Below are 113,661 nucleotides of genomic sequence, written 5' to 3'. Positions count from 1 at the left end.
GGGCGCTTACGGGCACTCATACTTGCGCGAGTCGATTTTTGGTGGAACTACAAGGGCCATGCTGGAACAAACCGGTCTTCCGGTTCTATTTGCGCACTGACTGACGCAAGTGGACGTCCAGTGTTTGTCTGGGTTCGACGGTCAGGTCCTAACATTATGAAATAATGGGTTCAGTGTATTGAGTTAGGAATTGTCTGATATTGTCCGGTAGTTCCCATCCAGAAACCCCTTCACAATCGACGTGAGTTCGTCCCAGTCTGTGAATTCCCGCGCGCCATCTCTCGGATCGATTTTCCGGCCCAACAAGACGACGTGTTTAACGATCTCTTTCTCAAAATATCCGTAGCTGTCGGGTCTCACCGCGCCTGCGACCAATGCTGACGCATCTGGTTCGAAACTCGTTCGCAACAACATCTCGGTGAGATAATCGCGGGCTTCCTCGCGCCCCGATGCAAAGGCCGCCTTTAGTCCCACAGAAAGCACGAGCGATTTTCGTTTCGCCAACTCGTCTTTGAACGACGCGATAAATGCTTCGAATGAGGCAGGGTGTCGACGTTCGTGAACAGGAGCCAACAGAACAACCCGATCCACATCGTCCAGTTTTACCTGACCGGGAAGTCGATCGGTATTGATCAATCTTGTGTCAAAGCCGGATTTCTTCGCGACATTGCTGATAAAATGCGCAATTTTGGCCGTCTGGCCCTCAACAGTGGCAAAGACGATAAGTACTGTCATTCCGATCCTCCCACAAATCGGTCTGAGAAGCGTTTCAAGTATTATGAATTGGCGTGAGTTCGCCTTTGATCTTAATCAAAGGCGCAAGTTGAGGCTGGCGATTCCAATACATTGAACGTGTTTCTGAAATTTGCATGACGACGCCTTACGCGGGGAAGAATTTCTGCTGTGATGGCTGGTCTTCTCTGCACTACCCAGTGGACGTCCGCGCTATCTCAGGGCAAATAAAAAGATTGCGACGCAAACAGTAACATTGATGGACCACACTGCCAGTTTGACCCGTCGGCGCGCGGACAGGTTTCTAAACGGATCAATCATAGTCAAACCTTTCAGACAGAACCCGATGCGAAGGTGTTCCCCGGGCAACAAGGTGATCTTCGACAGTGTCCATCATGGCAGTGGGGCCGCAGAGTACGAAAAGCCAGTTGTCATAATGTTCTGAAGAAAGCGTTCGGTCCAAGAGGGCGCCGTCGATCCAACCTGTTTCACCGCTCCAGTTCTTCGGGGGCTCGGATAGAACAAATACAGTATCTTCCCTGGTCAGTTCTTCCCGATAAACAATCTGCTCCTCGATCCGGTTTCCATAGATGAGCTTGATATCGCGTTGCTCTGCGCTCAGACGAACTTGGCGCAGTATGCTGAGCAATGGGGCGATGCCGACACCACCTGCGATCAGAACAATGCCTTGTTCAGCGCGTTTGCCGACCGAAAGGTTCCCGTGGGGGCCATCGAGATAGGCCAGCGTATCCGGCGCGATTTGCCCGAGACTGCCTGTGAAATCCCCAAGCTCTTTTATCACGAATGAAACTTCAGGACCTTCACCCGGTGCCGAGCTAATCGAAAACGGGTTCTCGCGCTGTGAAAAGACGTTGTGCCCCACATTGAGCCAGGCAAACTGGCCCGCTTCAAAGCTGAGGCCCGGGTGACCGTCCGGTTTGAGGCGCAATTCCCATTGCTTCGGTGTCAGCCGAGTGACCGAGGAAACACGCCACGGTTTTCGCATCTTAAACAAGGGGCGGACGAGATAGACATAAAGCAGAGTACCAACAGCAATGCCGGTCATTGCGAGCCACAGAAATGTGAGTGACGGATGCCCACCGTAGCGTCCTGCATAGATTGTGTGATGAAGTAGCAAACCGGCCAATGCCAGAGCACCGAGACCGTGCAAAAGACGCCATGTTTCGTATTTGTATTCAAGGCTTTTTCGGGCGACCGCCGAGGCGACCAGAACGACGATCAGGAAAAAGGCCCCAATCCCCGAGGACAGCACTGGAAAGTCTGTCGTAGTCGTCAGTTGGCGCGATACGTCCCACGGGCGGTGTCCGCCAGAAGGTGTGCCCTGGTAAAGTAGCGGGTGTATCAACGCAAAAACGAGTGCCGCGCGCGCCATCAGCTGATGCATGCGCATGGTCACATCCATGCCCACACCGGACGAAATGAACCTGAAGCGTCCGGAGAGCAGGAACTCTACCAGAATGATCGAAAATCCAATCATCCCCAGCCCGGATGCGAGTTCTTGGTGAAAAGATCGCGGTGGCCAGCCAAGTGACCAGGAAAAGCCCAACGGCGCCAAGATCAGCAGAACATAGATCAGCGCCAGATAGGGCCATTTCATATGGTTTTGCTCCACTGCGCCAGAGTTAGGCCATTCCCGCTGTCTCAAGGGGCTAGGCTAGGCGAGCCCCGGTTGGCGATCAAGCTTCCTGTGATCGGGTGTTTTCCCGTCCGGAACGCTATGCCCGTTGGAGTGCTGTCATGTTCCGAAATGGTGGCAGAAGACTGGCCGGTCCGAACGGCCAGGCGGGAAAAAGATGCGAGCATTCTCTTGCGCAAGATCAAGGTTCTTGACCGGGGTTTCTGCGATAATACGGCGTCCGTATAGCCGGACAAAAGGAGGAGGTTCAGAAATGCTTGAAGACAAAAAGTCCCCGCAACTTTTCACCGGAACGCATCCGCTCTCCGACAACTTTCGACGTGAAATGGAAACCCTGATGTCGCGGTTCTTAGGAGGCGGATCTCCGTTCTTACCGCTGGAAACGGCTGCGCAGCGCACGGGTCTGCCATCTCTTGATATGTCCGGCGCAATTTCCCCGGCCATTGATGTTCAGGAGACGGATACGGCAATCGTTCTGACGGCGGAATTGCCCGGTCTGGAAGAGGACGATGTTGAAATCGAAATCAAGGATCGCCGCCTCACCCTGCGAGGCCAGAAGAAGATCACACATGATGAGACGGGCGACCTGCGTGTCAGCGAAAGAAGCTATGGCAGCTTTTCACGGGCAATGACGCTGCCGGACACTGTTGATGTCGAGAATATCTCGGCCACCTTCGACAAGGGTGTTCTGAGCATCAACATGCCGAAAACCGAACCTCGGGATCCCAGCCGCAAGATCAAGGTTTCATCCAAGTAGGTGGCGTTTCGGCTGGTGCTTGAAACTGAAGGCCGATCATCGGTCGGCCTTCTGTGATTTGCAATCCAAGGAGTGTGCGGTTTGGTGAACCTGCTGGCACGGATTTGATGCTAAACTGACAGAGAAATCCAATCCTTCCTAGCACCCAAAACGAAGCAATAGGTTTTGTACAGCCGTGTGCTAAAGTACCTCTGCGTGGCCTTTGAAAAGGGGGCTAAAATGCGGAACTCAGACGCGGCTGACACAAGCTTATCGCCGTGCCCCGACGAGGGGGGCGTGCGTGCCCTCCTTGAAAATTTGACCGGACCGTCGCGCGGGAACGTGAGCTGGCTGGCCGACAATGCCCTTACTGTTTCGGTTGGTGAAAGCCGGGCGTTGAGTCTTCGCCCCAAAGACGACATGCCTCCGCACGACAACGATATCGCTGCTCTTCAGTGGGCGGACGGTGTCTATTCAATAACTGCGTCGTCTGGGCGTAATGTCTGGGTGAATGGGCGCAAAATATCGTCCGCGAGTCTCGGGCACGGCGATATGATCGAGTTCGGCGAGAAAGGCCCAATGTCTCGGTACAGGTTATGTAGCAAAACCTACCCGGCGCGTCATACGGTCGAAGAAATCCTAAGTGACGCCTACGCTTACGCCCGAACCAGCCGGCGGCCGTTTGCCAAAAGGATGTCCGGCGCGCTGCGCGACAGCGGTCGTCGGCTTGCGTCTCAGACGACAGTTCTGTTCAGGATCACGGTCGTCGCCGCACTTCTGCTGATCGCGGGCCTTGTGTTTCTGCTTTATCAAAACGATCAAAGGCTGGCGGACAGTATCCAACAGGAATCCCGCAAGATCGAAGCGGTTGCGGTGATGCTTGCACAGACACGTGAAGATGCGCTGACCCCGGATGATCTGGCCTCGCTGCGGGATGCCTTTGAAAACCAAGTCACGTCAACCGAGCAGCGTCTCGGAACCCTTGAACAGCGAGCAGGCGCGTCGACACGGGTAATTACCGCCTCATCTAAGTCTGTCGCATTCATTCAGGGTGCCTACGGGTTGCGTCATCTGGAAAGCGGGAAGCTCTTGCGGCACATGTTGGGGCCGGACGGAGAAAACCTGAAAACCCCGTTTGGGCAGCCCTGGATCGAACCGGACGGCACGGGCGAACCAGCTGAATTCCAGTTCACGGGAACCGGTTTTCTGCTGGAAGGTGTTCCGCTTATGGCCACCAATCGCCATGTTGCCTTGCCGTGGACGTCCCGCGACCGGGTGGACGCTTTGAAAAGTGCGGGGTTGGAAGCGGAAATGCTGAGGCTGCTGGCCTATTTGCCAGGTCAACCGGATCCGATTGAGGCCAAGTTGGAGAAGTTCAGCGAATCGGCCGATGTCGCTCTTTTGTCAGTAGCTCCTGATCGGGTTCAGGGGCTGGGCGTGCCGTTGGCGGATGAACCGCCAAACGCAGGGGAAGAAGTCTACCTGTTGGGATACCCGACAGGCCTGAAGGCGCTGATTGCGCAGGCGGGGCCGGGCTTTCTTCAAACGCTGGAGAAGGAAGGTTCGGTCAATTTCTGGTCCGTAGCGTCCCGATTGTCCGAGCAAAGCAAGATTCATCCGCTGGCCAGCCGGGGGATCGTTGCCAGAGCAAGCCCGGGTTCCATCGTTTACGACGCCGAAACCACAACCGGCGGAAGCGGAGGACCCGCCTTGAACCGGCGAGGCGAGGTAGTCGCCATCAACGCCGCGATCCTGCCTGAGTTTGGCGGCTCCAACATTGGCGTTCCGGTTGCGCACCTCAAAGAACTGTTGAGCGAGGCAGAAGGCCTGTAGTCAGTCGCTTGTTCGGAAGCGGGACTTCTGTACAAGGAAAACCGCCGCCAGCGGGACCGTGACAGTGATCAGGGCGGCTGCAATCAGCAGATACCCGAGTTGGCTGTAGTCGGCAGTCGAGGTAACGACACCCGTTTCCGGATTGGTCACCGCGCGTGTAACGACGAATGTTTGGTTCAGGTATTTTGTTCCGAGACTGGCCGCCGACAACGCCATGTTGGTGAACGATGCCATCACCGCAAAAAAGGTCGCTTTCAGTTGGACCGGGGCGTTGCGCGCGATCCAGGCCAGCAACGGGACCATGGCAATTTGCCCAAGAGGCGATTCAACAGCCGTGTCGAGAATGGCAATGAACCTGGCGTCGACAACTCCGCCTGTATGCGCTGCCGTCCATTCATGAACGCCGTAGTAAAGGGCAAGGTTTGGAAGAGAGAGCAGACCAGCCGCGATCGTAAGCACCACCACCACGTGAGCGATTGAGCGTTTGGCCATGAATGGCCGCAGGACGATCAATCCAAGCAATGCCAGCAAGGACGTCAGCAGAGCCAGGATTGCCAAAAACTGCTCGTCGAACCCCAATTCGTCAATTTCAAACCACGTCAGTCCCGGCCCCGGCAGCGGAACTGCACGGAACACGAAAATGATTATTGCCGTACCGACCAGGGCTTTCGCCTGGGCGGGTTCCAGTTCTTTCAGAAGACGGGACATGAGGTACAGGATCACCGTGAGAGAAACGGCAAAGACTACCTCTTGCGCAAACTCGAATTCCGCGGTTCCCAACACAATGCTGAACACAACAAACGCGAAGCCACCCAGCAATATTGACCATTTGACCTCGGTCACCTCATCCGGGGTATGCAGTGGGTGACCCTGACGAAGCCGCTGACGTTGTATCAGTGAGTGCAGCACCACACCGCTGACGGACAGCACAGGGATGATCAACGCAATCAGGTAAACCTGGCCGTAGAGAGCAAGCCGGTCAGACTTTTGCAGATCTTCCGTTCCTGAGAATATCCAGATGTTGACGGCCGCAACCGCTGCAAACCCTGAGATGATCGAAACTCTGCCCAAGGTCTGCATTGTCGTGTGCTGGGCGCGGGTTTCTTCAGGCGTAAACGCAAGGCCGTCCTGATCGACCTTGGGAACGGCCTCGACCGTCATGGCGTCGGCGACGACATCCTGAATGGCATAGCCGGAAGGCGCCAGAAGCAGGGCGACAACATACCAGTCTTCCAGCGGCATGACGCCGGCCATCCGAACGGGCGCGGTCACAAGCCCGTACATTGTGAGCAGGGACAGGGTAATCAGGGACGCGCCAAACAGGATCAACAGGGATTTCCAGCGCCAGAACAGATCCACGATGTGGCCCAGCGGCATTTTGAGAATCCAGGGAAGACCGGCCCAAAATGCCAGACCTGCGACAAAAGACGCTGATAAATCGAGGTAATCCTTCAGAAAAAAAGCACCGACAACCGAGGTCAAACCGGAGACGCCAGCCGCGAAGTAGACCATCAAAGGCGGCAGATAGGACCATTGCAATTGCTGAGCCAGATCCACAAAGGTTCTGTGCCACCAATCTGAGAGCTGCGTTCCTGTCGAAGATCGGTCAGTGGTCATATGCCAACCTGGAATTGCTGATGGCCCGTTTGCCTTTGCATTTAGTTAGAGAAATCCAGCTCCGAAAAGCAATGCACTGGTGATCACGCCAAGGATCGGAACGAAAAGAGGCACCCGGAAGTGTTCTTCAGACCCGTTCGGTTTCACCTTCAGAAGGATCAGCGAGATATTGACGAGGACAAAGACCCCTAGAACAATCTGTGATGTGCGCTCCGCCAAGATCCCAATCGGTACGGTTTGGGTCAGAAGAAGGATTGTTGCGACAACGAGCAGTGTGGCAACCACAGGCGTCTGGGTTGCTTTAGGCACAATGGCCAGGGCTTTTGGCAGGTGGTCCCTGTCAGCCAGCCCATAGATCACCCGCGATGCCATGATCATCTGGATCAGGACGCCATTGACCGTCGCCACGATCGCAACTGCGGAAAAACCCTGTTTGATCACCTCGGGGGCATTTGCAAAAACAAGTGCAAGCGGCGCAGCAGACGCTGATAGAACATCAATCGGGACAACCAGCAGCACCGTCAGCGATGTTCCAAGATACAGTATCGTCGCCAGTATGAGCGTCAGCAAAATTGCTTTCGGGATGGTACGAACAGGGTCAATCACTTCTTCGGCGACATTTGCCATGTCCTCAAAACCGACAAATGCAAAAAAAGCGAGAAGAGATGCAGCGAAGATGCCTCGCCACGCTTCAAGCTCAAGTGGAGGGAGCATGGAGCTGACATTATATCCCTGCGGGTCCTGAACCGACATGCCCCAGCCGATCACAAATAGAAGCCCTGCAATCTCGATGATCGTGATGGCCGCAGCAACCAGTACCGATTCCGTGATCCCCCACAGGGCAATAAGCCCCATAATCAACACAACGCTGACAGTCAGAAATGGTATTGCCAGACCCGTTAATGCGTGAAGATAGGAGGCTGCGCCTATCGCGACGGCAGAGGCCGAGATAACGCCCGAGGCCGCAACCGCCAGACCGACCAGCATTGCCATCCAGTTTTTCTGAAATCCCGCTTCGACATAGGCTGCCTCTCCTGCGCTGACCGGAAATCGCGTTGCGAGTTCCGCATATGAAAGTGCGGTCAGTGAGACGACGAGTGCAGCCACGACAAACGAAAACGCGGCATACGGGCCGGCTATGTCCGCCGTCGCGCCGACGAGCACATAAATTCCTGCTCCGACCGTTACGCCCAGGCCATAAAGCGTCAGCAACGGTGCTGTAAGGGCCCGCTTGAGTTTCTGTTCTGGCGGTTCAAAGGTGCTCATCAGGGTTTATACCGAATGTCTTGCTGGCACGTCGCCAGCGGTGTCGTTGTTGTCACCGTCCGCATTTGGCGGTGCGGCCAGGTCTTGCGATCCAATTCGCGCCGTATTCCTTGCGTCTCAACGTTCAGGCTCTTTGGCGGCTTGTGAACAAAGAGGGGGCTCGCCACCACTCCTGCCGAGCCCCCGTGTGGAACGTCCACGCTATTCAAATTCCGCTCACTGTCATGTTTGCTTGGGGACAGGTCAGTGAACGTAGATCATGATTAATATTCGTATTTCACTATATGAAGGTTGCAAGTGCATTGATCTGTGTCAATCGGTACGTTCTGCGGGCCTCGTTTGGTTGCTTTGGAAAAGACAGTGATCTCCAGTGACTTTAGAGTTGATATGGTGCTTTGGTTGTGAAGTTCTGGAAATGTGAGGTGCCATTGGTGGCGGTCGCCAAACGTCGAAATAACCGGCCAGCACGAAACAGAACGTTTTCGTTGAATTCCGTCTTAGTCACAGGGTCCAAAAAGATTTAACTGATGGATCATACGAGCCGATTGTGCCAATAAAACAGGTTTGTTAACGTCGTCCCCGCGCCAGGGAGGGCGCATGTACCTACATGTTGGACTATTCGCATAACGGCTGGCTTGTGGCGGCATCGCTTGCCGTGGCATTGATGGCCGGTTTTACCGGGCTCTATCTGACGCATGGAGCCTCAAAGCTGAACGACCAAAGACGCAAGTTCATCGTCGCTCTGGCTGCGATCATTCTGGGTGGCGGCATCTGGTCCATGCACTTTGTGGCAATGCTGGGTTTGCAACTGCCAATTCTGTTTTATTACGACGCGCTGATCACATTGATTTCAGCTTTGGTGGCAATTCTGATGGTCGGTCTGGCCCTGCTGCTTTTGCATTTCCGTCCCCGGACGGTGCAAACAATGATCGGCGCCGGTGTCATCGTCGGCCTAGGAATTGTGGTGATGCATTACGTGGGTATGTCAGGGATGCAGCTTTGCCGCCCGGTCTACAATGCCTGGGATGTGGCAATTGCAACGCTAGCGTCGGTTATGCTCTCCGTTGCCGCCATTTGGGTTGCGTACGACAATCGAACCCAGCGCAATATCCTGCTGGGCACGGCCTGTTTTGGCCTGGCTGTATTCACGATGCACTTCGTGGCAACCGGCCTGACCGACTTTGTCGCGACGGACAACGCAGGCGGAGCCGGACCGGCCTTGAACAATCAGGTCCTGGCGATGGGTGTGACTGTTTCGGTGTTTCTGATTTGTGGTGCCTTTCTGCTGACCGGCATTTCGTTTGTCGGCCCCGAGACGGCCACCGGCGCTGCTCCTTCTGTGGAACCCGAACCCGAACCCGAACCGGCGCCGGTCGTACCGCGTGCAGGTGTTCCGTACGAGCGTGACGGCCAAACCTTCTTTGCCCAGCCCGGAAAAATAGCCGCAATCCGGGCCGAGGGGCATTACACCGTGCTGTATATGGATGCCGATAAGCTTTTCTGCCCCTGGTCGATTACCGAGGCCGAAAGCCGGCTAAAACCAGATGGTTTCCTGCGGGCGCATCGCAGCTATCTGGTCAATCCCGAACATGTCTCAAGCTTTGAGAGGCACAAGGACAACGGCACCTGCTACTTCGACGGGGTTGCGGCGTTGACCAAGGTTCCGGTCAGCCGATCCCGGCTGACGGACATTCGCGAGGCGCTGGGCCTTTAGTCGCAACTCGTGCAGCTCATTCGCGTTTCGTGAAACAAGCTGCGCGCCCCGTTTCCACCCGCTGGAATGGCTGAACACAGTGTTCTTTCCTTACCTCAGGTCCCCCAAGGCATACCGCTCGGACCCAGGGAGGAAAAACATGATACCAGCCGGTTTTGAGTATCACCGGCCAGGCGACATCGCCTCGGCCATTGGAATTCTGCAGGAACACGGAGATGAGGCGCGCGTGATCGCAGGCGGCCACAGCCTGATCCCGATGATGAAGCTTCGCATGGCCGAGATGGGCCATCTGGTTGATCTGCAGGCCATTGATGAACTGAAAGGCATCGAGATCGGGGCTGAAACCGTCTCGCTGGGCGCGATGGTCACTCAGCATGAGTTGATCACGCATGACGGTCTGGCATCGGCCGTTCCGTTGATCCGCGAGGCCGCGTTGCAGATCGCTGATCCTCAGGTGCGTTATATGGGTACCGTTGGCGGCAACGTCGCCAACGGTGATCCGGGCAACGACATGCCTGGCCTGATGCAGTGTCTGAACGCGACGTTCGAACTGTCTGGTCCTGATGGCAACCGCAGCGTGGCAGCCCGCGATTTCTATGAGGCTGCCTATTTCACCGCGCGCGAGGATGAGGAAATCCTGACCCGGATTTCGATCCCGGTACCGGGGGTGGGCGTCGGACAGGCGTATGAAAAGCAGAAGCGCAAGATCGGCGACTACGCGACCGCTGCGGCCGCGGTGATGGTTGGCAACGGTCAGGCATCGGTCGCTATGACCAATCTGGCGGATACGCCCATCTGGTCTGAGGCGGCCAGTAGAGCGTTGGCCGGCGGCGACGTCGACGGCTGCGTCGCAGCAATGCTCGAAGCGATTGATCCAGTGGCTGACAATCGCGGCCCCGTCGAATTCAAAAAACACGTGGCGGCCGTGATGCTGCGCCGCGCCATAGACCGTGCGCAAAGCCGCGCGGTCTGAGGGAGGAACACTTATGTCGAAAATGCACGTCAAACTCACCGTGAACGGCAAGCAGGTCGAAGGTCTGGCCGAGCCGCGCACGCTGCTGATCCACTTCCTGCGGGAAGATCTGAAAATCACCGGCCCTCATATCGGTTGCGAGACCAGCCATTGCGGGGCCTGCACCGTGGATATCGATGGCAAGTCCGTCAAATCCTGCACGACATTCGTGGCGCAGGTGAACGGTGCCGATATCACCACTGTCGAAGGCCTGACCAATGACGATGGCAGCCTTGGTGTCCTGCAAGAGATGTTCCGGGAACATCACGGGCTGCAATGTGGATTCTGCACGCCGGGGATGATCACCCGGGCGCATCGCTTGCTGCAGGAAAACCCGAACCCGACTGAGGAAGAAATTCGTTTTGGTATGGCTGGGAACCTCTGCCGTTGCACCGGTTATCAGAACATCGTCAAGGCGATCTCGGCCTCGGCTGACATGCTGAACGCTCAGAAGGAGGCCGCGGAATGAACGATCAAACCATGACCCCCGAAGAACGCGCCGCCAATCTCAAAGGGATGGGCAGCTCGCGCAAACGCGTCGAGGATGTGCGCTTTACCCAAGGCAAGGGCAACTATGTTGATGACATCAAACTGGATGGGATGCTGTTCGGTGCCTTTGTTCGCTCGCCTTATGCCCATGCCCGCGTTGTCAGTGTAAACAAAGACGCCGCGATGGCCGTGCCCGGTGTTGTTGCTGTATTGACAGCCGAGGATCTAGCTCCGCTAGGCTTGCATTGGATGCCGACGCTGGCTGGTGACAAGCAGATGGTGTTGGCCGATGGCAAGGTTCTGTTCCAGGGCCAGGAAGTCGCTTATGTAGTCGCCGAAAACCGCTATATCGCGGCGGATGCGGCTGAGCTGGTCGAGGTTGACTACGAAGAACTGCCCGTCCTGACCGACCCGTTCGAGGCACTGAAATCGGACGTTGTCCTGCGTGAAGACCTTGCGGGTCAGACCGAAGGCGCACACGGGCCGCGCAAGCATCACAACCACATCTTCACTTGGGAACAGGGCGACAAGGACGCCACCGAGGCCGTTCTGGGCGAGGCTGATGTCGTAGCTGAAGAGATGGTCTATTACCACAGGACCCACCCATGTCCGCTTGAGACCTGTGGCTGTGTGGCTTCGATGGATAAGGTGACCGGCAAGCTGACGCTTTATGGTACTTTCCAGGCCCCGCACGCGATCCGAACCGTTGTGTCGCTGATCTCGGGTCTCGCCGAGCACAATATCCGGGTAATCAGCCCTGATATCGGTGGTGGTTTCGGTAACAAGGTGGGCGCTTATGCGGGCTATGTCTGCTCGGTCGTCGCCTCGATTGTCACCGGCCAGCCGGTGAAATGGGTCGAGAACCGGATGGAAAATCTGATGTCCACCGCCTTTGCCCGCGATTATTGGATGCAGGGCAAGATCGCTGCGACCAAGGATGGCAAGATCACTGGCCTGTGGTGTCACACCACGGCGGATCATGGCGGGTTCGACGCATGCGCCGACCCGACCAAATTCCCGGCCGGTTTCATGAACATCTGCACCGGGTCGTATGACATCCCCACCGCTTATCTGGCTGTGGACGGGGTCTACACCAACAAGGCACCTGGCGGCGTCGCCTATCGATGCTCGTTCCGGGTGACCGAGGCCGCCTATTTCATCGAACGGATGATAGAGGTTCTGGCCATCAAGCTGAACATGGACGCGGCTGAACTGCGCCGGATCAACTTTATCCGCAAAGATCAGTTCCCATATCAATCGGCGCTGGGCTGGGAGTATGACTCGGGCGATTACCACACCGCTTGGGATAAGGCATTGAAGGCCGTGGGCTACGAAGACTTGCGCGCCGAACAGGCGCAGCGGATTGAGGACTTCAAATCGGGCAAGACCCGCAAGTTGTTGGGTATTGGGCTGACGCACTTCACTGAAATCGTAGGCGCGGGACCGGTGAAGAACTGCGATATTCTCGGGCTCGGCATGTTCGATTCCTGCGAAATTCGAATCCACCCGACTGGGTCGGCCATCGCGCGGTTGGGGACGATCAGTCAGGGTCAGGGCCATGCCACGACCTTTGCCCAGATCATCGCCAGTGAGATCGGCTTGCCTGCCGACGATATCACGCTGGAGGAAGGTGACACGGACACCGCGCCTTATGGTCTTGGGACCTATGGGTCTCGGTCGACACCTGTGGCCGGTGCGGCAACGGCGATGGCCGCCCGCAAAATCCGCGCCAAGGCGCAGATGATCGCGGCCTACCTGCTGGAAGTCCATGACAACGACGTCGAATGGGATGTGGATCGCTTTGCCGTCAAAGGCGCGCCCGAGCGGTTCAAGACGATGAAGGAAATCGCCTTTGCCGCCTACAATCAGGCGATCCCGGGGCTGGAACCCGGTCTGGAGGCGGTCAGCTACTATGACCCGCCGAACATGACCTATCCGTTCGGAGCTTATATCTGCGTCATGGAGATCGACGTGGATACAGGCGAATGGGACGTTCGGCAATTCTATGCGCTGGACGATTGCGGCACCCGGATCAACCCGATGATCATAGAAGGTCAGGTCCACGGTGGCGTGACCGAGGCGCTGGCCATCGCGATGGGTCAGGAAATCGCCTATGATGAGATGGGCAATGTGAAGACCGGTACTTTGATGGACTTCTTCCTGCCCACGGCATGGGAGACACCCAATTACACCACTGATCACACGGTGACGCCATCTCCGCATCACCCGATTGGTGCCAAGGGCGTGGGCGAGAGCCCCAATGTCGGCGGCGTGCCTGCGTTTTCGAATGCGGTGCATGATGCATTCCGTCCATTTGGCCTTGTTCAGAGCCACATGCCGCACGACCACTGGCGCATCTGGAAGATAGCCAACGGTCTGGGCATGCACAGCTAACAGGAAAAGCCGCCGCGCTGCATCTCAGTGCGGCGGCAATCCGGGAGAATGGCATGAGCTTGCAGGAGATACAGCAAGGCCTCGCCGAAGTGGGTTATGTTGCCGACGACCGATTGGCTATGGCGTTGCATCTGGCGCAGACCCTTGGGCGTCCGCTGTTGTTGGAAGGGCCCGCAGGGGTTGGCAAAACCGAGGTCGCAAAGGCGTTGGCAGCACAGCGCGTAGCGCGATTGATCCGGTTGCAGTGCTATGAAGGGCTGGATGCCAGCCACGCGATTTATGAGTGGAATTACCAGCGCCAGTTGCTGGCCATTCGTGCAAGCGAGGCACAGGGCGGAACCAGCGAGGCCCAGCTATTTACTGATGACTATCTGCTGAAGCGACCATTGCTGGAAGCAATCAGCGAAGAAAAGCCACCTGTTCTGCTGATCGATGAAATCGACCGCGCGGATGAGGAGTTTGAGGCCTATCTGCTCGAGATTTTGTCGGACTTTCAGATCACCATCCCCGAGCTTGGCACCATCAAGGCGCGTTCGCGGCCCATCGTGATCCTGACGGCAAACGGGACGCGGGACCTTTCAGACGCGCTGCGGCGGCGTTGCCTTTATAGTTTCCTCGACTACCCATCGCGTGAAACGGAAATGGCAATCCTGAAATCTCGCATGCCCAAAGTCGAAGGGCTGTTGGCGCACCAGATCATTGGCGTTGTGCAGGCATTGCGCAAAGAAGATTTGGAAAAGACCCCTGGCATCGCCGAGATGCTGGACTGGGCGGCCGCCCTTTCAGGGCTGGGTGTAAACGACATGGCGCAATCCCGCGAAGAGGTTCAGGCGACGCTTGTCTGCCTTCTAAAAACTGCCGCCGACTATGACGCTGCCCCGCCCGAAGTGATGGATCGCCTGATAGGAAAGGTGGCGTGATGCAAGTCACCCGGTTCCCCACTCGCGCATCTGGTTTGGCGGATCGCATGTCCGGCTTCATCGCACATCTGCGTATGAACGGAATGCGTGTTGGACCGGCTGAAACGGGGGACGCATTGGCCGCGCTGGCGGCGGTTGAGGCAACGGATATCAGACAGGCTCAGCGGGCGCTTTGCGTGTTACTGGCCGGCGACGCCGACGATTGGCGGCGCTTCGATGACCTGTTCGAGGCCTATTGGTTCAATACCGGAAAGCAGCGCACGGGAACTGCCCAAACGGCGCATGTGCGGGTTCAATCCGCCAAGCCGATGATCTGGCAGCAGGAAAGCCAGGCTGCTCAGGAAACGGAAACCGGCACGGATCAGGCCACTGCGCCTGATCCCGGCGACGGGGAGGCCGTGGGGAGGAACGGGAAGCTGATTGCAACCCGTACGGCCAACCTGTCGCGTCAGGATTTGCGCGAGCTGATGGACGAAGACGCGCTGCGGCAGGCGGAACAAGCCGCGACTGCTATCGCGCGCGCAATCCGCGACCGCCGCTCGCGCCGGCGGAAACAAGCGCTGCGTGGCCCCTCGCTTGATATGCGCCGGATCCAACGCGCCAGCCTTGCAAGGGGCGGAGAACCGATGGACCTGTATCGCCGCGCTCGTCCACCACGCCCGATGCGGATTGTGGCCTTGTGTGACGTAAGCGGTTCGATGACGGTTTATTCGCGGGTTTTTCTGGCCTTCCTCAAAGGTCTGATCGGCAGTGGCACAGAGGCGGACGCCTATCTCTTCCATACCCGTCTGATGCGCGTCACGGATGCGCTGCGCGACCACGACTCCTTGCGCGCGGCCGGGCGGCTGTCGTTGATGGCCGAAGGGTTTGGCGGCGGCACGGATATCTCGGGCAGTCTTGAGCATTTTCTGAATGGATACGGCGCGCGGTCTTTGAACGGGCGGACCATCGTGCTGATCTTGTCCGATGGGTATTGCAGTTCCGACCCGCAGGCGCTGGGCGATGCGCTGGCGCGCATCCGACGTAAAGCGCGGCGGATCGTATGGCTGAACCCCCTGAAAGGCTGGCGGGACTACCAGCCGATTGCTGCCGCGATGCAGGCGGCGGAACCCTATCTGGATGCACATTTGCCAGCCAACACGCTGGAAGCGCTGGCGGCGTTGGAACCGCAGTTTCGTAAGCTGTGAAAGGAATCTGAAATGGCTAACTTCGACATATTCGACACGATTGAACAGCTGCGCCAAACCGGTGAGGCCTTTTGTGTGGCTACGGTCCTGCGTACGGCGGATGCAACGTCCGCAAAGGCCGGAGGAAAAGCTGCGATCACCAAAGACGGGCGCCTTCTTGGACATCTCGGAGGGGCTTGCGTGCAGCGCGCCGTCCGAACCTCGGCCCGGACGGCGCTGATCACCGGTGAGCCGCAGATGATCCGTGTCAAACCTTCGAATAAGGTGGTGAGCATGACAGACCCCGACGGAGTGCAGACCTTCAAAAGCGGCTGCCCCTCGGGCGGCACTGTCGATCTGTTGGTCGAACCGTATCAACACACCCCGCGTCTGGTGATCTTTGGGACGTCTCCGATTGCCACAGCGCTGGCAGCGCATGGGGCGCTGGCCGGCTTTCGCATCTGCCTTGGTGACGAGGCAGAAACAGACGGCGACTACGATAGGTTTACGCTGGAAACCATCGACCATTTGGACATCGAATCGCAGGATTTCGTTGTTGTTGCCTCGCAGGGTCGCGGAGACGCTGACGCCCTGAAAGCGGCGCTGCAAACCGAGGCGGCCCATGTCTCCATGGTGGCCAGCCGCCGAAAGGCTGATGCGCTTACGGCAAAACTCATCGCTCAAGGTTTGGCGCCGGAGCGCGCGGCGCAGCTCAAATCCCCGGCCGGGCTGGATATCCATGCGATCGATCCGCATGAAATCGCCCTGTCGATCCTGGCCGAGATCGTGCTGTGGCGAAACACGAACAAATCCAGAGAGGCATCTGATGATGAAAAACGTGCTTAATCGCCTGCGGCGTTTGTGGCTGGTGCGCCCGGACGTAACGCCGGAAGAGGCTACCGAGACCGCACTTCTGGTCTATCCAAGATGTTGTTGAACAAAGGAAACATGAATGGAACTCAGTGACGAAATCCACATTGCCACCCCGCGCGACGTCGTTTACCGCGCTTTGAACGATCCGGATGTCCTGCGCGAGTGCATTCCCGGCTGCGAGGAACTGATCCAGCACTCGCCCGAGCACCTTGAGGCCAAGGTTGTCCTCAAGATCGGCCCAGTCAAGGCGCGGTTCTCTGGCGAGGTGACGCTGGATACTTCAAATGCACCTGAAGGTTTTTCCCTGACCGGGGAAGGCAAAGGCGGCGCGGCCGGGTTTGCCAAAGGTGGTGCCGACGTAACGCTTACCTCAAATGGGGATGAGACCATTCTTGCATACACCGCTAAAGTTGAAGTCGGCGGAAAGATTGCGCAATTGGGTAGTCGATTGATTGCTGGCACCGCGAAAAAGCTCTCGGGCAAGTTCTTTACTCGTTTTGGCGAGATCGTCTCGGAGCAATCGGTTTCTTAGAACCAGTATCAGTAGAACTTGGGATTGAGTGGCTGGGAATTGATCATCGTTCAGAGGTGACAAAACCCAGCTCATTTGCGTGCCCATCTGGACGTAACCAAACTTGATGCGGCCAAATCCAGTTGTTCTGCGGTGCCATTCAAACTTCAAAGATGCCCGTGAACGACGGAAAGGGCGTGGGTTAACGCCCTCTCGGCGAAATCTATATCGCCTGTGAAGTCGCTGCCCTTTCGGCTTGCGTCTTCCTGCAAGTTTTCTTCGCCTTTCTGAATGCGTCCCTCCGCAATCGTGCCCCAAACCGCGATATCCTTGATCTTCATCGGGTCGACGGTCACGGGGTTCTCTGCCAAAATCGTGAAGTTGGCGAGCTTGCCCGGTTCGATGCTGCCCCGTTCTTCTTCAAGGCGGTGAGAATACGCCGCATTGATCGTGACCCCACGCAGGGCCTGTTCGGCAGAGATCTTTTGGTCGCTGCCGGCAACGCGACCGGAACTCGTGATCCGGTTTACCGCACACCACATCAGGAACAGTGGGTCGCCCGGTGCCATGGGCATGTCAGAGTGCAGCGACCACGAGATAGCTGATTTCTCCAGATCGCCCAGCCGCACCATCTGGTCCGCGCGCTCGGGTCCCAGGCCGGTTTCGCTGTAGCGATCTGATAGCGCGGTGACGTAGTAAGGATTGGCGCTGACGATCGCGCCGAGGCGTTTGATACGCTCGACCTGGTCGGGCGCGCTGACGGCGAAGTGGACAATCACCGTACGATGATCAAAACGCGGGTTGCGTAATAGATTATCTTCCAGCGTGTTCAGAACACGGTCGAGACCGGCATCGCCGTTGACATGCACATGCACCTGATAACCGGCGTCCCAATAGATCCGGAAAGCACGTTCGAAAGCATCCTGATCCATCATCCATTCACCGTGATAGTCACCGATGGCGGGGTCGCGAAGTTGGATTGCGAGGGAATATATGGCGCCGTCAGAGAACAGTTTTACGCTGCCAGTTGCCATGCTGGTCATGCCGCCGTACCAGTCGACCAAAGCCTCGGTTTTGCGGATCACGTCGGTATCCTGATCGTAAGTAGCAACCAGGCTTTTGCCATCGGGAATGAACGTCCATCGGAAGGGCATCGATGGCGCCGACATCACCGCATTGACAGCATCCTGAATGGGCTTTGCAAGAATACCGCCCGGTTCGTTTCCGAAGGTCACACCCTTGGCGTGCATGTAGTCGCGCATGGTCAGCAGGCCGGAACGGAACTTGTCAGGGTTTGCGACCATCGGTGCGATATTCGGCAAAACGGCAAACAAACCCTGTTCCCAGAAGTGACCATCTTCGAAACTGGATTGTGATTTTTCTGTCTCTGACCAGCTGGCGATCAGGTCTTCGGTGACGCCCGCGGCGTTCATCGCGGCTGTATTCAGGATGAACTCATGACAGGATCTGGCCCACGCGAATACCGGCCGCTCGGCGCTGATCGCGTCGAGGTCGGCACGGGTCAGAGGGCCATAGAACGCGGCATGATACCCCCAAGTGAGCAGCGGTTCAGCCGGATCATCCAGCTCGGCCTCGGCTGCCGCAAGGCGCGTCATGAAGTCATCCTTGTCCTTGAGGGCAATCGCGGTGCCGTCGGGCAGTTCCCAATCCTCGATGGACAGGATCAGGGATGACATTGTCAATCCTGCCAGGATCGGATGGTCGTGCTGCGCAATGAAACCGGGAACGATAACGTGGTCGTCGAATGTTGTGTCCAGATCGTACGGTTTATCTCCAAGGATGCCCTTGACATCGTCCAGCGTTCCGGTTGCAAGGATCCGATCTTTTATCACCGCAACGGCCTGAGCTGACGGTTGATCCGGGTCGAGCGTCACGATCTCGCGCGCAGTGAAAATCGTGGCGGTCTCCAAACCCAACATCGCAGCGCCAACGTCCGAAAGAGAGGTCGCTTGAGCCATTGCCTGTCCGGCCAAAGCCAGGGCAGTTGAGTTGATCAGGGCGAATTTTAGGAAACGCCTTCTGGAAATATCAGTCATTACGTTCTCCGGAAATCACGTTGTTGAGGAAACAGCGGGTACAAATAACGTCAGCACCCATTTAAGCGTAAGGTACTCAAAAATCACCATGTTCTTTCAGATACGGTCCGATTTCCTGAAAGAACTCATCGAACCCCGGATGGCCGCGTATCATGCAATGATTGGCCCCGGGCAGTTCAACGAACTCTGCCGTCGGGATTTCCCGGGCTGTCTCACGGCCTTCATTGATGGGTGCCGCCATGTCGCCTTGGGCATGCAACACCAAAGTCGGAACATTCACGCGCTGCGCATCCGCGCGTACGTCCATGTAGCTGTTCATTTCCATGATCCGCAAGGCCGTTTCCGGGCTGGCGGAGATGCGTTGCATTTCGTCGAAACTTGCCCCTTCTTCCGGCGTGGCATCCGGCATGTAACAAGACGTGAAGAAATGGCGGTACACCGGGTTGGGGGAGCCCCAGCCGGCCGATACCATGGCGCGAGATGCCTGATAAAACTGTTCGGCTTCGGCGTCCCCGCGCTTCATGCGCCCGCGCAAATAGCCCCCCAGCAGGATAAGAAATTTCACGCGCTTGGGGTGTCTTGCCGCAAATCGAATTGAAAATGCAGACCCCTGACTGATGCCGAACAGGCCAAAACGATCCAGCCCGGCCGCATCGGCCACGGCAATCATGTCGTCGATCATACGATCTTCTGAAATGTCCTCAACTTCCCAGTCTGAAAGCCCGTTTCCCCGTTGGTCGAACCGGACCAATCGACAGAGTTTGGACATCTCGGACAGGAAATCCCCCCAGACCGGGCTGGTCCACTCATACTCGATGTGATTAAGCCAATTCGGGGCTTTCAGCACAGGTATACCTTCTCCGGTCGAGGCCCAGGCAAGATTTACGCCATCTGCCGATTTGCAGAACTTCACGCGCTGTTGCAGTGAAATCTCAGGAGCCGCACGCACGGGCGCCGCCTGAGGGGACCATTGCCAGACACGAATGGGTCGAGTGATGTTCTTGACGCGTTGGCCGCCCATGTCGCGAAATGGAGCGTCGACCCGGTCCTGAATTGCCTGATGCACGATATCCGAAACGCACACGCCGCCGGGTTCTGCCAATCCTTCAAGCCGCGCGGCGACGTTCACCCCATCTCCGAAGATGTCACCGTCGTCGAAAATGACATCGCCCAGATTGATGCCGACGCGAAATCGGATTCTCTTGTCGTCCTCCAGTTCGGTTTCCCGAAGGCTCATCGCTTGCTGAATGCTGACGGCGCATTGAACCGCGTCCTGAACGGATTCAAATGAGGCCAGCATGCCGTCTCCGGTCGTTTTGATGATGCTTCCTCCGCGCCGGGTTATTTCCGGATCGATCAATTCGCGCCGATGTTTCTTTTGACGTGACAGAACACCCAACTCGTCCACTTCCATCAAGCGCGAGTACCCGACCATATCGGCCGCCATAATGGCTGAGAGGCGTTGTTCCATGGCAATCCCCCCTCTGCGCCAGCGGTGGTTTGATCGCTGTCAATCAGGTGCCGGCGCGAAACAATGACCCCAGTATAGCCGGAAATCTTCAGACCGTAACGGCGCTGGTGAAGGTTTGAAGAGATCGTGGAATTTTCCGACTTCACTCGAACTGAATAATGACCGCCTCAAAATCCTCGAAGCTTGTGACCTTGGTGTGATGACCGCGTCCGAACTTGTCTGCCATGTGCCAAACGTCCCCCGGTCCTATATCCCGAAATTTGCCATCGCTTGCGGTAACGCGGATCGTTCCGGCAAGGCACACCAGCCTTTGCGTCACTGGCGTCGGGTGGATCGGTTCGTTCCAACCTGATCGAAGCCTCAGGAACATGGTCTGTTTAACATGCTCCGGCTCGGAGAACTCAATTGCCTTTGCTGGTGGCGCAAAGCTTCGCTCTGCCAGCGGAACTTCGATCTCGGACCAACGGCTTTCGCCTGCGGCGTCGGCATACAGGTTGTAGTACTTCACGATCAAAACCCTTCCGGAGATTTGACAAAGCCAGGCTGATGGTCAAAATCATCAACCCTAAAGCTGTGAACCAATTGGTAAGATGCTCAAAAAGCCGGCGACGATGTGATCCCATGCCGTACCTGTCGGCTCGGAGTCATATTCCAGGATCGTGCCATCCTCGTTCCGGGTCCGCCACTTAAGTTGGCCTGCACGCTCCAATGTCACGTGATAGGTGTAGGCTGGCAGCGCTTGGTCCAGGGCAGCCATGGTTTGACTGGCCAAAGCGGGCGAATCCATCAGAATCCCCATTTCGGTATTGATGTGGACCGAACGCGGGTCCCAGTTGAACGACCCGACGAACAGATATCGGTCATCCACCGCGAAAGCCTTGGAATGGAGGCCGGATCGGGATTGCGCCCAATTGATGCCGCGACGTTGGACTTGGTAGGCATCGGGCCTCAGTTCATACAGGTCGACCCCGCCGCGCAGCATTGCCCGACGTTTCTTGGCATAGTGGGCGTAGACCGGTGCGACGTCGTTCGAGGCCAATGAGTTGGTGACAACTTTGACCTCGACTCCGCGGTTTTCCAGTTCGGTCATCCACCTCACGCCATTGTTGCGGGGTACAAAATAGGCCGAGATGATGTTTACTTCGCTTTTGGCATTTTCGAAGTAGGGCAGAAGTTGGGATGCGAGAATTGGATCCGAGTTTTCCAGGCCCGCGGCCTTGGACGGCGGGTCCGCATACAATCGGGCAGGAAGCCAATCCAGTGACAGCGCGCCGTCTGCAAAATTCTCTTCGGCGGATCGTCGTAGGGCGGCACCGTATTGCGTTTGCTTCGCCTCTTCCACCAGCGCGTTGAGCCTGCCTCGCGCATCGCTCAGGCTGAAGGCCTCCGGTTCACCGACAACCACGCGGGCAGGGACGGCAAATTCGCTGTTCCAGTATGCGTCAAAGCTTTTGGAGACCTCTTTTACAACAGGACCTGCGGCCAGAACGTCCAGATCGGCATAGTTCATTTCTTTACGGGCCAGAAAGTACTCGGCACCGATGTTTCGCCCACCGACAATCGTGAACACGTTGTCCGCCGTCATGGACTTGTTGTGCATTCGTCGATTGATGCGTTTGAAATCAGTCAGCCCCGCAACCAGCAGGCTTTGATCGCGCCAAAAGGGGTTAAACAGCCGGATTTCGATGTTTTCGTGGTAATCAAGCGCAGCGGTCATCGCGTCGTAGCCGGATGTATCCATGTCATCCAACAGCAACCGGACACGCACCCCCCGATCTGCCGCTTGTAAAAGACTGGCCGCAAAGAGATGCCCGGTCGGATCGTTGTGCAAAAGATAGTATTGGGCGTCGATCGTTCTCTCAGCCGCTGCGGCCATCAATAGCCTTGAGACCAGAGCTTCTTCGCCGTCGCTGATCAGCTTTACACCAGAACGACCGTCTTTTGGGTCTCCGAGACGGGTGACGGTTTGCGCAAGATTGCTGCCCGAGCTGGCAGGAACAGCGCTTGATACCGTCTTTTCATATGTACGAACCCGGGGAGAGCAAGCAACAAGGCCCAACGTGCAAACGACACAAACCACGATAGCCCATGGTTTCATAGTCTTCCTCCAACCATCCGTTCCCAAGTGACTACGCATCAGGGCGCGAATGCAAGTTTCTTCTTTGCAGCGTCTGGTTGTTTCGCATCTGTCCCCGGGCGGTGTGTGGTAGGGATCGCAGTATGGCGACCATTCAAAGCCACCTATTTGCGGGCTGGACTAGGAGGCGAGACTGGTCGAAGTATGGTGGCAAAAGCCTGAATTCGTACCCGTTTTGCCTGAAAAAACCCGACTAGGCGTCGACTGTTCTGATGCTTCCGATCTCGATTTCTCGATTTTGTTTGGACGAGGCAATTGCCGCAAAAACGATGGCCAATGACTTTAGGTTGTTCTTTGCGGATACCGAGGGCTCTCGGTCCTCTTCTATCGCACAAAGAAGCTCTCCCATGGTTCCGCGAAACCCGTCGTTGAACCATTGTCCTTCTAGCGCTGGGCGTGCGATTCCTTGTGCTGTCTCAAGCGTCACAGATTGCGACGAAAGATCCGGTCCCCTTGATGTAAGGCTTCCGGTTGTGCCAGCCACATATGTTGTGTCACGCGGGCCAAAATGAACGCCCCCGTCAAAAATCAGGCTTGCCTGGCCTTGGTCCAAACGCACCAGCGCCTGTGACATCAAAGGGACCTTGTTGGCCTGGCCACATGCCGGTGTCGCGGTTGCAAAGACGCTTTCTGCCCTGTCGCCAACAAGAGACGCAAGAAAGTCGAACCAATGCACACCAAAATCATAAAGGATCAGGTGCTCCATTTCGTCGAACGGCGTACCTGAGGTCCAGCCGTGATCCCAGTGAATTGAAACATGTGCAGACAGAACGTCGCCGATCAATCCAACTGAAACCGCCTCGCGCATCCAGGACAGGTGTGGAGCCCAGCGACCATTTTGGTTTACCGCGAGTTTCACACCCTGATCATCTGCCAGCTTCACAAGGTCATTGCCCAGATCAAGGTCGGTAACAAACGGCTTCTGGCTGAGCACGTGTTTGCCCGCCTTCAAAGCAGCCTTGAGGATTGGCACGCGGTGTTCCGGATGAAGTGTGACGTCGACAACGTCGATTTCATTGTCGGAAAGAAGCGCCTGCCAATCATCTTCGATGCGCGCCGACGGGCAGTATTCGGCAGCCTTTTCCTCGGCTTTCGCGTGCGTCCGGTTCCAGATTGCGGCAATGTCCCAGCCGGCCGTTCGGTAGGCATCCAGATGGCTTACGGAAATTCCGCCCGTACCAATTATTCCGATCCTGGGCCTGTAGTTTTGAGGCACCGGTGGAGAATACGGCAAGTCCGGGGCAGGGACTTCGGGCAACTGGGCTGACTTTAAGGCATACTGGTCGGTTTTGGCACTGTCCTCGCTCATGACAGCAACCTGAGAGTTTGTTTTTCGCGCGCTGAACGGAGCGCGGTATCGACGATCCGCTGTGCTGTCAGACACAGGGCCGGATCAAGCGGCCCTTCGACCCGGGTTCCATTGGACAAGCAGCCAAGGACGTATTCGATGGCATTTCCTTCGCCAGCAGCCAACGGGGTCACCGGTATCTCGTGCCGTTCGGGTTTTGCGCGGGTCTGAACCGTTATGTGGCTGGCATAGTCGGGCGACGAAATGGTGCCGTCGGTGCCGACAAAAACAAACCCGCAAGTGGGTTGCGGCTGCGTTGTCCAAGGATCGGTGAACGTACCCCAGCGCGTTTCCATCTTTGACAGCCCGGATTCATAACGGCACACGGCAATTGCATGCTGATCGACCTCGATACCTGGTGTTTCGTCAACCGTGCATGTGACCTCGATCGGTGCACGGCCGCCCATGAACCAGGTTCCAAGCGTCGCGCCGTATCCTAGGTAATCAAGCAGCGAACCGCCACCGGATGACCGTTTGTACCACCAGGAGTCCGGCTTTTGACGCTCGACTTCTTCGGGGGTTACCTCGACCTTATCGGCCAAATGGTACAACGGTCCGCGATTTCCGTCATAGAAATGAACCTCACACAAATCGCCGATCATGCCTTCGTCGATCAACCGCTTGGCCGTCACGTGGCTTTCGACCCATCGCAAGGGCCAGTTGATGACCAGCTGATTTCCGGTTTCGTTCATTGCCGTCATCATCCGGCGGGCATCGTCAACAGATGCGGCAAAGGGTTTTTCGACAAAAACATGCATGTCATGAGGAGCCAGCCGTTCCGTGTAGTCCGCATGTTGCGCTGTCGCCGCGCAAAGAATGGCCATATCGTAAGGACCAGCCGTCATACATGCGTCGAAATCCGTAAATACCCGATCTTCCGGAATATCGAATGCCTTCACTGCCGCCTGCATTTTGTCCCGATCCGGATCGAAGATCGCGGCGATTTCGGCGTCAGGATGCTCGTGCACCATCCGAAGCAAATCACCCATATGCATGTGATCGAAACTGACGCCGACGATCCGGAATTTTGCCATTGGGAACCTCCTTTAGCGTGTGCCGGTGATCCTGACGTAGAGCGCAGTAACCGCGAGGATGATCAGCCCAAACAGGGCCGTGCGTGCGCCTTCCGGCATCTGCATCAATGTTAGCATGGTATCCAGCACACGCAGAATAAGTGCGCCCACAATTGCACCCGCGAAGCTGCCACGCCCCCCAAAGATTGATGTGCCGCCGATCACCGCCGCGGCGACCGATGGCAACAACAACGGATTTGCAAGGCTCAGTGAGGTTTGACGGATCATGCCGAGATAGAGCAAACCAGCCAGTGCGGCGATAAAGCTGGATAGCACGTAGAGCGCCAGATAGACCTGCCAGGCCCGTACACCGGATAATTTGGCGGCCTGTTCGTTGGAGCCAAGTGCAAACAGCAACCGGCCAAACCCGGTATAGCGCATCAGCCACAGGATAAAGAGCGCGAACGGAACGAATACAAAAAGTCCGTTCGGCATTCCTGCGGTTCGACCGGTCCCGAGCCATGAAAGGAAAGCGGGAATCTCGGTGCCCGCATTGATGACGAGGCGTTGGTAGACCTGCAGGCATCCGGTGGCGATCAATCCCGTTCCAAGCGTCATGATCAAAGGATGGACACGCACCAGTCCAACCCCGATGCCATTTACAACGCCAACAATAAGGCCTGCGGACAAAGCAATCAGGACTGCAGGCGTTACGCCCCATATTGCGCTGAGTGTCGCGCAGACGAAGGCTGACACAGTAGCGACCACTCCGACCGACAGGTCAATTCCTGCCGTCAGCATCGTCAGTACCTGACAAGCGGCAAGCATCGCCAGCGGAATTGCGAACTTGATCAGGTTGCCGACCCAAAAGGTCGAAATCAGCCCGTCCCGACCGGCCCGAAACGGGGTGACGATACCCGGCCGCAAGACCTCGAGCACAGCGATCATCAGGAACAGGAAAACCAACAGCGGTATGATCGGGTTGTCACGAAGATACCGCCCAAAGCGGACCATTGGCAGGTCAGTGGTGTCCATGCTCATCGGCGGGCCCCCCTTAGTGACGCCGCAGTGCCCAGCATGACAACAAGGACCATGATTGTTCCTTCGATAATTGTTGTCACGTTTGGATCGACGGCCAGCAAAGTCAGGATCGTTCGGATGATCCGCAGAATGAAAACGGCGATGATCGGGCCAAGAAGGCCGCCTTTGCCACCACCCAGAACGACACCGCCAAGAACCACCGCCGCGACAGAGGCCATAAGATACGGACCTGGCACCGGCTCTCCTATTCCGGTCAGGGCGGCCAGGCTTAATCCGCCCATGGCGCAAAACAGACCGCATAGGGCGTAGGCGATAACTTTCGTTCTTCCGACCGCAACGCCTGAACGGAAGGCAGCCAGTTCGTCCGACCCAGTTGCATAGATCGACAGCCCAAGTTTAGAGCGCCGGATCGGCAGCCAGACCACCGCGATGCCGACAGCGATGACGACAAGCGCCTTTGGCAGCCCGTCGAACAGAAAATGCCCTCGGATCGCTTGTTCCAGCCAGTCCGCCGTCGCGCCACCGGGTGTTTCAAGGATCAGCAACGCAACGCCTTCCCAAACAAAAAGCATTGCGAGTGTAACGACGATGTCGGGTACGCGCGTCACAACAATCAGTAGCCCGTTGATCAGCCCCATCAAAAGCCCGACACCCAGAACTATTAGCAGGGCGGGCACACCGGCCATGCGTTCCATCAAAACGGCAGCCGTCACGGCGCATACCGCCATCATCGATGCGACGGACAAATCGATGCCGCCGACGATCACGACGATGGCCATACCGGCGGTTGCAAAAGCAAAGGGCAGGGCGGCACGGGCGATACTCTCAAGCCCGGACGCGCCGAAAGTGGGTTGTATCACCTTTGTGATGGTCAGAAGAACCACAAGAAGTAAAACGAGCCCCATGACCCAGGAGTGTTTTCGGATGGTCCCGCTCACGCTGCGCCCTCCGCTTCGGTCAGGCCATAAGCCGCGCGCATCAGTGTTTGTTCATCGGCGTTGGCAGCGTCAATCACGTCAACCACCCGCCCGTTGAAGATTACGACCGCACGATCGCAGGCAAGCGGGATTTCTTCCAACTCGGATGTGTAGAACAAAACCGCCGCGCCCTGATCGGCCAACTCGCGAACCAGTGGATAAATCTGGCGTTTCGTGCGGACATCAATGCCACGGGTCGGGTCGAACAAAAGCAAGGTTTCGACACCGGTCGCCAGCCAGCGACCAATGGTGACTTTCTGCTGGTTGCCACCTGAAAGTCGTTGCACTTCGCCCTGCGCGCGTGTGTCGATCTGCAGCTTTTCGACCGCATAAGCGACCCGGTCCCGCTCGTGACGGAGTTTTATCGGCCCCCAGTTTCTAAGACGTGCCGAGAATGGTAGCGCAATGTTTTCCCTGACGGACCTTTGCGCCATCAAAGCATCAGAACGGTCGCCCGGCACGAAGGTCAGCCCGGCCGCAATGGCGTCGGCGGGGTGGGCGAAATGAACAGGCTTTCCGTCCACTTCCATTGACCCTGACGTTGGTCGGTCAAAACCCGCGAGCACCTCGAAAAGCTCATCCTGTCCCTGACCTTCAAGCGCGACTACCCCCAGTACTTCGCCGGGGTACAAGTCGAACGAGACGTCCGAGAAACTGGGCTCGAACGCAAGCGACTGAACGTGCAATCGGGGTGTCTGTGTTTGTGGTCCGTTTGCTTTAAGTATCTGGCGCTGTCCGATGTCTATCTTTTGACCCAGCATCAACTCGACAACGCGTTCTTCGACGCCGGGTTCAATGTCCAGATCCCCGACAGACATGCCATCCCGCAACACCGTCGCCCGATCGCATAGTTCAGAAATCTCGGTGAAGCGGTGGGAAACATAGATCACCCCCATCCCGTCATTTGCCTTGCGTCGAACGGTTTTCAGAACACGTTCAACCAAATCTGTGGGCAGCGCAGCGGTCATTTCGTCCAGCAGGAGAACGTCAGGTTCAACTGCCAATGCGCGGGCCAGATCGAGAATGCGAAGCGTGGCGAGCGGCAGGTCGCCGATCATCGCTGACAACTTCAGGTCATTGATCCCAAGTTCCGAAACCCAGTCACGGAACTGATCGACCGGTGTGTCGGTCAGCCTGAGATTGTCGGACACGTCGAGATCAGGAATAAGTGACGGTTCCTGGTAAACAGGCACCAGACCGGAACGGCGCGCCTCGGCCGGGTTTCCGACATGCGCCGGTTTCCCCCGGATCAGCACCTGGCCAGCATCAGGTTTCAGGGCACCCGTTATGATTTTGACAAAAGTCGACTTCCCGGCACCATTTGCCCCCATCAAGGCAACAATCTCGCCTTCGGCGACCGTAAGCTGGGCTTTGGTCAGGGCATGTACGGCGCCAAAACTTTTGGCCACGTCAGACGCGTCGAGTAGTGCTGTGCGGCTCATGGAGTTCCTTGAATGCTGGAGATGCTCTGTGTGTGCCCTCCGCCCCGCCGGGGGCGGAAGGCCAGTCAATTGGGATCAGCCTTCGCCGGGTCCCTTGCAGTCGATGATCTGTTCCATCGTGTAGTCAGTCCATCCGGGAACCGTCACGGAAACGGGCCATTCAGGATCCAGATTAGGATTCTGAGCGGCCTTGATCGTTTCGCGGCCAGCATCTGTTGCGTTTTCCCAAAGCACGGGGTCGACAAGGACAGTGTTACTGTCAGGGGCCTCACCGTTCAGGATGTCGACGGCCAAAGCGATGCCCGCGCCGCCAACCGAGCCGGGGTTTGTCACCGCTGCGCCATTCAATCCCTCAACCTCGGTCAGGTATTGAACAAAGCCCGCATTGTCCGCTCCAACGATGGGTACCAAAGGCGCACCGGATTCCGTGAACGCGTCGACGATTACATTGTCGATGCCGCTGGTCCAGACACCGTCAAACGGGATGCCTGTGGCAAGGAAATCAAAGATCTGTTGCTTGCCCTGGTCCTGCTGCCATCCGGTGAAAACCTCGTGCACCACGTTGATCTCGGGATGTTCAGCCAGTGCGCGCTTAAAGCCGTTGTCGCGGTCCGTATCCGCCGAAACCCCGGCGATACCGCGCATGTAAACGACGTCACCTTTCCCGCCGAGCTGCTCGAACAGCCACTTGGCACCAAGGTAGGCGTATTCTTCCTGATTGTTCGACAGAATGTACGCGCCTTCGGCCGAAACGCCTGCATCCACGGCCACAACGACGATGTCTTGCGCCATCGCCTTTTCTAGCGCCGAGTTCAAGGCGTCGGGATTGGATGGGTTCAGAACAATCGCGTCGACACCTGCTTCGATCAGGTTGTTGATGTCTTCCAGTTGCCCGGCAGAATCCGTGTTGCGATGCGCAACGATCAGGTTTGTGACATCGGCTTCAACCAAAGCCTGCGCGCGCATGGCGCAGATCATCTGTTCGCGCCAACCGTTACCTTGAACGGTGTTGGACACGCCGATTGTGTATTGCTTGTGCCCGTCCGCTATCGCCACAGTTGCAAGAGAAGCAGATACTGCTATCGCAGCAACTCCGTATAGTAGGTTTTTCATTTCGTTTTCCTCCCAGTTTTCAATCGGTTCACGTTTGATGTTGTTTCATTTGATGAATGGCGACAGGACATCCCGGGCCAGCAGGAACCCCCGCTTGACCTTTTCGTCCGTGCCTTCGAACAGCCTGTCTTCATGCTCGATGATGATGGGACCGTCGTATCCGACGCGGTAAAGTCCGGAAAAGAAGCCAGACCAGTCCACGTCACCCAGCCCGCAAAGCCGGGGGACTTGCCACCCCATGCCGGTTGACATCACCCCGTTCTCATACAGCCCGTCCTGATCAACCATCACATCCTTGGCGTGGACATGGGCCATGTGAGGGCCGAACTCCTTGATAAAGCGCGTCTGATCGATGAATTGCCAAATTAGATGCGAAGGGTCGAAATTCATGCCAACCGCATCGCCCCACTGCTCGAATATCCGTCGCCAAATCTTGGGCGAATAGGCGATGTTGTGACCCCCGGGCCATTCGTCATAGCTGAAGATCATCGGGCAGTTCTCAAAACACAGGCGCACGCCAGAGTTTTGTGCGTGCTTTACGATCGGATCGAAAATTTCCGTCGCGCGTTCCCAGTTCGCGTCGAGGTTCAGCGTTCGGACACCGCCCACGAATGTGTTGACGACGTTGATGCCCATCACCCCAGCAGCGGTGATGACCTTCATGAGGTGCCCGATAACTTCTGCCCGATGATCCGCATCGGCATGGAGTGGGTTGGGGTAGTATCCCAGACCGGAAATCTCGACCCCATGACCGCCAAGTTCCGCGATAATCTCATTTCCCTGATCTGCAGAAAGGCCGTCCACGTTGATGTGGCTGGTTCCCGCATAGCGCCGTTGCTCGCCGCCTGATGCAGGCCAGCAGGCGACCTCCATCGCTGAAAACCCATTGGCACCGGCCCAGGCCGCCACATCGGCCAGTTGAGAGTCTTCGAATGGTGCAGTCAGTAAGCCCAGTTTCATGTCATCGCCCTCAAATCTCGCTCAAATCCACCCAGCGGCTTTCTTTCGCCGATTTCACGACAGCATCGCAGAACCGCATCTCGTAATGGCCGTCCTCGAATGTGGCCCATGTGCTGCCTTTCTGACGCCCGCCTGCGATGACATCGGCATAGACGGCCCGAAAAAAGTTGAAGAAGGAATCCGCGAAGCCCTCGACATGTCCGGGTGGCAATGTGGCGGCGGCAACCCCGGGGCCGTTCATCAATGTAAAGTCGCGCATCAGGGTCTGGTTCGGCGCGTCGCGGTGCCCAATGAACAGATGGTCAGGGGTTTCACTGTCCCAGGCGGCACTGGCCTTCGCCCCGGCGATATCCCATTGCAATGAGTTCTTTCGACCCATGTTCACCTGAGATGTGCTCATCAAGCCCCGTGCTCCGTTTTCATAACGGATTAGGATCATCGCCGCGTCGTCGGTATCGATAGGCACAGTTTCGGTTTCACCGGTTCCGCTGGAAAACGTCTCGACCGAGCCGAGAGGTTTCTGGCGTTCCGGAATGAAGGTTGTCAGCTCTGCAAAGACAGAAGCAGCTGTCAACCCGGTGACGAAACTAGTCAGATCAACCCAGTGCGTTCCAATGTCACCGACTGAACGCAGCGCTCCGCCCATTTCGCTTTCCAGCCGCCAGTTCCAGTCATCTGATTTTGCCAGCCAGTCCTGGTGGTAATGCCCTGTTATGAAACGAATATCACCAAGATCGCCTGTTTGAACCATGCCATGAGCCTGCTGGTTCAGCGGGTAAAACCGGATGTTGTAACAAACCGCCGCTACCTTTCCTGACGCATCGGCCAGGTCCACCATTTCAGCGCTTTCGGCGGACGTCATGGCAAGGGGCTTTTCACAGATGACGTGTTTGCCTGCCGCCAGAATCGACTTCACCTGCGGATAATGTGCGTGGTTCGGGGTCGTTACGTGCACCACATCGACGCTTTCATCCGCCAGCAGGTCGTCCAGAGATGTGTAGGCGTGCGTCACGCTCATCGCTTGGGCCCGATCCCGGCCGCGCTCTGGCGATGATCCAAGAACGCCTCTTACGTCCACGCCCAGACGCCGAAGGGCCTGAACGTGCACCGTTCCAATGAATCCGGTCCCGATCACTGCCGCGCCAATTTTTGCGAAGTCACTCATCGTGTGCTCCTGTCAAACAACCGAATACCCTCCGTCCACGGTCAGGCATGTACCCGTCACAAAAGCCGAGGCATCTGATGCAAGAAACATGGCTGATCCTGCGATATCTTCCGGTTGACCCCAGCGCGCCAACGGTGTGCGGGCTTCGACCGCTTTTGTGAAATTTGCATCTTCCCTCGCCCGGGCCGATTGTTCGGTCACGATGAACCCGGGTGCGATTGCATTCACCCGAATACCGTCCTTGGCCCAGGCGATTGCCAGCGATTTTGTCAGTTGTTCCACACCGGCTTTCGAGGCGCCGTAGGCCGGGTTTTGCGGTGAACCAAATCGCGCATACATCGAGGCCACATTGATGACGCGTCCTTTTGCGGCCGAAAGGGCAGGGTGCAACGCCTCGGCGCAACGAAACGACCCGGTCAGATTGACGTCCAGCACGTGTGAGAAGAAGTCGGGCTCCATCTCCTCGCCGCGTCGTGTGATCGCGGCACAATTGATCAGCACATCAATATGGTTCCGTGCTCCAGCGAATTTGTAGACTTCGACCGTGTTGGTTACATCCAGTTGACTGTAGCCAAACCGGGTTGCGTCCTCTTCGATGCAATCCGGTTCCACGCCGGTAATTTCCACTTCGGCGCCCGCGTCCTGAAATGCTCTGGCAACAGCTGCGCCAATACCGCCCCGGCTGGCGCCAATCACCAGGACCTTTGCCCCAGTAAAGTCGAAGGAGGTCTTCGAAGTCATCAAAGAGCCCGGATTCCGCTGCTTTTGAATTCGGATGTCATCACTTCCCTCAATCCGCGAGTTTCCTCTGCAATCGATTACATTTTCGAAAAAACCTGCTTTTCAAAAACTGTAATCGATTACATAATCGGCATCACAATAGATTCGAGTCAAGCTGGAAATTTTCTGACTGGTCATGAACAAGAAGCCCAAACCCGCCACGATACAGGATGTTGCCCGTTCCGCGATGGTGTCTACGGCCACGGTCAGTCGTGTTTTGTCCAATCCTGGTCTGGTGTCGGAAGCAACGCGTTTGGCAGTACAGGAAGCCATTCATGAGACAGGCTACCGGGTCAACCAGGCCGCCAGAAACCTGCGCATGCAAAGGGCCGGTGCTGTACTGATCCTGGTCCCCAATCTAGGCAAGCCTTTCTACTCGGGCATCTTGGCTGGTATCAGCGAGGGGTTTGCCGGATCGGACTATGCAGTTCTGATTGCAGATACAGAAAGCAACCCATTGAAGGATGAAACTCTTGCCGGGTACTTTCGGGACGGCCGGATCGACGGTGCAATTTCGTTGGACGGCGGGATATCGTCGGCCGCGTTGCAGCAATGCGTCAGGTACGGGGCGGGTGACCGCATTGTCTTTTTGTGTGAATGGGTCGAGGGCGCGTCCTTTCCGGTGATTTCCAGTGATAACGCCGAAGGTGCGCGATTGGCGATCAGGCATCTGCATGATTTGGGCCACAAGAAAATCGCGCATGTGACCGGCCCCGACGGGAATGTTCTGACAACGGCCCGGCGTGAGGGCATGGTCGAAGAACGGACGCGGCTGGGGCTTCCAGCGCAGCCGGAGTGGATCATCAGGGGCGATTTCTCGCTGGAATCCGGACATGAGGCCGCCAGAAGAATACTCGCGATGGATGACCGCCCAACGGCTGTATTCTGCGCGGCGGACATGGTTGCCTTTGGGTTGATCTCTGGGCTGGTCGCAGGCGGGCTGAAGGTGCCCGAAGACATTTCGGTTGTCGGTTTTGACGATATCGAAATGTCAGGTTCTTACGTTCCCGCGCTGACAACAATCCGACAAGACCGGCATCAACTGGGACGCCGTGCAGCCGAGGTGTTGCTGGGCCAGTTGGCGAATACAAGCCGGAACCCTCCGACAAAAACGGCAGTTTCCGTGGAACTTGTCACGCGGGCGAGCACTGCGCCGCCCAGTTGACAGGCCAAAATTCGAGGCGACTTTGCTATGGTCAAGGAAGCTGCGTAAGAACTGCCATGAGCGATGAAGAGAGGGGATATGAGTAAGTCGACCGCATCCACTGGCTCGGATTTCGCTGTTCGGGACTATTCCCTGACCGGTACGAGTACGCGCCAGGCGATAGAGGCCGGTCTGTCGGCCGCCGAGTGGTATCATAGCGAGGTTCCCCGAAAGAAGCTGAAGTCTCTAATGAAGCGTCGGGATGCGCCTGCCATTCGTGACACAGTGATCTGGATCGCCTTGCATTTTGTGTTTGCGGCTGGCGGGCTTTACTTTTGGGGCAGTTGGCTTTGCGTGCCTTTCTGGTTTGCTTACGGGGTTGTGTACGGTTCTGCTTGCGACAGTCGTTGGCACGAATGTGGTCACGGAACAGCGTTTCGAACCCGCTGGATGAACGATGTCGTGTACCACATCGCGTCCTTCCAGATCATGCGAAACCCGGTCAATTGGCGCTGGAGCCACGCGCGGCATCACACCGATACACTTATTGTTGGCCGCGATCCGGAAATTGCGTGGATGCATCCGATCAACCTGATCCTTAAGACGCTTGCATTTGTAGGGATTGTTGAGACCTGGACTTCGCTCGAAGTTCTGATGCGAAATGCCATGGGGAACCTGTCGCAGGAAGAGCGGGACTACATTCCGGAAAGCCAGTGGTCGAAAGCAGTATTCTGGGCACGGGTTCACGTCGCAATCTACGCCGCTGTTTTATTGGTTTCATTGGTATTGTTTGTCTCTGGGGCAGCTTGGAAGTCCCTGATCCCGATACTCCTGATCGGCGGCCCCCGGGTCTATGGATGCTGGCATTTTGTAATGACGGGGCTGCTTCAGCATGGAGGATTGGCCGAGAACGTTCTTGATCACAGGTTGAATTCCCGAACGCTCTACATGAACCCGATCAGCCGTTGGGTTTACTGGAACATGAATTACCACATCGAGCATCATATGTTCCCGATGGTGCCATATTACTCACTTCCAGCGCTTCATGAGTTGATCAAGGATGACCTGCCGCCGCCGAACACTTCAATTTGGGATGGCTACAAAGAAATGATGGGTTCCGTCATGAAGCAACGCATTGATCCGAACTATGCAATTCGAAAAACACTTCCAACGACGGCGCGACCTTATCGAGAGCATTTGCACATGGCTGTTCCCGAGCGAAAAACGGAAACTGTAAGCGGCGACCGGGAGGGAGTGTAATGCCTTGGTTCGACGCTTGCGCCGTAGACGATGTTGACGAAGAGGACGTCATTCGTTGGGATCACGAGGGCCGTACATACGCAATTTTCCGTAGTCAGGATAATGAGTTCTACTGCACTGATGGTCTCTGTACACACGAACATGTGCACTTATCGGACGGCCTGGTGATGGATTATGAGATCGAGTGCCCCAAGCACAACGGGCTATTCGACTACCGCTCGGGCAAAGCTCTACGAGCGCCTGCATGTGAAGACCTTCGCACCCACGAAACCAAAGTGGAACATGGTCGTGTGATGGTTCTGGTGGAATGATGGTTTGGGTGAGGTATCAATTGTGATCAACCTGTCCGCTACTGGTATCCGGCTTTCCTTCGATTTGCAGTTGGGGTTGATCGAGAGCTTTTGCGTAAATGACGGCGGTACCGAGATCTCGCCGCTGCATCGCGCACCTTGGGTCGGAACGGGCGAAGCCATGCCCGAGGGTATTGCGTCTCATCTGGAAAAGCTCGGTGGTGATTTTTTCTGCGCGCCTTTCGGGGCAACCGAGGGCGCGTCGCCGCTGCATGGATGGCCGCCCAATTCACGCTGGGTATTGAAGGAAAAGACCGAAAACTACTTACGAGCCGAGCTCGAAATAACGGTCTATGGGGCAAGGCTGCAGAAAGAGATCACACTGCGCCCGGGGCATCCATTTGTCTATCAGCGTCATACGTTCATTGGTGGCGATGGGTTGGTGCCGGTAGCCAATCACGCGAACGTATCTTTGCCAAATGGCGGGATCATTCAAACCTCTCGAAAGCAGTGTTGGAGAACACCTCAGACCCCGCTGGAAGTTGATCCGTCATTGGGCCATTCAGCGCTAAAATACCCGGCTGAAAGTGATACTTTGACGTCTTTCCCTGGTATGGGAGACGAATTGGACCTGTCACACTATCCATGGTCTTCGAAAAGCGAAGATTTTGTCGTTGGGCTGGAACCCCCTGAAGTGAAACTGGGGTGGACTGCGGTTATTCGCCCGGTGGAGGGTGACGTTTTCCTGTCACTCAAATCGGCACAGGCTTTGCCGATGACAATGTTGTGGCATTCCAACGGAGGTCGTTACTATGCTCCGTGGTCGGGCAGGCACTTCGCCTGCCTTGGGGTCGAGGAAGGGGCCGCGTCGACCGTTCTGGGCACTGATGAAAACAGTTTTCCCAATGGTCGTGGAGTCATTCAACTGGTTCCCGATGGCCAAGTTGAGATTAGTCATGTCGTCGGCGCGTTTCGTTGGCGTGATGGGGGTGGGGTGAGCGCCATTGAGACCGGGAAAGATCAACTCCTGATCCGAAATACGAAGAACGAGGAGGTCCTTTTGCCGTTTGACCTGCAAGCACTCCGCATTTGAGTGGATGGAAGCTGCGCATCCACACTGTTGATGCCCGGCATCAAGGGTGCCATTCAATGCTTCTCTCTCGAAGTCTGCTTCATCCGGACAATGCGGCGAGCCGGCCTTTTCGACCGAGCGTCCGCAATGATCTCTAAAGGCCTTGCTCTGGTCCGGCATGAGGCTTTGCGCTCCACCACCCAGAAACTCGCCAGAGTTCGGGCGGTATAGATGGCAAGGCGGTGGACCACGATTTCCAGAATACGGCACCAAGATGATAGCGATTATTTCTTATCTATTTTAGGGTGTTAGGGTGACGCGTCAAAGCCGGCGCAGGCAAAGCTCTCTGAATGCAGACCAAGATCGAACAGCGGCGACAGACTGCGCCCATCACTGCCGGTCAAGTTGACGTTGCTGGGAAGGTTGCCGACCGTGCTTTGGGTACAGTGCGCTTTGGTCGGGCAGTTGGCTATCCGCAAATGTCTGACTTCACTGGGGCGAAAACGGAGGATGCAAACCCCACGCGTCTATTGCGATGTGTGGCAGTCGGGTTCTGCCAGCGAATGTCGGCTGACCAGCCTTGTATTGATGCAGATTGAATGGCCTTCCGATTTGCCCTCAACCATTGCAGTCAATTCAAGCGCGGCCTTGCGACCCATTTCCCGGTGGGGAACATGTACGGTCGTCAAGGCCGGGCTGACGATCTCGGCCAATTCTATGTCATCGAAACCCGTTACCGAAACTTGTTCCGGCACCTTTATTCCAAGTCTTCGGGCCTCGCACAGTGCACCTGCGGCCAGAACATCGTTGCCGCACATGACCACTGTTGGCCTTGGGGTGAGGGCCATCAGTTGCCGAAAGGCTTCAGCGCCCTTGTCAATTTCGTAAGTAGTTTCGATCAAGGTCAAGGCATCGGCGTCGAGGTTGCTCTGTGACATAGCCTGCCTGACACCTTCGACGCGGTTTTGCGCCCGATCGTTTCCTTTTGTCTTGCCCGAAATCATGGCGATCCGCCGGTGGCCTGCCGCAATCACGGTTCGCGCCAGTTCCCCCATAGCATCCTTGTTGCTGAAACCGACGGACGGCCGCTTGACGTCCGGGTCGTAGGACCAGGCAACAAGTGATGGAATCTGGTGGCGCTCCAGATACTCATAAATGTCTGCGTCACGCTCATGTCCGATAAGAAGCAACCCGTCCGCACCGCGGGCGACAAGCGTGCGGATCTGCTCTCTCTCCACTTCGGGGTCGTAAGCGGAACTGGATACCAGAAGGGTATATCCGCTTTCACGAAGCTGGTCCTGAAACTCCTGCAATCCGCGGGCGAAGATTGCGTTGTCCATTGTGGGAATAATCGCGCCGATGGTGAAGCTGCGATTCGCTGCCATTACACGAGCTGCAAAATTCGGCGTATAGCCCAACGATTCGACCGCTTGCATGACCCGATGTCGGGTTTGCTCGATTACCCGTTCCGGCGAATTCAGGCATCGCGACACAGTGGCGGTCGAAACGCCTGCCGCCTTTGCAACGTCGTTAAGTGTCGGAGCTGAACGGGTTTTTCCCATGCGGAGCCTGCTGTTGCTTTGGCACCGTCATACCACAAAAAACCGGTCTTGCCATCTGTTGATGTAAGCGCTTGCATTATTGATGTAAGCGCTTACAAATAGGGTTGAGAAAACAATCCGGGGTTTTGCGATGTTCCTTTGGGCTGCTGCTGTCGTCTTTGCCGTATTTTTCACAAATGTGGCGCTGGGCGCATTTGGAGGCGGCGGATTCCTGGGGGATGTCGGTGAGATGCTGGTTCTGTTTGCTGCCTCGATCCTGTTCGTGGCGGCCATTCTCAAGCGAGAGGCTGACCAAGAAAACAACAATGGCAGCTGACAGATTCAATGGGAGGAAGAAAATGACGAATGGCAAGGATGGCCTCAAATCTGCTGAGCGCCGGAATTTTCTGAAGCTGGCTTCAACCGGCTCGTTCACAGCGGCGGTGGTGGCCGGAGCTGGCGGCGTATTGTGGTCTTCGGAGGCCGCAGCGCAAACCGCCAAAGAAGAGAAAGAACGCGAGAATGCAGCCGAGCATGTGATGACCGTCGCCACGGCTTACGTGCTGGGCGCGTCGCGTAGTTATCCGATCATGCAGTTGGATTTAAAGGAAAATATCCAGAACGCGACCAACGGCAAGATCTACGTCAAGCTGGCTCCCGGTGGGCAGTTGGGTGCGGGCGGCGCGCTGGTTCAAAAGGTTCAGGGCGGCACAATTCAGGCAGCACAGCATTCGCTGTCGAACTTTGCGCCTTTTGCCTCGACCGTCGATCTGATCAACATGCCGTATCTGTGCGGCTCGAACCAGCGGTTCACCAATCTGGTGCATTCCGACACTTGGAAGAACGAAGTGCATCCCAAGGTCGAAGCCGCCGGATTCAAGGCCCTGTTCTACGTTGTGATTGATCCAAGGGTTGTCGCGGTGCGTCAGGGCGGAAACGCCATTCTTACCCCGTCGGACATGAGCGGTGTGAAATTCCGCGTGCCCGGCTCGAAGATGCTGCAGCAATACTATCGGATGGTCGGTGCCAACCCGACACCTGTCGCATGGGGCGAGACGCCATCGGCGATCAAGCAGGGTGTGGCCGATGCGCTGGATCCGTCGGTCGGTGCGTTGTATGTCTTTGGCTTCAAGGACATTCTCAGCAACGTCACCTTCACGCAGGCCGTGCCGGACAGTCAGGTCTATTCCTGTAATCTGGAATGGTTCAATTCACTGCCATCCGATGTGCAAGAGGGCATCATGTGGGGGTCGGAAATGACCAGCCACCAGAACCTGTCCAAAGTACCGTCGGCACGAGCCTATGCCATGGCGGAACTGAACAAGGCAGGCGTACAATTCCATTCGCTGTCCGATGATCAACTGGCCGAGTGGAAGGATGCCGGTGGCTACCAGCGTTCGGAATGGGATCCGTTCAAGACCGAACTTGCAGGCTCGATGGACAATTTCGAAAAACTGGTCGAGGCGGCTGGAACGCAGGGCAAGTACTACGTCCACGACGCATAAGATCCGACGGGCGAGGGGGGCTGACCTCTCTCGCCCGTTTTACCACGTGCAACCAGATGGCGGCGGTCCCAGCGGACCGGCAGGTCTAGTGTTGCCAGGGACCGGGGCCGGAAATGACCATATTGCAAAAAATCGACCGAGACGCCGAGCGCTGGCTGCTACTGGTGTTCTACGTGATGCTTGTCATCACCATGGCGATCGAGGTGTTGCGGCGTGAAGTGTTCGCATTCTCCTCGATCTGGGGCGAAGAGATCGTCCGCTATTCCTTCATATATCTCGCCTGGATCGGCGCGGCGGCGGCCGTCAAGGAACGCGCCCATATCCGCATCGACGTGATCATGCATTATCTCGGGCCACGCCCCAAGGCGGCTTTGTACATCTTCGGCGATTTGGTGATGTTCGTGGTGGCCGTTATCGCGCTTTACTGGTCATATGAGGCGGTTCATGTCTCGGCCAAGTTCGGTTCGGTCACGGACGGGTTGCGGGTCTCCAAGGTCTGGTTCCTGATGGCTGTGCCGACCGGATTTGCGCTGATGATATGGCGCCTGATCCAATCCCTTTTGCGCGACCTGAAATCCCTTCGCGACGGCACGCCCGTCTTCGAAGGCGACAAGCTGTTTGATTGAGGAGAACTCGAATGCTCTGGAACTCCCTCAATCAAACCGTTGAGCTGGGATGGGATTTTTACCTGCCGGTGATCCTGTTCGTGGGCCTGATCGCCTTGGCGGTGCCGGTCTGGGCCGCCATTGGTACCGCCGCGATTGTCATGCTGATCATGTCGGGCGACCTGCCGCTGAGCGCCATCGGTGAAAGCCTGTTCACCGGTATCGACGCATTTGCACTGACAGCTGTGCCGCTGTTCATCCTGACCGGCGATGTGCTTGTGCGAACCGGCCTCAGTAAGAAATTTCTGGATGTGGCCGAGGCGCTGACCTGCTGGACGCGCGGCGGTTTCGGATCAGCGACCGTTCTGGTCTGCGGGATGTTTGCGGCGATCTCGGGCTCGGACGCGGCGGGTGCCGCTGCCGTGGGGCGGATGACAATCGCGCGGCTTGTCGAAAGCGGTTACCCCCGACCCTATGCCTGCGCCCTGGTGGCGGCTGGCGCCTGTACCGGCATCCTTATCCCACCTTCAATCGCGTATATCATTATCGGTCTTGTACTGGGCATCTCAGCGTCAACACTGTTTCTGGCGGCGCTTATCCCGGGTCTTGCGATCCTGGTGTCGATCCTGATCACCAACATCATCATGAACCGCCTTTATACCTATGAGACCGGCGGCAATATGGGGCTGGGCGAGTGGATGGGCAATCTGGGTCAATCGTTGAAATCCGGCTGGTATGCCTTCATCGTGCCGGGAATCATTTTCTACGGCATCTTCTCGGGCCGTCTGACCCCGACCGAAGCCGGTGCAACGGCGGTGGTCGTAACCATCGTGATGGGTTTCATACTGGGCACCCTGAAGCTGTCGGACTTTCCGGCGATGCTTGTCAGCTCTGCCAAAGTGAACGGGGTGATCCTGCCGATCATCGCATTTTCAGCCCCGCTGGCCGAGGCGCTGGCAATCATGGGTGTGCCGCAGGGCTTTGTGACCGCCGTGACCGGGCTGACCGATGATCCGGCCATGCTGATCCTGTTGATGATCTGCATCCTGATCGCAGCGGGCTGCGTTATGGAGACGACGCCCAACATCGTGATCCTGGCGCCAATCCTGAAACCCCTGGCCGACAACATCGGCATGAACGAAATCCAGTTCTGCATCATGATGATCACCGCGCTGGGCGTTGGCTTCATCACGCCGCCCCTGGGGCTGAACCTCTTTGTTGTCTCCGGCATTACCGGCGAGTCGATCCTGAAAATCGCAGCCCGTGCCGTTCCCTTTGTTCTGACAATGCTGATCGTCGTGCTGCTGATCGCCTATTTCCCGCCGATCTCGACCACTTTGCTTCCTGATATCTACAAGTAGGACCCCCTGGAAATGACCCGTGAATATCTGAAAAAGGCCACCCTGACTCCCAAGTCGGACGCGTCTGAAACTCATAAGATCGTGCAGGGCATCCTCGACGACATTGAGACTGGAGGCGATGCCAAGGCTCTGGAATATGCCGCAAAGTTTGACCAGTACGAGGGCAACGTGCTGCTGACGCCGGAAGAGATCGAGGCCGCTTGTGCACTGGTCCCGGAGAAACTGAAGGCGGATATTCGGTTTTCCCACGACAATGTTCGCCGCTTTGCCCAACTGCAAAAAGGCACGGTGCATGACGTGGAAATGGAAATCTCCCCCGGTTTCGTGACCGGGCAAAAGGCGATCCCGGTGGATGCGGCCGGATGCTACGTTCCGGGCGGGCGCTACAGCCATATTGCCAGCGCCATCATGACCGTGACCACCGCCAAGGTGGCAGGGTGCAAGCATATCACCGCCTGTTCGCCGCCGCGCCCCGGCGTCGGTGTGGCCCCGGCCATCATCTATGCTGCCCATATCTGTGGCGCGGATAAAATCATGGCAATGGGTGGTGTTCAGGGTGTTGCGGCAATGACATTCGGTCTGTTTGGCTTGCCCAAGGCAAACATCCTGGTGGGCCCCGGAAACCAGTTTGTCGCCGAGGCGAAGCGCATCCTGTTTGGCCGCGTCGGCATCGACATGATAGCAGGCCCGACTGACAGCCTGATCCTGGCTGACGGCACAGCGGACGCCCACATCGTTGCCACCGATCTGGTGAGCCAGGCAGAGCATGGCTACAACTCTCCGGTCTGGCTGGTTACCGACAACCGCGCCCTGGCGGAAGACGTGATGCGGCTGGTACCGGATTACATCAACGACCTGCCCGAGGTGAACCGCGAGAACGCCGCAGCGGCCTGGCGTGATTATGCCGAGGTGATCCTTTGTGCGGATCGAGAAGAAATGGCCGCCTGTTCCGACGAATACGCGCCCGAGCATCTGACAGTGCAGGCCGCGGATCTGGATTGGTGGCTTGAGCGGCTGACCTGCTACGGCTCATTGTTCCTGGGTGAAGAGACTACAGTTTCCTACGGCGACAAGGCCGCAGGGACCAACCATGTGCTGCCGACTTCGCGCGCGGCAAGCTATACTGGCGGGCTGTCGGTTCACAAATACATGAAGATCGTCACCTGGCAGCGCGCAACCCGCGAGGGTTCGAAACCAGTGGCCGAGGCCACCGCGCGGATTGCCCGGCTGGAAGGGATGGAGGGGCACGCGCGTGCCGCCGACGTCCGGTTGGCCAAGTACTTCCCGGACGAAGTCTTTGATCTGACCGCAAATGGCTGACCCGCGAGCCCTGTTCGATCTGACAGGCCGAACTGCCTGCGTAACCGGTGCCAGTTCCGGTTTGGGACGGCAAGCGGCAGTGACGCTCGCTGCCGCCGGAGCGCAGGTTGTGGCGGTCGCACGGCGTGCCGAGGCATTGGAAGGTCTGTGTGCGGAAATCGGGGCTGGCGCTGCCCATGTGGTGGCGGATGTGGCGGACCGCAGCGGGCTGAAGGCGCTGGCAGAAGCGATTTCGGCCCCCTTCGGAATGCCGGATATTCTGGTACATGCGGCCGGGATCAATACACGGCAGCCAGCGGACGAAGTGACGATTGCGGATTGGGACCAGACGCTGGCTTTGAACCTTTCAGCGCCGTTCTTTATCAGCCAGGCATTTGTGCCTGCGATGAAGGAACGGGGGTGGGGGCGGATCGTCAATTTCGCGTCGCTCCAGACCTTTCGGGCTTTTCCCGGTGGCATCGCATACGGAGCCAGCAAGGGCGGGGTCGGTCAGATGACCCGCGCCATGGCTGAAGCCTGGTCGCCCCACGGCATCACCGCCAACGCGATCGGGCCCGGGTTCTTCCCGACCGAGCTGACACAGGCCGTGTTCAGCGACAAGGCGCGTGCTGCGGGCAATGCGGCGCAAACCTGTATCGGCCGCAATGGCCGGCTTGAGGATATCGACGGACCGCTGTTGTTTCTGTGTTCCGAAGCGTCGGGTTATGTCACCGGGCAAGTCCTGATGGTTGACGGAGGGTTCACGGCAAAATGAAAGCGCTTGTCTATGAAGGGGTTGAGAAGCTTGGCTTTCGCGATGTGCCGATGGCTGCGGCCCAGGCAGGCGAACACCTGATCCGCATCCATGCCTCGGGCATCTGCGGGTCCGACATGCATGCCTATATGGGTCATGACGCCCGGCGTCCTGCGCCGCTCATATTGGGGCACGAGGCGGCTGGAGTAATCGTGGGCGGGCCGCGTGATGGTCAAAGGGTAACGATCAATCCGTTGGTCACCTGTGAAGAGTGTGCAGCCTGTGTGTCCGGGCGCGAAAACCTCTGCGCCCGCCGCGAGATCATTTCAATGCCCCCGCGCGAGGGGGCCTTTGCGCAGTTCGTGGCAATCCCCGAGCGCAATCTGGTAACGGTGCCGGATGACGTGCCGCTGGAAAAGGCGACGCTGAGTGAACCGCTGGCCGTAAGCTGGCATGCCGCCCGACTTGCACTCGAAGCGCTGAATCCACAGATGGAACGCTGCGCGCTTGTCATCGGCGGCGGCGCGATCGGGCTGGCGGCTGCCTTGGCGTTTCGCGCCATGGGTGTGGATGATGTGACGATACAGGAACCCAACGCCGCCCGCCGTGCCTTTCTGACAGAGCGCTGCGGCCAACAGACAATCGACGCGTTTCAGGGCATGGTGCCGCTGGTGTTGGATGCGGTGGGGTATGCTGCCACCCGTGCCGCAGCCTCGGCGATTGCAATGCCGGGCGGAGTAATTGCGCATGTCGGTCTGGGTGAGGATGCAGGCGGTCTGGATATCCGCCGCATGACCTTGCAGGAAATCACATTCATCGGCACTTATACCTATACCGCGCAGGATTTCCGTGACACCGCACAGGCAATTTTTGAAGGTCGCTTGGGCCCGCTCGACTGGCCCGAACTGCGCCCGTTGTCTGACGGCGCTGCCGCTTTTCACGACTTGCGGTCCGGTTCGGTGGCCGCGCCCAAGATTATCCTCGACCCGTGGGCCTGAACGCCTGCGATAAAACGGAGAGAACCCATGTATGACAAAGTCCTGGTTCCTATGGCCCTGGATCACGGAGTTTCCGGCACCACCCTCAGGGCCGCCACGACATTATGCAATCCGGGTGGGCAGATCATCGCTCTGCACGTCTACGAAGCGCCGCATGGCTCAGTCGGCACTTATTTGGACGAAGACGTCGTGCGCGAAGGGTTCGAAACGGCCCGCCGCCAGCTGGCCCAGAAAACGTCAGACCATGACAACGTAACAGCCGAGATCGTGAAGGGCCGTTCGTATCGCGGCATCGTCGAATACGCGGAAAAACACGGCGTGGACTGCATTGTCGTTGGTTCTCACAAGCCCGGCCTCAGCGACTATTTTCTGGGCACAACGGCAGCCCGCGTTGTTCGCCATGCTCCGTGCGCGGTGCATGTCTGCCGCACCGCCTGAACCCCGATACTGACACATCCAACCGCGCGTTATGCGCCACAGACAGGACTGATATCCCGGATATGGACATAGACAAAAAGATAACAGACGACCTGGTTGCGAACGATGTTTCGTTCGTAACCACCGTCCCTTGCAAGCAATTGGCGGGCGTGATCGAAGAAATCGACCAGCGCGACGGCATCTATCACATACCTTCGAACAAGGAAGACGAAGGCATGGGCCTGTGCGCAGGGGCATGGATGGGCGGCAAGCGCCCTGCGATTATCATGCAGAACACCGCCATCGGCGTTACGATCAACACGTTGGCCACCCTGATCCAGTACTACCGGATGCCACTGCCCATGCTGATTTCGTATCGCGGTGAGCTGCGCGAACCCATCGCCTGCCAGGTCGAGATGGCGGTGCACACCAAGGCACTGCTGGCCCAGCTCAATATCCCGACATATCATTTCCACCATCAGTCGGATGTCGAGGAACTGGACGCGATCCTGAAATACACCTTCATGTGCAACAAGCCGGTCGCCATCCTGACCGACGCCAACTTCTGGGGAGGCTACGGCGACCAATGATCCGCTCTGAAATCCTGAAGGAAATCGCCCCGATCCTGCGTGATCAGCTGGTTGTCTGCAATATCGGCATCCCCAGCCAGGAACTGCACGCCATCGACGATCAGCCGACCAACTTCTACATGCTGGGCACCATGGGACTGGCCTCGAGCATCGGTCTGGGGCTCGCCCTATCGCAGCCGAAGCCGGTGATCGTCATCGATGGTGACGGCTCGATCCTGACCAATCTTGGTACTTTGCCGACCATCGCCAACAACGTGGCCGACAACTATATCCTGCTGATCGTGGACAATGGCTCATACGGGTCGACCGGGGATCAGCCGACCTATGCCGGGCAGAAAACGTCCCTGACGAAAATGGCCGAGGCCGCCGGGTGCGAGCGGGTGATCGAATGTGCCGCCCAGGACACGGGCCGTGTGCTGCAAGAGGCACTGGATGCCAAACAGATGACCATCATCGTCAGCAAATGCGAAAGCGGAAATGCCAAGATGCCGCCGATCACGATGGACCCGGTCGTCATCCGCGACCGCTTCATGAAGGCCGTACAGGCCTGATGGCCGCAGGCACCATCCATAGCGCCGAAGACGCCCGCCGTCTGGCTAGGCGGCGTCTGCCGTGGATGGTGTTCGATTATATCGACGGCTCCGCCGGGGCCGAAACCGGCGCGGCGCGCAACCGTGCCGCATTGGACGCCATAACCTTGCGACCCCGTATCCTGCGCGATGTCAGTCAACGGTCGATGGCGTCTCGGGTCTTTGATGTCGAGGCAGACAGGCCCTTCGGTATCGCCCCCATGGGGATGTGCAACCTTGCCGCCCCGGGCGCTGATTTGATGCTTGCGAGGCTTGCGGCGCGCTACAGCGTGCCACATGTCGTATCGACCGTGGCCTCGACGCCGATGGAAGAGATCATTACCGAGGCCGAAGGTAATGCCTGGTTTCAGTTGTATTTCAGCGGAGACGGGACGGGATCTTTCAAACTGGCCGAGCGTGCGAAACAGGCCGGGTATGACATCCTTGTCCTGACCGTCGATGTCCCCGAGGTCGGCCGTCGCCCGCGCGAATTGCGCCATGGGTTCAAGATGCCGTTCCGCATCGGCCCGCGCCAGTTCATCGACTTCGCACTGCACCCGTACTGGTCATTGAACACCCTTCTGAAGGGCAAGCCTGTGATGGCCAATTTCGAGATGGAAGGCTATGACTTCGATCGTACCGAAAGCCGGGCGCGTGCCACATGGGACACTTTGGTGCAATTGCGCGACCTTTGGCCTGGAAAACTGGTCGTCAAGGGCGTGCTGGACGTCGAAGATGCCCGCAACCTGATGTCGGCAGGCGTGGATGCCATCCAGGTTTCAAGCCATGGCGCGCGGCAGTTGGATTCTGCGCCTGCGCCGATTGACATGCTGGCAAAGATCCGTGCCGATCTTGGGCCAGACTTTCCCGTGTTCTACGACAGCGGCATCCGGTCAGGCGAAGATGTTCTCAAGGCATTGTCGGTCGGGGCGGACTACGTATTTGTCGGAAGGATCCTGCAGTATGCCATTGCGGCCGCGGGTGAATCCGGTTTGGAGCAATTGTGGGACGCGCTTAGCGAAGAACTGAGCATTGCCATGGCGCAGACCGGGAAGACCTCTCTGACCGGCCCCTGACTGCGAGCACTGCGCGCGTAAAACACCCGACAATCCGGCTGAAATAGCGGTCGCTTACGGCTTGACCTATTTTGCGGAACTGCGACGCTTGGGGTAGGCCGTTGAGTTCAGCTCGGGCCAGTACTGCACCACCTCTTTTGCGGAACTGCGGGATAGAAGGGACTTCATGTCGCGCCCCACACGGAGTGGTTTGATCAGCGCCTTGACAAGATCTCGGGTTCAATTAATTTTATCAACTAAAATAAAAATGGGGATTTGCGTCGAATGTACCTTGGGTTGGATTTGGGAACATCTGGTCTCAGAGGGATTTTGGTAGATGAAAACGGTTTGGTCGTAAGCAGCGCCGAGGTCAGCGTTTCAACTTCGACGCCAAAGTCTGGATGGTCCGAACAGAACCCATCAGATTGGATTGATGCGTGCCAAGAAGTTGTCAGGCAAATCCGCGTCAGCAACGAAAGTGCCTTCGCAAAACTGCTGGGTATCGGTCTTAGCGGACATATGCACGGTGCCACCCTTCTGGATAAAGCCGGCAATGTTTTGCGACCATGTATTCTTTGGAACGACACACGGTCCGCTGATGAGGCGAGGATGTTGGATCAGACACCGCAGATGCGCGCCATATCAGGGAATATCGTGTTCCCGGGGTTCACAGCGCCAAAATTGGAATGGGTGCGCTCACATGAGCCGGAGGTATTCGCAAAGACCGCTAAAGTTCTGCTGCCAAAAGACTATTTGCGATTCTGGCTGACGGGCGAATATGTCTCGGATGTGTCAGACAGTGCGGGGACCTCCTGGTTGGATGTTGGCGCTCGGCAATGGTCGGAAACCGCGCTGGCCGCTTGCCACATGCGCACGGACCAAATGCCTTGCTTGGTTGAAGGCAGTGAGCCTGGTGGAGAGTTGAAAGCCGAGTTGCGGCAAGAGTGGGGGCTTTCCGGGCGTGTTGTCGTAGCCGGAGGAGCAGGGGACAACGCCGCATCAGCCTGCGGTATCGGCAGCATTCGGGACGGTGCAGGCTTTGTCTCACTGGGAACCTCCGGCGTTTTGCTTGTTGCCAGGGATACCTATGCGCCCGCACCTGAAACTGCTGTGCACTGCTTTTGCCATGCTATCCCGGACAAGTGGATACAAATGGGGGTTATCCTGTCGGCCACAAACAGCATGAACTGGCTGTCACGGAACCTCGGTAAACCAGTGGAAGAACTGGTTGCGGCGTTGCCTGACGGGGTGACTGGGCCTTCGTCGGTTACGTTCCTTCCCTTCCTGTCCGGCGAACGAACCCCGCACAACGACAGCAAGATCCGGGGCGCATTTCTGGGCGTGGACGTGGCATCCGAACCTGTCGATCTGACCCGAGCGGTGATGGAGGGTGTTGCATTTGCGATGAGAGATTGCCTTGAAGCCCTGAAAAGTACGGGAACAGAACCAAACAGCCTGATGGCCGTAGGAGGGGGCGCGCGGTCGAGGTTTTGGTTGGAAACACTCGCAACCGTTTTGCAGGTGCCGCTGGACGTGCCCAAAGGCAGCGAATTCGGAGCGGCCATGGGCGCCGCGCGCCTTGCCATCTGTGCTGCCAACAACACAAATCCGGCAGATGTCATGACGCCGCCGGAGATCGAGGAAACTATAGAGCCGCGTAGTGACCTGATCGACCTTTATGAAAGCGAATACGGGCGATACCGGCAATACTACAAGGCGCTCGCGCCGTTGGCGGCAAGATGACACCGGACACGGAAAAGCTCTCTCGGGTCGAAACAGCTGTGTTGACGGATGGGGAAATGCGGGCCTCGGTCCTGAATTACGGCGCAATCACGCAAGAGTGGTTGTACAAGGACAGGCCGCTCATTCTGGGGTTCAATGACCTGTCCGCGTACTTCAAAGATACAAGTTATACGGGTGCAATTGTCGGACGCGTCGCGAACCGGATTGGCGGTGCGCGCTTTGATCTGGAAGGCACTGGTTTCGAACTGAGCGCCAATGAAAGTGAAAACACCCTTCATGGTGGAGAGAAGGGACTTTCCAGTCAATTCTGGGATCTCAAGAAGATGGCGCCAAACGAGGTCTTGCTGAGCTATCTTTCACGCGACGGGGAAAGCGGCTTTCCGGGGGAGGTTAGGTTCGAAGTCCGGATCTCGCTGCAGCTTCCGCGATTGATTTATTCGTTCACAGCCAATCCGGACCGGCCTACGCCCATCAGTCTGACGCAACACAACTACTACACCTTGGGAAGCTCATACGGGGTCGACGCGCACAGGTTGAAACTTGCCTCAAACCGGTATCTGGAAATCGACCATCAAGGAATTCCTTCCGGTCGGGTCTGTTCAACCACGGAAAACGAGTTGGACTTTGAAGAGTCAAAATCGATTGGAAGTATTTCTGCAGGGATCGATCACTACTTTTGCTTCGACCAAAACCGTGATCCAAAGGCTCCGGTAGCGGTATTTTCGGCACCTTCTGGTCTTGCTTTGACAGTCTATTCTGACCAGCCTGGAGCGCAGGTGTATTCAGGGGCGAAGATGGCAAAACCGTTTCGTGGTTCGTCCGGTCTCTGTATTGAGCCATCGGGATACCCCAACGCCCCAAATATCCCGTCGTTTCCGTCGATTATCTGTACACCTGATAACCCGTACCGTCAGGTGCTTGCCTTAGAGATCTCTGAGGGTTGGCATGAGGGCTAAGTCGTTAATCACAGTTTTCAGCCTGTCCATTTGGGGCGCCGGTGGCATAAGTGCTCAAGAGCTTGGGCCGAGGCCGGAGTTCCTTGATCCTGATTTCGACAGCGTCGAGTTGGGGCGGTTTCTGTTCTACGACCCGATCTTGTCGGGCAACAAGAACATCAGTTGCGCGACCTGTCATCATCCCAGGCTGGGTACGTCAGATGGTCTTTCCCTTGGCATCGGGGAAGGGGGAATAGGGCTGGGTACGGATCGCACGCTGGATCCCCTGAACACGCCCGAACAACGAATTCCGCGAAACTCGCCAGGTCTTTGGAACCTCGGAGCCATTGAGTTCACGACGTTCTTTCATGACGGGCGGCTTGAGACGGACCCGAGCCAAGTCAATGGCATCAGGACGCCGCTGGGAACGCATATGAGGCCCGGCTTCCAGTCGGCACTGGCGGCACAAGCCATGTTTCCAGTTTTGTCGGCGGACGAAATGGGTGGTCATTATTCCGAGAATGACGTCAGCAAAGCGGTGCGACTTGGGTTTTTGACACAACCAGGCGGCGCATGGGATCTGATTGCAGCCCGTGTCGCGGCTGTTCCGGAGTACCGGCAAAGGTTCGATGAGATCACGCCGGGCAAAGAGATCACATTCACGGATATTGCCAACGCAATCGCGGATTTCATCGCGTTCGAGTGGCGCGCGGATAACAGCCCGTTCGACCGCGCGATGAGAGGTGAAGGTGAGTTGTCGGAAAAGGCCACATTCGGCATGAGCCTTTTCTACGGCAAGGCTGAGTGCAGCAGTTGCCATTCGGGCTGGTTCCAGACGGATCACCAGTTTCATTCAATCGCGATGCCCCAAATCGGCCCCGGAAAAGCGGCGCGGTTTGAGAGCCACAATCGGGACGACGGGCGTCTCCGCGTGACTGGTCGCGCAGAGGATACATTTGCTTTTCGAACACCCTCACTGCGTAACGTGACGCTGACTGCTCCGTATGGACATAACGGAGCTTTTGCCCGTCTTGAAGACATGGTGCGCCACCATCTGGATCCGGTGACGTCATTGAAAAACTACTCGATTGAAATGGCCTGGTTGCCAGACTTCCCGGGTTCCGAAGATCAAAATCCAATGCTGGACCAGCAAAATGTGGATGCGATTGCCGAAAGTAACGGCTTGTCTAAAATCACCCTGACAGATCAAGAGATTAAGGCGCTGCTGAGCTTTCTGGCAAGCCTTGAACATCCGGCGGAGCGGCTCGGTGTGCCCGATCAGGTTCCCAGCGGCCTGCCCATTGACAAGTAACTAACGCCGAATTCGGAAGATCTGGTTGGCGTGGGTTTCCAGCCACTCGCTTGTCTTTCCATCCGGCCAGATCACACGAACCTGCACGCGGTCATCATTCCCCAGGCCAAAATGATGGAACCCGGCTATGCCCCCGGCATGACCGCCGCCAACTGTTATTTCGCGGGTCTGAACACCTTGCGAAGTTCTGAGTTCGACAAACCCTCCTATCGCTGCTCGATTTAATTGATCCTGAGTAAGATCAACCAACAGCCAATTGCCACCCTGCGAGATGTTCTGGCTGACTTCGAGTGCCGAACCACGGTTGACGACCACCAGATCCAATCTTCCATCATTGTTCAAATCTGCCAGGGCCGCACCGCGAGACTTTGCCATCGACGCCACTCCGGCATCGACTGAGGCTTCGACGAACTGACCTTCCGGGGTTTGCATGAGCAGGTTGTTGGGATCGTTCAGGGCGGCGTCGGGCATTTGCTCGACATTGCCTTTCGCAACGAAGATGTCGTCCTTACCATCGTTGTTGACGTCGCCAAATTGAGCGTGCCAGCCGGTCGACGGTCTTCCGTCACCGCCACTATGCGGTCTGTGGGCTGTTGTTCCCTTTTCGTAGGTCGCATCGCGCCAAGTCGGGCCGTTGGCGCTTGGGTCAAAAACCTGAAGCTTCTGATCGCCCATGGAGGTCAGATAAACTTCGGGAAAGCCGTCGCCGGTCAGATCCCTTGATGCGATCCCCATTCCCCAGATCGAATAGGGTAACCAGCCTTCATCCAGATCATACAACCGCGGTTCGGCTTCCATGGCCCACAATTGCTCTTGTCCACCCCTGACGTAGTAATGGCGGTCATTGCTGACGCGAAGGTCCGCGCGTCCGGTCCGGGCCCAGTCGGAAAACATAATTGAAAGCGAACAGTGGCCGGGTTCAAGGTGCAGCGGCTGCTGGTAGCCGCTGCCATGGGGGCGGTAGAGGAGAGTGGGTCCGCAAGTTTCAAAAGGGCCGTCGGGATCGAACCGATTAACATAAGTCCCGAATGCCAGCGTCGGTAAGGACTGCCCATCTTCCCAAGTGGCTGAAAAACCTGTGGTCCAGTGATCTTCTGACAAGAAGCCAAGGCTATCAAAAGGGCCGAACCGACAATTTTGGTGGCCTTTGAGAAGAAGGTCCGGACCAACACGCAAAACCGCCAGATCCATCAGACCGTCGCTGTCGATATCCAGCGGATACGCGCCGGTTACGCCGGTCAGAGACAATTCATCGGGCGTCTCGACCTTAAAAGAAATCGTGCCCTGCGAAGTGTTGTGGAACAGTTGCGACCGGTTCGATCCGCCGGCCACGAACAGTTCGGGCAAAGAATCTCCGTTGCAATCGAACACGGCGACACCGCCGCCGACAAAATGCTCCCAGCCGCCATCGTAAATATGTTCCGGCACCTCGATGCCAACGAACTCGGGGGCGTTCGGCCCGGCATTTGCAGTGGTGGCAAGAACCACAAGGGCAGCAAACTTAGGACGCATTCGCCGAGAGTTCCTTGACCTTTAGGATCGAAATCTGTTCGATTCCGTATGCTGCGGCGCCTTTGGCCCACATCAAGTCGCCCCAATGGTGAACTTTGATATCCGGCAACGGCGCATCGACGTTCACGACACCGCTTCGGATGCGGGTCATAACCTCGCTGGAACATAGATGCTCAAAGCTTTTTTTCGTGCCCGAGACGATAATGCACTCGGGGTCAAAAAGGTTGATCAGATTGGAAACCCCAAGTCCAAACATTTGACCAGCACGGGCCAACACGGAAGACGCTCTTTCATCTCCAGAGTCGGCCAGATCATGAATGTCGGAAACAGCCTGCATTTCATTGGAATGACCTGTGACCGTCATTTCACGGATCAGCGCATAATCTCCGATATAGGCTTCCAGACATCCGCGTTGACCGCATTGGCACAATGCGCCGTCAAGCTGTACCTTGGTGTGCCCAAACTCAGCTCCGCAGCCGCGCTCTCCTCGATATAGCTTTCCGTCCAGAACGATACCCAGACCGACCCCATGTTCGATCGTGACAACAAGGAAGTTGCTCAGCCCCTTGCCAAGACCAAACAACTGTTCGGCCTTTGCAACAAGGTTCGCGTCGTTATCCACGAAAGCAGGGCAGGACAGTTCTTTTGACAGCAGGCGATTGAAATCGATGTTTCTTTCGGCAATCGAAGATGACCAGTGCACGAAGTTTCCCCTGGCATCAACGAGACCAGCCACCCCGATTGAGACGCCAGCAAGGTCGTCAACAGATGCATCAATCTTTCCGCAGGTCTCCTCGAGTGCCTCGCGGATCGCCAGCACAAAATCCGTCGACGACATTCTGGCGGATTCCAGCGCATACTTGTGTGAAGCCACCTCATTGCCTTGGAAGTCGACCAGAATGACCGAGATTACCTGACGCGCGACCTTGAGCCCTGCGACAAGGTAAGACTGACCGTCCAATTGCAGCAAAACTCTTGGTCTGCCTCTTTTCCCGGATTTGAGCTGCGCTTCGCTTTGGGTTTCTTTGATCAATCCGGCCGAGATGAGATCTGCCGTCGCCGCCGTTACCGTAGCAGGGCTGGTTTGCAGGGCCGAAGCGATATCGATCCGCGAGACGGATCCTTTTGTTCTGATGTGCTCCAACACCCGTAGCCGGGTTGCATTTCTTTGTTCCAAAGAAACCGGAGAGGCTTTGCTTTTCAGCATCTTGTCCTCGCGAATCTCACCGCTGGCTCAACTTATTTGAATTTCAGTTCCTCTAATAGAGTAAATATTTTACCGGCTGAAATAAATGTGCTATTTAAAATCGTGAGAGCCGCGAATCGAGAAGCGATGGCTCGGCATATGGGAGGAAATCATGAAACGAATTCTCAGCTTTTCAGCTGCGGCCACTATGCTGGCCACGGTTGCATTCGCAGAGCCGGTGGTCGGTGTAAGCTGGTCCAACTTTCAGGAAGAACGCTGGAAGACGGACGAAGCGGCGATCAAATCGGCGCTGGAAGCAGGGGGTGCCGAATACATTTCGGCAGATGCGCAATCGTCTTCCGCAAAGCAGCTTTCGGACATCGAAAGCCTGATCGCCCAGGGTGTGGACGCCCTTATCATTCTGGCGCAGGACGCACAGGCTATCGGACCGGCGGTTCAGGCGGCAGCTGACGAAGGCATCCCGGTCATTGCTTATGACCGCCTTATCGAGGACGACCGTGCGTTTTACCTGACCTTTGACAATGTCGAGGTTGGCAGAATGCAGGCCCGGGCCGTTTTTGCGGCCATGCCCAAGGGCCACTACGTCATGATCAAAGGTTCGCCGACCGATCCAAACGCTGACTTCCTGCGGGGCGGCCAACAAGAAATCATCGGAGCGGCCGTCGACAGTGGTGACATCGTAATTGTCGGCGAAGCCTATACGGATGGCTGGCTTCCTGCGAACGCACAGCGGAACATGGAGCAGATCCTGACCGCAAATGAAAACAAGGTGGACGCTGTTGTCGCTTCGAATGACGGAACTGCAGGCGGTGTTGTTGCGGCCCTGACGGCACAGGGCATGGAAGGCATTCCGGTGTCGGGTCAGGATGGCGACCACGCAGCGCTGAACCGGGTTGCACTGGGCACTCAAACCGTTTCGGTTTGGAAAGATGCCCGTGAATTGGGCAAAGCGGCTGGTGAAATCGCATTGGCGCTGAGCGGTGGCACAAGTCCTGCAGATGTTGAAGGCGCGGTAAGCTGGACTTCGCCAGGTGGCACTGCGATGAACTCGGTCTTCCTGGCGCCGGTACCGATCACCAAAGACAACCTGACTGTTGTGGTGGATGCCGGATGGATTCCGCTGGAAGACTTGTGCCAGGGCGTCGAAAACGGCCCGGCCCCCTGTAACTAAAACCTAAAGTCCCTGGCCCTTTTTGGGGGCCGGGGACTATTGCTGACTATGAAAGATCGGAAATGACCGAAACTTCGTCTCAGCCGGTACCTGAAAAAGCGAAACCCAGCCTGTTTCAGCAATTGGAACTGGACATGCGGCTTTTGGGAATGATCGGCGCGTTTGTCATCCTGTGCATCGGGTTCAACATCGTCACCGATGGGCGGTTCCTGACACCTCGCAACCTGTTCAACCTGTCAATTCAGACGGTTTCGGTGGCAATCATGGCCTGCGGGATGGTGTTCATCATCGTCACGCGTCACATTGATCTGTCGGTCGGCGCGTTGCTGGCAACGACTTCGGCCGTGATGGCAATGACGCAAACCGATCTTTTGCCACAGGTCCTCGGGATGGGTTTGAACAACCCGGCAACCTGGGCGATTACCATTGTCGTCGGGTTGTTTGTCGGCACATTGATCGGTGCTTTTCACGGCTGGATGGTCGGGTACCTGACGATACCGGCCTTCATCGTCACTCTAGGCGGGTTTCTGGTCTGGAGGAACGTGGCATGGTACTTGACCAGCGGCCAGACCATTGGTCCTCTGGACAGTACGTTCCTGATGTTTGGCGGAACCAACGGAACCTTGGGGGCAACGACAAGCTGGCTGTTTGGCTTGTTTGCCACCGGGATCGCCATCTGGGCCTTGTGGAGCGGCCGTCGCGCAAAAGCCGCGCATGGCTTCCCCGTTAAGCCTGTTTGGGCCGAGGCCACCTTGGCCGGGATCATCGCAATTGCCATCCTTGGCTACGTCTACATCGTCAACAGCTACGCCATTCCGACGCGCCGATTGCAGCGCATGTTCGAAGCGCGCGGAGAGACGATGCCCGAAGGGCTGGTCGTCGGATACGGCATACCGATTTCTGTCCTCATCCTGATCATCGTGGCGGTGACACTTACGGTCGTGGCGCGAAAAACCCGGTTCGGGCGCTATATTTTTGCCACTGGTGGCAACCCGGATGCGGCAGAACTTTCGGGCATCAATACACGCCTGCTGACCGTGAAGATTTTTGCACTGATGGGCTTTTTGTGCGCTGTTTCGGCCGTGGTCGCCTCGGCCCGCCTTGCAAACCATTCCAACGACATTGGCACGTTGGATGAACTGAGGGTCATCGCCGCTGCCGTCATCGGTGGGACCGCGTTGTCCGGTGGCATCGGCACCATATACGGCGCGATCCTTGGCGCATTGATCATGCAAGCGCTGCAATCTGGCATGGCCATGGTTGGCGTCGATGCACCGTTTCAGAACATCGTGGTCGGCAGCGTTCTTGTACTGGCCGTCTATATCGACATCGTCTACCGCAAGCGACTGGGGGCAAAGTGATGCAAGCTCAGGACACGCAGAAAACACCAACCAATGCTGGCCGCGGATCTGGCGCGCCCCCATTGGTCGAGATGCGCGATATCTCGATCTCCTTCGGCGGGATCAAGGCCGTCGACCATGTGTCAGTCGATCTCTACCCCGGTGAGGTGGTTGGTTTGCTCGGACATAACGGGGCCGGGAAATCCACTTTGATCAAGGTCCTGTCCGGTGCCTATCAAATGGATCAGGGCGAAATTTTGATCGACGGCAAACGTGTCGAGATCGGAAACCCCCGTGATGCCCGCGCGAACAACATCGAAACGATCTACCAAACGCTCGCCTTGGCCGACAATCTGGATGCAACGTCGAACCTTTTCCTGGGGCGCGAGATGACGACGCCTTTCGGGTTGGTCAACGATGCAGCCATGGAGGCCGAGTGCCGCAAGATCATGGCGCAGCTGAACCCCAATTTTCAGAAGTTCAATGACCCGGTTTCCGCGTTGTCGGGGGGGCAAAGACAATCCGTGGCAATTGCCCGGGCTGTCTACTTCAATGCGCGCATTCTGATTATGGACGAGCCGACAGCGGCTCTTGGGCCGCATGAAACGCAGATGGTGGCGGATCTGATCCACCAGCTAAAGGCGCAAGGTATCGGTATCTTCCTGATCGATCACGATGTTCATGCCGTTATGGAGCTGTGTGACCGCGCCTCGGTCATGAAGAATGGGAAACTGGTTGGAACGGTCGATATCGCAGATGTCACCGATGACGACCTTCTGTCGATGATCATTCTCGGCAAGCAGCCAGAACAAAAAGCAGAGTAGGGGGCAGAAATGCCAAGCGGATTTTTTGAAGGGATCGAGCGGATCCGGTTTGAAGGCGTGGACAGCACAAACCCGCTGGCCTTCCGGCACTATGATCCGGACGAGATGGTCATGGGCAAACGCATGGAAGATCATCTGCGGTTTGCAGTCGCCTGGTGGCACTCATTCGCGTGGGAGGGCGGAGACCCCTTCGGTGGTCCTACCTTTGAACGCCCGTGGCATCCTCAGGATGATATGGGGCGGGCTCGTTTGAAGGCAGATATTGCTTTCGAAATGTTCGAAGTTCTTGGCCAGCCCTACTTCTGCTGGCACGACGCCGACATCCGGCCCGAACAGGGAAATTTTGCCGACAACCTGAGAACTCTGGAAGAAATCACGGATTACATTGGCGAAAAGATGCAGGTGTCCGGGACGAAACTGCTTTGGGGCACGGCCAATATGTTCAGCCATCGCCGCTGGATGGCCGGCGCCAGCACCAATCCTGACCCCGACGTTTTTGCCTTTGCGGCGGCAACGGTGAAATCCTGCCTGGACGCGACCCACAAGATCGGTGGTGAAAACTATGTACTTTGGGGCGGGCGCGAAGGGTACGAGACCCTGCTGAACACGGATATGAAAACCGAACTGGACCACATGGGTCGGTTTCTGAATATGGTCGTGGAGTATAAACACAAGATCGGGTTCAAGGGCACCATTCTGGTAGAACCCAAACCACAGGAGCCGTCCAAACACCAATACGACTATGACGCGGCAACCTGTATCGGGTTCCTCAGGAAATACGGTCTGGAGAACGAGGTGAAACTAAATCTCGAGCAGGGGCATGCGATCCTTGCAGGGCACAGCTTTGAGCATGAAATTGCAGTGGCCGCAGCCGAGGGAATGCTGGGCTCGATCGATATGAACCGCAACGACTACCAGTCGGGTTGGGATACAGACCAGTTCCCAAATAACACGCCGGAAGTAGCCTTGGCTTATTATTACATATTGAAGGCCGGCGGCTTTACCACCGGAGGCACAAATTTCGACGCAAAAATCCGCCGCCAGTCCATTGATGCAAAAGATCTGGTGGCTGCCCATGTAGGCGGTATGGATATCTGCGCCCGGGGTTTGAAAGCCGCTGCCGCCATGATTGAAGATGGCGGTTTGGAAGCTGAGCTATCGAAGCGGTACTCGGGCTGGAACACGCCTTCAGCGGCGACGATGCTGGATAGCGGTCTGGAAGAGATTGCTGCGCGCGTTTTGCGTGAGAACATAAATCCGAGGCCGCAATCGGGACATCAGGAAATCCTGGAGAACTATGTAAACAGGTTTGTCTGAACAGGGGCAGCATTCAATAAGCGGGTACTGAGAGATTGACACATTTGGCAGTTCACAGCGCTTGTCCCAACATTTGACCAATGATCTGTTCGTGTTTCGGCGTCGGGCTAAAAGCCATAATCGCGCAATTCACGACGAAAAACTGGTTGATGTGGATGAAATCGGAGACGCCCTTCAAGCTGGAACGAATTGTGGTTCGTGTCGGCCGGAGCTTGCCGATTTGGTCGTTGAACATTCGGAACGGCTTTGCCAGACGAACTTGGCCTGAGGTGGAGTAGGGGGCTGTCCAGCGTCTGGAAACAGCGAAGCCAAGTTCTATTTTCTACGTCCATTTGGCTTGAGAGGGCACCCTTTTTTACGTTGCCAGATCAGTCTGGAGAGGGAGTCGAAGCCAGATACTCAGCTATCGCTGCCCGGCATCCCCGCTGCCAGATCGCGGTCAGCCAGCGGGCGAAATCGCTGGCGAAGGGAGTGTCTCGACCAAACGCACCACAGTACTGGCTTTGTTCGATCCACAGTTGCGGATTGGCCCTTGATGCCAGCGCCGTTTTTTTCAAGTCCTCCCAGTGAGGATCGTTTGGGGCGATTTCGGATCCATTCTCGCGAACCCCCGCGCACATCCGGCACCAGAAAGCTTGGGACAGCGCAAGCCCGTTCAGGGATGAACCGGCCGCAAGCGCATCGCGCATCGAGGGCAGCAAGAACCCCGGATGGCGTGATGATCCGTCGAACGCGACCCGACGCGTCGAATCGTGGATTGCGGTATTCGAAAAACGCCCCTCGACCAATCCAAGATATTCAGTCGCGGTTGTTCCGGGGACAGGTTTGACATGGGGAAGAATTTCTTCGGCCTGAACTTTGCGGAAAAACGACACGATGTCGGGGTCCTGCATGCAATCTGCAATCGTGGGGACATTCAGAACTTCCCCGGCATTTGCCAGCAATTGGTGACCGCCGTTCAGTATGCGCAGTTTCATTGTCTCGTAACTATGGACATCTTGGGTCAGCGTCACGCCAACCTCATCCAGCGGCGGCCGCCCGTCACAAAAATCGTCCTCGATCACCCACTGGCGAAAGTTTTCATGCGAGACCGGCGCGCGGTCGTCGATGCCGAGGTTGCGGCATTGCGATATTAATTGTTCCGTCGTCGCGGGCACAATGCAGTCCACCATCGAGTTCGGAAACGCGCAATTCCGGTCTATCCAATCGGCCAGATCGGGGTCGGACATACGGGCCAATCCAACGATACAGTTTCGCAAAATCGCACCGTTGCCCTGAAGGTTATCGCAGCTGAGCGCGGTAAAGGGCTCCAGACCGTTCGCCCGGCGCTGCCCGAGCGCGGCAACAATTGCGCCAAAAGCGGTGCGGGGCTGGTTGGGATTTGCCGCGTCATGGCGAATATCATCGTGGTTCAGGTTGAACGCACCGGTCTTGGCGTCCAGAAAATACCCGCCTTCGGTCACGGTCAGCGATACGATCCGGATGGCCGGATCAGCCATCTTCCGGATCAGAGATGCGTTGCCATCCTGAATCGGAAGGTAGTCGATCATAGGGCCGATCACCTCGGCGGATATTCCCTCGGGGTCCAGTTCGATCAATGTTGTCAGGCAGTCCTGCGCCAGCAGTTTCTTTCGCATATCGGCGTCGTAGCTTCGCACACCCGCCCCGATAATCGCCCAGTCCAATGCCTGACCCTGCTGCATCAACTCGTGGATATACCAGGCCTGATGCGCACGATGAAAATTACCCAAACCTATATGAACGATGCCCGGTCTCAGGTCCGCGCTATTATAAACCGGTGTTCTGACGGATGCCGGCAGGCCTTCAAGGCTGTCGCGCCGCACCCGAACCGGAGGTTTTGCGTTCGCCATGGGGTCCATCAGCTCATCCAGTTTCCGCCATCGACATTGTAGGTTTGAGCGACGATGTACTTGGCCTCGTCAGAGGCCAGAAACACCGCCATCCCGGTTAGATCTTCGGCGCGGCCCATCCGGCCATACGGAACGGCGGCCGCCACTTCGCGCTTTTTCTGACCGGGGACCTTGCCTTCGTGTTTTGCAAAAAACGCATCTACGTCGTCCCAGTGTTCTCCGTCGACAACGCCCGGGGCGATGGCATTCACGTTAATCCCATGAGAAATCAGGTTCAGGCCGGCTGATTGAGTCAGCGATATGATCGCGGCCTTGCTGGAGCAGTACACAGCGACCAAAGGCTCGCCCCTTCGCCCAGCCTGCGATGCCATGTTGATGATCCGGCCCTTGATCCCGTGTTCGATCATGTGGCGTGCAACAGCCTGCATCGTGAAGAGCACACCAGAAACGTTGATGTCAAAGACACGATTGTAGTCGGCACGCTCAATCTCAACGATTGGTGCGGCAGTGAAGATGGCCGCGTTGTTGATCAGAATGTCGATCGGACCGAAATGTGCGGCTGTTCGCGCGACGGCGTCATCTATGCTGTTCTGGCGGGTCACGTCCATCTCGACGGCCAGGGCAGCCTCGCCGATTTCACAGGCCGCCTCCTGCGCACGTTTGCTGTCGATGTCGGCGATTGCGACCCGCGCGCCTTCTGCCACATAGGCTTTGGCAAAGGCCAGCCCGATGCCACGCGCGGCCCCGGTGATCAGGGCGGTTTTGCCTGTCAGACGTGTCATTCGATCCGCAAGCCTTGCGCGTCAAACCGGTGGATCACATCTGGGCGCGGCGTCAGGTGGATGCGGTCTCCGTGGCGGAACCCGACCTCACCATCAGCTCGGACCGTAATTGTTTCAGCCAGACCGGTTTCGTGGACGTGAAAGAAGGTGTCCGAGCCCAAATGTTCGGAGACGCTGACGACCCCGGACCATTCTCCTTCGGTCTCGGAAACGCCTATGTGTTCGGGGCGAATTCCGATGGTTTGCGCGCCGTGTTTTGCGGCCTCCGGGCCATCGATAAAGTTCATCCTGGGTGAACCGATGAACCCTGCCACAAACAGATTGCGTGGCGTGCGATACAGTTCCAGCGGGGTGCCGACCTGTTCGATCACTCCGGCCTGAAGAACGACGATCTTGTCGGCCATTGTCATGGCTTCAACCTGATCGTGGGTCACGTATATCATTGTTGTCGCCAGGCGTTCGTGCAGTTCGCTGATCTCAAGCCGCATGCCGACGCGCAACGCGGCGTCAAGATTCGACAGAGGTTCATCAAACAGAAACGCTGCCGGCTCGCGTACGATGGCGCGACCAATGGCAACGCGCTGGCGCTGCCCGCCGGATAACTGCCCGGGGCGGCGGTCCAGATAGTCGCTCAGGTTCAGAACACTTGCCGCGCCTTCGACGCGTTTGTCGATCTCGGCCTGATCCAGCTTGGCCATGCGCAGGGGAAAGGCGATGTTCTTTCGCACGGTCATGTGCGGGTACAAGGCGTAGGACTGGAACACCATCGCCAGCCCCCGCTTGGCAGGTGGGACATCGGTGGCATCCGATCCGTCAATATCGATGGAACCCGACGTGATATCCTCCAACCCCGCGATCAGGCGCAATAGGGTAGACTTGCCACACCCCGACGGACCGACGAAGACGGTGAACTCACCATCCTCGATGGTCAGGTCCAGCGGCGGGATGACCTGTACGTCGCCGAAGCTTTTGGTCACGGACTTAAGTTGAATACGTCCCATGTGTCGTGTTCCTTATTTCACAGCGCCGAAGGTCAGGCCGCGGACAAGTTGTTTCTGGCTGAACCAGCCAAGGATCAGGATTGGTGCAATCGCCATGGTCGAGGCCGCGCTGAGCTTGGCAAAGAACAGGCCTTCGGGGCTGGAATAGCTGGCGATAAACGCGGTGAGCGGAGCCGCGTCAACGGCGGTCAGGTTGAGGGTCCAGAACGCCTCGTTCCAAGCCAGGATGAAGTTCAGCAGAACCGTCGAGGCGATGCCCGGGATGGCCATGGGCGTGAGGACATAGAGGATTTCCTCTTTCAGCGTCGCGCCATCCATCCGCGCGGCTTCCAGAATTTCACCCGGGATCTCGCGGAAGTAGGTGTAGAGCATCCAGACGATGATCGGCAGGTTGATCAACATCAGAACCACGACCAGCCCCCCGCGCGTGTCCAGCAGACCCAACCGGATGAACAGCAGGTAGATCGGGTAAAGCACGCCAACGGCAGGCAACATCTTGGTGGACAGCATCCACAGCAGAATGTCCTTGGTGCGTTTCGAGGGGACAAATGCCATGGCCCAGGCGGCGGGCACTGCGATGATCACACCCAGTATGGTCGAACCACCCGCGATGATGACCGAGTTCCACAGGAACCGCATGTAGTCCGAGCGCTCCTGTACGATCGCGTAGTTCTCCAGCGTCCAGTCGAAATTCAGGAACAGCGGCGGGCTGGCGATCGCCTGCGCCTCGGTCTTGAAGCTGGTCAGGATGGTCCAGAGGATCGGGAAAAAGATCAGCAAACCGACGGCCCATGCAAGGGCAGTGTTCAGCGATTTGCGGCGGGTTGTGACGGCGCGGGCCATGGTCTTACCTCCTCACGCGTCCAGGTTCTTGCCAACGATGCGCATCAGGAAGATGGCAACGATGTTGGCTAGGATGATGGCGTAGACACCTCCGGCTGATCCGAGGCCGACATTCTGGCTTTCCAAAACGCGCTGGAAGATCAGGTAGGTGAGTGTGCGGGTGCCGAATGCGCCGCCCGTGGTCACGAAGATTTCGGCGAAGATCGACAAAAGAAAAATCGTCTGGATCAGGATCACGATGGTAATCGCGCGGCTGAGGTGCGGCAGGATGATGTGATAGAACCGCTTCAGCACCGGTGCCCCGTCCATCTCGGCCGCTTCCAGTTGTTCACTGTCCAGCGACTGGATTGCGGTCAGCAGGATAAGCGTCGCAAAAGGCAGCCACTGCCACGACACGATCATGATGATCGAGGTCATCGACGCCTCGGACAGCCACGAAATTGGTTCGGCCCCGAAAAAGCGCCACAAGTGGGCAAGCAAGCCATTGACCGGGTCCATGAACATGTTCTTCCAGACCAGCGCAGACACAGTGGGCATGACAAAAAACGGTGCGATCACGAGGATCCGAACGACGCCTTGTCCCCACATTGGCTGGTCCAGCAGCATCGCCAATAGAATGCCCAGAATAACCGTGATCACCAGAACGCCGCCGACAATAACCAGCGTTGCCTGCACCGCGGGCCAGAACGAACTGGATGAGACGAACCGGACATAGTTGTCGAAACCAACCCAGCCCAGATCACCGCCGCGCAGCGGCAGGTACTTCTTGAAGGAAAAATACAGTGTCATCGTCAGAGGCACGAGCATCCAGCCAAGCAGCAGGACCACGGCAGGTGCCATCATCAGGCGCGCAACGGATCGGGAGTGTTGAGTAGCCATGATGCAAGACCTCTCTGTTCAGGCGTAAGCATAGCCTGCGAGAAAAACGGGAATTGTGGAAGTCAGAGTGGCGGGTGGGACATTGCCCACCCACCGGGGAGGGATGCCTCAGTATCCTGCGGCTTCCATTTCTTCAGCCGTGAAGGCCTGCGCTTTGGCAAGGGCCTCGTCCACTGTCTGCTGTCCGGCATAGACTGCCGAGAACTCCTGGCTTACCTGAGTGGCGATACCCGCAAATTCCGGGATCGCGACAAACTGGATGCCGGTATAGGGCGTCGGCTGTGCGCAGCAATTCTGCGGGTCGGCCATCAGGATCGATTCCAGCGTCATTTTTGCGAACGGGACTGCCTTGTAGTTGTCGTTCTCATATAGCGACGTCCGCGCGCCCGGAGGCACATTGGCCCAGCCTTCATTTTCGGCCACCAGCTCGATGTAGTCTTTCGAGGTCGCCCATTCGATAAACTGTTTGGCAGCGTCTTCCTGCTGAGTGCCTGCCGGAATTGCCAGGGCCCAAGCCCAAAGCCAATTGGCGCGTTTGTCCACGCCTTCCGAATTGGGCGCCAGTGCGAAGCCCACCTTGTCGGCGACTGTGGAATCGTCGGGGTTGGTCACGAAAGAAGCGGCGACCGTTGCGTCAATCCACATGCCGCATTTGCCCTGCTGGAACAGCGACAGGTTTTCGTTGAAGCCGTTGGTGGCATAGCCAGCGGGGCCGGACTCACCCATCATATCGACAAAGAAGGTCAGGGCTTCTTTCCATTCAGGCTGATCGAACTGAGGTTTCCAGTTTTCGTCAAACCACCGCGCACCGAATGAGTTTCCGGTCACCGTGATGAAGGCGCCGCCTTCACCCCAGCCCGCCTTGCCGCGCAGGCAGATGCCGTTGATGTCGTTGTCGCGGTCGGTCATAGCCGCCGCCGCTTCGCGAATGAATTGCCAGGTCGGTGCCTCGGGCATTTCCAGACCTGCCTTTTCCATCAGGTCCGTACGATACATGATCATCGAGCTTTCGCCATAGAACGGCGCCGCATAAAGCGTCCCTTCATGGCTCAGGCCACCGGCCATCGCGGGCAGAATATCGTCGACGTCATATTCCGCGGACATTCCGTCCAACGGCACCAGCCAACCATTCGCACCCCAGATCGGTGTCTCGTACATGCCGATGGTCATGATGTCGAACTGACCGCCTTTGGTGGTGATGTCGGTGGTCACGCGCTGACGCAGGACGTTTTCCTCGAGCGTCACCCACTCCACATCGATCCCGGTCGCTTCGGTGAATTTGTCGGTATAGCCCTGCATCCGGATCATGTCGCCGTTGTTCACTGTAGCGATCGTGATGGATTGCGCGTGGGCTGCTGCCGTGGCGACGAATGTCAGTGCAGTCGCCGCACGAAGTGCGTTCTTCAGATACATCCCTGTCCTCCCTGAGCTTGGATGTCGTGCAGAGAGGTTAGAGTGTAAATTGTCGCGCCGTCAATAAAAACTTTACGCGCGTTAAAAAACTGCAACTAAGCAGAATCCCTTAAAACAAGCCTTGCAGGGAACAGCGTCTCTGTCCTCGTTTCAAATTTCCCGCCACTTTCAATGAGTTCGAACAGCGTCTCGACGCTGCGCCCGGCAACATTGTCATAGTCATGCGCGGCTGTTGTCAGGGATGGGCACGTAAACTTTGCGAAAGGATGGTCGTCATTCGAGGCCAGGCGAAGCGCGCAATCATCCTTGCGACCGACCCGAATCCCCTGTTCGTAGCAGGCCGCAAGAAAGCCGATGGCCAGCCGGTCATTGCTGCATAACACCGAGTCGCTCGGCAACATGCGCTCCTCCAGAACCTTCAGTGCACCCCTGTGGCCAATTTCTTCAAACGCCCAGCCCGTGCCGTCGACCTTGATGATATGTGGCTCAAACCCGAGACGCTCCATGACCTCAACATAGGCCTTGCGTCTTTTGTTGGCGTTCGGGTTGGCAGGCGTCCGCATTTCGAAGAACGAAGGCGGTTCGCCAGTGCGCGTCATGTATTCCACAGTTTGCGAGACAAAACTGAAATTGTCCGACCCGACGAATGCTGCGCCAAGGCCATCAAGGTTACTGTCAAACAGAACTGTCGGCACATTGGCGCAGAACTCTTCGATCGCTGAACGGTCTGAAATCCGCCCCAATGGCGCCAGCAAAACCCCGGCGGGTTTCAGGGATTGCAGCCCGTCCAGGATTTCATTTTCCAGCTTCTGTTCGCCATGAGAACTGAACAGGGAAGGGCGATACCCGGCCGCGATGCAGCTTTGTTCCAGATAACGCGCGATTTCGGCAAAGAACGGGTCGGCCAGATAGGGAACGACAATGCCGATATTCTTGGTCAGCTTCCGGTTTTGGTTCACCGCAAAGATATTGGGGCGATAGTCAAACCGTTCCAGCGCTTCTTCGATGCGGGCCCGTGTCGTCGGGCGAACACTATCGGGGTCGTGAAAGTACTTGGATACCGTCGGTCGCGAAATCCCGCTGAGGGCCGCGAACTCTTCCATATTCTTTATTTTGGTCATGCCAGTCTGCCTGCGGATACTGTCCGCCTTGATCTTATCATAGCTTTACATATTCTTTGCGCGCGCTAAAAAATCAATAGCCCGGCTGGCAACAGGTGTTGACAGCGTGCCGGCCATTGCGGGAACTTGCGCAACAGTCTCTCAACTGGAAAAGGAATGGCCATGTCTCGACTATCGGAACGCCGGGATTTTGCTGTTGCGGTTTGTAAAGAAGCTGGGGCAATCGCCAAAAAGTACTTTGCGGACAGGGGCGATCTTGTCGTTGACCAAAAGGGCGCTCAGGACTGGGTCAGCGAAGCGGATAGGAACGTCGAGACATTCATCCGTCAGAGGATCGCGGAATTCTGGCCCGAGGATGGAGTGTTCGGTGAAGAGCATGGCGCGACCGAAGGGGAAAGTGGCTTCGATTGGGTGATAGACCCCATCGACGGGACGACGAATTTTGTCAACGGCATTCCGGCTTATACCATTGTTCTGGCCGGCGTCGCTGAAGGGCGCACGATGGTCGGGGTGATCCATGAACCAAATGTCGATGAGACATTTGTGGCAACACGCGGAGAGGGGGCGACCTTGAACGGTACGCCGGTTCACGTCGCATCCGGAGTGGCGTTGCGGGATGGAACCGTAGCCGTAGGATATTCGAACCGGGTCGAAACACGCCATGTCCTGCCTGTCGTTGCAGAACTGATCGAACGTGGGGCCATGTTCCACCGGAACGCCAGCGGGGCGCTGTCTCTTGCTTATGTCGCCGCAGGAAGACTTCTGGGTTATGTGGAAGAGCATATGAACGCTTGGGATTGTCTGGCCGGGCAATTGCTGGTCGCGGAGGCTGGTGGCACAATCGAAGATCAGGACGCAGAAGCAATGATCCGGGACGGAGGGCGCGTTATTGTGGGCACACCAGATGTCTTCGGTTCCTTGCTTGAGATCGCCGAGGACGCGTGGAGTTCTTGACCTCTAGGTAAATGCGACCCACCCGGACTGAGGTTTGAGTGTCAAAAGATCTGCCTGCCAGAAATGACCCTGTGAAGGCTGATCGTAACGGCGGTCAATTGAAAGGCCTGAAAGTGCGCACCATAATAGTGTTCCGACCGCCCCATGAGTGACTATGGCCAGGTCTTTGCCCCGGTGCATACTAACGATCTCGGTCACAGTCCAATGAATGCGCGCCTTCGCTTCGACCGCTGTTTCCCAACCGCGATAGCTGGTTTCCGGTCGGGCAAAAAACGCGTCAGCGGCGGCTTCGAACTCCTCCCTTGGTAGGAAACCGGTTGCACTGCGGTCGTTTTCGCCAAGGCCCGCGTGTTGTTTCGGGCGCAGGTTTCGAGCGGCGGCAAGGATCTCGCCCGTTTCGCGGGCCTTCTGCTCGTTGCTGGTCCAAATCCGGGTGACATTCGCCAGAGCGCCATTCAAGGCGAATGCTGTAGCACGATCACGGCCGACGGCGCTCAGACCCCAATCCGTGATCGGGATGCCCGGATCAATTGAAACCTCGGGATGTGTGATGATCAGAAGTTTCGGCATCTAATCGGGAAGTAGCACAGGCCCCTTATCGGCAAAACTCATCCTAACCTCAGCGCCCGGCTCAAGTGGTGCGTCGACGTCATCGTGAACAGCAAAGGCCTGACCGAAAGTGCCAGTCAGCGTGTATTCCATCCGGACGCCGACATATGTCGCCTTGGCCACGGTAGCGGGGATACCCTGATCAGAGCCGATCACCAGACGCGAGGGTCGGACGGCGATGGTGGCGCCACCCGGCGTCAAACCACGGCGCGGCAGCGTATGGCGATAGCCTTCGATTTCGATTGTGGCGGTGTCACCTTCCGTGCCAACGATCTGGCAATCAAGCAGGTTTGCCTCGCCTATGAAGTCTGCAACGAAACGGTCGTTCGGCGCATCATATAGCTCGCGCGGGGTGCCCATCTGAGCGATGGCCGCGTTGCGCATCACGACGATCTCATCCGAAACCGCCAGAGCCTCCTCCTGATCGTGCGTGACGTAGACGACAGTCAGGCCAAGGTCTTGCTGGATGGCCCGGATGTCCTCACGCACCTGACGACGAAGCTTGGCGTCGAGATTGGACAGCGGCTCATCAAACAGCAGCACCTGAGGCTCAAGAACCAGCGCCCGGGCGACGGCGACACGCTGTTGCTGACCGCCGGACAGTTCGGACGGAAGACGACTGTCGAACCCTTTGAGGCCAACAAGTTCCAGACCGTTCAAGGCGCGACTTCGGGCTTCGTCCTTCGCAAAGCCGGAAAACGTCAGACCGTACATCACGTTTTCCAACACACTCATGTGCGGAAAAAGCGCGTAGGATTGGAACACCATCGACACGTCGCGGTCGGTCGCAGGCAGTCTGGTCACGTCCCGGTCACCGATTAGAATCGTGCCCGAGCTTGCCATTTCCAACCCTGCGATCATGCGCAAGGTCGTGGTTTTCCCGCACCCGGAAGGACCCAGCAGCGTAACCAGCTTGCCGGTCTCGACATGCAGATTGATGTTGTCAACGGCGACCACATCCTTGCCGAACATTTTTGTAACGGATTCGAACCGAACCGGCGCGGCTTTGGACTGCAGGCTCATGTCATTCTCTCCTAAACACTAGTGCGCGACTGGGTCATTCGCCGTCCGATCTGAGTCCGCCCGACAATCAACTGCATAAGCGCAACTGCCGACAGCATCACGAAAATCAGTGTGGTCGAATAGGCGATTGCAAGGCCATAGTCGTTGTTTTCGACCCGCCCGATAATATAGCTGGTTGCCATGTCATATTCCGCGCTGACCAGAAAGATAACGGCAGAGATCGCCGTCATGGCGCGCACGAAACTGTAGACCAGCGCGGCCAGTATCGCAGGGCGCAGCAACGGCAGAATGATACGCCGGAACGTTTGCCACGAGTTTGCCCCAAGCGTCAGCGAGGATTCGTCCAGGCTACGGTCAAGCTGCGACATGCTGGCAATGCCCGCGCGAACGCCGACCGGCATGTTGCGGAAGATAAAGCTGACGATGAGTATGACGCCGGTGCCCGTGATTTCGATGGGCGGGACGTTAAACGCAAGGATGTAGCTGACACCGATCACCGTTCCGGGGATCGCGAATGACAGCATGGTTCCGAACTCAAAGGCGTTCTTGCCTGCAAAGTTCTGCCGTGTCAGCAGATATGCGGTCACCAATCCTACGGCTGCAGTCAGCGGCGCGGCAATGGCGGCGATTGTAATGGTGGTCCAGAAGCTGTCCCAAGCTGCACCGGTCCAGCGAATGCCTTCTTCTTCGAAACGCACAGAAAAGGCGGTCACATAGTGTTTGAGTGTCAACGAATTGTTGACGCCCCACAACTCGACCACGCTGCCGTATACGATCATTGCATAAACAATGACGGTGAACAGCGACCAGCCAAGCGCGACAACCAGCACAGGGACAGACAGGCCGGTCGGCATCAATGGGTGCACGCCTGCGTCACCTTTACCGGTCACAGTGGTATAGCTTTTCTTGCCCAGCCAGACCCGCTGCGCGTAGAAGGCTGACAAGGTGAAAAACAGAAGCACCATGGCCAGAACGGCGGCGCGACCCTGATCGTATTGAGCGCCGACGATTGCGAAGAAGATCTCGGTCGACAGAACGTCGAAGTTTCCGCCCAGCACCAGCGGGTTTCCGAAATCGGCCATGCTTTCGATGAAACCCAGAAGAAAGGCATTGGCAAGACCCGGGCGCATCAGGGGGAGGGAGACCGTCTTGAACGTCTGCCATCTGCTGGCGCGGAGCGTTTGGGCTGCTTCCTCCATCGAAGGAGAGACGCCTTCCACCACGCCGATCAGAACGAGAAAGGCAATGGGCGTGAACGCCAGCGTCTGCGCGATCAGAATGCCGGGCATTCCGTACAGCCACCGTGTTGGTTGCGTGCCCAACAGATCGGCAATGAAGCGGGTAACAGACCCGGACAGGCCAAACAGCAGGATGAGGGCAAGGCCGATCACAAAGGGCGGCGTGATGATCGGCAGAACGGTCAAGGCCCGCAATGCGCGCTTGTAGCGGAAGCCCGAGCGCGTCACGACCAAAGCGAAACACAGGCCCAGGATCGTAGTGACGAAGCCGACCAAGATGGCAAGGAACAGGGAATTCCAGGCTGCGCCGCACTTGGCCCCATAAAAACAATCCAATCCCCAAAGCCGGTCATCGAAGAACTTCGAAAAGAATACCGCAATTGAATAGGCGCCATCTTCGGTGACGAAGGCGGCAAACAACATCTTTGCGATAGGGAAAAAGACAAAGGCGGTGACGATGGTGATCACGCCTCCGATTGCGCTGACGACGAAGACATCACCGTTGATGGCGCCTCGTGCCGCGATGCCCTGGGTCAGCAGGAACAAAAAACTCGATGCGCATATCATCGCGCCATAGCCCATGCCGAACTGGCGGTCGCCGAGTTCACCAAAAAACGCTTCCATCCAATCGAAGTTGAAACCTCTGATGCCGATACTGAACCCCTGAGCAATCAGCCAGCCGAAGCCGAGTGCGCCGGACAGGATCAGAATGCGAGCATAAAGCGGGTCGGATTTGACGCGCCCCAGTGCAAGCAAAGGCAGCAAAAGGGCAATCACAAGCGGTGCAAGCCAGAGCTTCTCGCCTTGTCCGATCAGAAATGCTGCGGGTGCATAATCTTCGTCGATCGGGTAGCCGTCAAAAAGCCATTCGAACGACCACAGGCCGCCGTCAACCATGTACCAGGGTAACAGGCAGAATCCGACCCAACCGGCAATGATCCAAAAGATCAGGACCGGATGGGTCGTTTTTGTCGTCTTGTCAGTCATTTATTGTGGCAGAACTGAAACCTCTTCATCCCATTTCTGCAACAACCGCTTCCGTTCGTCTGACGAGCCATACTTTTTGAAATCATAGTCGATCAGCTTGATCTGGCTCATGTCAGGCGCGCTTTCCGAGGTTTCGGCGCTTTTGTTCGATGGAACCTGGAACGCGTTGACCTGAAGGGCAAGGTTCTGAGCTTCGGGCGACAGCGCCCAATCATAGAACTTCTTCGCCTCTTCCACGTTGCGGGCACCTTCGATGATCGACATCGAGCCAATTTCGTAACCGGTACCCTCGCAAGGCGCCACGACCTTGATCGGGAAACCTGAAACAGCCTGCTTCACGGCGTCATGCATAAAGACGATACCGATGGTGTTTTCACCGCGCCCCGCGGCCTTGATCGGGGCCGAGCCTGACTTGGTGTATTGGTTGATGTTCGAATGCAGGCCCTTCATGAACTCAAAGCCTTCATCCTCGCCGAAGATCTGTACCATCGAGGCCAGCGTCGTATAGGCCGTGCCCGATGAGTTTGGGTTCGCCATCTGAACGTGGCCCTTGTACTCGGGCTTCAGAAGGTCTTTCCAACAGGCAGGTTCGGGCAGGTTGTTTGCGGCGACAAGGTCTGCGTTGTAACCATAACCAAGCGCACCTGAATAGATACCGATCGTCCGGTTGCCGGCGCTTTCAGCCTGGGAAATCGCCCAGTCGTGCAGTTGGTCGCGCATTGGAGACACGTATTCCATTGTCAGGCCTTCTTCGGCGGCCTGAAGGTGCGGGTCGCCCGTGCCACCCCACCACACGTCGCCTTTAGGGTTCGAGCTTTCGGCGCGAATTTGCGCAAAGGTTTCACCCGACGATTTCCGGGTCATGTTCACATCGATGCCTGTCGCATCTTCGAAGCTGCGTGCCATGAGTTGACACCAATCTTCCTGGGCCGAGCAATAGAAGGTCAGCTTGTCTGCCTGCGCCGCCGACATGGAGGCAGCTAGGGCAATCAGCGACCCGACGGCCGTGGATGTCAATTTCTTCATTATACGTTCCTCCCTTTGAGAATAATTTGTCCGGGTTTCCCGGTTCTTTTAAGCTCTTCCTCATGCGGTGTTTCATAGACCCTGAACCGCCTATGCGAACTCAATGACAACTTGCGCTGGATTTCTGGTGGCGCCAGTTACCAGGGCGGTTTCGTGAGCGGGGTCAATCGGTGAATAATGTGTCTTGCTTCCAGATCTCCGTGCAGCCTTCTGAATTCTCACAATGAAATGTGCGTTGTGCAACAAAAAAGGTCTGCCCAGAAGAACTTGGCCCGGATCGGGCAAGGTCTGGTTTCGGTACAAGAGCGATCAATTGGATGGCTTCGGGCTGCATCCGGTCACGCAGATTGGTCAGTTGGGTGACAGGGTAACGATTTCGAAAGACATTTGGATCAGTTGTTCCAAGTCCTGTCGCTTCATTCGAAAAGGTGGCGCGATGGTTATTGGCCTCGACCAGCGCGCCCGTTGTTACAAGGAACGGGTAATGTGGAAGTCTTGAAGTAGCTGGAAACTGAGCCAGCGTATCAGCCACGTCGGAGGCGAGATTTCAGATCTGTGGGAGCGCATGAGGCGGACCGCGCGAATGAGCCTGATGCCCCTGTCCTGCGGTTGGCAGATTAACCAACGTCACACTGAGTGGGGCGGGCCGCTAAGGCCGGCCCCCGATTGAGCATCTGTCGATCACCAGTGGCCGGTGCTTTCCATGCTTGCCCAGGGTTCGGCCGGCTCAAGGGCATTGCCGTTTTGCAGCAATTCAACCGAGATGTTGTCAGGCGAGCGGACAAATGCCATGCGTCCGTCGCGGGGCGGGCGGTTGATGATTACTCCGTTGTCCTGCAGGTGCTGGCACGTCTCATAGATGTTGTCGACGCCGTAGGCCAGATGCCCGAAATGGCGGCTGTCGCTGGGCAGTGCATCATCGCCATCCCAATTATACGTCAGCTCAATCGGTGCATCTTCCTGACCCGGAGGTGCTAGGAATATCAGGGTAAAACGCCCTGCTTCGCTTTCATAACGTCGCGTTTCCTTCAGTCCCAGCAGCTCGTAGAAAGCCAGTGATTTTTCCAGATCTTTCACGCGGACCATGGTGTGAAGATAAGTCAGCCCCATCGTGCCATCCTTTTTTGTGCAGGTGATGCGCTGCAGCTTAGCGCGCCAAGGCAAGGTGTCGAGGGGCAGAGGGCAAACAATTGTGCGTTTGGGCAATTGGGCGCACATATCGCGGTTCCTGTGCCTGATCTACCGATATATAGTGGGCGGCGACTCATTGCTGGAAAGGACCATTTCATGCCGCTGTCTTCTGACCAACTGGCCGAGATCGAAGCGCAACGCGCGCAATCGCATCCCACACGCCGCGTCGTCGCAGCGGGAATGGAGGAGCATCTGTATACGGCCCATCAGGTGCTGGATCATGGATTTGTCCGCGTCATCGACTATATGGGCGATGATGCCGCGATTTGTCAGGCCGCGCGTGTGTCTTATGGCAAAGGCACCAAGTCGGTGCAGAATGACGAGGGGCTGATCCGCTACCTGATGCGGCACTGGCATTCGACCCCGTTCGAGATGTGCGAGATCAAGTTGCACGTCAAACTTCCGGTCTTTGTGGCCCGCCAGTGGATTCGTCATCGTACGGCGAATGTGAACGAATACTCGGCGCGGTACTCCATTCTGGATCGCGAGTTCTATATCCCGGCCCCCGACCATGTGGCGGCCCAGTCCGAGGTGAACAACCAGGGGCGGGGCTCAGCCTTGGAGGGCGAAGAAGCGGCGCGTGTATTGGAAATTCTCAAAGCCGACAGCACGCGGTGCTATGACAATTACGAAGCCATGATCAGCCAGGAAGGGCAGCAGGGGCTGGCGCGTGAACTTGCGCGGATGAACCTACCTGCCAATGTTTACACGCAATGGTATTGGAAGGTGGATCTACACAACCTATTCCACTTCCTGCGGCTGCGCGCTGACCCGCATGCCCAGTACGAGATCCGGGTTTACGCCGACACAATGTGCAAAATCGTGGCGGACTGGGTGCCGTTTGCCTACAGGGCCTTCGAAGACTACCGCCTGGGTGCCGTGAACCTGTCGGCGCAGATGGTCGGCAGCTTGCGCAGAATGCTGGCGGGTGAGACCGTTACACAGGAAAACTCTGGCATGACAGCGCGTGAATGGCGCGAGTTCGAGGACGTCATCCGGCAGGGATGATGCAGGTCTCCGAACCGTCGGTTGTCGTTAAATCGTGCCATGCGGTTGTGACGCTGGCCGCATGTTATGTGCAGTATGCTTTGTTGAGATTTGCCTGTTATGGGCCAGACCCGCACCTGCAAAATCCCCGATCGCCGAGGTGATTTGCTAGCCTACAACAAAAATGGACTCGAAACCCGAGCGTCAGTGCGGTGCAAGCCGTGCAGCCTCTGGGGTGCAGGCGCCCGAGTTGATCATGGAAGTCTGGGTCAGCAAATCGGGTGACTGAACCATGGTTGTTACCCATTCCAGCGGCACGTCCTGTATCGTTGCGATGGGACAAAACGGGCACACTCATGCCGGAGCGAAATCGGCGCGAGGGTAAGGATTGGGACCTTTTGAAACGGCCGGCGGCCTGAAATTGGCCGCCGACCTTATTGATCTTCCCACACTTGGCGGGGGGTTAAAGAGGCTTCAAATCAGCTGCCATCTGGCGGCCGTCACGTCCGTCTTGTAACTCGTACGAGACCTTCTGATTGTCAGCAAGCCCGGTCAGACCGGATCGTTCTACGGCCGAGATGTGAACAAAAACGTCCTTGCCGCCCTCATCGGGAGCAATAAATCCATAGCCTTTGGTCGTATTGAACCATTTCACGGTGCCAGTTGGCATTTCCCGTGTCTCCTTCTACTTTCACGTTGTCCCACAAATTGGTGGGGGCAGTGGTTGACGTAACCGCAACACATCACTGTTTCGCCCAAACGATACGGCCCGAATTGCGTGTTTCGTCTTTTTCAACATTGCACGGTGAAGTAAAAAATCAAGAATTACCGAAGAAAACCGGTGATTTTGCCTAAATCCCAAGCAGAAACAGGAACAGAAGTAAGATGCGCCTTTATGGTTTGAAGACTTGCGATACGTGCCGTAAGGCGTTGAAATCAATGCCAGATACAGAGTTTGTGGATGTCCGGACCCAGGGTGTCCCGGCCTCGGTGCTGTCTCAGGCACTGGAGCAATTCGGCGAAGCCTTGCTGAACACCCGTTCGACAACGTGGCGTGGATTGGACCAAGAACAGCGGTCGCGTCCAGCGCAAGAGCTTCTCGCCGATTACCCGACGTTGATGAAACGCCCGTTGATCGAATCCGGGGGAGCTTTGTTGCTGGGCTGGACGCCGGAAACACGTACGGCACTTGGAGTTGCGTGATCGGATGACTATCTGCTCAAGCGCAGACAGCAGGGAAGACTATGCGTAACGCTGCAATGATCTTGGGTGTTATCTCCGGGCTGATCGGAATGGTGGTGGGCTTTTTCGGCTAAGGTTATGTCGAACTGGTCAACCGGTTTGGCGAGATCGAAGGCGTTGCCGAGCAGGTCGAAAACGCCACTTTGGTGCAGACCACTTCGATCCTTGCGCCGTTGCTCGCCATAGCGGGCGGAGCCATGGCCCATGCCCGTGCCTTGATTGCCGGCGTCTTGCTGCTGCTGTCGGCCGTCGGGATGTACTATGCCTTTGGTTTCAATGCGTTTACGATGTTCCCGGTCGCTTTTGCAGCAGTTGCCGGCCTGCTTGGGCTGGCTGCGGGAAAACCGGACCAGCCCAAGGCTCATTTCTAGTTCACTTCAGTCGCAATAGCCGGTCCAGCGATATTGGACCTGCGCCGTTGATGGCAATGACCAGAAACATGAAGGTCCACATCACACGCTGATCCATCAGCGAGATGGCGTTGTCGAACAGGCTGCCCAGCGGAACGTTATGGCCTGTCACGTCGGTCAGGGTTTGCACCCAGACAAACCCGATCATGCCAAGTGCAGCCAGGCGTGTGAACAGCCCGACCAGCAACAATGCCGGCAGAACGAACTCGGCGACGGTTCCAAAGAAGATCACGATACGCTGGAAAAAGGTCATCTGGCTGACATCATACAGAACGGCTTCGGCCGCCTTGGGGAAAATCTGGCCAAAGGCACCTGCGGATGGTGAAAAGATCGAACCATCGATCTTCAGCATCGCCGAGTTCCAGTAATAAACCAGAAGGACGGCGACAAACACCAGTCGTGCCAGCGTCGGTGTCAGCCAATTGGATGCCAGGTCCACCTTTTCCATCGTGTTGTTGTAGGTTGAGATCAGAGCAGTCATGTCTCCAGCCTTTCAATAGTCACAGAGGTTATTGCGCCGCCCTGCAATAGGATGGCCAGTGTGGTTCCAAGATCGAACTCGGGGCAGGTTTCAGCCGTTTTTTCATACGCTTCACCGATTGTGTCGCCTGTTTGCAGATGGCTGATCCACTTGGCGCCGCCCACGGGCAAAAGATGCGGAATCGGGTCATATTCGGGACGCGTAATCAGAACGTCTTGCGCGCCGGGCTCGGGTTTTGGGGCATTGTCTTCAGTATTGAATCGCCAGATCGCGTGTACCGGCCAGTCCGATTGCATGACCTGCATCGCAGGAGCAAAGCTCAGCCGCGATCGCATAATGTCTTCGGGTGACAAATTCAGGGCGTCGGCTGGCGCAGGTGTGCAGTCGGCGGCGTGGTATGATCGGCGCAGAGCCAGTTCCAGGCGCGCCATGTCCGGCAGATATCCCAGATGCGCAAGTTGCGGCAGATCAGCCAGAAAACCGGGGAACGCTTCGCCATAGAACATCATCAACGGGGAAGACGGGGGGTGCTGTCTCAAGAACATCCCGGCAAGACCGTCCATGTTCTGCGCGCCCAGCAACTTGGCGATGACGGGAAAAGCCTGATGTAACGCTTCGGTCAACGAGACGGCGACATTATTGCGATAGACGCTGAACCTGCGCCCGGCGGGCTGGTCCGCCGCGTCAAGTAACCCGTCGGGAACCGAAACAGACGCATCCAGCAACGCGGAATGGAAGACCGACTGAGAAACGCTCATGCTGGAACCCGGTCCAGCGCTGACTGCGCGCGTTCGGCTTCGGCGCGCAAAACGGGCCATTCGGGGACGTCGGTATCCCATTCTATCAGAACGGGTTTCGGGCCCGAACGCTCCAGAACATAATCCAGCAGTGCCCAGACCGGATCGACCACTTCACGCCCATGGCTGTCGATCAACAGCGGGTGCCCGTGGTCGTCTTCATCCTCATCATGTCCGCCTAGATGGATCTCACCGACCTTGTTTAGCGGGTAGGCATCGATATAGCCTTGAGGCGAGAAATCCAGGTTTGTGGCTGAAACAAATACGTTGTTCACATCCAGCAACAGGCCACAGCCGGTGCGACGTGCGATTTCGCGCAGGAAATCGGGTTCGGACCAGGTGCTTTCTTCGAATGCCAGGTAGCTGGACGGGTTCTCAAGCAGCATCTGGCGGCCAACGGTTTCCTGCACCTGATCGATGTGGTCGCAGACGCGATCCAGCGTCGCATCGGTATAGGGCAGGGGCAGCAGGTCGTTCAGAAAGTGACTGTCATGGGTGGACCAGGCCAGATGTTCGGAAAAGCTGGCGGGGTTCAGCCAGCCGATCAGATGTTTAAGGCGGGCCAGATGATCCGGGTCCAGCGGCGTTTCGCCACCGATGGATAGGCCAACGCCATGAACGGAAATGGGAAATTGTTCGGACAGGTGACGCAACTGCGCCAGCGGGCGACCGCCGTCGCCCATATAATTCTCGGCATGGATTTCCAGCCACGCCACCGGTTTCGCGTGTTCAAGGATTTGCGCAAAATGTTGCGGTTTGTAGCCAACACCGGGTGCCGCAGGCAACCGGTTTGATCTGAGTGCATCATCCAGCATGAGCATTTTTCCTGATCACGACGAAAAGGGCGGGCGACATTGCCCGCCCCGGTAATCTCGTGTGGCTGGCCTTATGCCGGCAGATCACGCTCGAGCGGTTCCAGCGAACCTTTGCGGGCCGCGCCATCAGCGGCTTTGGGCAGCTCGATGTCGGCGCAGGTGCCTGCGTCAACCAAGGTCCATGCGTTACCCTGATAATCTACGGTCGAGGTGCCCGCGCAGGTGGTGCCGGGTCCTGCGGCGCAGTCATTCTGACCGGCCAGGGAAACGCCATAGCACTTCTCTTTCGCTTGCGCTGTTGCGGTGGTTGCGGCACCAGAAACAGCGGCTGCGACTGCGCTTGCGATGACAATGGTTTTTGCGGTGTTCGACATCTCGTTAATCCTTTTAGTGACTGCGTATGTCTGTGTTCGACAATGACAAAGGTAGTGGCTTGAAGCTCATAGTTGAATTCACGAGCCCGTGTCTCACAACCCCGTCAAAGAGCGTCATGCCCTCTTGCAGGTTAACAAATTGTTTTTGAAATGAAAATTAGATTTTGTTTCAATCCGGCCCCGGATGTGGGGCCGGATTCAGGGCGAATTGCCGCCGAATGTTACAGCAGGTCGGGCGCGGTTGCGGCCTGAGCCAGCTCTTTTGTTACAGCATCAAGTGACTGTACCTGCGTTTGTTTTTCACCCAGGCGCCGGACGCTGACAGTACGCTCATCAACTTCCCGGTGTCCGACGGCCAAAATGACCGGCACCTTGCCGACCGAATGCTCGCGGACCTTGTAGTTGATCTTTTCGTTGCGGATGTCGGCTTCAGCGCGGACACCGGCGGCTTTCAGCGTTTCGACAACTTCCAGGACATAATCGTCCGCATCGGAAGTGATCGAGGCCACGACGACCTGACGTGGTGCCAGCCAGAACGGCAGCTTGCCCGCATGTTCCTCAATCAGGATGCCGATGAAACGTTCGAACGATCCGAGGCAGGCACGGTGCAGCATGACCGGCGTGTGCCGTTCACCGTCCGCCGCAACATAGGTCGCGCCCAGACGTTCCGGGATGATGAAGTCCACCTGCAGGGTGCCGCACTGCCAGTCGCGTCCGATGGCGTCTGTCAGAACGAACTCCAGCTTCGGTCCATAGAACGCGCCTTCGCCCGGGTTCAGGTCATAGGCACAGCCCGCAGCATCGCAGGCGGCTTTCAGCAACTCGTCGGCCTTGTCCCATTGTTCATCCGTGCCCGCACGCACCTCGGGGCGATCCGAGAACTTGACCTTGAAGTTCTCGAACCCGAGATCCCTGTAGACATTCGACAGGAAGTCGAGGAACCGCTTGGTCTCGTCCGCGATCATCTCTTCGGTGCAGAAGATATGCGCGTCATCCTGGGTGAAGCCGCGTACCCGCATGATGCCATGCAGCGCGCCCGACGGTTCGTACCGGTTGCACGATCCGAATTCGGCCATGCGCAGTGGCAGGTCGCGATAGGATTTCAGTCCCTGTTTGAAGATCTCCACGTGGCAGGGGCAGTTCATCGGCTTGAGCGCGTTGATCGCCTTGTCGCGCGCGTGCTCCTCGTCCACTTCGACGATGAACATGTTTTCCTGATATTTGTCCCAGTGGCCGGAGGCTTCCCAAAGCTTGCGGTCCACAACCTGCGGCGTGTTCACCTCGACATAGCCGCCGCGTTTCTGCTGGCGGCGCATGTAGTCCTGCAACTGGGTATAGATGGTCCAGCCATTCGGGTGCCAGAAGATCTGGCCCGGTGCTTCGGGTTGCAGATGGAAAAGGTCCATCTCCTTGCCCAGCTTGCGGTGGTCCCGCTTGGCGGCTTCTTCCAGCATATGCAGGTGGGCCTTGAGCTTTTCCTTGCCGGTGAAGGCCACGCCATAAATGCGCTGCAACATCGCGCGGCTGCTGTCGCCGCGCCAATAGGCGCCCGCAATGGACATCAGCTTGAACGCGTCACCCGGCACCTGCCCGGTGTGTTGCAGATGCGGACCACGGCACAGGTCCTGCCAGTCGCCGTGCCAGTACATGCGCAGCGGTTCGTCGCCCGGAATGGCGTCGATCAGTTCGACCTTATAGGGCTCGTCATTGGCGGTGTAGAAATCGATCGCACGTTGGCGATCCCAGACCTCGGTGGTCACGGGGTCGCGCTTGTTGATGATTTCCTTCATCTTTTTCTCGATCAGGCCAAGGTCTTCGGGCGTGAACGGCTCGGTCCTGTCAAAGTCATAGTACCAGCCGTTTTCAATGACAGGGCCGATGGTGACCTTGGTGTCGGGCCAGATTTCCTGCACGGCGCGGGCCATGATATGCGCCAGATCGTGACGGGTCAGTTCATTGGCCTGAACCTCGTCCTTCATGGTGTGGATGGCGATGTCGGCATCCGCTTCGATGGGCCATTGCAGGTCCCAGTGCTGGCCGTTCACAGTGGCCGAGATGGCCTTTTTTGCCAGTGAGGTTGAGATATCTGCAGCCACCTGCGCGGGCGTTACGCCTGCGTCATAAGAACGTGCATTGCCATCGGGGAAGGTGAGTGAGACGGATTGGGAATCCAGGGCCATGATCTGGCTCTCCTCGTCGGTTTGGCGCCCACTGAACGCCCGGTTGCGGGTTATGTGTGTGTGCGGATGCTTTGGCAGGTGCAAAGCAGAGTGTCAAGCGCTGCGCAGGCGAGGGGCCAGCCCCTCGCGCTCCCCGGAGTATTTTCAAAAAGATGAAATGGTCAGGGAATTGCACTTGGGCGAGCGGCGTGCATGATGCTGACAAGGAAGCGAGGGTTTCATGGCAGCGACGGAATTTCTTGAAACGGCGCAAGGTCGCCTACTGGCCTATCACAAGAGCGAGGGGGCGGGGCCGACCGTAGTTTTTCTGGGCGGGCTCAAGTCGGATATGGAGGGCACCAAGGCCGTTCATCTGGAGGCATGGGCGCGTGCGCGGGGGTGGTCCTTTCTTCGGTTCGACTATTCCGGGCATGGGGAAAGCTCCGGCTCGTTCGAGGAGGGATGCATTGGCGACTGGCATCAGGATACCGTGGCCGCGGTTTCCGCATTGACGGTTGGACCGTTGATTGTTGTCGGATCTTCAATGGGGGGCTGGCAGGCCCTGCTGCTGGCGCGTGAATTGCCTGACCGGATTGCCGGGATGGTCACGATCGCAGCCGCGCCGGATTTCACCGAGGACGGGTACTGGGCCTCATTCTCTGCCGAACAGAAAGCGGCGCTCGAGACGGTTGGGCACGTGGAACTGCCGTCGGACTACATGGAGCCATATGTCATCACCAAGCGGATGATCGTGGATGGACGGGAACATCTGGTTTTGCGCGATCCGTTGCGTTTGCCTTTTCCGGTCCGTTTTTTGCAGGGAACGGCAGACACCGCCGTATCGACCGAAACCGCCGTGCGTCTGCTGGAACGTGCGGAAAGTCCGGACATGCGTCTGTTGTTGGTCAAGGACGCCGATCACAGGTTCTCGGATGATCGTTGTCTGGGGTTGATTGAAGACGCGGTGCTGGATGTGATGGGGGATCGCTGATGCGGCGTTTTGGCTGGTTTCTGGGACGTTTTCTGATTGTGGTGCTTTTGGCCGGCGGGGTGATCTATTGGTTCGGTCCCCGCGAAGAGGTCAATCTGCACCCAGACTTTGATGCGAGGAAATTCGGCGAAGGCGTGCAGGTCTATTTCGAAAGCACTGAGTCTGCGTTTGACGACATCGTGCCGGGTGTTGAAAAGAGGGTGATCTGGCAGGACGGATATAAGGAGCAGCGAACGCCTGTTTCCGTGCTTTACGTTCACGGGTTTTCGGCATCGTCCGAAGAAATTCGCCCGGTGCCGGATATGGTGGCCGATGCGCTGGGGGCCAATCTGGTCTACACGCGTCTGCAAGGTCACGGGCGGAGCGGCGACGCCATGGCCGAAGGTACGGCTTCGGGATGGATGCAGGACTACGCCGAAGGTTTGGCGGCGGCGCGGGCGGTGGGCGACCGGGTGGTGGTGATCTCGACCTCGACCGGTGGCACCTTGGCCGCGGCGGCCGCATTGGATGAGGATCTGAGCCGCGATGTAGTGGGTCTGGTCTTTGTCTCACCTAATTTCGGTGTGAACACGGCGGCGGCTTGGCTTCCCGGCCTGCCTTGGGCACGGCATTGGTTGCCGCTGATCATGGGGCAGGACAGGGATGTGTCAGGGCCGAACCCGGAAAAGAACAAATACTGGTCGACAGTCTACCCGTGGGAGGCGGTGGTGCCGCTGACCGTGCTGGTCGAGGCCGTCAATGAATTGGACTTCGCAGAAGCAAAAACTCCTGCTCTGTTTTGCTTTTCAGATGACGATAAGGTGGTGCGGCCTGACCGAACACATAGGGTTGCAGAAGCCTGGGGCGCGCCCGCGACATTACATCTTGTGACGATGGGGCCAGGGGACGATCCGTCTTCGCACGTGATTGCCGGACGTCTGATGTCACCCGGGCAGACCGATGCAACCGTCGCAGGCATACTGGATTGGCTAAAGGAACTGGGTGTGGAATGATGCCGGGAGAAGCACCAAGTCGGCACAGGCGAGATGCCTCGGGCGGAGGTTGAGAATGCGCAAGCCGGGCAGCATGTGGAGCCTTGAGACCCTGGGCCGAGTGCGCCTGTCCCGGCATTTTTTCATGCGTGATTTCCTGTATTCCGAAATCGGTAATTTCCACGAAAAGCAGAACCTGCCGGACAACCCGGACCTGGCCATCGAGACTGGCCGGGCATTTTGCCAAACGCTGTTGGACCCGCTGGAAGAAACCTTTGGCCGCGTGGCCGTTCGGTCAGGATACCGGTCACCGTCTCTGAACAGTTTCGGGAACGAAAACCGGCTGAATTGCGCGCGGAACGACCATCCGTTGGAGTGCCACATCTGGGATCGTGGAACCGGGGATGCCAGAATAGCCGGGGCGTCCATCGTCATTCCATGGTTTGCGGATCAATATGACGCAGGGCGGGACTGGCGCGATCTGGCCTGGTGGATGCATGATCATCTGGATTATTCGGAGATCTGGTTTTTTCCGAAACTGTGCGCCTTTAACCTGGTTTGGCGACCAAAGCCGCAAAGGCGGATCGACAGTTACATCGCGCCACGCGGATGTCTGTTGCGGCCCGGTGCAGAGCCAGAAGAAGATGCCGAAACACGACGCGGGCGTTACAGTGATTTCCCCGGGTTCCGGGCCATCCGATACCCCTGAATAACAGCTTGTCGGCCACTTGCAAAACTTCCATCCTGAAAGAAACGGAGACGCCGGGATTGGCGGAAGGGCGGAGGCCCCGCGTGATCGAGCCGCTGGTATTCTTGCCTGGATTGATGTGCGACGCTCGGCTGTTTCAGTCGCAAATAACTGTCCTGTCGCAAGAGCGTGCGGTGACCGTGGCCCCGATCTCGACCGGTGAGCGGATTGAGGAGATAGCCTCTTCGCTTCTGGATGTGTTGCCTCGGTGTTTTGCGCTGGCAGGGTTCAGCATGGGCGGTGTCGTTGCACTTGAGGTTGTACGCCGCGCGCCTGAGCGAGTTTCGCGCCTGTGTCTGATGTCGACCGATGCGCAGGCAGTCACCCCGCAATTTGCCGCAGCGCGCGAGGATCTGATAGTGGGTGCGCAGGCCGGGCGACTTGAAGACATCATGCGCGATGTTATCGGTTCGGATGCGCTGGCCCCGGGGCCCAACCGCATCCCGATTCTGAATGAACTTCTGACGATGGCGGTAGAATTGGGTCCTGACCTGTTTGTGCGCCAGATGCGCGCCCTTCAGCGCCGTCCGGATCAGCAGGGTGCATTGCGGCGGATCAATGTCCCGACGCTGATCCTGTGTGGGGTGCATGATACGCTGACACCGGTGCGAAAACATGCCTTTATGACCGAGCTCATTCCGAATGCCGAGTTGCAGGTGATTGACGACGCCGGGCATGTGCCAATGCTGGAATCGCCGCAGGCCGTGACGGATGCACTGCAGCGCTGGCTTTCCCGTCCGGCGCGGCTCAGTCACGAATAACGCTGTTTGGAAAAAGGCGGCCTGCCTGAGGTTAGGGATCAGGCCACTTTATTCTTGTTTGCGGCCGTGCGTTGGGGTTTGCGGCTGTTGGCGTTCATGAAGTCGATCACCAGGGGCCGGATATTGTCGCGCCAGCTGCGCCCGGCAAAGATGCCGTAATGACCGGCCCCGGGCTCGACATGGCTGGCCTTCTTGCCGTCCGGCAGACCGGTGCACAGGTCCAGTGCCGCAATGCACTGGCCGGGGGCCGAGATGTCGTCATTGGCCCCTTCAACGGATTTGACCGCGACATCTGTGATTTTCCCGATATCCACCTTGTGGCCGGCCACAATGAACTCATTTCGGGCAATTTCGCGGTTTTTGAAAACACGTTCCACAGTGGACAGGTAGAATTCGGCCGTCATGTCCATGACTGCGAGGTATTCATCATAGAACCGGTTATGGGCGTCGTGGTCTGAGGCTTCGTTGCGCATAACTCGCTGAATCTGATCCGAAAACGCCTTGGAGTGACGGTCCGCGTTCATCGACATGAACGACGCCAGTTGCAACAGGCCGGGATAGACCATGCGGCCGACGCCCTTGTATTTGAAACCGACGCGCTGGATCATTGTCTCTTCCAGCTGGCCCATTGTCACTCTGCGCCCGAAATCGGTAACTTCGGTCGGGGTGGCATCCGGATCGACCGGGCCGCCGATCAGCGTCAGTGTGCTGGGCTGCGCCTTCGGATCATGTTCCGCCAGATAGGCTGTTGCGGCCAGTGTCAGCGGCGCGGGCTGACACACGGCAACAACATGTGTGTCCGGACCCAGTTCCTTCATGAAATCGACAAGGTAGAGCGTGTAATCCTCGACATCGAACTTGCCTTCGGACACTGGGATGTCACGCGCGTTATGCCAATCGGTAATGTAGACTTCGCAATTTACAAGCAGGCTCTTGACGGTCGAGCGCAACAGAGTGGCGTAGTGCCCGGACATCGGCGCCACCAGCAGAACCTTGCGCGGCTGTTCTTCGCGACCGTTGACCCGAAAATGGATCAGATCGCCAAAAGGGCGTTCGACAACGGTTGTGATGTCGACAAGGTGGTCCTTGCCATCTTCGCAGGTGAAGGTCCGAATACCCCAGTCCGGCTTGACGACCATGCGCTGAAACGTCCGTTCGGTAACCTCTCCCCAGGCAGCCATCATGCTGAACGCAGGGCTCGGCGCCATTGCGAAAAGCGGATAAGAGGCCATGGCGCTGGCGGTTGCGCCCAACCATTGGTTGGTATTGCGCATGGTTTCCATCAGGTCATACGTCATCATATAGCGCATGTATTCGGGCCTCCTGAGTATTATCCTGAGATTTCGGACCATTCGCCGCTTTGCGCTACGCGTTCACGACGTTATTCTGCATAGCAGCGACGTTAGGGGGGAATCCTTATAATGACAACTACCGAAGACAATACGCCGGACCTGTCGGACGAACATATTGAACGTCTTAAGGAAAATTTGTCCAAAGTCGAAGACCTCTCGAAACGGCTTGTTGAAGTGATGGCTGGAAAAAAGTCGCACACCCCCGCCCTGGATGGTCCGAATCAAGAGCTTTTTGCAAAAGCAGCAACGGCCTATTGGGCCGAAGCGATGCAGAACCCGGCCAAGCTGCTTGAGCATCAGATCGAGTTCTGGGGCAAGTCGGTTCTGAACTTTGCCGAAGCACAGCAGGTATTGTCAAAAGGTGAGCCTGATACCGAAGACAAACTGCCCGAAGACCGGCGGTTTTCTAACCCGATGTGGGAAAACAACCCCTATTTCCGCTTTATCCGTCAACAGTATCAGACCAATGCCGAAGCGATCGCGCAAGCCGTAGCCTCAGTTGAAGACCTTGAAGACAAGGACAAGCGCAGACTGGCCTACTTCTCTCGTCAGATCATCGACATGATGGCCCCGACCAACTTTCTGGCCACCAACCCGGACGCACTCGAGAAAGCCATCGAAACCGACGGACAGTCGCTGATCCAGGGGTTGGAGAACCTGGTTGCGGATCTTGAGGCCAACGACGGCGAACTTGTGGTTCGGCTGGCGGATGAGAGCGCGTTTGAGATCGGTGGAAACATCGCCACCACGCCCGGCGATGTGGTGTTTCGCAACCGCATGATGGAGCTGATCCAGTACAAGCCATCGACCGAAACAGTCCATGAAACGCCCATTGTCCTGTTCCCGCCCTGGATCAACAAGTTTTATATCCTTGACCTGAAAGCGCAGAACAGCCTGATCAAGTGGGTGACAGAGCAGGGCTATACCCTGTTTGTCGTCAGTTGGGTCAACGCGGACAGTTCGCATGCCGATATCGGACTTGAGGACTATATCGAAGAAGGATTTCTGGCCGCGATCGAAGAGGCCAAGAATATCTGCAAGGTCAAACAGGTCAATGCCGTGGGCTATTGCATTGCCGGCACCACGCTTAGCCTGACGCTTTCGCTGTTGAAGAAACGTGGTGATAAATCGGTCAAATCGGCCACGTTCTTTACAACGCTGACCGATTTCGGAGAGCAGGGCGAGTTCACGCCTTTCCTGCAGAACGATTTTGTGGACGGGATCGAGGATCAGGTGTCAAAGGATGGCATCCTAAAGGCCTGGATTATCGGACGCACAATGTCCTTCCTGCGGTCGCGGGATCTGATCTACACACCTGCAATCCGCAGCTACATGATGGGTGAAACACCGCCGGCATTCGATTTGCTGTATTGGAACGGAGACGGCGCAAACCTGCCGGGCCGAATGGCAATCCAATACCTGCGCGGGCTTTGTCAGAACAATGAGTTTGTTACTGATGGGTTCAAACTGCTGGGCGAAAATCTGCATATCAGCGACGTGGATGTCCCGTTGATGGCCATCACGTGCGAGACCGACCACATAGCAGCCTGGAAGGATTGTTATCGCGGTGTTCAGCAGATGGGGTCGCGCTCGAAAGCCTTTGTTGTTTCGGAATCCGGTCATATTGCCGGAATTGTGAACCCGCCCAGCAAGAAGAAATACGGGCACTATACGAACCCGGACCTGAAGACGGACGCGGACACCTGGTTGAAAGAAGCGGATTTTCACGAAGGATCCTGGTGGCCGATGTGGGAAGCCTGGCTAAAAAAGCGGTCTGGCAAACAGATACCGGCCCGCGAAACGGGCGATTCGAAACATCCGAGCCTGTGTCCGGCCCCAGGGACCTATGTTCTGGTCAAGGCAAATCGCTGATTTCATTCTGAAACTAAATTTTTTCTGCATCGCAGCAAAAAGAACTTGAAATGCTGCGATGCAGAAAGCATATTGTCCTCAAGCTGACGAACGCCGGGGTGGGCCCGGTCCAGCAAAGAGGATTAAGACAATGGCAAAGACTCAGGATTTTACCGCCGTCATGAAAGACATGATGGGTGCATTCCCGGTTGACACAACCGCACTGGAAGACGCGTTCAAATCGACCGCTTCGCTGAACGAAAAGCTGTCGGGCGTTGCTCTGGAAGCTGCTGAAAAATCGGCAGAAATCTCCAGCAAATGGACCAAAGACACTCTGGCCAAACTGACCGAGATGTCGAAAGCAAAGGCAGAGCCTGCCGACTACGCAAAAGCCGCAACCGATTTCGCCAGCGCTTCGGCTGAAGTTGCTGCTGAAAACATGGCTGCTTTCGCTGAAATCGCCAAGAAACTGCAGAGCGAAACCGTCGAACTGCTGATGGCTGCCGGCAAAGAAGCTGCTGAAGAAGCAAGCTCGGCTGTCAAGAAAGCCACCAACGACGTGACTGCTGCGGCCAAAAAGGCAACCGCTGCCAAGTAAGAACGTCCGCGAGGCGCACCCTCTCCTCCCATTTGGTGCCATCGCGCTGGGCAGGTCGATTGACCTGCCCTTTCTTTTTGTGCTGCACTCGCATAACCTGTGCTGCAACGCATCATCCTTGGGGAGGGTAAAGGGTGTCGGACCAAGAAAAACCGTTATTGATCAAGCGCTATGCCAGTCGCCGGCTGTATAACACCGAGACCAGCGACTACGTCACACTTGAAGATATCGCCGGATTTATCCGGGATGGCCGCGAAGTTCAGATAATCGACCTGAAATCCGGGGACGACCTGACGCGGCAATACCTGCTGCAAATCATCGCCGAACATGAAAGCCGGGGTGAAAACGTCCTGCCGGTAAACGTGCTGAACGATCTTGTGCGCAGCTACATGGTGCCCGGTGGGGGCATGATGCCGCAATTTCTGCAAAGCTCGTTCGAAATGCTGCGCGAAAGCCAAAGCAAGATGATGGAAAACATGAACGCCATGAACCCCATGAGCAACATGCCGGGGTTTGAGGCGATGCAGGCGCAGCAGCAGGCTTTCCTGAAGGCGATGACCAGCGGATTGTCGGGCGGGTGGTCGGCGCCGACCCAGGACGACGAGGCGAAGGAAGAGCCTAAAGAAGACCTGGATGAGATCAAAAAGCAGCTGGCTGAGCTGCAGAAAAAACTATCCAAACTGAACTGAGGGTGAAGAACCGAAGCTAACAAGGCCCGCCAGAGGCGGGCCTTTTGGTTTTTCAGGTTCCAAAGGCCATCGCCGGCGCTGTCACGTCACCGACCGAAGCCAGCAGGATATCCGCGATCACATCCAGTTCTTCACGGGTCAGGCGCACGGGCAGTCGAACATCGCAAGCTTTCATCAGCATTGCCCGGGTTTCCGGCAGGTCGAACGTTTCCGGCAAGAACTGCCAGTTCCAGAACGCGCGCGCGTTGTCCTCGCTCAGGCCAAAAACCTGCACTTTCACACCGCGAGACTCTGCTGCGGTTGCAAAGGCGCGGATCTCGTCCTCGTTCATGCCGACAAGGTTGAACTGAATTGAATCCGGTGCACGCTTTTCAGGATCTAGCGGGGCGGGCACGGAAATTTTGGGTGACGCGTTCAGACGATCCGCCACGTAGTCGTGATTTTCCAGACCGTCCCGGACACGACGGGCCAGTTCCGGAATTTGCGGGCGGATAACGGCGGCGCTGAGGTTGCTCATGCGCAGGTTGTATAGCGGCAACCGGTTCTGCCAGCGCGCAAAGGCCAGGTCCAACTCGGGCGAGTTATCGCCATGCGGGGTTTTATGCTTTTTCCAGTTATGCTCATAGGCACCCGACATGATAACGGCCTGCGCCACCAGATCGGCATCATCGGTGATCAGAATACCGCCTTCGCCCGCGTTGATCATCTTGTAGGACTGGAACGAGAAACAGCCCATCTTGCCGATCGTTCCGATGTTGCGGCCGTGCCAGGTGGTGCCAAGCGAGTGGGCCGCATCCTCGATTACGGGAATGTCGCGGGCATCGCACAGCTCCATAATGGCATCCATATCCGAGGTATGGCCGCGCATGTGGCTGATGATGACTGCCTGAACGTCGTCCAGCTTGGCCTCAAAATTCTTTAGATCGATGCGGTAGTTTTCTCCAACCTCGCACAGGACAGGGACGCAGTCGGCATGAACGATGGAAGATGGCACTGCGGCAAAGGTGAAGCCGGGTATCAGCACCCGCGCGTCCCGTGGCAAACCCAGCGCCTTCAGGGACAGGAACAGTGCAGCTGAGCAGGATGAAACCGCCAAAGCGTATTTGGATCCCAAAAGCGCGGCAAATTCCGCCTCTAGCAGTGCGACGGGTGAATCCTGGGGTGCTGTGTAGCGAAACAGGTCACCGGATTGCATCAGCGCATCAATCGCTTCGCGCGCGGCTGCGGGGATGGGTTCGGCTTCGTGAACATTGGGTGGCAGCGACATATTTGGTTTTCCTGAATTCTAACTTTTGTAAATATAAATTCACAACGCCAGCAAGCCAAGAGCGTAATCGCCCGTCGGCGAAATTTCACCAAATTGTCGCAAGTTTAGTGGGTCCTGCCCCCCAGATCAGACTAAAGGCCCAGACGGTCGCGCAAGGCGAACCACGTCATGGCAAGAACCAGCAGTGGGCTGCGCAGGGCAGGGCCGCCGGGAAACGGTTGGGCGGGAACGCGCGCCATCGTATCGAATCCTTCGGCCTGTCCCTGAATGGCCAGAGCCATCAGCTGACCCGCGTGGGTAGCCGTGCCGACCCCGTGACCTGAGTAACCTGAGGCAGACAGGATATTCGGGGCAAGGCGCGCCAGATAAGGCATTCGACGCATCGTTATGGCCAGTGTTCCACCCCAGGCGTAATCGATCCTGACATCTTTCAGATGCGGGAAAATCTCGACCATCGGTTTGCGGACTTTTGCTGCAATATCAGTGGGAAAGCGATAGCCATAGCTTTCGCCGCCGCCAAACAAAAGGCGGCCATCCGCGCTGAGCCGGAAATAGTTCACAACGAATTTTGTGTCGGCAACGGCCACATCCCGCGTCAGGACGCGCGCGGCGTTGTCTCCCAGCGGTTCGGTGGCCGCTATGAAATTGTTGATGGGCATGACACGTTCGGCAACCTTGCGATTCAGATCACCGATGTAGCCATTACAGGCCAGTATGACGTGGTCAGCCTTGACTGTTCCCTCTGCCGTCCGAAGACTTACGCCATTACCATCCGAGATATTCAGGACTTCGGTCCCCTCGTGGATGCGAACACCCGCTTTTCGGGCCGCCTGCGCAAGTCCCAAGGCATAGTTCAGGGGGTGCAGATGCGCTGCCCCCATATCCAGATACCCGCCCTGATAAGTCGGAGAAGGGCAGAGCGTATGGCCCGCATCGCGGTCCAGCAACTGTATCTCGTCATATCCATACCGCTTGGACAGGTGTTCCGCATGAGAGTGCAGTCCGACCCGATCTGATTTGCTTAGACCCAGATTGGCGATGCCGGGCTTCAGGTCGCATTGAATCTTGTGTTTGGAGATCAGTGACTTGACCAGATCCTTGGCGTCTTCGGCAAGATCCCAAAGCTTGGCGGCGTCATCATCGCCAACCAAGAGCTCCAGATCTTCCTGATCCATTCGCTGCGCGCTGCCCAACTGGCCGCCGTTGCGCCCCGAGGCACCAAAGCCAACGCGATGCGCTTCCAGCAGAACGACCTCAAATCCGGCTTCAGCCAGATGCAGCGCCGCCGACAGGCCGGTGTATCCGCCGCCGACAACACAGACATCCGCGGTGCAATCGCCGGTCAGGGCAGGGTTAGGATCAGGCGCATGTGCGGTCGCGGCATACCAGCTGGGCGGGTATTCCGCCTTGCGGTCATTGGAATAGAGCAGGTTCATCGCGCAAGTACCTTAGACGTTCAGCAGAAGATGCTCGCGCTCCCACGGGGAAATCACCTGCAGAAATTCTTCGTATTCCGCCCGTTTGACGATGCTGTAGACGCGGGCGAATTCCGGTCCCAGAACCTCGTGCAGGGCTGTGGCCTCGTCAAACAGATCCAGCGCACTGCCCATGACCTGCGGGATGTCACCGTCGCCTTCATAGGCGTCGCCGTAGAACTGGCGCCGGGGCCGTTCCTGCTGTGTCAGTCCCAGATACCCACAGGCCAAAGACAGGGCGATGCCCAGGTAGGGGTTGCAATCCATACCCGCGATGCGGTTCTCAACGCGACGCGCTTCGGGGCTGGACAGCGGAACACGGATGCCCGTCGTCCGATTGTCACGCGCCCATTCCAGATTGATCGGGGCGGCGTGGTCCTTCACATAGCGGCGATAGGAATTCACATAAGGTGCCATGACGGCCAGACCGGCGGGCAGGTGGTTCTGCAATCCGGCGATGTAATGATAGAACGCGTCCGTCTCGCCCCCCTGCGGCCCGGAAAAGATGTTCTCACCGGTTTCGATATCAATGATCGAGTGGTGAATATGCATCGCCGAGCCCGGTTCGTCCTCGATGGGTTTGGCCATGAAGGTCGCAAAGCAGTTGTGACGCAGTGCAGCTTCGCGGATCAGGCGTTTGAAGTAGAAGACCTCATCGGCCAGTTTCACCGGGCTGCCGTGGCGCAGGTTGATCTCTAACTGGCCCGCGCCGCCTTCTTGCGTGATGCCGTCGATTTCGAACCCCTGATGTTCGGCAAAGTCATAGATGTCGTCGATCACGGGGCCGAACTCGTCCACCGCAGTCATCGAATATGCCTGCCGCGCTGCAGCCGGACGGCCCGAACGGCCCATCATCGGCTTGATTTCCTGCGCCGGATCGACGTTGGGGGCGACCAGAAAGAACTCCATCTCGGGTGCGACGACCGGCTTCCAGCCCCGGTCATGATAAAGCTGCACGACGCGTTTCAGTACATTGCGCGGGCTGTACGGGATCGGATTGTCGTCCCGGTCATAGGCGTCATGGATAACCTGTAGCGTCCAGTCACCCGTCCAGGGCGCCGCCGAAGCGGTCGAGAAATCCGGCTTGAGGATCATGTCGCGTTCGATGAAGCCATCTTCGCCCGCTGCCTCGCCCCAGTCACCCGTGATCGTCTGATAGAAGATACTGTCGGGCAGATGAAAATAGGATTGCTTGGCAAATTTTGATGCAGGCACGGCCTTGCCGCGGGCAATCCCCGGCAGATCCGAGATAATGCACTCGACCTCATCCAGACGTTGGCCTTCAATATAATCGCGCGCTGCCTCTGGCAGCTGTTTTTTCCAGTCGGCCATCAGGCCCTCTCTTTCTTCAGGAATTCTGCCATCTGACGGCCAATTGCGGGATTATCGATCGGTCCGCGCGTGCGGTTGGCCGCATCCTGCAAAATGGGGTCCGGGACCACGCCTTTTCCGCGCGTCCTCATCAGGCCCTCGATAAAGTCATCGGAATATTCGGGATGCGCCTGCACCGTCCAGATCGTGTCTCCGTAAGCGATCATTGCGTTGCGGCAGAACCCGTTCTGACCAACCACGCGTGCGCCTTCGGGCAATCGGGTTACCTGATCCTGATGCCAGGCGTTCAGAGAAACCGTCTGGCCGTCCAGTTCATAATCCGTTCGTCCGACAGCCCAGCCGCCCTGGAACTTTTCTACCGTTCCACCCAGCGCCTGGGCGATGATCTGGTGGCCAAAGCACACGCCGATCAGTGGCTTTCCAGAATTCTGGATTTCCCTGATCAGGTCCTCAAGCGGGGGTATCCACGGATGATCTTCGTAAGCGCCGTGACGCGATCCCGTGATGATCCAACCGTCAGCCTGAGAGACGTCCTTCGGGAACTGATTGTCGACCACCTGGAAGGTCACGAATTCGAAGTCATGACCATCCAGCAGGGCGCGAAACATCGCATCATATTCGCCGAAGTCGTCAGCCAGCTGTTCAGGTGCGTGGCCGGTAACTAGGATTCCGATTTTCATGATTCACCAAATTTGATCAAATTTTATTCTACGCGAGTCCTTGATCGCGGGCAAGGGGGTCATACGGCCTCGAGGTAACTGAGCCAGTGCGTCTCTGGCGCGCGCTCGGAAAACCGCGCGATCTCCTGCCGTTTTGTCATGACAAGATTACGGATCAGTTCAGCGGGAAAGATCCGCCGGATCATCGGGTCCGCCTCGAACGCGGATATGGCCGAGGACCAGTCGCCTGCCAATTGCGGTAGCCCGGCAATTTCATAGGCATTTCCGGTAATCGGCGGGGGCGGCTGCAACCCGTCATCGATACCGGCCAATGCTGCCCCCAACACAGCTGTCAGCATCAGGTAGGGGTTGATGTCGCCACCAGCCACGCGATGTTCAATTCGACGTGCCACCGGCGCGCCGCCGGGAATACGGATGGCAGCGGTTCGGTTCTCATAAGCCCAGCTTGCCCCGGTTGGAGCGTGCGCCCCGGGCACGAGGCGCGTGTAAGAGTTTCCGTGAGGGGCAAAAACCAGCGTACTGCCCGGCATCGCGGCAAGACAGCCTGCAACAGCCGCGTGCAACTCGTGGCTGCCATCGGGGCCACCATTGTCAAACACATTGCGGCCCGATGAATCGACCACGGAAAAATGGACATGCATTCCGTTGCCCGCGTCCTGCGGATAGGGTTTTGCCATGAATGTCGCCGTAAAGCCGTGTTTGCGGGCCAGTCCACGGGTCAAGGCCTTGAACAGCCACGTGTCATCGGCGCAGCGCATGGCGTCCTGATGGTTCAGGTTGATCTCGAACTGGCCGATTCCGCTTTCGGAAATGGCGGTTTGGGCGGGGATGTCCATGGCCACGCAACCGTCATAGAGCTCGGTAAAGAACGCATCAAAGGCGTCCAGCTCCGCAAGGGACAGGACAGCCTCGTCGCACAATCTGCGACCCGTGACCGGATTGGCAGGCGCTCCGGGTTGTGATCCCGATGCATCAAGCAGCGTGAACTCCAGTTCAGTTGCCGCGATCACGGACCAGCCGCGCTTTGCATAGTCGGCCAGAACTGCGGCAAGCGCATGTCTGGGATCCCCTGCGTATGGCTCGGACTTGTCATTATATAATGCCATCGGGACCAGCGCGGTTTCGGCATCAAGCCAGGGCATGGGAATCGGTCCGCGATCGGTCGGCAGAAGCATCCCATCGGCATCGCCGGATTCAAATACCAGCGGACTGCCTTCGATATCCGCGCCCCAAAGATCGACATTCAGCGCCGAAAACGGCATGCGGACCGCGCCTTTGTTCAGCTTTTCTGCGTAAGAGGACGGCACGCGTTTGCCGCGCATCTGACCGTTAAGGTCACAGGCAGCAACACGAAAACCGGGCAGGGCGCTCAGGTCCATTTTGGTCTCCAATACTCTCGTTTCCCGAGATGTAGTCGAGACCGCGCGTCTTGTCACGGAATTTGATCAAATTTTTCCTGCGGTCAGGTAGGGCTTTGAGTCCCGCGCCAACCAACGCTGGCGCGGGACCACAGGACGTCAGACGAAGTTGACGCCGTTTTCCGCCATCGGCAACGAGGTCACCTTGATGCCCGAAAGCGCGCGGATCGCGTTGGCAAGGGCCGGGGCCGAGGGGGGGGTGCCCGGCTCACCGACACCGGTCGGGGCCTCGGCGGAAGCTACGATATGAACTTCGATCTCCGCGATGTCGCCGATGCGCAAAGGCTCGTAGTCCGGGAAGTTGTATTGGTCCACGACGCCTCCGGTCAGCGTGATCTGATCCCGCATGACATGACCGATACCGTAGCCGATACCACCCTCCATCTGCGCGCGCACCACATCGGGGTTCACCGCAATCCCGCAATCCACGGCGCAAGTGACCTTTTCGATCTTGATGCCGTTCTCTGGATCGCCCGAAACCTCGACGACCTGAGCTGCGTAGGATCCGAAGGATTTGTGCACGGCAATCCCTTGCGCGCGGCCTGCGGGTGCGTTGCCCCAGTCAGCTTTTTCAACGGCAAGTTTCAGGACGCCTGCTTTGCGCTGTTGATCGGCGTCGCTGGTATCCGCCAGATGTGCCAGACGGAACTCCACCGGATCACGGCCCGCTGTTTCGGCGACAAGGTCCATCATGGCCTCCATCACGTAGCCGGTGTGGGTGTGACCGACCGAGCGCCACCACAGAACGGTTGTAGCTTTGGGCGTGTCGGTCAGACCCAGAGCCATGCCGGGGATTGTGTACGGGCTGTCAGCAATCCCCTCGATCGAACTGTGGTCGATCCCGTCTTTTACCAGAACGGCTTCGAACGGCGTGCCTTTGATCACCGATTGTCCGGCCACCTGATGCTGCCAGCCAACGATGTTGCCTTCTCCATCCAGACCCACACGCACCTTGTGGCCAAATGCAGGGCGGTAATAACCGCTGCGGATATCATCCTCTCGTGTCCAGACCAGTTTCACAGGGCGCGAACGGTCGGTGATCACAAAAGCCAGCGCGGCCTCGACTTGATAATCCGCATCAGGCGTTGCGCGACGGCCGAACGAGCCACCGGCCAGCATCGTCTTGATGTGGATCTTCTCAGGCGGCAGCTGGAAGATCTGCTGATAGGCCATATGCGGGCCGGTTGGCATCTGCGCGCCGTCATGCAGGACGATGTCGCCTTCGGCCGTCTGTTCGATGGTGCAGTTCAGCGGCTCCATCGGTGCATGTGCCAGCAGAGGGAAGTAGAAGGTCTTTTCGACTACCTTATCCGCGCCTTCGATGGCCGTCGCCACAGCTGCGACGTCTGCCTTGTTCACATTATATGTGGGTTCAGCGTCCAGGGCGGCCATGATCTCGGTCCTGATCTGATCCGAGTCGCGGGTTTCGGCACCCGACATGTCCCATTCGACCACAAGCGCGTCACGTGCCTGAATCGCGGCCCAGGTGTTTTCGGCATAAACCGCGACGCCCGCCTGGTTGGGCAGGACGGCGGCGTTGATGTAGCCCTTAACCTCTTTCGACGCGCTGTCGTCAAAACCAAGCGCGACGCCGCCCTTCGATTCCGGGCGCTTGATCATGGCAACCATCTGGTTGGGCAGGTGAACGTCCATGGCATACATGGCCTGACCATTGCCCTTGATGGCCGAGTCCTTGCGGCGCACCGCTTCGTTGCCGATCAGACGGAACTCTGACGGGTCTTTCAGACGCGGCTCGGCCGGAACCTCTAACTGAGAGGCCGCCGCAACGAACTCCGCAATCGGTGCGGATTTGTCGCCCGCCTTGACGATGCCTTCCTCGATAGTGATGCCTGACGCATCCACACCCCAGCTTTGGGCAGCCGCAGTGATCAGCATTTCACGCGCAGCAGCACCGGCCTGGCGGTACTGCAGCCACGAGTTTGCCATCGCGGTCGACCCGCCGGTTCCCTGGAAGGGGCCAAACAGCAGGTTGTTGTAGACCTGCGGATTGGATGGGGCGAATTCGTACTTGATCTGGTCCATGGTCAGGCCGATTTCCTCCGCAATCAGCGTCGGCAGACCGGTTGCAGGGCCCTGACCCTTTTCAAAGTGCTTGACGATGGCGGTCACGGTGCCATCGGCGTCAATTTTCACGAACGGGTTGAACTGCGCGGTCTCGGATGAGGCGACAGCCAGAACGCCATCGGGGCGGGCGCCAACCAGCAGGACGGCACCGGCGGCAGCAGCGCCTTTCAGAAATCCACGGCGAGAAGTGTTGATGGTCATGGATCAGGCCTCCAGAATTTCAGAAGCGCGCTGGATTCCGGCGCGGATGCGTTGGTAAGTGGCGCAGCGGCAGGCGTTGCCGGACATGTAGTCGTCAATCTCTTCGACGCTGGGCTTCGGGTTTTCAGACAGAAGTCCGACCGCCGACATCACCTGACCCGACTGGCAATAACCGCACTGGACCACGTCCAGTTCGACCCATGCTTGCTGCACGGCTGCGCCGATCTTTCCGTCGCCAACGGCTTCAATTGTCGTGATTTCTGCGTCTTCAATGTCTTCTACAAAGGTCTGGCACGAACGAACCGGTTCGCCGTTCACGTGTACGGTGCAGGCACCGCACGATGCGACACCGCACCCGAACTTGGTGCCGGTCAGCTTGAGTTCGTCCCGGATCACCCAGAGCAGGGGCGTGCCGGGTTCGGCGTCGACCGTGTGGGTTTCACCGTTTAACTTCAATGTCAGAGCCATGAGGGGTTCTCCTGTTGGGCTGGATACCTGAATCGGTAAACTGGCGCGTTTACCTTAAGTGTCAAATCAGCTGATGTAAACTCTCAAGTTTACACTGTTGTTTGACCGGCCGGACGTGATGGGTCTATAGGTGGAACATGAACGAATGCAATTCACCGAATGAGTCCAAGTACGCCCAGATCATTGAGGCCGCCGTGGCCGAGTTTCAGGACAAGGGCTTTGCTTCTGCCAGTATGGATCGCATTTCGGCGCGGGCCGAAGTGTCAAAGCGCACGCTTTACAAGTACTTTGAAAGTAAAGAAAATCTCTTTCGTTCAATTGTAACTGAACTGTCCGGCCGTTTTGCCGAGGTATTGGAGATCCGGTATCAGCCGGGGCGCGATATTCGCGAACAGTTGACGGATTTGGCCTGGGCTGAGGGCCGGATTCTGATGCGCCCGGACGTGATTGCGATGTCGAGGATGATTATCAGCGAAACTTTGCGCAACCCGGATCTGGCGGCGGCAGCACAGGGCAAGCTGGACAAGACCTCGACATTCATCGCCATGCTGAAAGACGCCGCCGAGGACGGCCAGTTGCAGATCGAAGACGCTGATCAGGCGGGTAAGGAGTTTATCGGACTGATCAAGGCAAAGGCGTTCTGGCCCATGATGTTCAGTGGCGGAGTGCTCAGCCACTCGGAAATGACCGAAACCATCGAAAGCAGCGTCGATATGATGCTGTGCCGCTATGGTCCGGGAGCCGCCGCGTCTAGACCCTGAGAACTCCTTCTTTGTTTTGAGTAAGATGCGCTAGGGAACGAATCCTGCTGGTACGCCAAAGGGTGGGGCGTCTACGCTGACACCTGTCAAGGAATGCAGAAAGGCCACGAGGTTGTCGATTTCCGCGTCGGTCAATCTGACTTGGGCAATATCGACCTTGTTGCGCTGACGTTCCATTTCAAACCGGTCGTCCCAAACTACAAAATCCGCATCCTGAAGCCAGGGAACCGGGGGCAGGGCCGCCATGTCGCGTGTCCAGTTCGCCAGACTGGTTTGTGGGTCCAGATGATGGCGGATCATGCTTTTAAGGTCCGGGAATGCGCCGTTATGGCCGTAGGGTGCAGTCAGGGCAACGTTGCGCAGCATCGGGGTTCGGAAACGGTAGGCGTCCTCCAGCTGGTCACTTTCACCCATTCGGCCCACGTCGCGCACAAAAGGATCCCACTGTCGGGTACGACCGGGTCCGAAGGGTGGCAGGCCCAACGCGTGAAACTTCTGATCTGACATCAAAGGCCCGGAATGGCAGGTGGCGCATTTTGCCTTTCGATAAAACAGGTTCATGCCGTTTTTCTGCGCAAGTGAAAGGGCATCGGCATCGCCCGCCAGAAATTGGTCGAACGGGCTGTCCGTGCTGCGCCATTCGATGGCCATAAAGGCTGCCAGCGCATTGGCGATCTGGGTGATCGTGATTTCTTCGGTGGTTTCGATTTCTTCGAAGGCCGCGACCATGGCAGGGCCATACCGAGGCTCGGTACGAACCCGTTTGGCAAGGATCGGCCAGCCTTTGTCGATCCGGTCATGTACCGCTCCGGTGACCTGATTTTCAGCTACGTTCCCGGCCATTTCGAATTGTGATGTCAGCGGAAAAAGTGCCTGCGCGGCCAGAAGGGAATTCAGCCCCTCCGGCAGCCATTCCTGCGCAGGGGAGTTGAAGCCGTTGCCGTAGACTTCGGAAACACTGAGCCGTCCATCGTGAAAAACCGTGTGAATGTCTTTCGCGCCAAGGTTCCACAGGCCCGGAGAATTGCGAGGGATACGTTTGCGGATTCTGCCGGCTCCGGTTCCGGGGGTACGCTTCGGTCCCAGCCCTTGTCCGCCCTCACCAATACCCAACGATAACCCGTCAGAGGTACCGAAATCCGGGTGGTGACAATGGGCGCAGGCGATGTTCCGGTTGCCTGACAGGATTGGATCGTAAAACAGTTGATGACCAATGGCGGCCTGTTTCATATCAAAAGAAATGAAGTCATCGTCGGTCAATGGGCGCGGCAAGTCTTGCGCTGCCGCCATCCCGCCCCAAAGGAGAGCAGCCACCCCATGCGCCAGTTTGTATTTGCCCTTTTCTGTCTTGCGACGCCTGCGCTGGCCGAGTTGGAACAGGCCCGCGACATGATGGAGGCCGGAGAGTTCGAAGCTGCGCGCGAGGAATTGTTGCCGGCCGCCCGATCGGGCAATGCCGAAGCCGAAGAGTTGATCGGTGTGATGTACGGGTTGGGTCTTGGAGTCGCGCAGGATTACGAACGGGCGTTCGAATGGTATCTGCGCGCCTCGATGAAAGGGCATCCCGGGGCGCAGTCTGGTGTGGGCTGGTACTATGAGCTGGGTCTTGGCATGCCCGCGCCCGATCTGGTGCGGGCCTACATGTGGTACACGCTCAGCGCCATTGGCGGCGATCCCGACGCGGCGATCAGCCTTGAGGAAGTGGTCAAGAAAATGTCGCCGGAGCAGATCGAAAGGGCGCATGTTCTGGTGAACGATTACAAAGGGTGGATGTACCCGTTTCGGTGAGGGTCGGACCACAGGCCCGACCCGCCAGATCAGTTCAGATCCGCGTCACGTGACGCGTTCACGTCGGCCTCAGCCGCGGCAACCGCGTCGGTCAGCGCACCAAAAATCTCGTCACCACGGGCAACGTTGGACTGGAACCACTCATAGACCGGAGTTGCGGCCGCTTTGAACGCAGCCTTTTGGTCTGGCGTCAGGACATAGAGATCACCTCCACCGGCGACGAAATCCTCATAAGCCTGAATCGACTTGCGCTTGGGCGAGGCAAAGGTGGCCTGCTGCAACGCATAGAAGCCGTCGACAACCACGCGGCGCAGGTCCTCGGGCATTTCCTGGAACTTGGCGTTGTTCATCCACCACAGCGCCCCCATGTAGGCGTGGCCATCCAGCGTGACGAATTGCAGACCCGCATCAGGGAATTTCATGCCCATGATGTCCGTGATGCCATTCTTCGAGCCCTCAACGACGCCGGTCTGGAAGCTGGTAAACAGCTCAGGCCACGGGATCGGTGTAGGGGATGCACCCAGTGCTTTCACTAGTTCCTGCGGCAGGTCTGCGACCACGGTACGGATTTTCAGACCTTCCATATCGGCAGGCTCGGCGATGCGGCGCTGTGTGTTGGCGAAGTTGCGCCAGCCACCGGTGTTGCCGATGGTCATAAGGCGGATCGCGCCGCCCGAGTCTTCCAGCGCCATGTTGCGCATGGTGCGGGTGAAGTCACCGGACAGCACATGCTCGGCAATCCGGTCATCGGCCATCAGGTAGGGCAGGTCCAGAACCTGCACGTATGGGAAGATGCCCGAGGCCCCGCCGGAAGTGGAAATGTAGATGTCGATAGTGCCGTCAGCCACGCCCTGCAGGCATTCCGCGCCGTTCGAACACAGCTGCGTGCCGATGAACAACTCGACCTCGATAGCTCCGTTCGACGCGGCCTCGACATAGTTTTTGAAAACGATCAGGCCGTCATAGTCTTCGTCGTTTTCATTCGAGTTCGCAGTTGCCCGCAGTGTATAGTCTGCAGCCACAGCGGCCATGGCGGACGCGGCCACAAGCGATGTGGCCACCGCAGCGGTTTTGATGAATTGTCTGAGCATGCGTTTCCTCCCTGTGGTACTCAGTCAGTTTGCAAATCCCGTTATCCTCGGGATCGTCATGGATAGTGCGGGGATATAGGTGATCAGGAAGATCACTATGATTTCGACCGCCAGAAACGGCAGGATCGCCTTGGCGATGGTTTCGACCCGTTCCCGCGACACGGCGGCGGCCACGAACAGTACCAGCCCCATGGGTGGCGTGGCGAGACCAACAGTCAGGTTGACGCTCATGATAATGGCGAAATGGATCGGATCGACGCCAAGGCTGGTGAAGATGGGGCCAAGGATCGGGCCAAGGATGATGATCGCGGGACCTGCATCCAGAAACATGCCGACGATGAACAGAAGCAGGTTGATCAAAAACAGCAGGATCAACGGATTTTCGGACAGGCTGAGGATCAGCGAGGCCAGTTGTTCGGGCGCGTGGCTGAGACTGACCACCGTCTTGAACGCCATCGCGGCGCCGACCAGCAGCAACACAACAGCCGAGGTCATGCCCGCATTGCTGAGAACCTCGGGCACTTCCTTCATTGTCAGCGTGCGCAGGACGAAAAAACCGATGATGAACGCATAGCCGACCGCGACAGCAGCGGCTTCGGTCGGCGTGAAGATGCCGCCCAGAATGCCGCCGAGAATGATCACGGGTGTCATCAGCGGAAAGAACGCCTTGAGGCTGGCCTGGCGGCGTTCATCCCAGGTGTATTTCCGGCTGGCGACCGGGAAATCATAGCGATCAGCCATGAATTTGATCATCACCATCAGGCCGACGCCCACCATGATCCCGGGGACGATCCCGGCCAGAAACAGGGCGGCGACGCTTTCACCCATGACATAGGCATAGATGATCATGATGCCCGAGGGCGGGATGATCGGCCCGATGACCGAACTGGCCGCTGTAATCGCCGCGGCGAATTTGCGGGTATAGCCCTGTTTCTCCATCGCTGGGATCAGCATTGACCCCAAGGCGGATGTGTCGGCCACGGCAGAGCCCGAGAGGCCGGCGAACAGGATCGAGCTCAGTACGTTCACATGTGCCAGTCCTCCGCGCAGGTGCCCCATCAGGGCCTGCGAGAATTCGACGAGGCGAATGGTGATGCCGCCCCGGTTCATCAGCTCTCCGGCGAGCATGAAGAAGGGGATGGCCATCAGCGGAAAGCTGTCCATGCCATTGTAGACATTGCGATAAAGCAGCGTAATGTCATTCGTTTGGCCGTTGAGCCACAGCAGAATGCCCGGCGCGGCCAGCAGCGCGAAAAAGACCGGTAGGCCTATCAACAGGAAAACAAGGAAAGTGGGCAGGAACCAGATCAGCATCTATTCGGCCCCCACGGCTGCTTCGGGAATTTCCGGCAGAAGATGTGCGCCGCCGAGCATGGTGATCAGGGATCGCAGGATCAGCTCGATATTCACCGAGATAAGCAGGATGATCCCCACCAGCAGCGAGGCCATCATCCAACTGCGGGGAATACGGTACCATTCATCGAAACCGAACGATGTTGGCAGGTACAAAGCAGCAGTGGCAAATCTGCCGCCAAAGCCCGTGACTTCAGACCAACCAATATTGACGGCGACCAGCAGGACGATCAGCGAGATCAGCAACAAGAACAGATTGAGGGACTGGCCCAGCAGACGAGGTAAGAACCGTTGCAACATGTCAATCGCCACGAACCCGCCACGCCGAAAAGCCGTCGGAGCCATCAGGCCGGTCATCCAGAGCATGCAGAACCGGGCGGCTTCATCCGGCCAGGGCAGAGCGTTGCCCAGGACATATCGGAAGAACACCTGAATCAGGATTGCGATCACCATCAATGCAATCGCAACAACGCCAACCGCGCGGCCCAGACGCAGCACGGTTTCGTTCACGAATGCAATCGGTGCAAGCACCGATGCCAGTCCGCCCATGCGGATCCTCCCAAGTTCAGCTGCGGGTTCGTCCCGCAGTCGTCAGAACGCGCTTATTTCTTCGCGAATTGGCCGAGTTTTCCGGCATAGAAGGTCAGTGCGTCTCCGTCGCTCATGCTGGCCTTCAGGACTTTTCCCACCACGATCACGTGATCGCCTGCATCGTGATAGGCGTGCTGCTCGCATTCAAAACGTGCCAGACAATCCGGCAACAGCGGCGTTCCGTTTGTGCACCGCTCATGCCGGATGTCGCGCAGCGCATGGGCGTCCTTGGAACAGCCAAAGCAAAGTGCGTCCTGTTCAGACGATAACACGTGAACGGTGAAATGCCGCGCCTTGTGGAAATAGGGGAACCGGCGCGAATTGCGGTCTGCAGCCCACATGATCAGAGGCGGATCCAGTGACAAGGACGAGAAGCTGTTCGCCGTGATGCAGATTGGTCCGTCTTCGCTGTAACAGGTGACGATGGTAACACCGGTGGCAAAGCGGCCAAAGGCGTCGCGCAGGGTGCGGGTGTCGTCCTTGTGCGGGACGAAGGTGCGTGTCAGGTCCTTTGAAATTGCGTTCATCATGGTACCTCATGCCCCAGTGCCGCCTCGTACAGGCGGAACCAGCTTTCACGATCCAGATTGACATTCAGTGCGTCCGAGATGCGCTTGATCCGTTCCAGGTTGTTGGTGCCCAGCACCGGCAGAATGCCCGCCGGATGCGCCAGCAGGAAAGCCACCGCCACAGCGGCCCGGTCCACCCCGAACTCTTGCGCGATTTCGTCTGCCACCACCCCGACCGGAGGGTTCCCGGCCATCAACATTCCGCCGCCTAACGGCGACCACGCCATGACCGGTTGTCCATGCTGCTGATGGAACGCCAGATCGCCATTGGTGAAGGGGCTGATCTCGCCTAAAGAAATCTCGATCTGGTTGGTGACCAGTTTGGTCTTCATCGCAGATTGCAACAGTGTCCAGTCCCAAGGTCGAAAGTTGGACACGCCAACCGCGCGCACTTTGCCGCTGGTGACAACTTCATCCAGTGCTGCGCCAGTGTCATGATGGTCCATCAGCGGGTCGGGACGGTGGATCAGCAGCAAGTCGATATGGTCGATGGCCATTTCCGAAAGCGAGGTGTCGACTGACTGCAGGATATGCGCGCGCGAGGTGTCATAGTATTTGACCTTCGCATCCGAATACCGCCCGACAGGTGCGATGATGTCGCATTTGGTAACGATTTCCATCCGCTGGCGCAGACCGGGATTGGCGCGCAGCGCAGCACCCAGCACAGCTTCGGCTGCGTAGCCGCCATAGATGTCAGCCTGATCGAAGGTGGTGATGCCCTGATCCAGGCAGGACTGGATCTTGGCTTCGACATGGTCCGCCGAAGTATCACTGTCATCGCCCAGCCGCCACATTCCGTAGACAAGGCGGCTCAATTCCAGCGTGTCCGATAGTTTTACACGTTGCATCAGCGGCGAACTCCGTTGCCCAGCGGTGTGGCCGGGGTCGTCTTTGGCACGCGCCCGTATTCTTCGGGAAGCGAGCAGGTTTTCAGGTTGGGCAAAACGCGGGCGCCAAAGTGCCTGGCTTCATCCATGTGCGGATAACCCGAGAAGATGAACGCGCGGATGCCCATTTTCTGATACTCTTCGATCTTGGACAAAACCTGATCGGTCGACCCGACCAGCGCGGCTCCGCAACCGGACCTTGCGCGGCCAACGCCAGTCCACAGACCGGGCTCGACATAGCCGTATTCATCCGCCAGATCGCGGTTCTTGGCCTGATGCGCCACACCCAGCGAGGTTGCATCCAGCGCGCGTTCACGAATGGCGCGCCCATATTCATCGTCGAGTTTCGAGACGATGTAATCCGCGTATTCCTGCGCTTCGGCCTCGGTATCGCGGACGATCATGTGCACGCGCAGGCCGTAATCCAGTGTTCGGTTGTAGTTCTCGGCAACCGCATGGACGGCCTTCATCCGTTCGGCCAGTTGATCCTTGGTTTCCGGCCACATCAGATAGACGTCACAGTGCTCGCCGCAAAGCTCCAGGGCCGACGGAGAATAGCCGCCGAAGTACAGCAACGGACCACCGGTCTGATAGGGCCTGGCCGGATCGGTCGTCAGGCCCAAAAAGTTATAGACTTCGCCCGCATGATTGATCTCATCCTGGGTCCAGGCCTGTTTCAGAATTTCCACCACCTCGCGAGAGCGCTGATAACGATAGGCGCTTTCAGCCTTTTCGCCGGGAAAATCGGACGAGATGATATTGACCGTCAGCCGCCCCTTCAGCATGTGATCCAGCGTTGCGATGGTACGGGCCAGCATGATTGGCTGCATTTCGCCACAGCGAACCGCGGCCAGCAAATTGATCCTATCGGTGATTGGTGCACAGCCCGCCACAAAGCTCAGCGTGTCCTGCCCGACCTGATAGGACGAGGGGCACAGAATGTTTCGAAACCCTTGCGCTTCAGCTTCTTTCACGATGCCGGAGCAATGCTCCCAGCTGGACCGCAGATTGCCATCCGGCACGCCCAGAAACTGATAATCGTCTGAGCACAGCGCCGCGAACCACGATACTTCTGCCGCGTCCAGATCAGGCGAAGTGATGGGGACGATGGTCATCTGAGTCGTTCTCCGCGCGGTTTCCACTTTCCTCTTGCGTAGCAACCGCATTGATGTAGATCAATAGTGTATCAATTTTTCCTGCGACCGAATGAAGCGCCCAGACGTGTCCCCAACCAGCCGAAACCCAAACGCACTGCCGATCTATGTTCAGATCGCGGAACTTCTGATCCGTGACATCGCGGCGGGCCGTCTTATCGACGGGGAACGCCTGCCGCCCGAACGGGATATGGCGGCCGAACTTCAGGTCTCGGTCGGGACGCTGCGAAAATCGCTATCGGAGCTTGAGAAAAAGGGGATGCTGGAACGCATTCAGGGTTCGGGAAACTATGTTCGCGAGACGGGAACCCAGAACAGCGTTTACGCGATGTTCCGGCTGGAACTGCCCCAAGGCGGCGGCCTGCCGCGGGCGGATATCCTGTCGGTCGACTATCTGCGCAAGCCGTCTGATCTGCCAAATTTTGGTACCGCCGAAACCGGGTCCCGCGTGCGCCGGATGCGTTATCTGAATGACACAATTATCGCGGTCGAGGAAATCTGGCTGGACGAATCAGCCGGTCGGATTGATCGCAACCTGCTGTCGGATTCTCTTTACCGGTATTACCAGCACCATTTGGGGTTCTGGATCACCCGGGCCGAGGACCGGGTTTCGGTCGGTGCGCTGCCCGACTGGACGCCACCTGACTTCACCAAGCCCGCCGGTCAGATCGTAGGGTATATCGAGCGGTTCAGCTGGTCCGAAGGGGCGGCGCCCGTTGAGTTCTCAAAAACATGGTTCGATCCAGATCGGGCCACCTATGTCCAACGTTTGAAGTAAAAGGAAACGCGCATGACCCGGGTCATCAATTACGGGCTGATCGGATGCGGCATGATGGGGCAGGAACACCTGCACAATATCGGCTTGTTGGAAGGCGCGCGCGTTGCGGCGATTTTCGAACCTGACCCGGCAATGGCAAATGCCGCGAAAGCCATCGCGCCGGATGCGGTGATGGCGGGGTCCGTGCAGGAGTTGCTGGCGGTCAGTGAGCTGGACTGCCTGGTTATTGCCAGCCCGAACCACCTGCATGTCGAGCAGATCTGCGAGATCGCTCAGATGCGCCCGCTGCCGCTGCTGGTAGAAAAACCCCTGTTCACCGACCCGCAGGATGCGGCGCGGATGGAGCGTTTGCAGCGCGATTATCCGCATCCGATCTGGGTAGCGATGGAGTATCGCTATATGCCACCCATAGCTGCGCTGATCGAGAAGATCGGGGAAACGGGTGGGGTCCGTATGTTGACGATCCGCGAACATCGCTTTCCGTTTCTGGAGAAGGTCGGCAACTGGAACCGGTTCAATCGCAACACCGGTGGAACCTTTGTCGAGAAATGTTGCCATTTCTTCGACCTGATGCGCCTGATCCTGCACTCTGACCCGGTGCGCATCTCGGCCAGCGGCGGACAGGCCGTAAACCATCTGAACGAGAGCTATGACGGTGAGGTGCCTGATATTCTTGATCACGGCTATGTGCTTGTCGACTTTGCCAATGGCGCACGAGCCATGCTGGAATTGTGCATGTTTGCGGAAGGCTCTCGCTATCAGGAAGAAATCTCGGCCGTGGGTCGCGAGGCCAAAATCGAGGCGCTGGTGCCGGGACCGGGCCGGTTCTGGCCAAAGCATCTGGGCGAGCCGCCGGTGCCGCAGGTTATTCTAAGTCCGCGGGATCCGAAGGGACCTGTCGCGCAGGAAATCCCCGTCGATCCCCGTCTTCTGGCAGCGGGGGATCACAACGGTTCGACATTCTATCAGCACAAAGGGTTCCTGGATCTTTTGCACGGCAAAAAGGCGGGCCCGGATGTGAGTTTGCATGATGGTATCTGGGCCGTAAAGATGGGACTTGCCGCCCAGAAGGCGCTGAAAACGGGCGAGACTGTTCGCTTGTTGGAGTGAGGAGTGGATCAGGCCATGTTCGTCATCAAACATCGCGCAAAAAGGCTACCCCATTCGGATGACGATGCGGCACGGAGTGGTGAAAGTTCAATGCATTACTTGATCACCTTAATGTATTTTTGTTTACCGAAGATCGTCACACCAATTGTGGTTTTTCACACTAAACGCTTCGTCGCTATGCCACTTCCAAAGGCAAGCCTCTGACCTTTGAATTCGCGGAAAGTCCTATGTGCAAAAGACTGCCTGACTCTCCTGCGTTCAGTACTAGCCCTTGTTTCCGTGGAGGGGTGCGCAGGCACCTATGCAATTGCGGAGGTTGAGTGCCCACGACGCTCTGCCAGCACGGAACATTTTTCAGAAGGCCGTACTCATTATTCCATTTCGACGGCGACGACCTGAATATCGGTAATCCCATCGTCGTGAAGGAATGAGGACAGCACGGGCCAATCACGATTGGGGTCAATGGTGCGCGCAGTGGCCATGGTCATGCACACAGGGCGGAACCCGCCGCTGTCGCGATCAAGGGATTTTGTCCAGCTTTCCAGTCTTGCGGCCACGTTGATTGTGTCACCGATCACATTGTAGTGCAGCGAGCCGCTCACGCCCAGAGTTCCTCCCAATGCCTCGCCGCTGTTCAGTGCAATTCGCAGATTGTATTTCGGCTGATCGTTCAATTCTGCATTCAGTGCGATCGCGGCCTGACGCATGGTGCGCGCGCATTGCAAGGCCGACCGGCCGTCGACCTGCCGTTGGCTTTCTGTCTCGCTTGGTATCGGAGCGCCGAATACGACGAGGATCCCATCTCCTGTGAACTTTTCGACAAACCCGCCATGTTCGCGTGCGATTTCACCCAACCTGTCCAATATGCGCGATACCCACACCATGAAATCTTCCGCATCCATCGAATTTCCGACCCGCGTTGAACCTTCGATATCGGCCAGCAGTGCGGTGACGAACAGACGGCGGGATCTTGGCTTGCCGCCGGACAGAAGTCTTTTTCGCTGCTGCCATATTTCGGCGGAAAGTTCCTCGGACAGGTGTGATGAAAACACCTGAACGATGGCGCGTCTTTGGTTGCGTGAAACTCCGGCGATAACGGCGAACCCAATGAGAAACCCAATAGACCAGCCCAACAACGTGGTCGCTGCAGGCGCCAGCAGGGCTGCCGCTTGAAGGGCGGACAGACCGGCAAACAAGACCGTCCCGCCCACCGTCGCCATACCGATAGCCCGCGAAGTCATTCGAACGAATACAGCCACAACTGCGCCGGCAAATGTTGAAAGCAGGATGATGATAGAGGAGGCAAGGTCGCTCAGAGAGCTCAACGGAGAACGCGAACCATTCGAATAGTCGATCAGCTGTTGCGCAATGGCTGCGTGAACTTCCGCGCCGAAAGTGAAACTGGCCCCGGTTGCCCGATTGAGGGGAGTCGAGAAATAGTCCTTAACCGAGTGGCTGGTAACACCGATGATGACCGTCTTTCCGTCGAATTGCGCCAGCTCTTTCCCAGCCAGTACATCTGCTGCGGGGACTCGGTGGGCAATCGGAAGATCATTCAGATAGTCGATCATGATCTGATAACCAGAAGTATCGGCGTTACGAAACAAGTTCAGCCCTTTAACCAATGGCTCTGCGGTCGTTTTACCAAACGCCAGAAAACGTGGGTTATCCGGGGCGCTTTGCAATGTGGGCCTTGATGAAAAAATCGCCGTCAGTTCCATTGACAGCGACACTGCGATCCCATCCGGCGTGTTGACCAGCAGAAGGGCGCGCCGCACAACGCCATCGGGGTCAATCGGAATGTCCGAAAACCCGGTTTTTACCCCGGTAGGTGCGTCGATGCCTGTCCCGCCTGCGTCGGCCAGTTTCGAGATCACGACAACTCTGGGTTCGTTCAGTATGTTGATCAGCCTGTCCCGGCCATCGCCCGCAGGAACATCCCGGTATATATCGATCCCGACTGCGGTCGCGCCGGCGGCCAGCAAGGTTTCCGTCAGTTGTGCGATCTGCGCGTCGGGGACTGGCCAACCCCATTGCCCGAGATCGTCGTCAGAAATGGCGACAAGAAGGACATCTTTCGTTTGTTCAGAGGTTGCCAGCACCGAAGTGGTCCAGTCGTATTGGGCACGTTGGAGAGGCTCAAGCAGACCCTTCACCCGCAATTCGACCAATAAACCTCCGACAACAAGAGTAATCAAGCCGACCAGTGCCCAGCTTTGCCAGACTGGCATCAGCATCGACGGTCTCAGCCATGTCTGCCTTTGATCTTCCGACTTCAATGGCCCACACCGGCTGTTTCCAGAAGCTGCCCGAACCCGGTTGCGTCAGTGGCCCTTACGCGACCGCTGAGGCCAATTTCAACCAGTTCCGCAAGCGCGTCGAACCAAAGACCTGCCGTCGCGGGGTTCTGAGCCTTCATCTGATCCGGAAACCGCTCGATCAAAGCTGTCGCACGCTCCAGAACAGCGCCGGATTGCTGGTCGATCAGCGCCACATGCCATTCGTAGATGCGGCCGGTTTCCAGCGTGTAATCGGACCTGCCAAGATCCAGCCCGTAGTCGCCCGGCGGAAATGGGCCCTGTAATTGCAACTCCACGCCCAATGATCCAAGTGGATTGAGGCCGATGATCAGGTTTCCCCGGTGGCCGTGCGCCAGACGCCAGACCAATGGGGGGGATGAAAGAGTTGTCAGGCCGCCACCATCCGGTACCAGCAACGTCAGCAGTTTGGTGTCATCACCCGAAAGCGTGCCGCGTGTGCCGGCCCCCATTCGGTCTCCGGGCGCACCAATCTCAGGGGGGATAAACACAACGTCGTTGGACCCGTTGGTGACTTGTTCTTCGCTTGCCGCCAATACGCCAGTGTCAAAGAACACCGGCAGTGCCAGCGTGAACAACAGTGTGAATTTTGAAACCCTGATCGACGGCACCCGAAGCCTCGCACAGTAAACCCTTAAAAAAACAGAATATTCAAAAGCAACGGTAAGCATGAATTTAGTCAGAGTCCAGTTTGGGACGCGTCTGTGTCCCGTTGCCCTGGCGGATTCTGAGGTTGAGCAGAGTTGTGCTAAAGTCCTCAGCGCTGTTTGAATGAGTTCGGGTGAGTGCGCATGTCTTCTGGTCGCTGTTGGAGAACTGGCATCTGGCTTCTGTCCTTTGGCCTGCTTGTCCTGCTGATGCCATTGCGGCTTGAAGCCCTGGAAAATCGGGTCGCGCTTGTAATCGGTAATTCCGCGTATCAGCATGTATCGGACTTGAGTAACCCGGCCAATGACGCCGAAGATATCTCGGCATCTCTCAGGCGCATTGGGTTTGAAGTCACCGAAAGCCTGAACCTCGACTACAACGGTATGCGCATCGCACTGCGCGACTTTGCGGAAACCGCCGCGGCCGCTGACGTGGCCTTGGTCTATTTTGCCGGCCACGGGATCGAGATCGAAAACACGAACTACCTGATACCGGTAAACGCAACGCTGAAAAGCGATCGGGACGTCGAGTTCGAGGCCATCCGTCTGGATGCGATCGTGAACGCCATTGCAGATGCCCCCGGGCTGAAAATCGTACTGGTCGACGCCTGTCGGAACAATCCGTTCCTGGCGCAGATGACACGCGTTTCGGCGACCCGATCGGTCGGGCGCGGGCTGGCTGCGGTGGAACCGGGCGGTGTGGTTGTGGGATATGCCGCCCGCGGGGGCACACTGGCGCAGGATGGCGAAGGCCGGAACAGCCCTTACGCGCAGGCGCTTTTGGAGCATATCGAACAGCCGGGGTTGGAGCTGGGTAAGATGTTCCGCCGGGTAAGAGACCGGGTGTTTGAACTGACGGACGGTTTTCAAGAACCTTTCATCTATGGATCGCTTCCGGGTCAGGACATTTTTCTGGTCCCTGGCCTGGAAACGGCGGCATTACAGGCGCCCGCTACACCCGTTCCGTTGGCACCGACTGTAACTCGCAAAGACGAAATGGAAGCAGCGATGACGGTCAACACGATGCGGGGCTGGAGTCTGATTAGCCAGAAATACCGCGCGGCGTCGATTGCCGAACCGGAAGTGCTGAACCGTATGGCCGAAATAACACCAAATTGGGTCAAAAAAGATGGGCGTATCGGTGTGTTGGAAGACATGTTGCTGCCGGATCGAGAAATGAAAATGCGTTTGCAGCAAGAACTCAATAAAGCAGGTTTTGATGTTGGGACGCCTGATGGCGCTATTGGCCCAAGGACACGCGCTGGAATACGGTCTTTTCAGGCCGAGAGTAGTTTTGAGCAGACCGGATACGTAGATCTTGCCGTGCTGGCCAGTCTGGGGATCGGTTTGCAAAAAGGGGCGGACGACAGTTTCATCAGCAACCCGTTCGCAGTTCGTCAGAACGTCGAAGAACTGGAGTTGCTCGGCGAATCTGAAGAAATCACGTCGATCCTGGGCTGTCTTGGGTTGAGAAAGAGCATCTACGGTACGTTTCGCGACAGCCTTTACATTGTGATGGTTTTCTCGGGCAACATTCGGAATGCTCGCGGCGAAGCCCAGAAATGCGGTGTCGATCTTGCCGCAATAACGTCAGCCGAAGAGAATGCGTTTATTGTTCGCATGATTGCCAATGACCCGTCCTTTTTTGACGTCGGATACGACAGCAGGACGAATTACAGTTACAAGGCGGGGCCGTATTTCGGTTTCAGAAAGGACCCCGGTGAAGGCAATGCAAAAATCGGCTGGCGCTGGTATAGCGGTGAGCCGGTCAAATACACAAACTGGTTGCCGTCAAAACCCAACACGACGCACGGCAAAGGCAACAAGGCTTTCGCCCAGTTTCAGTATGAGCAGCGCGGCAGGCGAGATCTGAGCAATGTCGTGCCTTCCAAATGGTTCGATGGCTCGGGTGGGTACGTGCGTTCGGTCGTGTTGGAGGCCAGATTGAACTGACGACCGCCAACGGGCGGAATCCCGAATCCTTGACCTGGTCAGGTATTGAAGCTTCCGGAATTGTCAGGCGTCAGGCCGCACATTTCCGAAACGTTGAGCCGCGTCTGTTCGCCTGTCTGCGTGGAGATTGGGACCGGGCTTGCATCCGCCAATGCGATCTTATTGGCGGATGCGTGGAGGTCCGAAGTGAGACCTGAATTTAGTGGCGTCAGGCAGCGGCGATCTGACGGGCTTTCGCCACCATCACTTCGGCCTGCCGGATCGAGGCATAGTCGATCAGCCGGCCATCCAGCGAAACCGCGCCTTTTCCGGCAGCTTCGGCTTCGGCCATGGCTTCCAGAATGCGCTGGGCCTTTGTCACTTCGGCATCACCGGGCGACATCACCTCGTTCGCAAGTGTGATCTGGCTGGGGTGGATGGCCCATTTTCCTTCGCAACCCAGAACAGCGGCGCGCTTGGCGGCGGCCTTGTATCCCTCGGGGTCCTGGAAGTCCCCAAATGGCCCGTCGATGGGGCGCAGACCATTTGCACGGGCCGCCACGACCATGCGCGCCAATGCATAGTGCCACATGTCACCCCAATGCGTTGCCCGGTTGGCCCCGGCGTCAGGATCGGTCAGAACCGAATAGTCCGGGTTCACGCCACCAATGATCGTGGTCCGTGCGCGGGTCGAAGCCGCATAATCCGCGACCCCGAAATGCAGGCTTTCGTTGCGCTTCGAGGCTGCTGCAATCTCGCTGACATTCTGCATTCCCAGCGCGGTTTCGATGATATGTTCGAAACCGATCCGTTTCTTGTAGCCTTTTGCGTCTTCTATCTGCGTGACCATCATGTCGACGGCATAGACATCAGCGGCGGTGCCAACCTTGGGGATCATGATCAGGTCCAGCCGCTCTCCAGCCTGTTCGACCACATCCACCACATCGCGGTACATGTAGTGAGTATCCAGACCATTGATCCGCACCGACATGGTCTTGTTGCCCCAGTCGATATCGTTCAGCGCCCCGATGATGTTTCTGCGTGCCTGTTCCTTTTCGTCCGGTGCGACTGCGTCTTCCAGATCAAGAAAGATGACGTCCACATCGGACTTGGCCGCCTTTTCGAACATGCCGGGCTGGCTGCCGGGGACGGCCAGTTCGCTGCGGTTCAGGCGGGCGGGGGCCTGTTCAATGGAATGAAAGCTCATGGGTTTGGGTCCTTCGTCTTACAGGTTCGGGTAGATGGGGAATCGTGCACAGAGGTCTGCGACCTCGGCCTTGACCTTGGCTTCGACCGCGCCGTTGCCGTCTTCGCCATTGGCGGCCAGACCGTCGACGACCTCGATGA

Annotated in this window: 106 protein-coding genes and 1 pseudogene (1 of these 107 only partly in view); 50 read left to right on the top strand and 57 right to left on the bottom strand. The window is 57.3% G+C overall.

Annotated features, from left to right (window positions below; all coding sequences use genetic code 11):
• Nucleotides 1-100 carry the 3' end of a universal stress protein gene (locus tag ACR0J8_RS13400; RefSeq protein WP_480525364.1) on the top strand. It extends 746 nt beyond the left edge of the window, so only the last 100 of its 846 coding nucleotides appear in the window; the start codon falls outside the window, past its left edge; the stop codon is at nt 98-100.
• 83 nt (nt 101-183) lie between these two features.
• On the opposite strand, the gene ACR0J8_RS13395 is transcribed toward ACR0J8_RS13400, so the two are convergent.
• Complete coding sequence (locus ACR0J8_RS13395) at nt 184-735, bottom strand: flavodoxin domain-containing protein (protein WP_480525366.1); 552 nt, start codon at nt 733-735, stop codon at nt 184-186.
• A gap of 310 nt (nt 736-1,045) precedes the next feature.
• A complete protein-coding gene (locus tag ACR0J8_RS13390; protein WP_480525368.1) occupies nt 1,046-2,350 on the bottom strand; it encodes a ferredoxin reductase family protein in 1,305 nt (434 codons plus the stop codon).
• Between the two features lie 292 nt (nt 2,351-2,642).
• Here ACR0J8_RS13390 and ACR0J8_RS13385 point away from each other — a divergent pair, with 292 nt between their 5' ends.
• Both ACR0J8_RS13385 and ACR0J8_RS13380 read left to right on the top strand, forming a co-directional pair.
• Entirely contained in the window at nt 2,643-3,146 is a 504-nt protein-coding gene (locus ACR0J8_RS13385) for an Hsp20/alpha crystallin family protein (protein WP_480525370.1), read from the top strand.
• A 321-nt stretch (nt 3,147-3,467) separates the two neighbouring features.
• On the top strand, nt 3,468-4,958 hold the full coding sequence (locus ACR0J8_RS13380; protein ID WP_480890648.1) for a trypsin-like peptidase domain-containing protein: 1,491 nt from the start codon (nt 3,468-3,470) through the stop codon (nt 4,956-4,958).
• Here ACR0J8_RS13380 and ACR0J8_RS13375 read toward each other — a convergent pair whose 3' ends face one another.
• Nucleotides 4,959-6,575, bottom strand: a complete 1,617-nt coding sequence (locus ACR0J8_RS13375) for an MFS transporter (protein WP_480890645.1) — start codon at nt 6,573-6,575, stop codon at nt 4,959-4,961.
• Nucleotides 6,576-6,620: 45 nt separating this feature from the next.
• The gene (locus tag ACR0J8_RS13370; RefSeq protein WP_480525376.1) at nt 6,621-7,841 is read right to left on the bottom strand and encodes an APC family permease; all 1,221 of its coding nucleotides are present in this window, start codon (nt 7,839-7,841) and stop codon (nt 6,621-6,623) included.
• A gap of 607 nt (nt 7,842-8,448) precedes the next feature.
• Between ACR0J8_RS13370 and ACR0J8_RS13365 the strand changes: the two genes are divergently transcribed.
• The 8 genes from ACR0J8_RS13365 (at nt 8,449) to ACR0J8_RS13330 (ending at nt 16,941) form a co-directional block, all read left to right on the top strand.
• Nucleotides 8,449-9,555, top strand: coding sequence for an MHYT domain-containing protein (locus ACR0J8_RS13365; RefSeq protein ID WP_480890642.1), 1,107 nt, complete (start codon nt 8,449-8,451; stop codon nt 9,553-9,555).
• A gap of 139 nt (nt 9,556-9,694) precedes the next feature.
• A complete protein-coding gene (locus ACR0J8_RS13360; RefSeq protein WP_480525380.1) occupies nt 9,695-10,528 on the top strand; it encodes an FAD binding domain-containing protein in 834 nt (277 codons plus the stop codon).
• Nucleotides 10,529-10,541: 13 nt separating this feature from the next.
• Entirely contained in the window at nt 10,542-11,036 is a 495-nt protein-coding gene (locus ACR0J8_RS13355) for a (2Fe-2S)-binding protein (RefSeq protein WP_093963851.1), read from the top strand.
• On the top strand, nt 11,033-13,450 hold the full coding sequence (locus tag ACR0J8_RS13350; protein WP_480890638.1) for an aerobic carbon-monoxide dehydrogenase large subunit: 2,418 nt from the start codon (nt 11,033-11,035) through the stop codon (nt 13,448-13,450). Before ACR0J8_RS13355 ends, ACR0J8_RS13350 begins: the two co-directional genes overlap by 4 nt.
• 53 nt (nt 13,451-13,503) lie before the next feature.
• Nucleotides 13,504-14,370, top strand: coding sequence for an AAA family ATPase (locus tag ACR0J8_RS13345; RefSeq protein ID WP_480890636.1), 867 nt, complete (start codon nt 13,504-13,506; stop codon nt 14,368-14,370).
• A gap of 47 nt (nt 14,371-14,417) precedes the next feature.
• Nucleotides 14,418-15,557 carry a vWA domain-containing protein gene (locus tag ACR0J8_RS13340; RefSeq protein WP_480890633.1) on the top strand — a complete coding sequence of 380 codons (1,140 nt, stop codon included), beginning with the start codon at nt 14,418-14,420 and terminating at the stop codon, nt 15,555-15,557.
• 12 nt (nt 15,558-15,569) lie between these two features.
• Nucleotides 15,570-16,382, top strand: coding sequence for an XdhC family protein (locus tag ACR0J8_RS13335; RefSeq protein WP_480525385.1), 813 nt, complete (start codon nt 15,570-15,572; stop codon nt 16,380-16,382).
• Between the two features lie 106 nt (nt 16,383-16,488).
• On the top strand, nt 16,489-16,941 hold the full coding sequence (locus tag ACR0J8_RS13330; RefSeq protein ID WP_170680458.1) for an SRPBCC family protein: 453 nt from the start codon (nt 16,489-16,491) through the stop codon (nt 16,939-16,941).
• Nucleotides 16,942-17,087: 146 nt separating this feature from the next.
• On the opposite strand, the gene ACR0J8_RS13325 is transcribed toward ACR0J8_RS13330, so the two are convergent.
• The 13 genes from ACR0J8_RS13325 to ACR0J8_RS13265 all read right to left on the bottom strand — a co-directional run bounded on the left by ACR0J8_RS13325 (nt 17,088) and on the right by ACR0J8_RS13265 (nt 32,385).
• Nucleotides 17,088-18,977, bottom strand: a complete 1,890-nt coding sequence (locus ACR0J8_RS13325; protein WP_480890630.1) for an amidohydrolase — start codon at nt 18,975-18,977, stop codon at nt 17,088-17,090.
• Nucleotides 18,978-19,053: 76 nt separating this feature from the next.
• The gene (locus tag ACR0J8_RS13320; protein ID WP_480525388.1) at nt 19,054-20,448 is read right to left on the bottom strand and encodes an alpha/beta fold hydrolase; all 1,395 of its coding nucleotides are present in this window, start codon (nt 20,446-20,448) and stop codon (nt 19,054-19,056) included.
• A 142-nt stretch (nt 20,449-20,590) separates the two neighbouring features.
• Nucleotides 20,591-20,956, bottom strand: coding sequence for a cupin domain-containing protein (locus ACR0J8_RS13315; protein WP_480890626.1), 366 nt, complete (start codon nt 20,954-20,956; stop codon nt 20,591-20,593).
• 57 nt (nt 20,957-21,013) lie between these two features.
• On the bottom strand, nt 21,014-22,546 hold the full coding sequence (locus ACR0J8_RS13310) for a phospholipase D family protein (RefSeq protein WP_480890623.1): 1,533 nt from the start codon (nt 22,544-22,546) through the stop codon (nt 21,014-21,016).
• Nucleotides 22,547-22,778: 232 nt separating this feature from the next.
• Nucleotides 22,779-23,894, bottom strand: coding sequence for a Gfo/Idh/MocA family protein (locus ACR0J8_RS13305; RefSeq protein ID WP_480890620.1), 1,116 nt, complete (start codon nt 23,892-23,894; stop codon nt 22,779-22,781).
• A complete protein-coding gene (locus ACR0J8_RS13300; RefSeq protein WP_480890618.1) occupies nt 23,891-24,967 on the bottom strand; it encodes a Gfo/Idh/MocA family protein in 1,077 nt (358 codons plus the stop codon). Before ACR0J8_RS13300 ends, ACR0J8_RS13305 begins: the two co-directional genes overlap by 4 nt.
• 12 nt (nt 24,968-24,979) lie before the next feature.
• Nucleotides 24,980-25,987, bottom strand: a complete 1,008-nt coding sequence (locus ACR0J8_RS13295) for an ABC transporter permease (protein WP_480525397.1) — start codon at nt 25,985-25,987, stop codon at nt 24,980-24,982.
• Nucleotides 25,984-26,925, bottom strand: a complete 942-nt coding sequence (locus ACR0J8_RS13290) for an ABC transporter permease (RefSeq protein ID WP_480525398.1) — start codon at nt 26,923-26,925, stop codon at nt 25,984-25,986. The genes ACR0J8_RS13295 and ACR0J8_RS13290 overlap by 4 nt, the downstream gene beginning before the upstream one ends.
• Nucleotides 26,922-28,406 (bottom strand): sugar ABC transporter ATP-binding protein, encoded by a 1,485-nt coding sequence (locus tag ACR0J8_RS13285; protein ID WP_480525400.1) that lies wholly within the window; start codon nt 28,404-28,406, stop codon nt 26,922-26,924. The genes ACR0J8_RS13290 and ACR0J8_RS13285 overlap by 4 nt, the downstream gene beginning before the upstream one ends.
• 75 nt (nt 28,407-28,481) lie before the next feature.
• Nucleotides 28,482-29,519: an ABC transporter substrate-binding protein gene (locus ACR0J8_RS13280; RefSeq protein WP_170806450.1), complete on the bottom strand. Its 1,038-nt coding sequence runs from the start codon at nt 29,517-29,519 to the stop codon at nt 28,482-28,484.
• A 45-nt stretch (nt 29,520-29,564) separates the two neighbouring features.
• On the bottom strand, nt 29,565-30,479 hold the full coding sequence (locus tag ACR0J8_RS13275) for a sugar phosphate isomerase/epimerase family protein (protein WP_480525402.1): 915 nt from the start codon (nt 30,477-30,479) through the stop codon (nt 29,565-29,567).
• 10 nt (nt 30,480-30,489) lie between these two features.
• Nucleotides 30,490-31,644, bottom strand: coding sequence for a Gfo/Idh/MocA family protein (locus ACR0J8_RS13270; protein WP_480525404.1), 1,155 nt, complete (start codon nt 31,642-31,644; stop codon nt 30,490-30,492).
• A gap of 12 nt (nt 31,645-31,656) precedes the next feature.
• The gene (locus ACR0J8_RS13265; RefSeq protein WP_480525405.1) at nt 31,657-32,385 is read right to left on the bottom strand and encodes an SDR family NAD(P)-dependent oxidoreductase; all 729 of its coding nucleotides are present in this window, start codon (nt 32,383-32,385) and stop codon (nt 31,657-31,659) included.
• Between the two features lie 175 nt (nt 32,386-32,560).
• Between ACR0J8_RS13265 and ACR0J8_RS13260 the strand changes: the two genes are divergently transcribed.
• From ACR0J8_RS13260 to ACR0J8_RS13245, 4 genes are all read left to right on the top strand, one after another.
• Entirely contained in the window at nt 32,561-33,589 is a 1,029-nt protein-coding gene (locus ACR0J8_RS13260) for a LacI family DNA-binding transcriptional regulator (protein WP_480525407.1), read from the top strand.
• Between the two features lie 78 nt (nt 33,590-33,667).
• Nucleotides 33,668-34,828: a fatty acid desaturase family protein gene (locus ACR0J8_RS13255; RefSeq protein ID WP_480525408.1), complete on the top strand. Its 1,161-nt coding sequence runs from the start codon at nt 33,668-33,670 to the stop codon at nt 34,826-34,828.
• Nucleotides 34,828-35,139 (top strand): MocE family 2Fe-2S type ferredoxin, encoded by a 312-nt coding sequence (locus ACR0J8_RS13250; protein WP_480525409.1) that lies wholly within the window; start codon nt 34,828-34,830, stop codon nt 35,137-35,139. The genes ACR0J8_RS13255 and ACR0J8_RS13250 overlap by 1 nt, the downstream gene beginning before the upstream one ends.
• Nucleotides 35,140-35,143: 4 nt before the next feature.
• Nucleotides 35,144-36,211, top strand: a complete 1,068-nt coding sequence (locus tag ACR0J8_RS13245) for a hypothetical protein (protein ID WP_480525410.1) — start codon at nt 35,144-35,146, stop codon at nt 36,209-36,211.
• A 506-nt stretch (nt 36,212-36,717) separates the two neighbouring features.
• Here the strand turns inward: ACR0J8_RS13245 and ACR0J8_RS13240 are convergent.
• Nucleotides 36,718-37,752, bottom strand: coding sequence for a LacI family DNA-binding transcriptional regulator (locus ACR0J8_RS13240; protein ID WP_480525412.1), 1,035 nt, complete (start codon nt 37,750-37,752; stop codon nt 36,718-36,720).
• 130 nt (nt 37,753-37,882) lie between these two features.
• Between ACR0J8_RS13240 and ACR0J8_RS13235 the strand changes: the two genes are divergently transcribed.
• The 14 genes from ACR0J8_RS13235 to ACR0J8_RS13170 all read left to right on the top strand — a co-directional run bounded on the left by ACR0J8_RS13235 (nt 37,883) and on the right by ACR0J8_RS13170 (nt 50,874).
• Complete coding sequence (locus ACR0J8_RS13235) at nt 37,883-38,068, top strand: hypothetical protein (RefSeq protein ID WP_170614589.1); 186 nt, start codon at nt 37,883-37,885, stop codon at nt 38,066-38,068.
• Between the two features lie 22 nt (nt 38,069-38,090).
• Nucleotides 38,091-39,236, top strand: coding sequence for a TRAP transporter substrate-binding protein (locus ACR0J8_RS13230; RefSeq protein WP_170614590.1), 1,146 nt, complete (start codon nt 38,091-38,093; stop codon nt 39,234-39,236).
• 113 nt (nt 39,237-39,349) lie between these two features.
• On the top strand, nt 39,350-39,862 hold the full coding sequence (locus ACR0J8_RS13225) for a TRAP transporter small permease (RefSeq protein WP_170614591.1): 513 nt from the start codon (nt 39,350-39,352) through the stop codon (nt 39,860-39,862).
• A gap of 11 nt (nt 39,863-39,873) precedes the next feature.
• Nucleotides 39,874-41,202 carry a TRAP transporter large permease gene (locus ACR0J8_RS13220; protein WP_170680424.1) on the top strand — a complete coding sequence of 443 codons (1,329 nt, stop codon included), beginning with the start codon at nt 39,874-39,876 and terminating at the stop codon, nt 41,200-41,202.
• 12 nt (nt 41,203-41,214) lie between these two features.
• Complete coding sequence (gene hisD, locus ACR0J8_RS13215) at nt 41,215-42,522, top strand: histidinol dehydrogenase (RefSeq protein ID WP_321253872.1); 1,308 nt, start codon at nt 41,215-41,217, stop codon at nt 42,520-42,522.
• Nucleotides 42,515-43,276: an SDR family NAD(P)-dependent oxidoreductase gene (locus tag ACR0J8_RS13210; protein WP_480525415.1), complete on the top strand. Its 762-nt coding sequence runs from the start codon at nt 42,515-42,517 to the stop codon at nt 43,274-43,276. The genes hisD and ACR0J8_RS13210 overlap by 8 nt, the downstream gene beginning before the upstream one ends.
• A complete protein-coding gene (locus tag ACR0J8_RS13205; RefSeq protein ID WP_480890605.1) occupies nt 43,273-44,253 on the top strand; it encodes an alcohol dehydrogenase catalytic domain-containing protein in 981 nt (326 codons plus the stop codon). Before ACR0J8_RS13210 ends, ACR0J8_RS13205 begins: the two co-directional genes overlap by 4 nt.
• A gap of 27 nt (nt 44,254-44,280) precedes the next feature.
• Nucleotides 44,281-44,691, top strand: a complete 411-nt coding sequence (locus ACR0J8_RS13200; RefSeq protein WP_170806438.1) for a universal stress protein — start codon at nt 44,281-44,283, stop codon at nt 44,689-44,691.
• 62 nt (nt 44,692-44,753) lie between these two features.
• Nucleotides 44,754-45,260 (top strand): sulfopyruvate decarboxylase subunit alpha, encoded by a 507-nt coding sequence (gene comD / locus ACR0J8_RS13195; protein ID WP_170614597.1) that lies wholly within the window; start codon nt 44,754-44,756, stop codon nt 45,258-45,260.
• Entirely contained in the window at nt 45,257-45,811 is a 555-nt protein-coding gene (gene comE, locus ACR0J8_RS13190; RefSeq protein WP_170680415.1) for a sulfopyruvate decarboxylase subunit beta, read from the top strand. Before comD ends, comE begins: the two co-directional genes overlap by 4 nt.
• Nucleotides 45,811-46,905: an alpha-hydroxy acid oxidase gene (locus ACR0J8_RS13185; RefSeq protein ID WP_480525419.1), complete on the top strand. Its 1,095-nt coding sequence runs from the start codon at nt 45,811-45,813 to the stop codon at nt 46,903-46,905. Before comE ends, ACR0J8_RS13185 begins: the two co-directional genes overlap by 1 nt.
• Nucleotides 46,906-47,169: 264 nt before the next feature.
• A complete protein-coding gene (gene xylB, locus ACR0J8_RS13180) occupies nt 47,170-48,627 on the top strand; it encodes a xylulokinase (protein ID WP_480525421.1) in 1,458 nt (485 codons plus the stop codon).
• Nucleotides 48,624-49,583, top strand: a complete 960-nt coding sequence (locus tag ACR0J8_RS13175) for an aldose epimerase family protein (RefSeq protein ID WP_480890599.1) — start codon at nt 48,624-48,626, stop codon at nt 49,581-49,583. The genes xylB and ACR0J8_RS13175 overlap by 4 nt, the downstream gene beginning before the upstream one ends.
• A complete protein-coding gene (locus ACR0J8_RS13170; RefSeq protein WP_480525425.1) occupies nt 49,573-50,874 on the top strand; it encodes a cytochrome-c peroxidase in 1,302 nt (433 codons plus the stop codon). Before ACR0J8_RS13175 ends, ACR0J8_RS13170 begins: the two co-directional genes overlap by 11 nt.
• On the opposite strand, the gene ACR0J8_RS13165 is transcribed toward ACR0J8_RS13170, so the two are convergent.
• Both ACR0J8_RS13165 and ACR0J8_RS13160 read right to left on the bottom strand, forming a co-directional pair.
• Complete coding sequence (locus tag ACR0J8_RS13165; RefSeq protein ID WP_480890595.1) at nt 50,875-52,386, bottom strand: CRTAC1 family protein; 1,512 nt, start codon at nt 52,384-52,386, stop codon at nt 50,875-50,877.
• Entirely contained in the window at nt 52,376-53,593 is a 1,218-nt protein-coding gene (locus ACR0J8_RS13160; RefSeq protein WP_480890592.1) for an ROK family protein, read from the bottom strand. Before ACR0J8_RS13160 ends, ACR0J8_RS13165 begins: the two co-directional genes overlap by 11 nt.
• Nucleotides 53,594-53,780: 187 nt before the next feature.
• Between ACR0J8_RS13160 and xylF the strand changes: the two genes are divergently transcribed.
• The 5 genes from xylF to ACR0J8_RS13135 all read left to right on the top strand — a co-directional run bounded on the left by xylF (nt 53,781) and on the right by ACR0J8_RS13135 (nt 58,513).
• Complete coding sequence (gene xylF, locus ACR0J8_RS13155) at nt 53,781-54,764, top strand: D-xylose ABC transporter substrate-binding protein (RefSeq protein WP_480525504.1); 984 nt, start codon at nt 53,781-53,783, stop codon at nt 54,762-54,764.
• A gap of 62 nt (nt 54,765-54,826) precedes the next feature.
• Nucleotides 54,827-56,125: a sugar ABC transporter permease gene (locus ACR0J8_RS13150; RefSeq protein WP_480525429.1), complete on the top strand. Its 1,299-nt coding sequence runs from the start codon at nt 54,827-54,829 to the stop codon at nt 56,123-56,125.
• The gene (locus tag ACR0J8_RS13145; RefSeq protein ID WP_480890589.1) at nt 56,125-56,928 is read left to right on the top strand and encodes an ATP-binding cassette domain-containing protein; all 804 of its coding nucleotides are present in this window, start codon (nt 56,125-56,127) and stop codon (nt 56,926-56,928) included. Before ACR0J8_RS13150 ends, ACR0J8_RS13145 begins: the two co-directional genes overlap by 1 nt.
• 9 nt (nt 56,929-56,937) lie before the next feature.
• Nucleotides 56,938-58,245, top strand: a complete 1,308-nt coding sequence (gene xylA / locus ACR0J8_RS13140; protein ID WP_480890586.1) for a xylose isomerase — start codon at nt 56,938-56,940, stop codon at nt 58,243-58,245.
• A gap of 91 nt (nt 58,246-58,336) precedes the next feature.
• On the top strand, nt 58,337-58,513 hold the full coding sequence (locus tag ACR0J8_RS13135; protein WP_480890694.1) for a (2Fe-2S)-binding protein: 177 nt from the start codon (nt 58,337-58,339) through the stop codon (nt 58,511-58,513).
• Between the two features lie 100 nt (nt 58,514-58,613).
• On the opposite strand, the gene ACR0J8_RS13130 is transcribed toward ACR0J8_RS13135, so the two are convergent.
• From ACR0J8_RS13130 to ACR0J8_RS13100, 7 genes are all read right to left on the bottom strand, one after another.
• Nucleotides 58,614-60,125, bottom strand: coding sequence for a mannitol dehydrogenase family protein (locus ACR0J8_RS13130; RefSeq protein WP_480890583.1), 1,512 nt, complete (start codon nt 60,123-60,125; stop codon nt 58,614-58,616).
• Nucleotides 60,125-60,898 carry an L-iditol 2-dehydrogenase gene (locus ACR0J8_RS13125; protein WP_480890581.1) on the bottom strand — a complete coding sequence of 258 codons (774 nt, stop codon included), beginning with the start codon at nt 60,896-60,898 and terminating at the stop codon, nt 60,125-60,127. Before ACR0J8_RS13125 ends, ACR0J8_RS13130 begins: the two co-directional genes overlap by 1 nt.
• Nucleotides 60,895-61,899, bottom strand: a complete 1,005-nt coding sequence (locus ACR0J8_RS13120) for an ABC transporter ATP-binding protein (RefSeq protein ID WP_480890578.1) — start codon at nt 61,897-61,899, stop codon at nt 60,895-60,897. The genes ACR0J8_RS13125 and ACR0J8_RS13120 overlap by 4 nt, the downstream gene beginning before the upstream one ends.
• A gap of 12 nt (nt 61,900-61,911) precedes the next feature.
• Nucleotides 61,912-62,742 (bottom strand): carbohydrate ABC transporter permease, encoded by an 831-nt coding sequence (locus ACR0J8_RS13115; protein WP_170614620.1) that lies wholly within the window; start codon nt 62,740-62,742, stop codon nt 61,912-61,914.
• Nucleotides 62,743-62,754: 12 nt separating this feature from the next.
• Nucleotides 62,755-63,621, bottom strand: a complete 867-nt coding sequence (locus ACR0J8_RS13110; protein WP_170375757.1) for a carbohydrate ABC transporter permease — start codon at nt 63,619-63,621, stop codon at nt 62,755-62,757.
• A gap of 108 nt (nt 63,622-63,729) precedes the next feature.
• Nucleotides 63,730-65,034 (bottom strand): ABC transporter substrate-binding protein, encoded by a 1,305-nt coding sequence (locus ACR0J8_RS13105; protein ID WP_170614621.1) that lies wholly within the window; start codon nt 65,032-65,034, stop codon nt 63,730-63,732.
• A gap of 95 nt (nt 65,035-65,129) precedes the next feature.
• Complete coding sequence (locus tag ACR0J8_RS13100) at nt 65,130-66,155, bottom strand: LacI family DNA-binding transcriptional regulator (RefSeq protein WP_480525438.1); 1,026 nt, start codon at nt 66,153-66,155, stop codon at nt 65,130-65,132.
• A 162-nt stretch (nt 66,156-66,317) separates the two neighbouring features.
• Between ACR0J8_RS13100 and ACR0J8_RS13095 the strand changes: the two genes are divergently transcribed.
• Nucleotides 66,318-67,109, top strand: coding sequence for an inositol monophosphatase family protein (locus tag ACR0J8_RS13095; protein WP_480525440.1), 792 nt, complete (start codon nt 66,318-66,320; stop codon nt 67,107-67,109).
• 3 nt (nt 67,110-67,112) lie between these two features.
• Here the strand turns inward: ACR0J8_RS13095 and ACR0J8_RS13090 are convergent, their stop codons facing one another.
• From ACR0J8_RS13090 to ACR0J8_RS13065, 6 genes are all read right to left on the bottom strand, one after another.
• Entirely contained in the window at nt 67,113-67,679 is a 567-nt protein-coding gene (locus tag ACR0J8_RS13090) for a histidine phosphatase family protein (protein WP_480525441.1), read from the bottom strand.
• A complete protein-coding gene (locus ACR0J8_RS13085; RefSeq protein ID WP_480525443.1) occupies nt 67,680-68,741 on the bottom strand; it encodes an ABC transporter ATP-binding protein in 1,062 nt (353 codons plus the stop codon).
• Between the two features lie 11 nt (nt 68,742-68,752).
• Nucleotides 68,753-70,966 (bottom strand): ABC transporter permease, encoded by a 2,214-nt coding sequence (locus ACR0J8_RS13080; RefSeq protein WP_480525445.1) that lies wholly within the window; start codon nt 70,964-70,966, stop codon nt 68,753-68,755.
• Entirely contained in the window at nt 70,967-71,992 is a 1,026-nt protein-coding gene (locus ACR0J8_RS13075; protein ID WP_170619677.1) for an ABC transporter substrate-binding protein, read from the bottom strand.
• Nucleotides 71,993-72,155: 163 nt separating this feature from the next.
• The gene (locus ACR0J8_RS13070; protein ID WP_480525447.1) at nt 72,156-72,524 is read right to left on the bottom strand and encodes a hypothetical protein; all 369 of its coding nucleotides are present in this window, start codon (nt 72,522-72,524) and stop codon (nt 72,156-72,158) included.
• 149 nt (nt 72,525-72,673) lie between these two features.
• Entirely contained in the window at nt 72,674-73,102 is a 429-nt protein-coding gene (locus ACR0J8_RS13065) for a VOC family protein (RefSeq protein ID WP_170614628.1), read from the bottom strand.
• 177 nt (nt 73,103-73,279) lie between these two features.
• On the opposite strand from ACR0J8_RS13065, the gene thyX reads away from it, so the two are divergent.
• Nucleotides 73,280-74,191 (top strand): FAD-dependent thymidylate synthase, encoded by a 912-nt coding sequence (thyX, locus tag ACR0J8_RS13060; protein ID WP_480525449.1) that lies wholly within the window; start codon nt 73,280-73,282, stop codon nt 74,189-74,191.
• Nucleotides 74,192-74,633: 442 nt separating this feature from the next.
• Here thyX and ACR0J8_RS13055 read toward each other — a convergent pair whose 3' ends face one another.
• On the bottom strand, nt 74,634-74,840 hold the full coding sequence (locus ACR0J8_RS13055; RefSeq protein WP_008758035.1) for a cold-shock protein: 207 nt from the start codon (nt 74,838-74,840) through the stop codon (nt 74,634-74,636).
• Nucleotides 74,841-75,055: 215 nt separating this feature from the next.
• Between ACR0J8_RS13055 and ACR0J8_RS13050 the strand changes: the two genes are divergently transcribed.
• Both ACR0J8_RS13050 and ACR0J8_RS13045 read left to right on the top strand, forming a co-directional pair.
• The gene (locus ACR0J8_RS13050) at nt 75,056-75,373 is read left to right on the top strand and encodes an ArsC/Spx/MgsR family protein (RefSeq protein ID WP_480525451.1); all 318 of its coding nucleotides are present in this window, start codon (nt 75,056-75,058) and stop codon (nt 75,371-75,373) included.
• Between the two features lie 41 nt (nt 75,374-75,414).
• A pseudogene (locus tag ACR0J8_RS13045) lies at nt 75,415-75,783 on the top strand (hypothetical protein).
• 1 nt (nt 75,784) lies between these two features.
• On the opposite strand, the gene ACR0J8_RS13040 reads toward ACR0J8_RS13045, so the two are convergent.
• The 5 genes from ACR0J8_RS13040 to thrS all read right to left on the bottom strand — a co-directional run bounded on the left by ACR0J8_RS13040 (nt 75,785) and on the right by thrS (nt 80,469).
• On the bottom strand, nt 75,785-76,303 hold the full coding sequence (locus tag ACR0J8_RS13040; protein WP_480525455.1) for a DoxX family protein: 519 nt from the start codon (nt 76,301-76,303) through the stop codon (nt 75,785-75,787).
• Nucleotides 76,300-77,061 carry an HvfC/BufC family peptide modification chaperone gene (locus ACR0J8_RS13035; RefSeq protein WP_480525457.1) on the bottom strand — a complete coding sequence of 254 codons (762 nt, stop codon included), beginning with the start codon at nt 77,059-77,061 and terminating at the stop codon, nt 76,300-76,302. The genes ACR0J8_RS13040 and ACR0J8_RS13035 overlap by 4 nt, the downstream gene beginning before the upstream one ends.
• Nucleotides 77,058-77,915 (bottom strand): MNIO family bufferin maturase, encoded by an 858-nt coding sequence (bufB, locus tag ACR0J8_RS13030; protein WP_480525459.1) that lies wholly within the window; start codon nt 77,913-77,915, stop codon nt 77,058-77,060. The genes ACR0J8_RS13035 and bufB overlap by 4 nt, the downstream gene beginning before the upstream one ends.
• 71 nt (nt 77,916-77,986) lie before the next feature.
• Complete coding sequence (locus tag ACR0J8_RS13025) at nt 77,987-78,289, bottom strand: BufA1 family periplasmic bufferin-type metallophore (RefSeq protein WP_480525461.1); 303 nt, start codon at nt 78,287-78,289, stop codon at nt 77,987-77,989.
• A 221-nt stretch (nt 78,290-78,510) separates the two neighbouring features.
• Entirely contained in the window at nt 78,511-80,469 is a 1,959-nt protein-coding gene (thrS, locus tag ACR0J8_RS13020) for a threonine--tRNA ligase (RefSeq protein ID WP_480525463.1), read from the bottom strand.
• A gap of 220 nt (nt 80,470-80,689) precedes the next feature.
• Between thrS and ACR0J8_RS13015 the strand changes: the two genes are divergently transcribed.
• The 4 genes from ACR0J8_RS13015 (at nt 80,690) to ACR0J8_RS13000 (ending at nt 83,919) form a co-directional block, all read left to right on the top strand.
• Nucleotides 80,690-81,439, top strand: coding sequence for an alpha/beta hydrolase (locus tag ACR0J8_RS13015; RefSeq protein WP_480525466.1), 750 nt, complete (start codon nt 80,690-80,692; stop codon nt 81,437-81,439).
• Complete coding sequence (locus ACR0J8_RS13010; RefSeq protein WP_480525468.1) at nt 81,439-82,431, top strand: alpha/beta hydrolase; 993 nt, start codon at nt 81,439-81,441, stop codon at nt 82,429-82,431. The genes ACR0J8_RS13015 and ACR0J8_RS13010 overlap by 1 nt, the downstream gene beginning before the upstream one ends.
• A gap of 73 nt (nt 82,432-82,504) precedes the next feature.
• Nucleotides 82,505-83,119 carry a hypothetical protein gene (locus ACR0J8_RS13005; RefSeq protein ID WP_480890691.1) on the top strand — a complete coding sequence of 205 codons (615 nt, stop codon included), beginning with the start codon at nt 82,505-82,507 and terminating at the stop codon, nt 83,117-83,119.
• An 83-nt stretch (nt 83,120-83,202) separates the two neighbouring features.
• Nucleotides 83,203-83,919, top strand: a complete 717-nt coding sequence (locus ACR0J8_RS13000) for an alpha/beta fold hydrolase (RefSeq protein ID WP_480525469.1) — start codon at nt 83,203-83,205, stop codon at nt 83,917-83,919.
• Nucleotides 83,920-83,957: 38 nt separating this feature from the next.
• Here the strand turns inward: ACR0J8_RS13000 and phaZ are convergent, their stop codons facing one another.
• Nucleotides 83,958-85,229, bottom strand: coding sequence for a polyhydroxyalkanoate depolymerase (gene phaZ, locus ACR0J8_RS12995; RefSeq protein ID WP_170680357.1), 1,272 nt, complete (start codon nt 85,227-85,229; stop codon nt 83,958-83,960).
• A gap of 111 nt (nt 85,230-85,340) precedes the next feature.
• On the opposite strand from phaZ, the gene ACR0J8_RS12990 reads away from it, so the two are divergent.
• The 3 genes from ACR0J8_RS12990 (at nt 85,341) to phaR (ending at nt 88,409) form a co-directional block, all read left to right on the top strand.
• Nucleotides 85,341-87,143 (top strand): class I poly(R)-hydroxyalkanoic acid synthase, encoded by a 1,803-nt coding sequence (locus ACR0J8_RS12990; RefSeq protein ID WP_170680355.1) that lies wholly within the window; start codon nt 85,341-85,343, stop codon nt 87,141-87,143.
• Nucleotides 87,144-87,273: 130 nt separating this feature from the next.
• Entirely contained in the window at nt 87,274-87,720 is a 447-nt protein-coding gene (locus ACR0J8_RS12985) for a phasin family protein (protein ID WP_170614642.1), read from the top strand.
• Between the two features lie 134 nt (nt 87,721-87,854).
• Entirely contained in the window at nt 87,855-88,409 is a 555-nt protein-coding gene (gene phaR / locus ACR0J8_RS12980; RefSeq protein WP_170614643.1) for a polyhydroxyalkanoate synthesis repressor PhaR, read from the top strand.
• A 52-nt stretch (nt 88,410-88,461) separates the two neighbouring features.
• Here the strand turns inward: phaR and ACR0J8_RS12975 are convergent, their stop codons facing one another.
• From ACR0J8_RS12975 to ACR0J8_RS12945, 7 genes are all read right to left on the bottom strand, one after another.
• Nucleotides 88,462-89,676 (bottom strand): DegT/DnrJ/EryC1/StrS family aminotransferase, encoded by a 1,215-nt coding sequence (locus ACR0J8_RS12975; RefSeq protein WP_480525472.1) that lies wholly within the window; start codon nt 89,674-89,676, stop codon nt 88,462-88,464.
• Nucleotides 89,677-89,807: 131 nt separating this feature from the next.
• A complete protein-coding gene (locus ACR0J8_RS12970; RefSeq protein WP_480525473.1) occupies nt 89,808-91,112 on the bottom strand; it encodes an NAD(P)/FAD-dependent oxidoreductase in 1,305 nt (434 codons plus the stop codon).
• Between the two features lie 12 nt (nt 91,113-91,124).
• Complete coding sequence (locus ACR0J8_RS12965) at nt 91,125-92,483, bottom strand: glutamine synthetase family protein (protein ID WP_170806405.1); 1,359 nt, start codon at nt 92,481-92,483, stop codon at nt 91,125-91,127.
• Nucleotides 92,483-93,163, bottom strand: coding sequence for a type 1 glutamine amidotransferase (locus tag ACR0J8_RS12960; RefSeq protein WP_170806404.1), 681 nt, complete (start codon nt 93,161-93,163; stop codon nt 92,483-92,485). Before ACR0J8_RS12960 ends, ACR0J8_RS12965 begins: the two co-directional genes overlap by 1 nt.
• 59 nt (nt 93,164-93,222) lie before the next feature.
• Nucleotides 93,223-94,542, bottom strand: a complete 1,320-nt coding sequence (locus ACR0J8_RS12955; protein WP_480525475.1) for a glutamine synthetase family protein — start codon at nt 94,540-94,542, stop codon at nt 93,223-93,225.
• A gap of 138 nt (nt 94,543-94,680) precedes the next feature.
• Nucleotides 94,681-96,867, bottom strand: coding sequence for a xanthine dehydrogenase family protein molybdopterin-binding subunit (locus ACR0J8_RS12950; RefSeq protein ID WP_480890561.1), 2,187 nt, complete (start codon nt 96,865-96,867; stop codon nt 94,681-94,683).
• Nucleotides 96,868-96,870: 3 nt separating this feature from the next.
• Nucleotides 96,871-97,335 (bottom strand): (2Fe-2S)-binding protein, encoded by a 465-nt coding sequence (locus ACR0J8_RS12945; RefSeq protein ID WP_170680341.1) that lies wholly within the window; start codon nt 97,333-97,335, stop codon nt 96,871-96,873.
• 137 nt (nt 97,336-97,472) lie between these two features.
• On the opposite strand from ACR0J8_RS12945, the gene ACR0J8_RS12940 reads away from it, so the two are divergent.
• Nucleotides 97,473-98,096, top strand: coding sequence for a TetR/AcrR family transcriptional regulator (locus tag ACR0J8_RS12940; protein ID WP_480890557.1), 624 nt, complete (start codon nt 97,473-97,475; stop codon nt 98,094-98,096).
• A gap of 30 nt (nt 98,097-98,126) precedes the next feature.
• On the opposite strand, the gene ACR0J8_RS12935 is transcribed toward ACR0J8_RS12940, so the two are convergent.
• Nucleotides 98,127-99,386: a cytochrome-c peroxidase gene (locus ACR0J8_RS12935; RefSeq protein ID WP_480525508.1), complete on the bottom strand. Its 1,260-nt coding sequence runs from the start codon at nt 99,384-99,386 to the stop codon at nt 98,127-98,129.
• A gap of 27 nt (nt 99,387-99,413) precedes the next feature.
• Between ACR0J8_RS12935 and ACR0J8_RS12930 the strand changes: the two genes are divergently transcribed.
• Nucleotides 99,414-99,884 carry a tetratricopeptide repeat protein gene (locus tag ACR0J8_RS12930; RefSeq protein WP_170680337.1) on the top strand — a complete coding sequence of 157 codons (471 nt, stop codon included), beginning with the start codon at nt 99,414-99,416 and terminating at the stop codon, nt 99,882-99,884.
• Nucleotides 99,885-99,913: 29 nt separating this feature from the next.
• Here ACR0J8_RS12930 and ACR0J8_RS12925 read toward each other — a convergent pair whose 3' ends face one another.
• From ACR0J8_RS12925 to ACR0J8_RS12900, 6 genes are read right to left on the bottom strand one after another with little or no spacing between them, the layout of a single operon-like run.
• Nucleotides 99,914-100,975 (bottom strand): TRAP transporter substrate-binding protein, encoded by a 1,062-nt coding sequence (locus ACR0J8_RS12925; protein ID WP_480525482.1) that lies wholly within the window; start codon nt 100,973-100,975, stop codon nt 99,914-99,916.
• Nucleotides 100,976-100,999: 24 nt separating this feature from the next.
• On the bottom strand, nt 101,000-102,289 hold the full coding sequence (locus ACR0J8_RS12920) for a TRAP transporter large permease (RefSeq protein ID WP_480525484.1): 1,290 nt from the start codon (nt 102,287-102,289) through the stop codon (nt 101,000-101,002).
• The gene (locus tag ACR0J8_RS12915; protein WP_170614655.1) at nt 102,290-102,877 is read right to left on the bottom strand and encodes a TRAP transporter small permease; all 588 of its coding nucleotides are present in this window, start codon (nt 102,875-102,877) and stop codon (nt 102,290-102,292) included.
• 53 nt (nt 102,878-102,930) lie between these two features.
• Complete coding sequence (locus ACR0J8_RS12910) at nt 102,931-103,446, bottom strand: flavin reductase family protein (protein ID WP_480525509.1); 516 nt, start codon at nt 103,444-103,446, stop codon at nt 102,931-102,933.
• Nucleotides 103,446-104,336: an aldo/keto reductase gene (locus tag ACR0J8_RS12905; protein WP_480525486.1), complete on the bottom strand. Its 891-nt coding sequence runs from the start codon at nt 104,334-104,336 to the stop codon at nt 103,446-103,448. The genes ACR0J8_RS12910 and ACR0J8_RS12905 overlap by 1 nt, the downstream gene beginning before the upstream one ends.
• Nucleotides 104,336-105,490: an LLM class flavin-dependent oxidoreductase gene (locus ACR0J8_RS12900; RefSeq protein ID WP_480525488.1), complete on the bottom strand. Its 1,155-nt coding sequence runs from the start codon at nt 105,488-105,490 to the stop codon at nt 104,336-104,338. Before ACR0J8_RS12900 ends, ACR0J8_RS12905 begins: the two co-directional genes overlap by 1 nt.
• A gap of 91 nt (nt 105,491-105,581) precedes the next feature.
• On the opposite strand from ACR0J8_RS12900, the gene ACR0J8_RS12895 reads away from it, so the two are divergent.
• Both ACR0J8_RS12895 and ACR0J8_RS12890 read left to right on the top strand, forming a co-directional pair.
• Complete coding sequence (locus ACR0J8_RS12895) at nt 105,582-106,307, top strand: GntR family transcriptional regulator (RefSeq protein ID WP_480525489.1); 726 nt, start codon at nt 105,582-105,584, stop codon at nt 106,305-106,307.
• 12 nt (nt 106,308-106,319) lie between these two features.
• Nucleotides 106,320-107,417 carry a Gfo/Idh/MocA family protein gene (locus ACR0J8_RS12890; protein ID WP_480525491.1) on the top strand — a complete coding sequence of 366 codons (1,098 nt, stop codon included), beginning with the start codon at nt 106,320-106,322 and terminating at the stop codon, nt 107,415-107,417.
• Between the two features lie 371 nt (nt 107,418-107,788).
• Here the strand turns inward: ACR0J8_RS12890 and ACR0J8_RS12885 are convergent, their stop codons facing one another.
• Together ACR0J8_RS12885 and ACR0J8_RS12880 are read right to left on the bottom strand one after the other, a co-directional pair.
• Nucleotides 107,789-109,654: a CHASE2 domain-containing protein gene (locus ACR0J8_RS12885; protein WP_480525492.1), complete on the bottom strand. Its 1,866-nt coding sequence runs from the start codon at nt 109,652-109,654 to the stop codon at nt 107,789-107,791.
• Between the two features lie 38 nt (nt 109,655-109,692).
• On the bottom strand, nt 109,693-110,313 hold the full coding sequence (locus tag ACR0J8_RS12880) for a DUF928 domain-containing protein (RefSeq protein ID WP_480890549.1): 621 nt from the start codon (nt 110,311-110,313) through the stop codon (nt 109,693-109,695).
• Between the two features lie 213 nt (nt 110,314-110,526).
• Between ACR0J8_RS12880 and ACR0J8_RS12875 the strand changes: the two genes are divergently transcribed.
• Entirely contained in the window at nt 110,527-112,335 is a 1,809-nt protein-coding gene (locus ACR0J8_RS12875) for a caspase family protein (protein WP_480890546.1), read from the top strand.
• 208 nt (nt 112,336-112,543) lie between these two features.
• Here the strand turns inward: ACR0J8_RS12875 and ACR0J8_RS12870 are convergent, their stop codons facing one another.
• The gene (locus tag ACR0J8_RS12870) at nt 112,544-113,521 is read right to left on the bottom strand and encodes an HpcH/HpaI aldolase/citrate lyase family protein (RefSeq protein WP_480525496.1); all 978 of its coding nucleotides are present in this window, start codon (nt 113,519-113,521) and stop codon (nt 112,544-112,546) included.
• Between the last annotated feature and the right edge of the window lie 140 nt (nt 113,522-113,661).

The organism is Ruegeria sp. N11, assembly GCF_056531525.1.
This window is presented reverse-complemented; position numbering and strand designations above follow the sequence as displayed.

What these genes read in the sequence shown, in the direction of transcription:
- comD (WP_170614597.1), top strand. Translation starts at nt 44,754, where the DNA reads ATGGACATAGACAAAAAGATAACAGACGACCTGGTTGCGAACGATGTT.
- ACR0J8_RS13280 (WP_170806450.1), bottom strand. Translation starts at nt 29,519, where the DNA reads ATGAAAAACCTACTATACGGAGTTGCTGCGATAGCAGTATCTGCTTCT.
- xylF (WP_480525504.1), top strand. Translation starts at nt 53,781, where the DNA reads ATGCTGGCCACGGTTGCATTCGCAGAGCCGGTGGTCGGTGTAAGCTGG.
- ACR0J8_RS13090 (WP_480525441.1), bottom strand. Translation starts at nt 67,679, where the DNA reads ATGCCGAAACTTCTGATCATCACACATCCCGAGGTTTCAATTGATCCG.
- ACR0J8_RS12960 (WP_170806404.1), bottom strand. Translation starts at nt 93,163, where the DNA reads ATGAAAATCGGAATCCTAGTTACCGGCCACGCACCTGAACAGCTGGCT.
- ACR0J8_RS13125 (WP_480890581.1), bottom strand. Translation starts at nt 60,898, where the DNA reads ATGACACGTCTGACAGGCAAAACCGCCCTGATCACCGGGGCCGCGCGT.
- ACR0J8_RS13035 (WP_480525457.1), bottom strand. Translation starts at nt 77,061, where the DNA reads ATGAGCGTTTCTCAGTCGGTCTTCCATTCCGCGTTGCTGGATGCGTCT.
- ACR0J8_RS12955 (WP_480525475.1), bottom strand. Translation starts at nt 94,542, where the DNA reads ATGGACCTGAGCGCCCTGCCCGGTTTTCGTGTTGCTGCCTGTGACCTT.
- ACR0J8_RS13270 (WP_480525404.1), bottom strand. Translation starts at nt 31,644, where the DNA reads ATGAGTGACTTCGCAAAAATTGGCGCGGCAGTGATCGGGACCGGATTC.
- ACR0J8_RS13365 (WP_480890642.1), top strand. Translation starts at nt 8,449, where the DNA reads ATGTTGGACTATTCGCATAACGGCTGGCTTGTGGCGGCATCGCTTGCC.
- thyX (WP_480525449.1), top strand. Translation starts at nt 73,280, where the DNA reads ATGCCGCTGTCTTCTGACCAACTGGCCGAGATCGAAGCGCAACGCGCG.
- ACR0J8_RS13200 (WP_170806438.1), top strand. Translation starts at nt 44,281, where the DNA reads ATGTATGACAAAGTCCTGGTTCCTATGGCCCTGGATCACGGAGTTTCC.
- ACR0J8_RS13175 (WP_480890599.1), top strand. Translation starts at nt 48,624, where the DNA reads ATGACACCGGACACGGAAAAGCTCTCTCGGGTCGAAACAGCTGTGTTG.
- thrS (WP_480525463.1), bottom strand. Translation starts at nt 80,469, where the DNA reads ATGGCCCTGGATTCCCAATCCGTCTCACTCACCTTCCCCGATGGCAAT.
- ACR0J8_RS13350 (WP_480890638.1), top strand. Translation starts at nt 11,033, where the DNA reads ATGAACGATCAAACCATGACCCCCGAAGAACGCGCCGCCAATCTCAAA.
- ACR0J8_RS13390 (WP_480525368.1), bottom strand. Translation starts at nt 2,350, where the DNA reads ATGAAATGGCCCTATCTGGCGCTGATCTATGTTCTGCTGATCTTGGCG.
- ACR0J8_RS13275 (WP_480525402.1), bottom strand. Translation starts at nt 30,479, where the DNA reads ATGAAACTGGGCTTACTGACTGCACCATTCGAAGACTCTCAACTGGCC.
- xylB (WP_480525421.1), top strand. Translation starts at nt 47,170, where the DNA reads ATGTACCTTGGGTTGGATTTGGGAACATCTGGTCTCAGAGGGATTTTG.
- ACR0J8_RS13160 (WP_480890592.1), bottom strand. Translation starts at nt 53,593, where the DNA reads ATGCTGAAAAGCAAAGCCTCTCCGGTTTCTTTGGAACAAAGAAATGCA.
- ACR0J8_RS13375 (WP_480890645.1), bottom strand. Translation starts at nt 6,575, where the DNA reads ATGACCACTGACCGATCTTCGACAGGAACGCAGCTCTCAGATTGGTGG.
- ACR0J8_RS12935 (WP_480525508.1), bottom strand. Translation starts at nt 99,386, where the DNA reads ATGGCGGCAGCGCAAGACTTGCCGCGCCCATTGACCGACGATGACTTC.
- ACR0J8_RS12930 (WP_170680337.1), top strand. Translation starts at nt 99,414, where the DNA reads ATGCGCCAGTTTGTATTTGCCCTTTTCTGTCTTGCGACGCCTGCGCTG.
- ACR0J8_RS13165 (WP_480890595.1), bottom strand. Translation starts at nt 52,386, where the DNA reads ATGCGTCCTAAGTTTGCTGCCCTTGTGGTTCTTGCCACCACTGCAAAT.
- ACR0J8_RS12965 (WP_170806405.1), bottom strand. Translation starts at nt 92,483, where the DNA reads ATGGCCGACTGGAAAAAACAGCTGCCAGAGGCAGCGCGCGATTATATT.
- ACR0J8_RS13015 (WP_480525466.1), top strand. Translation starts at nt 80,690, where the DNA reads ATGGCAGCGACGGAATTTCTTGAAACGGCGCAAGGTCGCCTACTGGCC.
- ACR0J8_RS13010 (WP_480525468.1), top strand. Translation starts at nt 81,439, where the DNA reads ATGCGGCGTTTTGGCTGGTTTCTGGGACGTTTTCTGATTGTGGTGCTT.
- ACR0J8_RS13220 (WP_170680424.1), top strand. Translation starts at nt 39,874, where the DNA reads ATGCTCTGGAACTCCCTCAATCAAACCGTTGAGCTGGGATGGGATTTT.
- ACR0J8_RS13285 (WP_480525400.1), bottom strand. Translation starts at nt 28,406, where the DNA reads ATGAGCCGCACAGCACTACTCGACGCGTCTGACGTGGCCAAAAGTTTT.
- ACR0J8_RS13330 (WP_170680458.1), top strand. Translation starts at nt 16,489, where the DNA reads ATGGAACTCAGTGACGAAATCCACATTGCCACCCCGCGCGACGTCGTT.
- ACR0J8_RS12990 (WP_170680355.1), top strand. Translation starts at nt 85,341, where the DNA reads ATGACAACTACCGAAGACAATACGCCGGACCTGTCGGACGAACATATT.
- ACR0J8_RS13050 (WP_480525451.1), top strand. Translation starts at nt 75,056, where the DNA reads ATGCGCCTTTATGGTTTGAAGACTTGCGATACGTGCCGTAAGGCGTTG.
- ACR0J8_RS12915 (WP_170614655.1), bottom strand. Translation starts at nt 102,877, where the DNA reads ATGGGCGGACTGGCATCGGTGCTTGCACCGATTGCATTCGTGAACGAA.
- ACR0J8_RS12970 (WP_480525473.1), bottom strand. Translation starts at nt 91,112, where the DNA reads ATGAACCTGCTCTATTCCAATGACCGCAAGGCGGAATACCCGCCCAGC.
- phaZ (WP_170680357.1), bottom strand. Translation starts at nt 85,229, where the DNA reads ATGCGCTATATGATGACGTATGACCTGATGGAAACCATGCGCAATACC.
- ACR0J8_RS13300 (WP_480890618.1), bottom strand. Translation starts at nt 24,967, where the DNA reads ATGGCAAAATTCCGGATCGTCGGCGTCAGTTTCGATCACATGCATATG.
- ACR0J8_RS13025 (WP_480525461.1), bottom strand. Translation starts at nt 78,289, where the DNA reads ATGTCGAACACCGCAAAAACCATTGTCATCGCAAGCGCAGTCGCAGCC.
- ACR0J8_RS13235 (WP_170614589.1), top strand. Translation starts at nt 37,883, where the DNA reads ATGTTCCTTTGGGCTGCTGCTGTCGTCTTTGCCGTATTTTTCACAAAT.
- ACR0J8_RS13005 (WP_480890691.1), top strand. Translation starts at nt 82,505, where the DNA reads ATGTGGAGCCTTGAGACCCTGGGCCGAGTGCGCCTGTCCCGGCATTTT.
- ACR0J8_RS12875 (WP_480890546.1), top strand. Translation starts at nt 110,527, where the DNA reads ATGTCTTCTGGTCGCTGTTGGAGAACTGGCATCTGGCTTCTGTCCTTT.
- ACR0J8_RS12900 (WP_480525488.1), bottom strand. Translation starts at nt 105,490, where the DNA reads ATGACCATCGTCCCCATCACTTCGCCTGATCTGGACGCGGCAGAAGTA.
- ACR0J8_RS12950 (WP_480890561.1), bottom strand. Translation starts at nt 96,867, where the DNA reads ATGACCATCAACACTTCTCGCCGTGGATTTCTGAAAGGCGCTGCTGCC.
- ACR0J8_RS12870 (WP_480525496.1), bottom strand. Translation starts at nt 113,521, where the DNA reads ATGAGCTTTCATTCCATTGAACAGGCCCCCGCCCGCCTGAACCGCAGC.
- ACR0J8_RS13065 (WP_170614628.1), bottom strand. Translation starts at nt 73,102, where the DNA reads ATGGGGCTGACTTATCTTCACACCATGGTCCGCGTGAAAGATCTGGAA.
- ACR0J8_RS13040 (WP_480525455.1), bottom strand. Translation starts at nt 76,303, where the DNA reads ATGACTGCTCTGATCTCAACCTACAACAACACGATGGAAAAGGTGGAC.
- ACR0J8_RS13295 (WP_480525397.1), bottom strand. Translation starts at nt 25,987, where the DNA reads ATGAGCATGGACACCACTGACCTGCCAATGGTCCGCTTTGGGCGGTAT.
- ACR0J8_RS13240 (WP_480525412.1), bottom strand. Translation starts at nt 37,752, where the DNA reads ATGGGAAAAACCCGTTCAGCTCCGACACTTAACGACGTTGCAAAGGCG.
- ACR0J8_RS13085 (WP_480525443.1), bottom strand. Translation starts at nt 68,741, where the DNA reads ATGAGCCTGCAGTCCAAAGCCGCGCCGGTTCGGTTCGAATCCGTTACA.
- ACR0J8_RS13130 (WP_480890583.1), bottom strand. Translation starts at nt 60,125, where the DNA reads ATGGACCCCATGGCGAACGCAAAACCTCCGGTTCGGGTGCGGCGCGAC.
- ACR0J8_RS13095 (WP_480525440.1), top strand. Translation starts at nt 66,318, where the DNA reads ATGTCTCGACTATCGGAACGCCGGGATTTTGCTGTTGCGGTTTGTAAA.
- ACR0J8_RS13385 (WP_480525370.1), top strand. Translation starts at nt 2,643, where the DNA reads ATGCTTGAAGACAAAAAGTCCCCGCAACTTTTCACCGGAACGCATCCG.
- ACR0J8_RS13325 (WP_480890630.1), bottom strand. Translation starts at nt 18,977, where the DNA reads ATGACTGATATTTCCAGAAGGCGTTTCCTAAAATTCGCCCTGATCAAC.
- ACR0J8_RS13115 (WP_170614620.1), bottom strand. Translation starts at nt 62,742, where the DNA reads ATGGCCCGCGCCGTCACAACCCGCCGCAAATCGCTGAACACTGCCCTT.
- ACR0J8_RS12940 (WP_480890557.1), top strand. Translation starts at nt 97,473, where the DNA reads ATGAACGAATGCAATTCACCGAATGAGTCCAAGTACGCCCAGATCATT.
- bufB (WP_480525459.1), bottom strand. Translation starts at nt 77,915, where the DNA reads ATGCTGGATGATGCACTCAGATCAAACCGGTTGCCTGCGGCACCCGGT.
- ACR0J8_RS13075 (WP_170619677.1), bottom strand. Translation starts at nt 71,992, where the DNA reads ATGAAGAAATTGACATCCACGGCCGTCGGGTCGCTGATTGCCCTAGCT.
- ACR0J8_RS12945 (WP_170680341.1), bottom strand. Translation starts at nt 97,335, where the DNA reads ATGGCTCTGACATTGAAGTTAAACGGTGAAACCCACACGGTCGACGCC.
- ACR0J8_RS13250 (WP_480525409.1), top strand. Translation starts at nt 34,828, where the DNA reads ATGCCTTGGTTCGACGCTTGCGCCGTAGACGATGTTGACGAAGAGGAC.
- ACR0J8_RS12890 (WP_480525491.1), top strand. Translation starts at nt 106,320, where the DNA reads ATGACCCGGGTCATCAATTACGGGCTGATCGGATGCGGCATGATGGGG.
- ACR0J8_RS13345 (WP_480890636.1), top strand. Translation starts at nt 13,504, where the DNA reads ATGAGCTTGCAGGAGATACAGCAAGGCCTCGCCGAAGTGGGTTATGTT.
- ACR0J8_RS12920 (WP_480525484.1), bottom strand. Translation starts at nt 102,289, where the DNA reads ATGCTGATCTGGTTCCTGCCCACTTTCCTTGTTTTCCTGTTGATAGGC.
- ACR0J8_RS13335 (WP_480525385.1), top strand. Translation starts at nt 15,570, where the DNA reads ATGGCTAACTTCGACATATTCGACACGATTGAACAGCTGCGCCAAACC.
- ACR0J8_RS13310 (WP_480890623.1), bottom strand. Translation starts at nt 22,546, where the DNA reads ATGAAACCATGGGCTATCGTGGTTTGTGTCGTTTGCACGTTGGGCCTT.
- ACR0J8_RS13120 (WP_480890578.1), bottom strand. Translation starts at nt 61,899, where the DNA reads ATGGGACGTATTCAACTTAAGTCCGTGACCAAAAGCTTCGGCGACGTA.
- ACR0J8_RS13255 (WP_480525408.1), top strand. Translation starts at nt 33,668, where the DNA reads ATGAGTAAGTCGACCGCATCCACTGGCTCGGATTTCGCTGTTCGGGAC.
- ACR0J8_RS13265 (WP_480525405.1), bottom strand. Translation starts at nt 32,385, where the DNA reads ATGACTTCGAAGACCTCCTTCGACTTTACTGGGGCAAAGGTCCTGGTG.
- ACR0J8_RS13320 (WP_480525388.1), bottom strand. Translation starts at nt 20,448, where the DNA reads ATGGAACAACGCCTCTCAGCCATTATGGCGGCCGATATGGTCGGGTAC.
- ACR0J8_RS13110 (WP_170375757.1), bottom strand. Translation starts at nt 63,621, where the DNA reads ATGGCTACTCAACACTCCCGATCCGTTGCGCGCCTGATGATGGCACCT.
- ACR0J8_RS12985 (WP_170614642.1), top strand. Translation starts at nt 87,274, where the DNA reads ATGGCAAAGACTCAGGATTTTACCGCCGTCATGAAAGACATGATGGGT.
- ACR0J8_RS13150 (WP_480525429.1), top strand. Translation starts at nt 54,827, where the DNA reads ATGACCGAAACTTCGTCTCAGCCGGTACCTGAAAAAGCGAAACCCAGC.
- ACR0J8_RS13105 (WP_170614621.1), bottom strand. Translation starts at nt 65,034, where the DNA reads ATGTATCTGAAGAACGCACTTCGTGCGGCGACTGCACTGACATTCGTC.
- ACR0J8_RS13055 (WP_008758035.1), bottom strand. Translation starts at nt 74,840, where the DNA reads ATGCCAACTGGCACCGTGAAATGGTTCAATACGACCAAAGGCTATGGA.
- ACR0J8_RS13080 (WP_480525445.1), bottom strand. Translation starts at nt 70,966, where the DNA reads ATGACTGACAAGACGACAAAAACGACCCATCCGGTCCTGATCTTTTGG.
- ACR0J8_RS13305 (WP_480890620.1), bottom strand. Translation starts at nt 23,894, where the DNA reads ATGAGCGAGGACAGTGCCAAAACCGACCAGTATGCCTTAAAGTCAGCC.
- ACR0J8_RS13170 (WP_480525425.1), top strand. Translation starts at nt 49,573, where the DNA reads ATGAGGGCTAAGTCGTTAATCACAGTTTTCAGCCTGTCCATTTGGGGC.
- hisD (WP_321253872.1), top strand. Translation starts at nt 41,215, where the DNA reads ATGACCCGTGAATATCTGAAAAAGGCCACCCTGACTCCCAAGTCGGAC.
- ACR0J8_RS13100 (WP_480525438.1), bottom strand. Translation starts at nt 66,155, where the DNA reads ATGACCAAAATAAAGAATATGGAAGAGTTCGCGGCCCTCAGCGGGATT.
- ACR0J8_RS13145 (WP_480890589.1), top strand. Translation starts at nt 56,125, where the DNA reads ATGCAAGCTCAGGACACGCAGAAAACACCAACCAATGCTGGCCGCGGA.
- ACR0J8_RS13395 (WP_480525366.1), bottom strand. Translation starts at nt 735, where the DNA reads ATGACAGTACTTATCGTCTTTGCCACTGTTGAGGGCCAGACGGCCAAA.
- ACR0J8_RS13370 (WP_480525376.1), bottom strand. Translation starts at nt 7,841, where the DNA reads ATGAGCACCTTTGAACCGCCAGAACAGAAACTCAAGCGGGCCCTTACA.
- xylA (WP_480890586.1), top strand. Translation starts at nt 56,938, where the DNA reads ATGCCAAGCGGATTTTTTGAAGGGATCGAGCGGATCCGGTTTGAAGGC.
- ACR0J8_RS12905 (WP_480525486.1), bottom strand. Translation starts at nt 104,336, where the DNA reads ATGCAACGTGTAAAACTATCGGACACGCTGGAATTGAGCCGCCTTGTC.
- ACR0J8_RS13210 (WP_480525415.1), top strand. Translation starts at nt 42,515, where the DNA reads ATGGCTGACCCGCGAGCCCTGTTCGATCTGACAGGCCGAACTGCCTGC.
- ACR0J8_RS12910 (WP_480525509.1), bottom strand. Translation starts at nt 103,446, where the DNA reads ATGAACGCAATTTCAAAGGACCTGACACGCACCTTCGTCCCGCACAAG.
- ACR0J8_RS12895 (WP_480525489.1), top strand. Translation starts at nt 105,582, where the DNA reads ATGAAGCGCCCAGACGTGTCCCCAACCAGCCGAAACCCAAACGCACTG.
- ACR0J8_RS13230 (WP_170614590.1), top strand. Translation starts at nt 38,091, where the DNA reads ATGACGAATGGCAAGGATGGCCTCAAATCTGCTGAGCGCCGGAATTTT.
- ACR0J8_RS13225 (WP_170614591.1), top strand. Translation starts at nt 39,350, where the DNA reads ATGACCATATTGCAAAAAATCGACCGAGACGCCGAGCGCTGGCTGCTA.
- ACR0J8_RS12885 (WP_480525492.1), bottom strand. Translation starts at nt 109,654, where the DNA reads ATGCTGATGCCAGTCTGGCAAAGCTGGGCACTGGTCGGCTTGATTACT.
- comE (WP_170680415.1), top strand. Translation starts at nt 45,257, where the DNA reads ATGATCCGCTCTGAAATCCTGAAGGAAATCGCCCCGATCCTGCGTGAT.
- ACR0J8_RS13260 (WP_480525407.1), top strand. Translation starts at nt 32,561, where the DNA reads ATGAACAAGAAGCCCAAACCCGCCACGATACAGGATGTTGCCCGTTCC.
- ACR0J8_RS13355 (WP_093963851.1), top strand. Translation starts at nt 10,542, where the DNA reads ATGTCGAAAATGCACGTCAAACTCACCGTGAACGGCAAGCAGGTCGAA.
- ACR0J8_RS13360 (WP_480525380.1), top strand. Translation starts at nt 9,695, where the DNA reads ATGATACCAGCCGGTTTTGAGTATCACCGGCCAGGCGACATCGCCTCG.
- ACR0J8_RS12925 (WP_480525482.1), bottom strand. Translation starts at nt 100,975, where the DNA reads ATGCTCAGACAATTCATCAAAACCGCTGCGGTGGCCACATCGCTTGTG.
- ACR0J8_RS13185 (WP_480525419.1), top strand. Translation starts at nt 45,811, where the DNA reads ATGGCCGCAGGCACCATCCATAGCGCCGAAGACGCCCGCCGTCTGGCT.
- ACR0J8_RS13340 (WP_480890633.1), top strand. Translation starts at nt 14,418, where the DNA reads ATGTCCGGCTTCATCGCACATCTGCGTATGAACGGAATGCGTGTTGGA.
- ACR0J8_RS13205 (WP_480890605.1), top strand. Translation starts at nt 43,273, where the DNA reads ATGAAAGCGCTTGTCTATGAAGGGGTTGAGAAGCTTGGCTTTCGCGAT.
- ACR0J8_RS12975 (WP_480525472.1), bottom strand. Translation starts at nt 89,676, where the DNA reads ATGTCGCTGCCACCCAATGTTCACGAAGCCGAACCCATCCCCGCAGCC.